The organism is Alteromonas sp. W12, from assembly GCF_001924945.1.
GTDB lineage: Bacteria > Pseudomonadota > Gammaproteobacteria > Enterobacterales > Alteromonadaceae > Alteromonas > Alteromonas macleodii.
Genome location: NZ_LQXH01000010.1, coordinates 57,672 through 173,014 on the forward strand (window position 1 = coordinate 57,672; position 115,343 = coordinate 173,014).

The window sequence follows — 115,343 nt, forward strand, 5'->3', positions numbered from 1 at the left end:
GACCGCATGTAAACGAGCATTACAGGAGAAGTCGGGATTACCTGAGAATGGCAACGTACCGCTTATTGGAATGGTGTGCCGGCTGACTGAACAAAAAGGCTTTGGCTACATACTGCCCATTTTGGACGATTTAATTAAGCACAATGTTCAAATGGTAATTGTGGGCACGGGCGACCCTAAAGTGTGTATGGACCTTGGCGAATTCGCTCAACAACACCCTGACCAATTCGCGTTTATAAATGGGTTTAGTTCCGAACATGCCCATTTGGTAGAAGCCGGCGCTGATTTCTTCCTAATGCCTTCTCAGTTTGAGCCGTGCGGATTGAACCAGATGTACAGCTTAGCTTATGGAACCATCCCCATCGTACGTTCGGTAGGCGGACTCAAAGACACGGTTATCGATTACAGCAACGATAGCGAAGGTACGGGTTTTGTGTTTGATGATCCTACTCCATATGCACTGCTATCTTGCATTCGTCGAGCTCTGCTGGCGTTCTACGAAGATGCCGGAAAATTCAGGGCGATGCAGCAACGTGGAATGCGAACGCGATTCACATGGGAAGCAGCGGCGAAGAATTACCAGCAACTATACGTTTCAACCCTCAACTAAAGGGCTTTGCGTACATTAATTATTGTTTATGGGCGTCTTCCTTTTTGCGCATTTTTGCGCCACTATGAATATATGGAAGACGCGAATGGACAATACGCAAAACGGATATGACGGATAAAGTAGTCAAGCTTACGATTAAAAGCCTTTTCATTTGGGTGGTAATGTCAATTACTACGTTTTCGCTTGCAGTGTTATCCAGTCTTGCCGTCTACACGCAAATTAAAACCTACCGTCATGAACTTGAGTCTAACGCACTCATGTTGGCCAAGTTGGTCGCAAGCAGTTCAGCTATGTATCTTTATGACGAAACGCCAGAGCGCATTGAACTTGCCCTAAGTAACCTTGCTGCCGCCGACCATGTATTAAATGCCCACGTTTACAAAGCGCAAAGCGGTAACTTAGAGCCCCAGATTTTCGCCTCTTATAACAAGGAAGGCCAGTTATTGCTAGGAGGCAAGGAAAATCAACTGGCGTCCATGTTTATGACACCTCAGTTGGCCGACAATGGGCAATACCTTGAATTAAGTGCAAAAGTCTTCGACACTGAGACGAACATTCAGTTGGGCTGGATATATTTACGAATTTCCTCAGAGAATTTTAACCAGCTTGTTGGAAAGTCGATTTGGCTTAATTTGGCAGTAGCCTTGGCGCTTTTGGCTATTAGCTTTTACTTTGCAGTGCGTATGCAACGTATTGTAACTGGCCCCGTTGAAGACATTGCTAACTTCTTGCAGCGTACTTCACGACAACGTGATTATTCAGCCCGTGCCAGCGGCTCCACTATTAGAGAACTCGATATCTTGGCTGACGCCGTGAATGTGATGCTGTTTCGCATGCAAGAGTACATGCAAAAGCAACGACAGGCGGAGGAGCAACATAGAAAGCTCAATGCCAGCTTAGAAGATATGGTAAGTCACCGAACCACCGCCCTTAAGGATGCAAACCAGGAACTTATTCAAACGTTAGAAAAGCTACATCAGTTTCAGCGTCAAATTGTACAGAATGAAAAAATGGCCTCGCTCGGTGATATGGTTGCGGGCGTTGCGCACGAGGTAAATACTCCGATAGGTTTAGGCGTTACTGCGTCGACAATGATGTTAGACAGGTTAGCGGTTATTCAAAAAGACTTTGAAAATAAAACGCTGAAAGCCAGTGCAATGAAACGCTTTTTGGATGAAAGTAACGAAAACCTCAACATTATTTACCGCAATTTGAACAGAGCTGCCGAACTTATTAGCAGTTTTAAGCAGGTTGCTGTAGATCAAACCTCAGAATCTAGTCGAAGTTTTTGCGTTGTACAGCTAGTTAATGAGATACTATTGTCATTGCAGCCTCGACTCAAAAAATTAAAACACAACATCAACGTAGATTGCGACCCTACCCTTAGCGTTGAAACGAAGGCTGGCCCAATAAATCAAATCTTGATTAATTTAATCATGAATTCGGTTATTCATGGGTTTGAAACCATGGATGAAGGCACAATTGATATTCGTGCCGAAATGGTGAGTAGCAATAAGCTCAAGCTTGTTTATACCGATAACGGAAAAGGCATTTCCCCAGAAATTCGCAAACGGATATTTGACCCCTTTGTCACCACGAAGCGTGGGCAAGGTGGTTCCGGATTGGGAATGCACTTGGTATACAACTTAGTAACGCAAGCCCTTAATGGTTCAATATCGATTACCAGTGAGGAAGGCAACGGCGTAGAATTTGTAATTATCTTCCCCGTTGTTAATGCGAAAACGTCAGAATAGTTGTATAAAGTATGAACTTTTCTTGATTTTTATTGGCTAACCCCAATACCTTAACAGTAAGAATATTCACAAGTTGCTTGCAATCAAGTACATGAATATTAAAATTTAACCAGTTAGTTGCTTAAATCGTATTTTAGAAAGAGTGTAGAACACCATGCAGACGCCAAATGTGTTAATTGTTGAAGATGAGGTGGTAACCCGTACCACGCTTAAGAGTTTGTTTGAAGCGGAAGGGTATAATGTGTTTGAGGCCGAGAACGGTGATCAAATGCATGATTTCTTCGAGAATCACGCTATCAATTTGGTTATCATGGACATTAACCTACCGGGTAAAAATGGCCTTATTTTGGCACGTGAAGTACGTGACCGTAAAAACGTTGGGCTTATCTTCCTAACGGGTCGTGATAACGACGTTGACCGTATTCTAGGTCTTGAAATTGGCGCAGACGATTATCTGACTAAGCCATTCAACCCTCGTGAATTGACTATTCGCGCGCGCAACTTACTGTCTCGTACTACAAACTCTTCAGAAGACGACGATTTACCAAGCCGTGTAAGCTTCAACGGTTGGACGCTTGACGGTGATAGCCGTTCATTGATTTCGCCTAGCGGGAAAGAATTCCGTCTACCACGCAGTGAATTCCGCGCTCTTCACCTTTTCCTAAGCAATCCAGGTAAGATCCTTACCCGTGAGCAGCTAATCATGGAAATGACGGGGCGTGAACTTCGTCCGAATGACCGTACGGTTGACGTAACGATTCGTCGTATTCGTAAGCACTTCGAATCAGATCCTTCAGATGAAGAATTGATTGTAACCATTCACGGTGAAGGTTACCGTTTCTGTGGTCAGGTTGACGGCTAAGACGTTGCCTGAACGAGTTTTGAATTAATGAAAAGCCGCTACTGTGTAGCGGCTTTTTTATATGTAAACACTTTATCCCAATGACGGCATAACTAAGCTATGCCGCGAATCGTCACTTGAGATATCGAGTGATAAATGATCGACTTCACACTGAGGACTAGCTGTCAGCAGCGCTAAAGCAAACTGAGTAGCGGTATTGCTTCTCTTCCAACAAGAATGCTTTATGTGTACTTGGGCTCCATGAATCATCGCCGCCTACGCCCATGTGGGCATGATCTATGTACACAAACACACAATCTTGAGGTGTTAAATCACAGGTGTGTTTTGCCTCGTCTAGCTGTGCTTGCCCATATTCGCTCACGTTAAAGAAGAACTGTCCTTTTGCTTTCAGGCCACTAACTTCAAGTTGCGTACAGCCACAGCGCAAGCCGTTGTCCGTTGGGAATATGTAGCACGTTTGCATCTCTTTTATAGGTAAGGTGTAGCGACCATAACGCGCTGCCGCTTTTCTGTCAGGATAGTTCTCAAATGGCCCTAGTCCTTGCCAGGTAATCGACGTTGGCTTATTGGCTACAGGCACTGCCGTTTGTATACCAATTCGCGGCATAGGCGGTAAACCGTCATCCAAAAGCACTTCAACATCTACCGATAGTTTGGCCTGTGCATTTATGGTGTAAACCCACTTTGTTGCCGCTACCAGCTTTTCTGAATGGTGATAGTCAAATAACGATGTTATACGCACGTCTTGCGCGCCCTGCTCAACGTTTACGCCCGTGCAAGTGCGTGTCCACTTGCCAATTCCAGCACGACGCCAGCGAGACTCCCACGCATTAGGGTCGGGATTATCAACTTCGCTTACCCCAATGTCGTTATCTAGCGGCGCTCTGAAAAAGTTATCTTCTAGCGGCGCGCTAAGTGTTTCCTCCGCGCCTTGAAGCCACGAGGTTAATAGCCCGCTCTCACTATTAAAGCTAAATACGTTATTTTGCGCATGTACCAGCAACATCCCATCCTGAGCTTCAATTGATAGCTCACTAATGCCGCTTGTTATGTCGTTATCATTAAGAGAAAACGATACTATTCCACGCTTGTTGACTAGCGCTAACTGGGCGGTGTCCATGACATGCCCTGCATTAGCCCACGGGCTATCTTTTGCTAATACTACGTCAATATTTAAATGGTAGTCAGCGCCTGCTTTAAACGTAATATCTGGGCTAAGACTGAGCGTTTGTGTTTGTTGCGGGGCAATGTCGATTTCGCATTCGCCCTTCGCCTCAGCAATCGGTTGTCCATTTTCTAGCACTTGCCAACGTAACAACTCGTTGTCTGTGCGTCTAAATAAGTAATCGCTGCTTGCTGTAAGCTCAAACTTGTTGTCTTTCTCAACCAACGAAAAGCTTAAGTGCTGCTGACAATATTTAGCTTCTAATAAGTGCGGATGTGGCGTTCTGTCTGGAAATAACAGACCGTTTATACAGAATTGTCTGTCGTTTTCAGTATCGCCGAAGTCTCCGCCGTAAGCCCAGTATGCTTCGCCGCTATTAGTGTGCTTTACTAACCCTTGATCAACCCAGTCCCAAATAAAGCCACCTTGAAGGCGAGGATAAGCCTTAAACGCTTTCCAGTATTCATCAAAGCTACCCAAGCTATTACCCATAGCATGCGCATATTCGCATAGAATAACGGGGCGGTTTTCCCCCGGCATCGACAACCATTTTTTAATGGCCCACTTAGGCACTGCATCGTCTTTAATGTCGGTATCAACCCGTGCGTACATTGGCGCAATAATGTCGGTAGCCGAAGTATCAGCGCCGCCGCCTTCGTACTGTACAGGGCGCGATGGGTCAAATGACTTTGCCCAGCCATACATTGCATCGTGGGTAGGGCCGTGACCAGACTCATTCCCTAACGACCAAATAATGATGCTGGGGTGGTTTTTGTCTCGCTCGACCATTTGCGTAAAGCGCGCCATGTAGGCGCCGGCCCAGAGCGGGTCGCGAGAAAGCCTTCCCATTGGGAACATACCGTGGGTTTCGATGTTAGCTTCATCCACCACATAAAGCCCGTATTCGTCACAAAGCTCATACCAACGAGGGTGATTTGGATAATGAGCGGTACGTACGGCATTGAAATTGTTTTGCTTTAACAACTTAATGTCTTCAAGCATGTCATCTTCATTAATGGCATGCCCTTTCGTTTGATGGTGTTCGTGACGGTTAACCCCACGAATTAGCACGGCTTTACCATTTACCAGTAACTGGCCGTTTTTCATTTCAATGTTTCTAAAGCCAACGTTATAGGCCTCAACATCAACGGCATTGCCATTCTCATCAATAAGCGAGACTACGATGCGGTACAGATTCGGTGTTTCAGCAGTCCAGTGTTTAGGTTCATTCACATGAAGCGTTTGAAAAACTACATCATCCCAACCGCCCTTTTCATCAATACGCTTATTTTTAGTGCCGGTAATGACTTGCTCGGTAACAGCGTTATCGCCATCAAAAAGCTGGATACCCACTTTGTAAGTAGAAGGCGCATTGATGGCGGTACGTACGGTTACTACTGCGTCGCGATAGCATGCGTCAAGGCTTGGCGTAACAAACACATCCTGAATGTGATGCTGAGGTTTGGTGACAAGATTTACGTCGCGGAAGATACCGCTAAGCCACCACATGTCCTGATCTTCTAAGTAGCTGCCGTCTGACCATCGGATCACCATTACCGCTAGTCGGTTTTCACCTTCGACCAAGTAGCCAGACAAATCGAATTCAGCCGGTAGTCGACTGTCTTGGGAATAGCCTACGTACTCGCCGTTGCACCATAAGTGAAACGCGCTATTTACCCCTTCAAAGACGATATGATTGCGCTGTTTTAACTCATCCTTGGTAACGTTGAACGTTGTTCGGTAGCAACCCGTTGGATTCTCGCTAGGAACCACAGGAGGGTTCACCGCGAAGGGATATTTCACGTTACAGTAAATCGGTTTGTCGTGACCTTGCAGCTGCCAATTAGAAGGTACCGCAATAGGCTGCCAATTAGCAGATTCATCATCACTTAATGTTTTAGAAAGCAGGCTTTCAGGTACGTTTGCTGGTGCCTCAAATAAACGGAAATCCCACTGACCGTTTAAACTACGCTTTTGCGCATTGGTATTGTGCAATGCGTCTTTTAGCGTTTTATATCCGTGATGTGGACTGTGGGCATTGATGCGATTCCTCTGAAATACAACCGGGTTTTGCCAATCGTTTTGAGCCACTACTTGCGCAACATTAAGCATGTCATATCCTTTACTTTTTCGTTAAGCGCAATATAGCTAACTTTCATTAAATCCTTTATGCTCTAATCTTTCATATATTTATCCAAAACTATCATTTTACATTTATGCAACTTAGCTTTAGAGACATTGTAGACATAGGCCCCAAGTGCTTTGAACGCTTTATTGATAGTAGTAATGCGCCTGAAATCAGCGACCTGGAGATTGAACTAGCAGGATGCTCTAACTTATCAGGTGACTATACGGTAGGTCGCGTTTCGCCTCCTAACCACACCTTGTTTTACAGCATTCATGGACAAGGAAAATTTCGTGTCCCGTCAGGCGAGATGCAATTGGATGAAGGACAGCTAATTATTTTACCCGCTGGACAAAGTTTCGAAGTCACAATAGTCAGTGAGCAATGGGATATAATTTGGGTCAACCTGGCAGACTCCGAACGCTGGACACTATTTAATAAGCTAGGTGCTGTGATAGTGGATAATGCCATGCTGGAAGGACTGCATCATGCAATGGAACTTTTGTATTTAGAGCGTGACGTCGAGAATCGAAATTCGGCGATGCAAGTTGTCTCTCGCTATCTGTATCGTATTATTGATGCGCCTTTGAGTGACGTACATACTCACGATGAGAAAGAACGACGCCAGGTAAGCAGGCTACACAGCCTCTTTTCTGCGGTTGAAAAACAGCTTCAGTTTGATTGGGATATGGAAAGCTTAAGTGAGAAAGCGCATTATTCTGCCCCTCACCTTCACAGGCTGTGCTTACAAGTATTTGGGAGAAGCCCCAAACAGCACGTTATCCATTTGCGTATGACACGAGCCAAAAGCTTATTACTAAGCACGCAGTGGCCCGTATCTTATATCGCCAGTTATGTAGGCTACGCAAATGTATTTACGTTCTCGAAACGCTTTAAGAAGTCCACCGGGCTGTCTCCTTCAGCGTTTCGAGAAAGCGTAAACTAGCTGCCTGCTATCTTCATTTGGTCAATAAGCACCGAACCGGTCTGTACACTACCGCGCACATCTTTTTCAGCGCCAATTGCCACAATGCCTTTAAACATATCTTTCAGATTGCCAGCAATAGTTACCTCGTGAACTGGGTATTGGATGATGCCATTTTCAACCCAGTACCCCGCTGCGCCGCGCGAGTAATCGCCCGTCACACCGTTAACGCCCTGCCCCATCAGTTCGGTTACAAACAAACCTGTGCCCATTTCTTTAAGCAGGTCGGCGTCGCTGTGACCCGTATCACCTACTAGCCAGTTATGAATACCACCGGCGTGGCCATTCGAGCGGGTGTTTAGTTTACGCGACGAGTAAGTGGTATAAAGATATGTAGCCAATTTACCCGCATCGACAATGGTCATGTCAGAACATGCCACACCTTCGTTGTCGAAGCTTGAGCTTGCCAGACCGCCTTTAATAAACGGACGCTCTTCAATATTAAGCCATTCTGGGAAAACTTGTTTACCCAAGCTATCTAGCAAGAAGCTAGAACGACGATAAAGGCTGCCGCCGCTGATAGCTCCAACGTAATGGCCAAATAAGCTAGATGCGATGTCACGGTGTAAAAGCACAGGCACGTTTGCCGTGTTGATTTTACGAGCCCCCAAACGGTCTACAGTAGCTTTCGCGGCTTCGATGCCCACTGCACTTGCTGATTGCAGCAAAGACGCTTTACGACTTACTGTGTAAGCGTAATCGCGCTGCATATCGTTATCTTGTGCGCCAATAACCATACAGCTTAGTGAATAGCGGCTGCTAGGATAACCTGCATTGATACCGTGCGTGTTGCCGTAAACGCGCATACCTAGATTTGCGTTATACGACGCGCCATCTGAATTTGTAATGCGCGAGTCGTAATTCATTGCCGCCGTTTCGGCTTCAATAGCAGTTTTAATGGCCTTTTCAGTATCTAATTCTTCAGGGTGATACAGATCTAAATCAGGGAACTCGGTAGCAATAAGGTCGGCATCGGCCAAACCTGTACAAGGATCTTCACTGGTATAACGTGCAATATCGACGGCTTTTTCTACCGCGAGTGTTAGCGCCGCTTTGCTCAGATCTGCGGTAGACGCACTCCCCTTTCGCTTGCCTACGTATACGCTTATACCTAAGCCGCCGTCGTTGGTAAATTCAACGTTTTCAACTTCTTGCATACGTGAAGACACGGCGATGCCCTGCACTTTAGACATGCTGGCTTCGGCTTGTGTTGCGCCTTTAGAAAGGGCTAATTTCAGTACATCATCTACGACATTTTGAATGTCGGCTAACTGCTGCTCAATTTGCATAGTAAGTTTCGCTGTCTTAATTCGACTGTGATAGTTACAATTTAGCTAAAGTGTAACACTAATGAGTTTGAAATGAGTGATCAGAAATACAATTCTCCTGAAGATCCTTACTTCGAAGATGCGCAAGCAGATGAGTTCGAAGAGGAAGAATTAATCAGTAAAACTGAGCTGAAGCGTCAAGCTAAAGAACTTCACAAGCTAGGTGAAACGTTGGTTAACCTGACCGATGCTCACATAGCGACGATTCCAATGGATGAAGAGCTTGCTGACGCCGTAGCTATTGCCCGCAAAGTGAATAAGAAAAAAGACGGTTACCGCCGTCAACTTCAGTTTATCGGCAAAGCTTTACGTCATAGAGATACCGCCCCTATTGAAGAGGCGTTGGCTAAAATTACACATCAGCATCAGGCGAGCAATGCGGCCTTTCATGCACTAGAAAAAGCCCGTGAAGCCGTGATTGAACAGGGCGACCCCGCTATTCAAAAGCTGATTGAAGCGCATCCTGAACTGGACCGCCAAAAGCTGCGCCAATTTCATCGCCAAGTTAAAAAAGAGCGTGAAAAAAATGCGCCGCCTAAAGCATTCAGAGAGCTGTTTCAGTATTTGAAAGACGTTATTCATGAGGATTAACGGTCTGCAATTAAAGTAATCTCAACATCACAGTTTCGTTCACCAGCCAAAGGGGGATAGTGTGAAAATATTTTCCAACCCTAACGCAACACTGAAAAGCAAGTACGGTCAGTATCAAATTGCTGTGCTTGGTAGCATTGTTGGCGTGTCGGCTGAAGGTATTGCCGATGGTTCAGCCATTGAACGCTATGCGCGAGATATGATGGATGTGATTAACAGTTTTGGTGGGAATCACTGGGCATTTTTAGGTTTTTTGCATGGTTCTGCCCTTCTCACTAAAGCAGGTGAGACAGAACTGCAGCGTTCAATAGAGTGGCGTGCGAAGCACGGAATGGCGCTTGGCGCGCTAGTTATCGGCGATACCACGGTGCAGCCCATTGTAAGGGCGCAATTTCAGAGAATTTACGACAATGCAGGCCTTGAGCTAGGTATTTTTGGCAACGAGGAAGATGCCATTAAGTGGTTGAATGAAAAAGGATTTGAAAGTTAGCCGCGACTTATACCAGTCAGCTTACAAAAAAAGGTTGGTGCCGAAGCCCAACCTTTTCTTAGTTTTTGTGTGAAATTTTCGTGTGATGATTTAGGCTGAATTAAGCCGTACCACCCACCGTCAACTCGTCAATTTTAAGTGTGGGCTGACCTACACCCACCGGCACACTTTGACCGTCTTTACCACATACACCCACGCCTTTATCTAGGGCAGTGTCATTGCCAATCATTGAGATTTTTTGCATAACCTCTGGACCGTTACCAATTAAGGTAGCCCCTTTCACCGGTGCGGTAATTTTACCGTTTTCAATTAAGTAGGCTTCCGCGCTGGAAAATACAAATTTTCCTGACGTAATGTCTACCTGTCCGCCAGCAAAGTTCGGCGCGTAAATACCTTTGTCGATAGACGCGATAATTTCCTGCGGATCATGTTGGCCTTCCAACATATAAGTATTCGTCATGCGGGGCATAGGCAAGTGTGCATAAGATTCACGACGACCGTTACCGGTAGGCGCAACGCCCATAAGCTTGGCGTTATGTTTATCCTGCATATAACCTTTCAAGATACCATCTTCAATAAGCACGTTGTGCGCTGTTGGTGTGCCTTCATCGTCTACCGACAATGAGCCACGACGGTCGTTTAATGTGCCATCGTCAACAACCGTCACGCCTTTTGCAGCAACGCGCTGACCAATACGGCCACTAAATGTTGATGCACCCTTACGGTTAAAGTCGCCTTCAAGACCGTGCCCAACCGCTTCGTGAAGTAATACACCAGGCCAACCGTTACCTAATACTACAGGCATAGCGCCTGCCGGTGACGCCACTGCCTGCATGTTTACGCGTGCCATGTGAAGGGCATCTTCTGCCAAGGTTTCGTAATACGGTTTTCCGTTTTCGTCTTGCTTAAAGAACGAGTAGGCATAGCGACCACCAGCCCCCGCTGAACCACGTTCACGTCTATCGCCTTGTTCTAGCAATACCGAGCAGTTCAAGCGCACCAGCGGGCGAATATCAGTAGCTAAAGTACCGTCACTGCCAGCAACTAAAATTTCTTCATACACACCGCTTAAGCTCACCACTACCTGATTGGCAGACGGCTCTTGTTTGCGGATATAGGCATCTACTGCTTTTAAAAGCGAAATTTTCTCAGCGTCTTGCATCGCAAGAATAGGGTTATTTTCGCTGTATCGCGCTTGCACTGGTTTTTGCCCAAGCGAAGCAACTTGTTGTGATCCGCCGCTTGGCGCAATGCCACGAGCCGCTTTACACGCTTTGGTCAACGCTTCTTCGCTTATTTCATCTGAATAAGCGAACCCTGTTTTCTCGCCGCTAATTGCACGCACGCCTACGCCGCGCTCTATGTTATAGCTGCCTTCTTTAATAATGCCGTCTTCCAACACCCAGCTTTCGTGCTGGCTTGACTGAAAATATAAATCGGCATAGTCGGTATCGTGACGATGAATAGTCGCTAAAGCACGCTCTAGCTTAGAGATATCTAGCCCTGAGTCAGATAATAAATGACGCTCAACAGATTTAGACAAAGTGACTCCTGAATCGGTTATGTTCGGCAACCGGCATATTCTGTTTAATGGTTTCTCTTTCTGCAATATCTACTTTTGCCGAAACTAACCCTACGTCGGTTTTGCGTTCGGCAAGGGTCTCCCCCCAAGGCGACAGTACAAGACTGTGACCGTATGTTTCACGGCCATTTGCATGCACACCACTTTGATTCGCAGCTACCACAAAGCACTGCTTTTCAATGGCTCTGGCTTGCAACAACGCATGCCAATGCGCTTCTCCGGTGCGCTGGGTAAAGGCCGCTGGCAACACCAAAATATCGATATCGCCCATTGCAGTAAATAACCCTGGAAAGCGTACATCATAGCACACCGCAAGACCAATGTTGCCTATTGGCGTTTCAACAGTAACCACCTTGCTGCCCGCTTCGGTTGTCGCCGATTCACGATAACTGCCCGTGTTGTCGTTAACTGATACATCGAACATGTGAATTTTGCGGTAGTCTGCTAACACATCGCCATTGGGGCCAAACAGCATGCAGGCTGCGGAAAACTTCTCTGGGCTATTGGTTTTCACTGGAAACGTACCCGAAACCAGATAGCACTGATATTGTGCAGCAAGCGCTGACAAACGTCGCTGAATCTCACCTTCGCCCTTTGCTTCTGCCACAGCAAGTTGGCCTTTGTCTTTACCGCCGAAATAAGCAAAACACTCTGGAAGCACAACTAAACTGTTTTTCTCAATCTTTGCCGATGCCATTTCGTTTGCAACGGTGTCGAGATTTTCTTCCACGCTTGGCGCAGATGTCATTTGTAATGCAACTAAATTAACCATCGATCACCTCCATTTTAAGCCTGCGTACGTCATCTTCCGTTAATGGCCTGTCTTGCGGGTTGGCCGGTACAGGCGCATTTTGCGCGGGTAAGCTGATGTCTTTGCTGTTGCGCTCAACTTCGTCGAACTTAGGATCTTTTATGGTACCTGTAACGCGATAGTTCACATTTGAAATGACTTTCGCAGAGGTTAGCACCTGATCTATGGCAAGAGCAGCGAGTGCAGTAGGCGGCGTAGCCAAGAAATACACTAAAAACGGTAAGTTCCCAGTTACGTTCGGTGCGAACGATACGTTGTAATTTAATCCACCGGTATTGAGGTCGGTGAAACCCGTGATCTCTATTTCACCAGCGCCGCCGTCAATTTCAGTATCGTCGGTATACGCTTTGCCATCAACAATACTTAACGTGCCGCCCATATCGTCGTAGAAAAACCCCTTAGCAAAAACGTCTCGAAAATCGAGGCTGAGCTTCCGCACTAACGAGTTCAAGCTAAACAGGGTAAAGATACGTGACCCCTTATCACTCAACTCAGTTAGATACCCATCTGAGAGCGACCACTCAACATTACCGTTTAGCTGTTCAAACCCGAAATCCATCGGCGCATTTGGCCAGTTGATATCAAACGCCACATTTGCGCTAGAATCTTTTATACCTGATTCAACACCGTACTCTTTTAGCATCTGCCCAACGTCGGGAGACGTTAATGTTCCGTTTAACGCGCTTTGAATCTCGCCTCCCATGTGCTTCCAATAACCCGTTGCGGTAACGTTAGTTTCATCAGATTTCACTAGAAGCTGACGAATGGCTAAACCATTCTCTTCCCTCGCGATGTCTAAGGTAATTTCACCTAAATCGATGCCGTGCACGCCACAGGACTGACAATAAAAATAAATGGGCGGTAGCGTATTTGGGTCAATATTGTAGGGCGACTCGCCTTCCTCACTTGGCATAGCACTATTCGTAGCTAACTCAACGCCGCTCTCTGAACCGGTTTTTGTCGCCCCCCCGGCTTGAGCAGGCTTCTCCAGTGATAAATAGTCGGCATTTATCTCAATGCCCTGCTCGTCTAAATCACTATTAATACGAATAGTGGCTCTTGCCTGAGGCGACGCTAAGTCAAGGATCCAATCGTTATTGCGTTCTGTTGCACTGAGCTGCGCATCTTTAATACTGTGGCCAGCAAAATTTAGCTTGTCGGCTTTGGCGAATATCCGCGAAGGAGTGCCAAACAAATTCGCTTTTTTACTTTCGTTTGACTGGATACTCGATTGAGCATTTGTTTTTGCAACGGCGGTGCTAGTGTCTTTCCCTTTACCGGAAAGTAACATATTTATAGTGGTAAACCATTCTTGCACATCAGCTTGAGCTAGATTCGCACTGATACTAAAACCTGTACCAATGTTGGCTATATCGCTTTCGCCAAGTGCCAAGTGCGCACGTGAAAACTGCATTTCTTTGTGCGGTAGTACGCCATCAAAACGAATGTTATCACCAAGTGACGCCTCCACATTTGATGCTTTGCTATCGCCTTTACTGGTAATAAGGAGCGGTAAACTGCTGCCTGCTGGCGTATCGAAGGGAGCAGGCAGTACACTTTGTGTCGCCGTTAAATCTGCAGTTAAATTGGCAGTATAGTTAAATCCACTGTTTGAAAGCGACAGTTGAACTGTAGTGTTCCAATCACTTTCGCCGTCGATGTATTCGGTGAGGTCTGTATTCACATAGTTAGCGAGCGGATGTACATGCCATCGTCCACCTAACTCTACATTTAGGTCGTACGTGTCGCTCTGTCTACCGGATAGCGACAAGTTCACCGGCTGTTTAAGAAACTGCGCCTGAAGCCCACTTGCGTCTATATCGCCATTAACAAATGACACCTCTCCCGATGCCTTATCAAATAGCATATTTGTGGTCGCAACAAAAACGGGGTTATTCGACAAGTGCGCCGTTCCCGATGCCACCACATCTTTGCCTTTAAACGGGATATCAAGCTTTATATCGGCAGATAGAGGCCCGCCAATTTGCACGTCTTCGTTAAGTACTTTGCCTAAAGATTTTTTGAGGGACGAATCCATCATTAACGCGGTTAGCGCGTTGCCAGTGCCAGTACCATTGGCATAAATAATCAGGCGGGCATCTGGACTAAAGCTTGGAATGGCAGCCGACATATCACTGATTTTCATACCAGCAAGCGTCGCACTAGGGCTCTCCATCACTAATGCATTATTCACAAAATACAAAGATAGGTCTAAGTTATTAAGTGCCGGCCAGTCTGGCGCAAAAAGAAAATCCCCCTGCTCAATATCGACATACGCCTGAAAAATGCCTGTGTTGTCGTCAAACGGGAAGTCACTCGTGCGACCGTGCCACAGCACGCGCGCATTTGCGATTTCACCTTCTCCTGTAAACGCGCGAGTAAGGTATTTATCGGTATTGGTCCCCATTAAAGAAGAGGGAAATAAACTGCTCACCTCATTTAGCGCCAATGGGCTTACATCCACATAAAGCGACATAAGCCCTGTCGACGTATTCAGTTTAAACTGCGGGTGAAGAGTAACGACATCACTATCGAACAGCATATCGCTGCCTTTTACTACCCACTGCTTGTCTTCGCTATCTATCTGCTCTGGGTAAATATAAAACTGAGATTTAAACAGGTTTATATTGACGTCTTTCTTAATTACGCCGTTGGCACTTAGTAAGCTATCCGCACTCTCTAAGTAGATAGCGCCATTATTTTTATACCAGAAAAAGTCTGCATCTAGCGACGAAAGACCTGGTACCTTATCTGTTTTGTCCCACTGCAAATCTAGCACTTTAGCCGCTAAAGAAGGCTGGCCGTTGTGCCATTGAACCTGCAACGTGGCCAACTCGCCTTTTGGATTAAGCCCGCGTATTTCTTCTTCACTGGTATCATCCATGAAAAGCGGTAACAGCAGCAGAAAGGGGTTAATTTGCACTGGCTTTACGGTGTTTATCAGCGCATCACCATTTGCACTTATACTGCCAATTAGGTCTGTTGTAAGGGTCTCGTTGCTCGAATTAAGCACCAATTGATCCACTCGGACATTCCAGCCTCCCTGTCTGTTCTCATCGTTAGGCAACGCCTGAAGACTACCTCCGCTGATACCTGTTACCGTTTTCGCGCGGCCACTGCCCCACTCTAAAAGGCTTTCACTAAGCTCGGCTTGTACGCTAGTGACTTCACTTTGAGAAAAGTTAGTCCATACTTCAAAGTTTGCGCGGCTTTGCGCTAGTGGACGCTTGGTTTTGATGAGATCGCTAACCCACGGAGAAATATCGAGCTCTTCTGCTTTGGCGTAAAACACGCCGTTAAAGTCTTCCCGCGTGCCCGTGATATCAATGATAAACGACGCCGAGTTAGCCGCTAAATCTGCAACCTTAAGCTGACCTAAACCTTGGTGTCGCTCTTCATGGTTGTTCCACGATAAACTTTCAATATCAAATGAATTGGTTTCATTAAGATGAGTGACTGATACCACCCCGTCTTCTAACGAGAAGCTTTGAAGCTGCTCTAAAAACAGACGCTCTAGTGCATTTACTACAGGGAAGTTATTCTTATCGCCTCCAGAAAGGCGATCGGCGTCAATATCAAGCTTAAGACCACGCAGCTCAAAACGGGTAGATGAGATAAGTTGGTGGCGTAGCGATTCCCAAAAATCTAGCTCGACGTAGATTTGCCTGATATCCAATGCAACAGGGGAAGCATCGTTTTTAGCCAACGACACCGAATTGAGCACAATACTTGGACCATTGCGCTGCCAAACAGCATGCACACTTTGGATGGATAGGTTTACGCCATACTGCTCATTAATATAATTTTCCAACAGGTGTTTGTTGTGCTCAATATGCGGCAGAGCATAGCGTGCAGCGCTTAAAACAAGCGCGAAAAGTACAAGCAATACGGCGAGTAGCAGCCAAAACTTCTTAAGCAGATAAGCGGCTACCGACGAAAAATTTGTCACATTTTGCCTTTGTATACGTTAATGCATTACATCATGACGACGTCGTACTTATCCTGATTGTACAATGTTTCTGTTTGAACCTTGATTTGTTTAGACACAAATACTTCCAGTTCTGCCAGCATATGAGACTCTTCACCCATTAAGGCTTCCGCCACTTTTGGTGAAGCGTAAACCACAAACTTGTCTGCGTCGTAGGCGCGATTCACCCGTACAATTTCACGCATAATTTCAAAGCAAATGGTTTCAATGGTTTTTACCGTGCCTCGCCCTTTACACACCGGGCATTCTCCGCACAATATATGCTCAATGCTTTCACGGGTGCGCTTACGGGTCATTTCAATTAGCCCTAGCGCAGTAAAACCGTGAATATTTATCTTGGCTCTGTCCTTGTTCGTCGCCACCTCTAATGAGTGTAAGACACGTCGTTTATGGTCTGGTTCAATCATATCGATGAAGTCGATAAGGATCATCCCACCCAAGTTGCGCAATCTTAACTGACGGGCAATTGCCTGCGTCGCCTCAATATTGGTGTTAAAAATTGTTTCTTCTAAGTTCCGGTGGCCAACAAAAGCGCCCGTATTAATATCGATTGTGGTCATCGCTTCGGTTTGATCGATGATCAAGTAGCCGCCAGATTTTAAATCGACACGGCGTTCCAAGGCTCGCTGCGCCTCATTTTCCACATCGTATAAATCAAAAATAGGTCTATCACCCGGGTAGTATTCGAGCTTGCCGTTCATTTCAGGCACGTACTCTTTGGTGAACTGGTGAAGTTCATTGAATGATAGTTTCGAGTCGATTCGAATTCTGTCGAGCTCTGTACCAACAAAGTCGCGTAGCACTCGTCGTGCTAGCGGTAAGTCTTCGTAAAGCACGTTCGACTTACGCTTTTTCATACGCGACTGAATTTTATCCCACAGCCTTCGCAAAAATGCTGCGTCGGACTGCAGTTCGTTTTTGCCCACGCCTTCAGCCGCAGTACGCAGAATGAAGCCACCGTTTTCATCACAAAACTCTTGCACCAGCGACTTTAAGCGTTCTCTTTCTGCTTCTTCTTCAATGCGTTGAGATACGCCTACGTGAGTGACCGAAGGCATAAATACAAGATAACGGCTGGGGATAGTAATGTCTGTGGTAAGGCGTGCGCCTTTGGTACCGATAGGATCTTTCACTACCTGAACCACAATATCTTGACCGTCTCGCACCAACTCGCGAATGTCTTGCTTTTGAATATGGCTTGCCGAGACTTCTTCAGCAATTTCATTGTGAATGACAATGTCAGATGCATGTAAGAAGGCGGCCTTTTCTAAACCGATATCAACAAATGCTGCCTGCATTCCCGGTAATACACGGCTAACTTTACCGCGATAGATATTGCCAACCAAACCGCGTTTGGTATGACGCTCTACGTGAATTTCTTGCAGTATTCCGTTTTCAATAAGCGCCACCCGTGACTCTGACGGGGTAACGTTAATAAGCAGTTCAGCACTCACGACACAACTCCAAATGCATTAAGTAATTGGCGGGTTTCGTACAGTGGTAGGCCTATTACGGCACTTGCACTGCCGTTAATGGAAACTACAAACTCACCACCAATACCTTGAATAGCGTAACTCCCTGCTTTGTCGGCAGGTTCTCCTGTTTCCCAGTATGCGTCAATTTGCTCATCCGTCAATGCTGCAAAAGTCACAGATGTGGTAATTACTTGAGTCTGTTGCTGAGCGTTATCAAGCACACAAATAGCGGTAAGGACGTCATGAGTTTTACCAGAAAGCATAGTGAGGATGCGCCTAGAATCTGCTTTATCTTCTGGCTTGCCAACACTTTGTCCGTTAAACGATATTAGCGTGTCGCTGGCCAGAATAACCTTGTCGTCGGTCATTGCCTGCTGATTCTCAAGGTATGCTTTCACCGCTTGGGCTTTTTCACTGGCTAGCCTTGCGACAAGCTCCATCGGTGGCTCGTTGTCACGGGGCGACTCGTCAATATCGGCAGGCTGTATTGTATGGGCTATGTTCATTTGCTTGAGCAAAGCGGTGCGTCGTGGAGAGGCTGACGCTAACACTACCGATTTTGTCATTGGCTTACCTTTGGTTTAATCGAGAACGTGTTCGGGTTACGAAATTGAAAACTGTCTGCGCGTGCGTCGAAGCAGCCAAAATACCCACGGCCACAACACCATTGACGTTATCACTGGCCACAGGTAATCGACTTGGAAATAAATATCAGTCAGTAGATGCTGCACCCAAAATGTAAGTAAGTGATATAGCGCCGATAGTAGGCCAATAATAATGGCTTGCTGCCATACAGAATAATTACGCAACCGTTGGTAGTTAGCCGCTAATACGTATACGCAAATACTCAACCCAAGGCTATGAATACCTAAGGTCGTGCCTACCAATACATCCATGGCTACGCCCGTTAAGAAGGCTACACCCACATTTACTCTGTGGGGCAACGCCATGCTCCAATATGCTAATACAACCAGCACCCAGTCAGGCCGGTACACATCTACTTGAGTGGGCAGTGGAACAATTTGCAGTACCAGAGCAACTAACAGACTAATCCATATAACGAGGTTACGTTTACGCATCTAAAGATTCTTCCTCGTTTACAGCTGGCTTATCAGTGTCGTCAGTTGAGTTAGCATCAGACTCATTTTCTGACTCAGGTGTGTGCCATAACAGCAATAGGTGTCGAAGCCTGTCTAGGTTTGCTAAAGGTGTGACAATAACACGAGCAAAAGGGCGGCTTTCATCTCGGACGACTTGTGACACTCTTGCCACAGGGTAACCTTCTGGAAAGACCTTTCCTAAGCCAGACGAAATTAATGTGTCACCTTCTTGAATATCGACACTATGAGGAACATGCTCTAGATACAGCTCGTTTAGTGCGCCGCTTCCGGTTGCGATAAAGCGAATATCGTTTCGAAGAGATCGCACAGGAATAGCGTGGGTAACATCGGCAATCAGCAATACACGGCTGTTTGTAGACCCAACTTCCATTACCTGACCCACTATGCCCTTATCATCGATAACTGGCTGAGACAGATATACGCCGTCTATCGCACCCTTGTTGATAACCACCTGCTGGCTATACGGGTTTTTATCCACCGCCATTAACTCAGCAACCATTTTTCGAGAAGAAACCCGAATAGGTGCCTGCAGTAACTCTCTTAATTGTGCATTTTCTTTTGCAATTACATCGAACTGCTGGAGCTTTTCGCTCATTAACAACAGCTGATTATTAAGTTTCTGGTTTTCGGCCAGCAATTGCTCTTGAGAGGTAAGACGCTGGGCACTTTCATTTAGCATTAAACCGGGAAGGTTTGCTAAATACTGAAGTGGGCTCATTAATGAGTTGAGATAAACCCGCGTTGATTTGAAACCGTCTAGCTTATGGTCGACAAATATCAGAATCACCGACAGCACAAGCGCCAGTGTAAGCCTGTTATTTAACGAAGGGCCGCGGGTAAAAATAGTATCCATGATACAAATAAGGCAACCTTACGGTTGCCTTTCCTGTTTATTCGTAGCTAAACAGGTCGCCACCGTGAAGGTCAATCATATCGAATGCCTTACCACCGCCGCGTGCTACACAAGTAAGCGGATCATCAGCAATAACAACTGGAATGCCCGTTTCTTCCATTAGCAATCTATCTAAGTCTTTAAGTAACGCGCCACCACCGGTAAGTACCATACCGCGCTCAGAAATGTCTGAAGCAAGCTCTGGCGGAGACTGTTCTAGCGCCACCATAACTGCTGAAACAATGCCGGTTAGTGGCTCTTGAAGCGCTTCAAGAATTTTGTTTGAGTTTAGCGTGAACCCGCGAGGTACGCCTTCTGCTAGGTTGCGACCGCGCACTTCAATTTCGCGCACTTCTTCACCCGGGTAGGCAGCACCTATTTCATGCTTGATGCGTTCAGCGGTTGCTTCACCAATTAGTGAACCGAAGTTACGACGAATGTAGTTGATAATAGCTTCATCAAACTTGTCACCACCAATGCGAACAGATGATGAATAAACTACGCCGTTAAGTGAGATAATGGCAACTTCTGTTGTACCACCACCAATATCGACCACCATTGAACCTGTTGCTTCTGATACAGGTAAACCCGCACCAATAGCAGCCGCCATTGGCTCGTCGATAAGATAAACTTCGCGGGCACCTGCACCCAGTGCAGATTCTTTAATTGCGCGGCGCTCTACTTGTGTTGAACCACAAGGAACACACACTAATACACGAGGACTTGGGCGCAAAAAATTATTGTCATGCACTTGTTTAATAAAGTGCTGAAGCATTTTTTCAGTGACGTAAAAGTCGGCAATAACACCGTCTTTCATCGGACGAATTGCACGTATATTACCCGGCGTACGACCAAGCATTCGCTTAGCTTCTGCACCTACTGCTGCAACACTTTTTGGTCCTGCTGCGCGCTCTTGACGAATAGCTACTACTGAAGGCTCGTTTAGAACAATACCTTGGTCTTTTACATAAATCAGCGTATTAGCTGTTCCGAGGTCGATGGACAGATCGTTAGAGAACATGCCTCGAAGCTTTTTAAACATGAAGAGTGTATTCCTGTTTCTGTGTTAACGCGTATTTGCAAAGGTGAGATGGCGACGCTTTAACGTGAAGTCGATATTTATTCGCACACTTTAACAATGGGGGCTATTTTGGGCAAGTAATGCTGTAATTAAGTGACGAAATAACTGCATTTTTGCTTAGTAGTTTTAGCGCTTTACCCAAGAAGGGATACCACACACGCGTTTCCAAATAATTTTAAAATTAGACCCACATAGTGACCCTGTGAAAATTAGAAGGTTCAAAAACAATTTGCTAATAATTTACATCTCTTTATGTTGGCGCCACTACGGTGTGCTACGCAACCAGCATTACGACCAAGCGGGATAACCTTCTTTGCTAATTATTGATTTGCTCGCGCTTGTAAATAATATTGTCGTTTCCTCGATACACACCATACGTGAGCGTTGCGTTTGGAGGGTTATCAGCTTCGCCATCTCCATCCCAATCCCACAATAGCCAAGCATCAGGCGTATAACTAACAGGATAATTGCCAGCACCGTTTGGTGATGACAGGCGAATTCCGTCACTATTTCTATAGGCTCCTTCACTTAACGACTCTTCCCCCGAAGAAACCAATTCACCAGATTCGTCATTCACGTTGTCGTGATCATAAGCGGTACAACTGTCATACTTATTAATTCGCCAATTATTTCCGTCCCAATATTGAGTGCGAAGCGGTAACAAAAGCGCTTCGTCGGCTGCACCGTAGTTATTTATCAACGTTGCGCGACCGTAGGCAAAGCTGATTGAATCACCAAAATCGTCAACGCACTGACCGGAGCAAGAAAGTCCATTGAAGTTTGCGCCCTCAATTTGTGCTTGGTCTGCCACCAGCGCGACAGAGGCATCGATATATGCCCCGTCCAGTGTTGCGCTACCTAAGCGGCTAAATGCAATGTCATTATCAGAGAAAGTAATTTGTCCTGTCGCTCCGCTTTGAGGCCAGCCTATCGAGTTGATATTTTCCAAACGGTTTAGCAAATTGCCGTCATGCTCAACCTGCAAACCGAGACTGGTTAGCTTATCAAAACCATCGTAGTAGTTTGTGGTGCGGCTGCCATTTTGGTTAAGTGCGGTTAGCGAGAAGCTCACTTCGCTAATGGGTTGATCAAAGTAATTAAATGCGCCATTGACGTTACACGCTGCTTCAACACTTCCGCTCAAGGCAAAATTAGAAGGTGCGAAACGCCCAACGTTTTGCACCAGCCCTTGCACGGTGGTATCTGACAAATAAGTACTCTGTGCCGCAATGGAAATTGTACCTACCTCATCGTAATTAATACCAACGTTAACTTTACCTTCGTCGCTAAATAAAACACTGGGCACGCTCAATGTACCCGTTGCGCCGCCACTAGGAAGTATATTTAAGGGTGTTAACAACGCGCTACCTGAAAAATGCTCCGCGGTATTATTGTTTTCCAGTGCTGCAAAGTTATCTGGTATTCCATCGTCGTTACTGTCTTCACCATCGACCCACTGTACTGTTCGCAAGCCTAAGACAAAGTCTTCCCCTGTCAGTTTGAGCAGCGAACCATTCGCACTATTCGCGTAACCGTTAAGATTGGAGCTCGTGCCGCTATCATTTAAGATATTCATAGCAAAGCCGAACGGACGCACTTTAAAAGTATTAGAAGAACCTGCAATACCGCTTCGATTTGTTATGTCTGCTGACAACGACAACTCTCCCGCATCTGGGTATTGAATTGTAAAGGCAGCTCGCGAGTCAGCATCAAATTGAATAGGAAAGGTGCGTGGGGTTAGCCCCAGTAGATGTTCATTACCGTTATTGATAAGTAATAGGGTGTTAGAACAATTACTCGAACTAGAACAGTTATAATTTAATTCAACATCGACAATTTGATTTTTTAGCGTGTCAGAATTCCCACATGCTTCGATAGCATAGGTCTTGCTGTTAAAGCCAGTGTCTGAAGGCTTACCAGAAAGCTGAGTAACGATGGTTTCTGAATCATCAGTGATATTCTTAAACACCAGCCCGTCGGATTCATACTTTATTTTACAGCTACCTAAATTCACTTCTTTACCACCGATAAAGCAACGCAATTGAGAAGATGGATTTTCTCCCGAAGTAGCAAGTTCAGGATCTGCGCCTCTTAGGCTATCGAGTGTTAGCGAGGTCTGCCCGATAAACGTTACGCTGTCGTCAGGCGACCATCGATAGTTACCGCTATTAACGGGCACTAAGTTAACTGTTGATGGCTGGGAGTAGAGTAAATCACAGTTGACGTCTGCACAGGCTTTTAGGGTAACTTCTTTCGCGGCGCAGCTGCTACCCTTGTTATCAGCCAGTTCAAAACGATAGTGATTCAGTACTTCAATGACTTCCCGACCGCAGATGCCAGGAATATTGTTTGGCACTTCATTAGCAGTCACCCTCAGAGTAGCAGGTGAGCCGACGCCACCTCCTGCGGTAAAGCGGCCTCTCAATGTGCCTTCAGACACATTGGCAAAGGTTATTTCACCTTTTGCTAAAACCAATGCGTTGGGGTTTGAGCCATCGATGACCACATCTCCATCGACATAAATAGCGAGATAAGCCCCTTCAGCGACAGTGATATTTGCGTTCACCATGGTGAACTTTGTAGCAACGCCACCTATATTGTCCCCCGGGTCAGAAACATAAATTCGCGTGGGTGCAATTACGTTGTAGTTACCCGCCGCCATGGTTACCAGTTGACGGTTAAAATAATAATCCCCCGCTAAATCCCCTTCTGCTATCTCTGGGCCGCTATCGTCAATGGTAATTGTTGGTATCGCTCTCGCTTGTGAGTCGGTAAGCGCATCTGTGTTGTTCACGGTACAGTCGACAGGGTTCTGTCCGCATTTTGGGTAGTCTGCTGATCCACTTGTAGCATCGGTGATAAACTGCTGTGCTGACAACACACCTGCATTTTCATCAATCATTCGGCTACCAGCTGCGAGTGAAATTGCGGAACCACTAAAAGCGGCAACCGCGCCAGGAAAGGCGTCATCACAACTAGGAACTTCACCACTAAACACAAACTCTGAAGTCATAGCCAGAATGCTAGCGTCTTCTTCAGTGTGGTTGCGCTCAGAGTCTAAGCTTCTATCCTCATCTACACGCAGTCCAAGCCTATTTTTGTTTACGCCGCAGCTGCGAAGCCAACCGCCGTCGCCGCCGTTTCTACTTATTTTACTGGCTGCAACCAAAGGAGTTTGCGCATAGTTATTTTTAAAGTCATTTCGAAAGCAACCATCGTCCCACCCCTGTATGCGTACGTCGGCAAAATCGGCTTCCCAAACCACTTCAATACCATTGTCATCGAAAAATCTACGATTGAACCCTTCTGTTGTCGCCATGTAAGCTACCGTTTCATTGCGTGTAACTGGCGCATAATCTGTTTCAGACGCTTCCAACGCCATAAAATAAGATGGTGCTTCATACTTTGCTGCAATAGTTAGAAACGGTAACAAATGTTCGTTGGGTGGCTTCTTTCCATTAACGTCAACTTGGTTATTTAACGTTTGAATAGAGTGAAAGAAAACAGGCTGTTCACCAAAATCAGTTTCAAGTGAAACGCGAGCATATCTCGCATTTTCTTCGCCCACCTTCAAGGGGCCGTTAGGTTCATACCAAGGAGAGCTTGTCGATGCCTGAATAGTCCCCCCTCCGAGCTCCATCTTACCGACTTCAACAATATCACCGTCAGGAAATTCATGAACGCCATACGCAATCGCTAAGTAATGTGCTCCCATTGTGATATGCGGACCATCTTCTCCAGAAGGCTCAAGGGGCAAAGCTTCAAAACCTGTGCGAGTAACATTGCGAATTTTGACAATCGCTGGGTTGCTACCTTGATTGGTAGAGAGCATAAACACTGCTGGCGGCTCGTCGTATACCTGTGAAAAGCTAATGGTTGTCCACTCTGCTTTATTGTAGGTGTTTTGAAGCTCGATGAACCTGCCTTCGATTTGAGGGACGGCTTGCACAGCTAACGCTTGTATAAACAAGGCACAAATCAAAAAGAGTCGAGCAACAGAATTACAGTATGTCATTATTCTTCCTGCCTTACTTCAACAAGAACGCTTTTTGAGGTTTCGAGCTGACCGGTACTACACTGCGCTTCGGCCCCTAACGCATAAACCCTTATTTCATCAGCGGCAACTTCAGGCTCTTCGACGTTTTTTTCAATATCACATGAAAGTACTACTAAACAATTCTGTAAATAAGCCGTACTGATATTTACATCTGGCTCTATAATTTCTAAGCACTCAGGGTTATTACCGTTAATTAGCCTAGAAATAGCGACTTCCATCCCACTTTGCGCCGCTAAGTAAGCACGAGCGCCATAATATTCAATGGATTGCTGGCGAATATTCGATGAGATTTGATTAGACAGCGCAATACCAAGACCTAAAAGTACGATACTAATGATAATTGCTACTATAGTGGTTGAGCCTTGTTGGCGCGCAGGAGAACCAGACAACCCGACAGGACGTTGGCCTATACGATACTTTTTTTGTTGGCGTGTTTTACTATGGCACATTAGGGAAATGCACCTCGTGTACAACCGATATCTGTTCATCGTCACTGCTTTGTAATGTCATTTTCAGTTCGATTAAGCCATTTTGCCGTAACCCTGCAGTGACCACATTCGCACTCCACGAAACCACATTAGTACCAAGGACGCCCGACGTAGCACCTTGCGTCCTAATTAAGCGTTCACCTTGAACGGAAGATGTTCTACAAACGGTTACTTGCGCTTCAGGAATGAAGAAGCGTTTTCCCGGTGAAGATTGTGTATTGGGGGCACTCAGTGTGAGGTCATATTGATTATCGCTAGTGGGATCGGAAGCTGCGTCGGCAATAACATCTATTATTCGCCCGTTATCATTCACGCTCTGCGGGTTTGTTGGGTATATAACAAGAGTATCGTCCTTACTCAACTGACTGTTGAACACGACTACGTGCATAGGGTTATTAAACGCGTCGCCCACATAGGTGCCACTTTCCTTAATAGGGTAGTAAGAAAGACACCCCAAACTCGAATCGAATGACACAGAGTTTGGCACAACATTACGCAGTTCTTTTTCGAGCCGCAAAATAATAAAGCGCGCATCTGAAACAAGGCGGGTACGCTCTGCGCCGGTTATATAGATTTGTGCACTTAAAGAAATCACTTGAGCTACAGATACGCTAATCACACCTAAAATAGTGATCACTAAAATAAGCTCTATAAGTGTAAAACCGCGCTGGCGTCTTGCTTTTGGTAGGGACATTAATAGCTCCCTCTATAAGCACTGAAGTTGTAAACTTGGCCGTCTGGAGCTGTGACCGCGATATCAATACGCTTGTATTGTTTTGGTGCTCTTTTGTTTAAGTCTGACTCAATTGAAGAGTCATAAGTAACATCTACTCTATATGCAAAGCCATTATAATTTCCGCCAGCATTACTTATTGAATAACCGTTGTAATCATCTACATCGTCATAAGCTTCTTCGGAGGTTTCACCAGCGTCCGGACCCAAAGCATCGGAACACAGATTATCGCTGGCTTTAGACGGATTAGGTTTATCGACACAGGTGACAAATGGCGGGCTTCTGTCACTATTTTCATCATAAGAACGACTAAGAATGTCATTCATTAAAGACTGCCCTAATTTCGCCGCTCTAACTTGACGAAATGGCTCTGCGGTTTGTTCAGCTTGCGGGACAATAAGCGCCAGCACAATGGTTAGGCTAATCGTAAATACAACAATACCAATCACCAGCTCTAACAGGGTAAAGCCGTTCACGCATTTTCTATGTACAGGCAACGCAACCCTAGCACGCATAAATTGCCCCTTCGCTTTGCAAACACATAGCAAAGGTACTTATTTGAATTCTACAATTCGTTGAACACGCGATATTTCGCGGTCTGCCAAACCCATCAAACTGAATTTGAGAAAAGCTATCGCCATTTTCATCGGCCGTTTGAAAAGTAAAATCGGTGCTTGATACGTCGACTACCTGATCGGCATCAAAAGCGGTAGAAAGGGCGTTTGTACAATCGTGGCCAGCGGGAGGGGCAATGATTGTGGCGGTTATTTTCACACAGCTAGTGTCTTGCACATTTTGCATAGCACGAAACTGCATGTTACGAACAACTTGAAGTGTGCGATCGCGAAGGGCGATAGCTTCTTCGATGTCGCTACCAAGAAAGCGAGGTGCGGCGGTCACCGCCAGCACCCCAATAACCAATATGGTTATAATAAGTTCTACTAGTGTAAAACCGTTTTTCTTCACATTACTGGACGCAAGTTTCAACGTTAATAGAGGGTCTCTCACCAATAGCAGAAGGAGCTGTGTAGGTGATAGCACAATTTGAGTCTGCGTCAGTAGGAGCTGTAGTGTAGCCAGTGTAACCTTTATAATAAATTAGGATTTGAGCTGGATCCGAATTCGGTACAGGATTAGTTAGATAATCGTTGCCAATATCTGAGTCTAATAGATCATTCAAATTATCAAGTGTCGCATCTGGATAACCGTACACTGTTTCCACAGTGATGTTATTACCAATGTCTACCGTACCTGTTTCGGCATTGGCTTGGCCATTGATCAATGCTTTGCCATAGACCACTGACGAAGCAGATTCCAAAGCTCCGGCAATCCCCTGTAATACAGAATCACGCGCATCATCTTGAAGGTTCAAAAACTTAGGTGCTGCGGTTACCGCTAGAATACCCAGCAGTACAATAACAATGATTAACTCGATTAGGGTAAAACCCTGTTGTGTTGATACTTTTTGCATAATTAAACTTCCTAGGTATTAATTAAAAAACAGTAACCTGGCCAGTGGCTGGGTTGTAAGTGAAACCGTCGTACGTTGTACCGTCTGGCGTTCCGTCTGCCGGTGCTGAGCTATTAGGTAAACCCATAGATTCAACTAAGTAGTAAACACAAAGTGTATTTGCACCTGAGTCGTCCTCACGAACGGCATATCTGAAGTCAGCAACAACGGTGTCGTTCGTCGACGTTGTGTTTGTTGGTGCTGACTGAAGAATTAGGTCAAATACGTTTTTGCATTCAGTGTCGTTAACGGTAGAAATAAGTGTGTTGCCTGTAGAGCTTCCCGTTGGGTAACCAATGGTGCCGTCTACCCCTACTTGCGTTTGATCGTAAGTGATTACAGTGCCGTTCCCATTTCCATTGTTTCCGCTCGGACGGCCTTCAACTTCCCACTGCGCTCTTACAAGACCTACCGCTGCGGCAAAACCACCAGCAACACCTTCAACACTTGCTTCACGAGCTTCATCAGTAACATCAATAAAGCGTGGTAATGCTGTGGCCGCAAGCAACCCTAAAATGATTACAACAATTATCAGCTCGATTAACGTAAAGCCTTGTTGTTTGGTGTTCATAACATCTCCTTGATGACGATAAAGGCGAATTGTGCCGCCGTTTAATCAACTGTTTCTTTGCCTGACAACGCCGCTACCAGCGTTATATTCAAACCAAATCTCTTTTTCCCAAAAGAATGCACATTGTAAGTAACCGTTTGCATACTGGTCGCTTACAGTCACTGTTGACAGCGCTTCACCTTCTCTTAAGGTTGCAAGTGTCAGCATATATTCGCACGCATTCCCCTGTTCTTTTTCAAGTCCTTCGGGCCAGCCTTTTTCATTAATGTATAGCTCTGCCGCCACATCTTTGTGCTGTTTAACTTTGCCACCAGCGTCAAACTCAGTTTCGTAAATAAGCACAGTATCTTGCTTAGTCTTTATCCATTGTGCCCTGGCTAACATCACCACTCGCTGAAACTGTGCAACCGCGTTCTCTTTGTTAACCTTTTCCGCTTCATCAATAATTGGTGTCGCGTAAAACACGTATGTTGTTCCAATAACAGCAAGCAAAACGCCTATAACAACAAAATTAAGTAACCCCGTTTTGGTGCTTGCCACGCTTTTCCCCAGTTATAAAGCGCTTTATCAGCCGCCTTTCACCGCCGACATCATGTTCCACATTGGCGTAAATATGCCAAGCGCCAGGATCAATACCATTACCGCAACAAAACCAATCAAAATAGGTTCGATTTTGGCCGTTAAACTTTTCAAGTCGAAGTCGACTTCACGTTCGTAATAGTCAGCACTTTCTTCTAACAATGGTTCTAGTCGTCCCGTCTCCTCACCTACTGCAATCATCTGTAGTACAAGTGTAGAAAACAGTTCGCTATTTTTCGAAACTCTAAGCAAACTTTCGCCTTTTTCGATCCCTTGCCGCATTTCTTTAATGCGCTTTTGCATGTGCGCGTTGTCTACGGCGTCGGCAGTAAGTGAAAGCCCTGCGGTTAACGGCACGCCTGCACGTAAGATCATTGAAAAACTTCGGCTATATCTTGAAAGTAATGATCGCTCAATAATGCTGCCCACGACAGGCAACTTTAGTTTAAATTTGTCCCATTTGAGTCGTCCATTAGTCGAATTAACGTATTGTTTAACAGCGAAAATCCCTCCCACAATCACAATAATTAGCAGCCACCAATAGTTCACAAAGAAATTGGAAGTACCAATTAACACGCGGGTCATAATTGGAAGCTCGGTGTCAAAGCGCTCAAACATTTGAGTGAACACTGGCACAACAAATAGATTCAAAATAAACATGGCAATTGCTAGCGCAATTAACACAAAAGTGGGATAGCGCAGCGCTGATTTGATGCGCTTGCGGGTTTCTTGCTCGCGTTCGAAATAGAGGGCAAGCTGTAGGAATACATCGTCTAATTTACCGGTATTTTCACCTACCACCACCACGGATATGGTAAGTCTCGTAAACACCTTTTCATATTTAGCCATGGAAGAAGACAGACTTCGTCCCTGCTCTAACTGGTCTGCAATATCTTTCAAAATCTCTTGAAAGCGTTTATGCGATGCATTTTCGCTTAGGCCTTTAATGGCGCGAATAATGGGAATACCGGCCTTCAGCAATGAGTACATTTGGCGGGAGAAAATGATCATTTCATCCAGTCCCACCTTTTGTTGAAATAAACGCGTGATATCGAAGCCGTCTCCTTCATTTTCTGCACTGCGTTTTTTTGATTCAACAATGGTAAGAGGCACAATGTTTTGTGACAGCAAGGCTTGTGCTGCGGCTTGCGCTGACGCGGCTTCAATAACCCCTTTTTGAGGCCCGCCTTGCGTTGACTTACCTGCGTACTTGAACTGTGGCATTAGTGATTCACCACTTCAGGAACAAATTCAGCGACTTTGAACACTTCATCTAAAGAAGTTTTGCCCTGAGCTGCGTAGTCCAGTGCCATGTGAGATAAAGGAACAAAGTCTTTGTTCGCCTTAGTCGCATCTACGAAGCCCTGCGTATCGTCTTCACGCAAGGCCTCCATCATGTCCTCGTTCATTTCCAGAAATTCAAAAACGCCTATCCGGCCTTTGTATCCTGTGTGATTACAGCTGTTGCACCCGCGCCCTTTGTAGAAGGTGGCAGTGGCTAATTCAGGTTTCAAGAAGCCAACCCACGCTTGTTCTTGGGCGGTTGCAGGCTTTTCTTCTTTACAGTTTTCACACACCCTACGAACCAGACGCTGTGCAAGCACTCCTCGTAATGAAGTAGCAACCAAATACGGCGCCGCGCCCATATCGATAAGGCGAATAGCGCTGGTTACTGAGTCGTTGGTGTGAAGCGTACTTAATACCAAGTGGCCGGTTAATGCGCCTCGAAGACCAATCTCTACGGTTTCTTGGTCACGCATTTCCCCCACCATGATAATGTCGGGGTCTTGACGTAACGTAGTGCGAAGAATGGCGGCAAAGTCCAGCCCAATTTTGGCATTAACCTGAACTTGGTTGATTCGCGGTAGACGGTATTCAATGGGGTCTTCAGCCGTTATGATTTTAAGGTCAGGCTTATTAAGTTCGCTAAGTGCCCCATACAGAGTCGTAGTTTTACCGGAACCCGTAGGCCCCGTTACCAGGATCATACCGTGGGGACGATTAATGGCAGCTCTAAACTTCTCTGCCATAGCATCGGGCATACCGGTTTGGTCTAGCGTTAGTAGGCCAGCAGACTGGTCTAATAAACGCATAACTACCGCTTCTCCGTTGGCCACTGGCATGGTCGACACACGCACATCTAAGGTGTGTCCTTTTACTTTAATATTAAATCGCCCGTCTTGTGGAATACGCTTTTCAGATATATCCAAGCCAGACATGAGTTTGAGTCGTAGTACCAGCGCCGACGCTATTTTCACTTGGTTGAGCGTGTTTTCTTGCAAAACGCCGTCGACACGTTGACGAATGCGCAGGATTTTTTCATCGGGCTCGATGTGAATATCTGATGCCCTAACTTGAACGGCATCTTCAAATATGGAGTGAAGCAGCTTAACAACCGTAGCATCCGAGGTGGTGTCATCAAGGGCTGACAACTCAAAATCAGCCTCGTCTGCATACTCTTCACCTAGTTTTTCAGCAAACGACGCAATGTCCTGGGTACGGCGGTAAACAGAATCAAATGCCTCTAGCATTTGGTTCTCTTGTACGATAGCCAGCTCAATGGTTCGAGGAGCGACTAACGGGCCCAGCTGGTCTAAGCCTCCCAAGTCCGTTGGGTCGCTCATGCCCAGCAGCACTTCATCGTCGTCCGCCTCTAACACCAAGGCACGGTAGCGACGCGCGTAAGTCTCTGGGATAAGCTGAGCTTGCTCTGGATCTATACGGCGCTGTGTTATATCCAAGAAAGGAATATTTAGCTGCTGTGCCAAGAAGCGAAGAAGCTGGGGTTCGCCGATAAAGCCCAAATCGATAAGTGTATCCCCCAGTTTGCGCCCTGACGTTCGCTGCGCCGCAAGCGCATTGTCAAGCTGCTCACTGGAGATAATGTTTTCGTGAACGAGTAAGTCGCCAAGGCGCATCTTTAATCGAGGTCGCATTAAGGCTGCTCCTGTAAATCAGTTAGACGCGAGTTTGCATATTGTGCAGATGCAGAGGAAAGCCCGCCAATGGCGAGTGCCCTGGAATAAGATGATATCGCCAGGCGCTCATCTGCCAATGCGTCATAATTCACCCCTAGTGCCAACCACCATTTCGCATTATTAGGCTGTAGCGATGTCATAGCGCTGAATGCTGATATCGCTTGCTCTGACATATTTATGGTTTGAGCAGAGGTGCCCTTTAAAATTAGATAGTCGGCACGGCCTTCGGCTAAGGCTTTAGCATCCAAGCTATCAGGCATCAAATTCAATACTTCTTCGAAGCGGCTTTCCTGCACCAGAATTTTGGCCATTAGCTCTCGCCAAATTAATTCGCTAGGCGAGATCACAATGCCCTCTGAAAGTACCTGCAGTGCCTGTAAATTATTGTTTTGTCCAAAATAAAGTGCAGCCAGCTGCTTGCGCGCCTCGTCATTTTGCGGAAAGGTTGCCAGTGCTAGCGTGAAGCTTTTTTGAGCTTCATCAAAAATGCCAAAGTTATACGCTTTAAGTCCTGCTTCTAAATGCACAGCACTTTGTTGTTCAGGTGACTTAGGTGCTACCTCAACTACAGGCTCTCTGGTTATGATATTTGTGGGTTTAGGCTCTGCGGCCTTCGAGCTTGAGGGTTGTATTTTGCTAACCGCAGACAGTTCTGATTGAGGGCTACTGGCGTTTGCGCTGTTATTGACGTTTGACGCCTTCGCTTCATCAGCTGTGCTGGTTGCTGATGCCGTAGTTGTAACCCTTTTTCTGTATTGAGCTTCATCATCTTCTAATGACTCATCAATGGTATTGAAAACCAGCTCAGCCACATCTGACGCACGGTTTTGTAGCGCCATATCACTTTCAGATAACGGGGTTGATTGCATTCCTTGTGACGGCGCATTTATATCTGATGTGCTATCGGCAACGCGCTCTGATATTGTACTTTCAGCAGGCGGGTTGTTAACGCTCGGGGCACTTGAAACGGCCGTTGTGCTTAATCCATCTTCACTTTTTTCGCGATGGGAAGTACCAGATAAAAGTGTAATTACTAACCATACTACAAACACCAAAACGGCGATGATCATGAGCGCTTTTGGCCAAACTGGACGTTGACTGACTTCAACGGTTGGCGGCAAACCAAAGTCTTCACTTTTATCGCGTTCATCCAGTGACTTTAAGGTGTCATTCAAAATACTCATATGCCACTTGCGCCGTATACATGTAGTACACTTGCAACTGCCACCACAGCAAGAGACAAAATAACAAGACTCTGCCTTGGGACAAGTCTGCGTTTACAGTCATGTGTATCGAAAACGGCGCTTAGGGTATGTGACCAGGTCGCCGACGCCTTGCCCTGACCATATGCGCGCAAAAGAATCTTATGACAAACTATGTTAACCAAGCGAGGCGTGCCCTTAGTAACCAACGCTATAAATGCGCGCAGTCCTCTAGATATCAACTGCTCGTCACCACCTGCTGTCGTCAACCGGTGACCAATGTAGTAATCGACTTCGGCTGACGTCATTGTGCGTAAAGTGTAGGAAAAACTTATCCGCTGGCGTATTTGTCTTACTTTAGGGTTTGCCAGGTTGTCATCAAGTTCAGGCTGTCCAAACAAGACAATTTGAAGCAGCTTACTTTTTTCCGTTTCCAAATTGCTAAAAAGACGCAGCATCTCAAGAGCGTCCCAACTCAGCGACTGCGCTTCGTCAATGATTAATACCGCTTGTCGCCCCTCTTTTTTAAGTGCTAATAGCTTTGTCTCTATTGCATTATGCAAGCCTTGATTATCACTATTTCCCTCCGTAACAATACCTAATTCTCTCGCAAATGCTTGGCGTAGTTCATCAGGCGAAAGGTATGGATTGGGTAAATAGCAGGCTACAAATTTATCAGACAGATGATTAATTAATTTACGGCATAACAAAGTCTTACCTGTACCAACTTCACCGGTTACTTTTATAAAGCCTTCAGACATACTCAATGCTGATAAAATGACTTTCAACGCTTCATTGTGTGGCGCAAGCGCACAAAAGAAATCCGTATTCGGGGTAAGCGAAAACGGCATATCTGTGAAGTGAAAAAAGCCCTGATACATAATTAGTTTCTATACCACTGATCAAGTAATGACTGAGTGCGAAGACGTTGTTTTTCCCACGTGTCCGGTTGCACAACTGATGGGCGTATCAAGATCACCAGCTCGCGCTTACTCTGCGTTTTGGCTTTGTTTTTAAACGCGTTACCAATGAATGGAATGTCGCCCAACAAAGGCGTTTTTGATTCTTGCTCACTGGTAACGGTTTCCATCAAACCGCCAATCACGACAATTTCTCCATCGCGGGCACGAATTACCGTATCTGACTCTCGGATATTACTTTGTGCAAGTGGCAGCAAGATTTGCTGATCGCCCACCTGAATGACTTTAGTCTGCTCTGCCGTCTCCGTTACTGATGGGTGAACGTGCAATATAACCGAGCCGCTTCTATCAATTTGAGGGGTAACATCTAAGGCAATACCTGAAAAAAACGGGGTAAGTTCGATGTCATTTTCGTTTTCGGTTTGAGTCGCGCTTTGATCTTCACTGGTCGACACATCGGTGACAAAGTATTCGTCCTGACCCACTTTAATCACTGCTTTCTGGTTATTAGTGACGGTCACTCTAGGGTTACTCAACATCTGAACATCACCTTGGGTTTGCAGCATATTGATAACGCCGTCAAAGTCACCTCGGGAAATTCTCAAAGTAGAAACGCCGCCAATATCTGTAGAGATTGAGTTCCCTATGCCATTAACTGCATTAATGGCTGGATCTATACCTGCAGCGGTATTTGCAGCAAAGTTTGACGCTATAGCTCCGCCACTGAAGCCAAAGTTCACACTGCCCGTCAAGCCGCTTGCAATGCGATCCCAGCGCACGCCTTGCTGATAGCCGTCGTTTAGCGTGACTTCAATAATGCGCGCCTCTAATACCACCTGTCGCTGTAAACTCTCTTGGCTTTGGTTTAAAAAGTCTTTCACCACTGCGATTTCACTGGGCAATGCTCGAACGGTCACTAAGCCTGCTTGGGGTGAAACCACAACCTGGCGGCCTTCTGTTGGAGAGACCAGTACTTTTAGTGCCTCTTTTAAATCGCTCCAAAAGTCGTTTTCACTGGTAGTCTGAATGTTTGAGCCATTGAGCTGTTGGATGTTATTGCCGCCAAGTCCGCCTTGGCCTCCAAAACCACCCTGACCACCTAGCGCGTTCCCGCTAATGTTATTATTGCCGTTAATTCCACCGTTGTTGCCACCATTGTTTTGGTCTTGCTCACTTACCCCACCGGCAATAACGCTTACGTTAGATACACCGAAGCGCTTGATCATAAGAAAGTTAACCGGGATAGATTCCGTCTTTAGTTGAGAAGGCATAACCTGAATTACCTTCCCTTCTAAAAACACGTCTAACGGATACATTCTCGAAATAATGGTTAACACATCTTCTAACGCCACTTCTTTGAGCGTTAAGCTAATTTGCCCCGACACGGCTGGATGAACGGCGACACTGTAGGGTGTGTCTTCAACTAACGCATCGAAAAACGGACGCACGTCTACATTGTTAGCAGAAACTGCAAACATTTTCTGTGATGTTGGCGCAGGTAACGCTTGATAACGGGCAACCTCTGCCAGCAGTTCTTGATTCAGCTGAGGGGGCGGTGTTGGTTTACTTGATGTCGTATTCTGAGAACGTGCTAGTTCATCGCGAATATGAGGTTTTACTTCCTCGCCAACACCATAAGATTGGCAACCTGCCACAACTAACGCTGCAGACAAAACCAATGTGTTAACAATGAGGCTATTTTTTAATTTCATATGCATACATTCTTAGTATTTTCTGCTGACGTCCGTCAGTGATAACCACGTTCTTGGGGTTAATTTTTGATACGGTGTATTCGTTAAGTGTGTCGCCCACGCGGTAAGATTTACCCGATATGATGGCGCTATAACCTGTACTGCGTTTAAAGATAGATTGAAGTGCTAGCTCTCCTGCTACAGCTTCATCATTGCTAGACACTGATGCACTGGCGATTGCAGGCCTAGTCGGGTCGACAGACGCAACTGCAGGTAAGCATGTTGCTATCGCTAAAGCTGTGACCACAATTCTTAACCGTTTCACACTCTCTCCTTACAGCGAGATAAAGGTTTCATTATTGCTTACCGTTGCTAACCCCAGTGCTAACGTGGCACTTGGATAAGCTTCAACGTTGTAAGCAAAATCTGTTACTACGACTTTTTCAGGGGCGGCTTGAAGGCGCGCTAGGTAGCTACGCAGGTCAAAGTAACTTCCCTCAATAATTAAGCGCATGTTATGACGGTAAAACGGTGTGCTTTGAGACTCACCGTCACCAAAGCGTACTGTTTCGGTAGGCTCGACCTTAAAATTCACTAAACGTACGTTGTCTTCTTCGTTTAGAAGCGTCATAAGCAGCTCGGGCATTCGATCGGCTGCGACAAACCCTTCATTAAGTGAAAGTAGTGCCTCATCAATTGATAGTAGGTCTTTTCTGGCCTTATCGAGTTCTAGCTGCGTGCGCTTTGTATAATCGATGGTTAGCGCTTCTTGAATAGCATCTCTTTGAATGACCAATGCTTTGTGCTCGCTCTCCTTTCTGATGACTGCTTTATCGGTTGCAGACAAGTCATCAAGTGCAGGCGAAACACCGAACCAGAAGAATAGATAGATAATGAGACCAAAACTCACCCATGTAATTAGCTGTTTTTCTCTGCTTTCAAGAGCGGAGAATTTCTCAGAGAGCTGCTGGTACTGATTCATCAGCGTCTCCTTCAAAATCTGTGGATATCAAGAATTGTTTCACGTTTTCTTTGCCGTCTACTTCATCAAACTGCACTGAAGAAAATGACTTACCTTGGAAAAACGGAGACTGCTGCAACTTTTTAAGCCACACAGGTATAGATGAAGGCGCCAAGGTTTGGCCTGACAGGCGAATGGTTTGTGTATCGATATCAATACTCGTCAGCCATAGGTTCTGATTGTGGAAATTAGCCAAGTCGTCCATCACCTCGCCGTACTTTGTTGCGTCAAATGACAACTCTCCGCTATCGAGATACGCCAACAGACGTTTTCGGTTTTCGATTTTGGCGTTCACCTTTTCAAGCTGTTGCTGAAGCGACTGGGTGTCTCGTTTCTTCTCGAGTGCAGCGCTTAAGGTTTTAATTTCGCCATTCAATTGGTTAATTGCGTTTGTTATTTCATTTAAATTTTTCTGCTTCGCCCCCAACGTAATATTGAGCGCAATTACCACTACCAACATGACACCAATTGCCCCGCCATTAAGCCAAAGTACCTTCGAGAATGGTAACCGCTCTTTCTTTGGTTTAAGGGAGTCCTGATAGAGGTTTATCGTTCTTTTCATGCCACCTCTCTCGCTGCAACAAGTGCACTTGCTAACGCAAAGTGGCAGGCAGGTTCAACTACATCGGCTAAATTAAGCTGTGGAGTAAAGACATTCATGGCAGCGGGCTGGAACGGCTTCAGCCGTTCGATCACTGGCACGCAGTCAAATTGAGTTTTAAACAGAATTTCTTTTAAAGGCGGCTGCTTAAGTTGCGACTCATAGAAATCCATTGAGCGTTGAATTTCTAATCCCAATGTATCACTTAGCTGTGACAGGTCTGTTTGCTCATTAACTTTGCTTACAAATCCACGTAAGCGACGTGCCAACCAGATAGCCTGAGAGCGCACTATCATTAAAAACGGTTCACTGTTGGGCTCTTGGATGATGAGTAGTCGCGCATAGTCATCATTTGGCACCATTTCAGTTGCTAACACTTCTTTGGTGTGGATATGTGTAAGCTGCTTGTCTTTCTTTTTTGCCATGCTCGCTGCGACGGCAGCAAGTGGGGACTTTTCGGCAGCGAATACATCTATCTTTTGGCCGCCAGTTCGACTTTTAACCGGGTAATCGACATAGTCTAAAACCATGTTACTGGAGTCATAGGGAACCAGCTCTCCAAGAGTCCACGGTAACGCCGTTGTAATATCCTCTTCTGCCATTTCTGGCTTATCAACCTGTACCATGTGGTACATATCCTGTGAAAGCACTATAGAAACATTACAAGTCGACTTAGCAAACGGGCTTAACGCCGCCGATAGCTGTTGCTTGAGAGGCTGATGCTGATCATAGGGAATTGAAGAAACAGAATTAAGTGAAACAGCGTCGCCACTGCGCTCTATAGCCACAATATGTAGCTCAGAAGCACAGACCGATACGCCTACAGTGACGCTAGTTTTGTTACTTTTCGAAGAAAATAAGCGTGAAAGCATATATCTACTTAATTCGTTAATGCCGAGTATTATCTTATAATCGACAATACCTTATGGCGCCAATGAGTAACATGGCATTAACTCAAAAGTAGACTAATTATCTAAATAGAACAAATACCTACATAAGTATAGGCTTATATTGTGCGTGCTCGTTTATGTGGCCAGTTTAATCGCTTAAATTTGTTACTGTTCCGTTTGCAGGAAAATAGTCGAAATACGCGCCGCTGCTCAAGCTGAAGCGACACCAATAGTTGTCTTCGTTCTCTTCAAGTTCAGCGTAATAATCTGCATGGATCTTAAAGCCGTCCACGCGCAGTGGTGTCGCCACTAGCGACGTCCATATTTTTTCACACCCTTCACTAGAAAGCTCAGCGGTCGGCCATCCGTTGTGATTCATTCGCACCGGAGTACGGTTCGTTTCTTTGCCCGACTCATTATAGTGAATCAGCATTATCATAGTAGTGGGTTGGCGTACTCGCCATTGCCAGTGAGACGAGACGACGTGACGCTTAAACGTATCTAGATTTAGTGCAAAGGCGATTGTTGTGGTGTCTTGCTCGTCGGTATGAAGAAAGTTGATAGTAACGCCAAGGGTAATTGCAAAAATAGCTGCAATAGCCGCTTTAAAAACATTAGACGTGGAAGGTTTCTTTTTGTTGGTTTTATTCATTGTCGATTCCCCATGCCTTTGTTCAAGTCGTTAGCGCTTGTTAGGCATTGTTCTATTTTATCGACATTTTGAAGAAAAAATGAAGTAGGTATAAATAAACCTTAAGAATTTCTGGTTAAAAACGAAGACTCAGCATTATGGCAACGGCTTGTGCAATATCGTAATTCCCCAAAAATCACCGTCTTTTTGCTTTAATTGCCAGCCATTTTTTATGAGTGATTTTCGGGTGTAATAGTTAGTCATGCCATGCCCGAATAGCACTATCCGCTCGTGCTTCTCACACAGTTTTTCGATACGCTCGGAAACAAGGTTAACCCTTTGCTTGGCAGCTTTGAAACTTTCAAATCGACCTTTAAATCCTATAAACCATAGTGCACGACTTAAGACGACCCAGTGCCAACTGCGCAAGGTGAGCGGAAGTTTGTAATAAGGAATATCCATTTCTTTAAGGTGGGGCAACTCTTCATCAATTTGAGTCGCGCCGTAATAAGCCGCAGACAATTTAGCCCTTAGTAACGGGCTAACCACAATGTAGCTGTCGTCGATATGGGTCTTCTGCTTTGGGTGACTTGTTGGATCGAGTATCGATTTATCATAGTTACGCACCCACTGAGCATATTGAGCTGCATTTACTTTGTCATTATGCGCCGAGAGAGGCTTACCGTGTCTAATAAGTACGACTTCCTTGACGGAAGTATTGTTTATCACGTCCATGTTCATTTTAAGTCGTCTACTTTATCCTGTTGGGCTAGCTAATCAATGGCGATTGAGCCACCTTATCGCTTTTCAAGCAAAGATGGCTCCTTCTAATGCGTACCTTTTCACGGGTTAGGCGCTTGCCAATACAGCATCCACAGACTCATCCGATTGAACTGCGCCAGAAACTTTCGTTGAGATATAAGAGGACAGCACTTCCTGTTGGGCTTTGTCCAAGCGTAATCCATGTTTTGTTCTGCGCCAAATCACGTCTTCTAGACAACAAGCCCACTCGCACTCTATAAGGTAATCAACTTCTGCCTGATACATACCAGCCCCGAAATGAGTCCCCATAGCATCGACTGACGCTTTACCTTTAAGAAACTTATAACATAGCAAACCATACTGTCTTGCGTAGCGTTCAGCGATAGCGTTGTCCAGCCAAGAAAACTCGGAAGTTAGTTGAGCAACTAACGATTCTTGACTCTCAAATGCACCACCTGGTAGCGGTACTTCTTTGGTCCACGCTTTTTTCGCTTTCGGGAAACATGAGACAAGTTTATCTACCGAGTGCTCTGAAAGCTTTCGATAGGTTGTAATCTTGCCGCCGAAGATATTAAGTAATACGGGCTTTCCAGCCTCACCCTTAAGCTCTACTTTATAGTCCCGAGTAAGTTCTTGTGCTGACGCGTTTTTCTCTTCTAAGAGTGGTCGCACGCCACTGTAAGTATGGACTATATCTTCGCGTGTTATCTTGGACTTGAAGTAGTTGTTTACGACGTCAATTAAGTAATCAGTCTCTTCGTTTGAAATTGCAGCGTCTGACGGGTTACCTTTAAAGTCTTCGTCTGTCGTGCCCACAAGTGAGAAATCACCTTCGTAAGGGATCACGAATACAATGCGTCCGTCTTTATTTTGCAGAATGTACGCTTCATCAGAGTTATATAGCTTGGGAACGACAAAGTGGCTTCCCTTTACCATGCGCATCGCATTGGGGTTGTGAATATTTACCAAGCGATCTAGAAACGATACTGCCCACGGTCCAGCCGCATTAACAATTGACTTGGCCTTAACTGTAAACGTTTTCCCTTGAGACGTTTTAAGCTCCACATTCCACAAATTATCTAACTTTTCAGCTTTAACGCATTCAGTACGCGTATATATCTTCGCCCCCTGATCTTGGGCAGCTAGCGCATTTAGTACCACTAAGCGTGCATCATCTACCCAACCATCTGAGTATTCAAAACACGTTGAAATATCGCTAACCAGCGGGCTTTCACTGGTGGTCGTTAGCTTACGTGAGCGCGGTAACATATTGCGCTTAGCCAGTGAGTCATAGAGGAATAAACCAATTCGTATCATCCACGCAGGGCGTAAATGCTTTTGGTGAGGCAAACGAAAACGTAGCGGCCACATGATGTGAGGCGCTTTCTTCAACAACACTTCACGTTCTGCCAGCGCTTCTTTCACTAGGCGAAATTCATAATGTTCTAAATACCTAAGTCCACCATGAATTAATTTGCTGCTAGAAGAAGACGTTGCGCCTGCGAGGTCACCTTTCTCGCACAAAGCAACCGAAAGCCCGCGTCCCGCAGCGTCAAGCGCGACGCCTACGCCGTTAACACCGCCGCCAACGACTAAAACGTCGACTGTCTGTTCAGTTTGATTGCTTTGACTCATACATTGCCTCTAGTGGTATTTATATGGATATCCTCATATGGTTGTCTATTTGACAAGCAAAAAGAAAACATGTCAACACAAAACGAACATTTACGAACATTAAAGAAAGTTAAAATTCGTAATTAAAAGGAATGAACAAATCCAATCGCAACAATACTTAACTGATTTACATTGAAAAATACGTGGTGTGTAAGTGCGCTTGCGGCAGCAGTGCGTAATGTTTAAAGAAGGCTGCCAAAAAGTAGAATGCGACCAAAACCGAGAACAGGTTTAAGAGTAGTGGAAAACTATGGTAAATAGATGGTCACGCTTTGACAAAGGTGATGTTATTTTCTTCGATTATCTTGCTTATGCTGGGCGGCGGCGTTTTATCACAAACCAAGCAATCAACCTGTGAAATGTGCCCCTGCTCCACCATTGCGCGGCGTTCAAACTTACTGTAGTCCGCAGCTAATATAACGTGTTGAGTATGTTCCAAAATGGCTTGGGACACTTTCACTTCTCTGAAATCAAAGTCAAGTAGTGCACCGTCCGAACTAATACCACTGATACCGATTATGCCGTAATCCATGCGGAACTGGCTTATAAAATCGCAGGTTGCCTCGCCAATGATTCCGCCATCGCGATAGCGAACTTCACCGGCAGCAATTATGACGGAGAAATCCTCTTTAGCCGAAAGAATGGTAGCAACGTGAATATTGTTGGTTACCACGTGAAGATTTTTGTGGTTGAGCAACTTAGTTGCAATCATTTCCGTCGTCGTACCGATATTAATGAACAACGATGCGCCGTCAGGGATCATTGCAGCCACTGCTTCAGCAATTTTCTCTTTGACTTCGCTGTTTTGGGTTTTCCTTTCCTGATATGGCGTGTTTTCCCAACTTCTGTTTAGGCCAGCACCACCATGATAGCGGCTCACCACACCGTTTTCGGCAAGCTGGTTAAGGTCTCGGCGGATTGTTTGCGGCGTAACTTCGCAAGCACTGACCAAATCATCAATAGACATAAAACCATGTAGCTTTATAAGCCCAACAATTTTTTCGTGTCTTTGCGTTTGATTCATCGCGAGTCCTCAGAATTAGAAAATTACATCAATTATACGTGCTTAACTTCAATGTTCCCATAACAAAACGAAACGCCAATGTTCGTTTTCGAAAATATAGCATTGTTAATCCTGTGTAAATGATGCAAACTCTATGAAAACTATCTTCAGGAGTGACCTTATGGGACAACATATCCTTGCCATTGACCAAGGTACAACAAGCTCTCGCAGCATCATTTTTTCTCCAAAGGGCAGTATAGACGCTATTGCACAGCAGGAATTCTCTCAAAAATATCCGAAAGATGGCTGGGTTGAGCATGATCCAGAGGAAATTTGGGAAAGCGTTGTCTCTACCCTCAAAGAAGTTTTCAATAAATGTTCATTAACACCATCAGATATCGCAGCCGTTGGTATCACTAACCAGCGCGAAACAACCTTAGTGTGGAATAAAAACACTGGCGAGCCGGTCTACCCGGCTATTGTTTGGCAAGACAGACGCACAGCCCAGCTTTGTCGTGATTTAAGTGAAGACGAAGAGCTCGTCTCACACATTACTGAATCGACAGGGCTTCTGTTAGACCCTTATTTCTCTGCCACTAAAGTAGCTTGGATATTAGACAATGTAGAAGGTGCAAGACAGCAAGCAGAGGACGGAGAGCTGCTGTTTGGAACCGTAGACACGTTCCTTATATGGCGCTTAACGGGTGGTGAGTCACACAAAACTGATGCCACCAATGCCTCGCGTACAATGCTGTTCGACATCAATAACCAATGCTGGGATGAGAAGTTACTAGATAAATTCAATATCCCACGCTCAATGCTACCCGAGGTGATGGATTGTGCGGCTGACTTTGGTGTAACGAAAGAAGACATCATAGGTAGAGCTATTCCTATCCAAGGCGTAGCAGGCGACCAGCAAGCAGCATTAGTTGGCCAAGCATGCTTTGAAAAAGGCATGGCCAAGAGCACCTACGGTACCGGTTGTTTTATGATATTGAACACTGGTGACGCCCCTTTGCAATCGAAAAACCGATTACTCACCACCGTTGGGTATCGTTTAAACGGCAAAACGACTTATGCGCTTGAAGGCAGTATTTTTATGGCCGGCGCAACCGTTCAATGGCTCAGAGATGGGTTGAAGCTTATCGACGATGCCGCCGAGTCGGAGGCACTTGCACAGCGAGCAAGACAAGATAACGGCGTGTTCCTTGTCCCGGCATTTACTGGTTTAGGCGCACCTTATTGGGATCCAGATGCCCGTGGCGCAATTTTAGGTTTAACCCGCGACACAGGCATTAGCGAAATCGTTGCTGCGGGACTTCAGTCTGTTTGCTACCAGACGAAGGACCTGCAAAAAGCAATGGAAAGCGATGGCGCTCGCCCCACAACTATTCGTGTAGATGGCGGTATGTCGCGTAATGATTGGGTTATGGGCTTTCTTTCAGACATATTGGGCGCTGAAGTAGAGCGCCCTGAGATTACGGAAACCACCGCTCTTGGTGCTGCCTTCTTAGCAGGATTACAGGCTGGTGTCTTCAATTCAATCGACGATTTAACCCATTGTTGGAAGAGTGATAGCGTTTTCACTCCAAGATTGACCAAGCAAGAACGTGATCAAGCCTATGATGGTTGGAAAGCCGCCGTCGACCGTATCCGCTGCAGCTAATTTTCCTTTATTTTTCTGATTGTTAATAAAGTGCGGCTATAGACCGCACTTTTTTTATACAAAAAATTTTTTTATAACATTGTAATTACATTGTCATTTTGTGCTAGTATTGGATCCAAGGTAAACGCTTCACCTTTTACCTTAAATAAGAAACGCTATATTTTTCATAAAGTTACAAATAATAATCACGAAAATATAACGTTAAATGTGTAAAAGTATTGTTAATAAGCTTGATCCGCACATACTAAAAACGTAATTTAAGTGCAAAGTACGTTAAAACGTAGCCTACTCACGGAGAAAACACAGTGACACATAAAATTAACACATCACAGTTAGGCCCTATCGCGAAACGCTCACTTTTAGGTGTTGCTATCGCCTCTGCCCTACACGCCCCTATTTCACTGGCACAGGAAGCAACTACTGCTACTGATAAAGAAGTGGAAGTTATCGAAGTTAAAGGTTTTACCAGCTCTCTGAAAGCATCAATGCTAGATAAGAAAGCATCTGATGTTGTTTACGACGGTATTACGGCTGAAGACCTAGGTAAATTTCCAGACCAAAACGTAGCAGAATCACTACAAAGAATTACTGGTGTTGCCATTGATCGTTCAGGTGGTGAAGGTCAATTTATTACTGTGCGTGGTTTCGGCCCAGATTTTAACACCGTACTTGTTAACGGCCGCCAAATTGCTACAGAAAACCAAGGTCGTGCTTTTAGTTTCGATACGCTTCCAGCTGAACTAATCAGCGGTGCAAAAGTTTACAAGAGCCCTCTCGCTTCTATGCAAGAAGGTGGTATCGGTTCAACCGTAGAAATCACAACTGCTCGCCCATTCGCATTTGACGGCTTCAAGGCCGTTGCAAGTGTAAAAGGCATGTACGAAGACCTTTCTGAAGAAACAACGCCGCAAGTGTCTGGCTTAATTACCAATACCTTTATGGATGGTAAATTAGGTGTGTTAGCTGCTGCATCATTTCAACAGCGTAAGCTACAAACAAACATGCTAGAAACGCGCTACTGGCGTCCAGGGGTAGACATTACTGATCGTTCAGAACTGGACAACCCTGAATACGCAGACAATGCACAATACAGGAATGTATACGTCCCACAGAACTTTGACCAAATCGTTGATTTAGTCGATCGCGAAAGAACATCTGGTAACCTTGTTGTTCAGTACGCTCCTAACGATGACATGACGCTTACCTTAGATGGCCTCTACTCTAAGTTTGAAGTTGACTCAGACGCGCACAGTGTTGGTCATTGGTTCACAGACAGTAACCTCGACAACATGTCTTTCAACGATAATGGCAGCCTAACTGGTGTAACAAGTACTATTGTAGAAGGTGCTGGTGGTGCGACTGACTTTATTCGCCGCCGCTATGGTCGAGACGTTGAAATCCAAGCATTCGGTGCAAACTTTGAATGGTTAGTAAACGACAACTTAACTGCAAACATTGATATCTCAACTTCAACTGCCGAAGACAGCAGTGGTGGCGACAACTTCTTCACTGTTGTGGGTTACAACAATGAATACAGTGTAGACTTCACAGGTGCTACCCCATCATTGACTGTTGCCGGTGGTGATGCCGCTTTGCAAACACCGTCGCTAGGCCGCATGCACTATAACGAACGCAACGGTTTTGACACGGAAGATACCATCAGTGAGTACCGTGCAGACTTCACTTGGGTACCTGATTCAGACAATGCATTCCACAAAGCAGATTTTGGTATCTACTACCAAGATCGAGAAAAATCTAATACTCGCTTGTTCGCTTCAGGTTGTAACGTTTATTGCGGCTACAATTTTGACTTCCCTGATGAACTTTTAAGTGTATTTACTGCACAAAACTACTTCGGCGGTGTGCCTAATCAGTGGCTTACCTACGATCCTGAAGCGTTCTTTGACTTCGCAACGTCTGATGCAGCGGTGCAGCAAATTGCTGACGCTACAGGTCAATCATTCGATGATGTTCGCGCAGCGATTGACGCAACAAATATCGGCAACCCTCAGCCAAGTAATGATTCATTCGTAGTGAGCGAAGAAGTATTAAGTGCGTACGCACAGTTCTACTTTGCAACTGAAATTTCAGACATGCCACTTGATGTTAACTTTGGTTTCCGTTACAGCGAAACAGATACATCAGTAGATGGTACAGTTCAGGTTTTACAGGACCTTCAGCCTATTCCTGGCGATGACTCAGACTTCAATGCAGTATTTGAAGACGATGGCGAAGGCAAACCGATTAATGCGACCAATAGTTATTCAAGTCTTCTGCCTAATCTTAACGTTAAATTGCAGTTGACCGACGATTTGTACTTGAGATATGCATACTCGGAAACGTTGACTCGCCCAATGATGGACGACTTAGTACCGGTATTTAACGTAACGGTTTCACGCCCTGGAAACCTACAAGCTACTGAAGGCAATACAGAGCTCCAGCCATATAAATCTACCGGCTGGGATGTGTCACTAGAGTGGTATTATGATGACACGAGCTATTTGTCTGCAGCTGTTTTTAATAAAGAAGTTGAAGACTTTATTTCTGGCCAGCTTTTCGAAGAAAGCCAATTCTTAGAAAGCGGCGAGTATGTATTTACTGTACTTCGTCCTAGCAATGGCGATACGCTTGAAGTTGAAGGCTTAGAGCTTGCTTGGTTGCATACACTTGAAAGCGGCTTCGGTATTCAAGCTAACGCTACTATCGTTAATTCAGATGCAGAGTTTAGTCTACCAGGCTTAGGAAACTCACAAAACATTACATTGTTCTACGAAAAAGATGCGTTCCAAGCGCGTGTTGCACTGAACAATCGTGAAACCTTTATGCAAGAAGCCATAAGCACTCTTGGTGGTACTGAGCCTCGTTTCACTGAGACTTACACCCAAGTTGATATGAGTGTAAGTTACGATGTAACTGAGTCTCTTACGGTATTCTTCGAAGGCATTAACATTACTGACGAAGAGCTAACGCGTCGCGGTCGCTTATCAGAACATTTCGTTCAACAAGTTGCTGACGGTGCTCGTTACGCTGTTGGTGTTCGTGCTAGCTTCTAATAACAACTAGTCTATCAAGGGGGCGGTGTTGCCCCCTTTTGTCTTTATTCTGCTGAGGAGTTTTTCGTGTCAGGCAGCTTAACCCAACTTGTCGTTTTTATTTTCATCACCGCACTTATCGGGCTTCTTACCTATATAAAGTGTCGCGGTCATGGGCATAGTAAAGCCAACGAAAACAAAGAATATTTCTTAGCTGGCGGCGGACTAACATGGATATACGTCGCGGGCTCAATAACGTTAACTAATTTAAGTACCGATCAACTTGTAGGGATGAACGGTAACCAAATGGCACTGCTTGCGTGGTGGGAATTTGCCGCAGTGGCAGGCCTAATCATTCTCGCGCGAGTTTTTCTTCCCGTCTATTATCATTATCAGTGCACCACAACCACCGAATTGCTGGAAATGCGCTATAACAACAAGCATATAAGAGCACTAATAGGCCTTCTTTTCTTCCTAGGTAGCAGCCTTATTTTCATGCCTGCCGTAATCTACACCGGCTCGCTTTTCATGATTAACATGTTCAATGTAGACATTCCACTTATGTATGTTGCCACCGCTTTTGCATTAATTGGTGCCTTCTACGCTATCTTTGGTGGGCTTCGCGCGGTTGCAGTTTCAGATACCTATTCTGGCGTATTGCTTTTGACTATGGCGATTGTTGTTGTCGTTCTTGCACTATTCGCAATCGATTTTGATTTCTCGGGCATACCTGCCGAGCGCTTAACCCTAATTGGCGATAATGATTCACCTCTACCATGGCACACGTTATTAACCGGTATGGTGTTTATCCAGACTTTCTACTGGAGTACGAATCAGGTAATCACTCAGCGCGCCATGGCTGCACCTAATTTAAAAGAAGCACAGAAAGGCGTATACGCTGCAGCGATCATCCGCTTTATCGTTGTTCCTACCATTATCGTAGTTCCAGGTATCATTTCGTATAAGCTCTACGGCGATATCAACGATGCCGCTTACGGTACGTTGGTAGGTGATGTTTTACCTAGCTGGCTATCAGGTGTATTTGCAGCGGCCCTCGCTGCCGCAGTACTCACTACTTACAACAGTAACCTCAACTCTGCGACTGCACTTTATGTCTGCGATATACACGAGGCGTATTTTCAGAAGAAGCCAAACGTTGCACGCTTAAGCGGCTTTGTGACCGCGGCGCTTACTATTGTGTCGCTAGTTATGGTTCCTGTGTACGCGCAAGCAGAAAGCATCATCAACTTGCTTCAACAACTTTTCGGGTTGTTAAGTATGCCTATTCTTTCCATCTTTATTGTTGGATTACTATTTAATAACGTAAACGCCAACGCGGGAATAGCGGCAGTTGTCTTTGGTGTGGGTCTATACGCTTTCTTTAGCTTTGTGCACGCTCCTTTCGGCCTGCACTACATTCACCTGATGTTGGTCACATTGGTTTGCTGTATTGCCCTCGCCCTTGTCTTAAATCGGGTTGTATTTAAGCAAAAGGCAGAATGGCGTGGTCGTTTGATAGAGAGCGAAGAAGCACACGGCTAATAAGGTCAGCCATATATTGGCTGGTTCAGATAACTAGGATTACTACGGTTGTGGCGGAACAAAAGTACGGTTTGTTCCGCACTTTTGTTCCGCCACACGCTGTGAAGTAGATGAAAGCAGAGAGAAGACTCTGTTAGCGTGATTGAAACAGATTTAATCACTCGACGACCGTGCAAGAAAGCAGGTATTAAGCTCGATAAACCGTTGTAAAACCATAAACCGTACGGATGTTCCTTCTGTACTTTTCAGTCATCTTTTCTTTTAACAACATGCGCTATAAACATCTAGGCATGTAAAATGAGGTTTTTATGTCGTCACTCACATCATTCGTTCGTTTGTCGAACGAGAAAGCCACATTAATATTCGACTGCCAGGGTCGTATGCCCAAAGTCATTTACTATGGTGCGCCATTAAGTGACAGTACAACACCAGAAATGCTGAGCGTTTTAAACACCCGTCAAGAAGCCAAATGCGCACCCGTAATTGAACCGCCGATTACGTTGGTACCGACTCACGGTGACGGCTGGACGGGTCAGCCAGGTCTTGAAGTGTCGGGCGATGCCGACCAGTGGTCAGCAGGCTTTAGCCTGACCGAAATAAATGAAGATGCACAGTCTGTTGCTTTCGTAAGCGAAGACGCTCGCCGCGGTATGCGTCTTATCACAACTGTTGAGCTCGATAACAAAACGAGTGTAGTAAAATACGTTTCTCGTCTCGAAAACAGTGGCGAAACACCGCTCAATTTAGGCTATTTGAATGCCGCTAGCCTGCCCTTGCCTACTTCCGTAAGCAAAATTAAAACATTTGAAGGCCGCTGGTCAGCAGAGTTTCAAACCAAAGATCACGATCTCTTCTTTGGAAGTTATGTACGTGAAAATCGCCGAGGCAAAACATCTCACGACACCTTCCCTGGTCTGATTGCATTCCCTCAAGGCACGGGTGAACTTAACGGTGAGTGCTATGGCTATCACCTTGGCGCTTCTGCAAACCACAAGCTTCGCGCCGAGCTTATGGCTGATGGCAGAAGCTATGTGCAGTTTGGTGAGTTATTATTTCCAGGTGAAGTGGTACTTAACGCTGGCGAAAGCTATACATCCCCCGTGCTTTACACAGGCTATGGCTGTGAAGGTTTCTCTTCGCTATCACAACAGTTCCATAACTTCATTCGCAGCAACGTGCTAAACCACAGTGCTGAATCGAAGCCTCGCCCAGTGCACTACAACACATGGGAAGGAATTTATTTCGATCATAACGAAGACGAACTTAAAGCCTTAGCCGATAAAGTTGCACCACTGGGCATTGAGCGCTTTGTGTTAGATGATGGTTGGTTTAAAGGGCGCAGAAACGACAAGGCAGGGCTTGGCGACTGGTTTGTTGATGAAGCTATCTATCCTGAAGGACTAGACGGGCTAATTGACCATGTTACTGGCCTTGGCATGGAATTCGGTATTTGGTTTGAGCCAGAGATGGTAAACCCTGACAGCGACCTTTACCGCGCACATCCTGAGTGGGCGCTGCAAACCGAGAATAACCCTCACGTTCCTTTCAGAAATCAGTACGTATTGGATTTAACCAACCCTGAAGTGGTTGAGTACCTTTATAAAGTGATTACTGATGTACTGAAGACGTACCCCAAAATCAGCTACATCAAATGGGACATGAACCGCGACGTAAACCACCCCGGCAACCTTCACGGTAAACCTGCGATGCATGGTCAAATGGCTGCGCTTTACAGCTTAATAGACCGCGTTAAGGCAGCGAAGCCAGGCATTGAGATAGAAAGCTGTTGTTCAGGAGGCGGCCGTGTAGATTTAGGTATTTTGCCACACACAGATCGTTTCTGGACGTCCGATTCTAACGACGCACTAGACCGTTTGTATATTCAGCGTGGTTGTTCTTATTTCTTCCCGTCTGAAGTAATGGGCGCACACGTTGGCCCGCGCGACTGCCATATAACGGGTAGACACTTACCTATTGAGATTCGTTCGGCAGTAGCCTTGTTTGGCCATATGGGTATAGAGATGGACCCACGTGAACTTACCGACCACGAGCAAAGCGTGCTTACTGATGCTATTTCACTTTACAAGAAGTATCGTCATATCACCCACGGCGGCGACCTATTCCGCATGGACGATGACGGCATGAACGTAAAATTTGGTTATGTGTCTAAAGACAAGCAAGAAGGTATTTTTGCATATAACAGCGTTATGGAAACTGTTCGCACTACGCCAAACCGCTTCTACTTTGCAGGTCTTGATGCTAACAAACAATACACCATTGAGCGTGTTTGGCCTGAAAAGCTAAAAGAATACACCCCGTCTATTTTGCAACAAACTGAAGGGCAAGTATTCTCTGGCGAAGTATTGATGAAATACGGTATGCAGCTGCCGGTGCTCTTCCCACAAACTGCATTGATTTATACCGTTAAAGCGGTATAGAGCTGAAGGCTCGAAGCTAAAGCGAGCTAAGCGGTGTTACGCCGCTGCTCGCTTTTTCAAAGCCTTTTTGATTTTTTTTAGAACCTTCGCAAAACGCTCGTCTTTTTCTTCTGTCATTGTGTTTACAACGCGCTGCGCTTCATCAATCTGACCAGCATTGAGCAGCAATTCAGCCAACCGCAATTGTGCCCAACTAGGTGTAGGTAGGCTCTCTGTATCAATAGCCGTAGTTTCATAGTTTTGTAGATAGTCTTTTAAAGCTTTTATACCTATTTCTGTGTACTCACCACTTTCAACAGCCACTTGCCCCAAACGATACTTTCCATACATAAGGCTACTTTTTCGGTTCTGATAAGTGTCCCAAGCATCATTCTCGGCTTTTGTTACTTCTGTTAATTCAAGATCTGTGAGTGGCGACAATATCTCGAACGAAGAGTCGTATTGCTCATCAGACAAATAGAAGCTTCCAAGTTCAACACGAGCGCGAATTTGGGTTTGCTCGTCGTCTATCAGAGACGCAAATATTGCCTTTGCTTCTGTCTCTTGTTCCTCTACCAGATAGACTCGGGCAAGAGCAAATTGACCTTCGGTTTTGTCTAGAGCTGCAATTTTTTGGGTTAGGTTCATGGCTTCACCCATATCCCCTCCAGCAATAGATGGCGCCATTAAGTGAAATTGCATTAAAGCTTGATAAACCTCAACATTTTCGGGAGCAATCTCGACGGCCCTCTCTAAGCTTTTTTTCGCTTTCTTTGCGTAACCCAGAGCAGAAAAAATGCTACTTGAAGCCTGTGCGCCCATTACACTTGCGTGTGTATGGTATGCCCTGTAGTCATCGCTATATTTTAGAATAAATTGCTCAGCCGCCTCTTCGGCATCGTCCAAATCGATATTCATCAACGCAGAAATCAACATATTGTGCTGTTCAGGTGATTTGTTTTTCACATCATCAAGAACATCTACCACATGGGCGAAATCTCCTTGCTTAAAGGATGCTTTTAATAGCTCTACGTCGTTGCTGTTTTCAGCAACTATGCCTTGTTTTACGGTATTCGCTTCCGCATAAGCAGAGGGTTGGACAGCAACAAAAGAACAGGCACAAAGCACTGAAGTAACTAACTTACGCATTTTCATTTCACTTCCTTATGATGTTAATGATGAGTTCGATTGATTGTTATAGTAATTGAAGGTACTGACGAAAACATTAATGTTTAAGCATATACATTACGCCACAATTGAATTAGATACAGCGTAAATATGTAACAAGAATTAAAAAGGGTGCTTAAGCACCCTTTTGTAACGCATTACTTACTTTGCATCTCCAAGCCTAACGCCCAACGATCATCAAACCCTTTCCAAGGCTCTGGCTTTTTGCCGTTTACAGGGACTTGTGCACTGCTGCCATTTACATTTAGGTAGCTGCAATACTCAGGTAAGGCTTTCACATGGCAGTTCATAAGCGCCAGCGCAAAATGCTCATTAATGGCATTAAGCTTTTGCACTTCCCATGCCGGCTCAATGTAACTTCCCAAATCAAATTCACTGCCATAAGCTTCTTTAGGTGCAGGGTGAGGTGCAACATTGTGGCGTGCATTCTTAATGGTTAGTAATTTAGATTCTTTACTGCCGGTATTATCGAATAACCACTTTATACCGTCGTAGCCAGAAATATCGTCGTTATCCCCAGCAACATAAAGAACAGGAACTTTAATATTGTTTAGCGATTGCACATCAAATAGCTGATGTTGCCCGCCCCATGGCGCAAGTGCTAGCGCCGCTTTCCAGGCTGGTAATGCTTCTTCGCTACTGGCCTTGCCACCTGCGCAGGTGTTAAGCGCTTCTTTAATTAACGCCGCCGTTTTAGGATCTTGTGTACCAGTGAAGGTTGCAGCGGTTTGGTCGTTAAAAGCATAGCATCCTCCTACCGTGCTAACTGCGCCGTAGCCCCCCATTGAATAGCCAATCACTCCCGCTTTGCTTGCATCCACACTCTCTTTAAAAAAGGTATTTTCGCTGATGCTGTTCAATGTAAGAACTTGGTCTCGTGAACGATTTAATAACGTACTTGGAAAACCTGAATACGGATTTTCTGCAAAATTAACATCTTTGTTTGTGGAATCTGTGTGGTCGATTGCCGCTACTACATAACCGTGAGACGCGAGGTGTTCGCCTAAATAAAACATAAGGGTGCGGTAGCCGGTATAACCATGAGAGATAACAATTACCGGAAAATCAGTGTCAGCATCGGCAATAGGTGCATCACGGCTTGCATCTGCTTGTACCTCAAACACCTGACCACTTCTTGTTTCGTTAATGTACGTGGCCTTTTGAGCCGAGCTTGCTGCAGGATACCAAACCTCCAAAGTGAGTGATCGCTCGACTTCATTACCAGCAATGTCTTTTACTTTAACAGGATAAGCCGCTTCGATTGTCTTTACGCCAACATCATAGTTACCTTTGTCACTTAACGATGGCATTACGTCGGCTGGAAACGGCTTATAAAGCGTTTGAGCAGCTGATACCGAAGGAGATATGGCCGCGGTCGCTGAAGCCAGAACAGCACCGCCAAAAAGTAGGGATAACGTTTTCATAATTTGGGCAATTTTCTCGTTATTAACAGGCAAATTTATAATACCTCGTCACGGGTATCGCACAAGCCAAACACTATTATTATTGTTGATTAAGAAGAATAAGGGGCGGTAATAAAACAGGGCGGTTTAAGCACGAGTTGTCATGAAAGAAAAGGTAAAACGTGAAACCTTGAAAGCCTTTAATTTGAAAGGTATTGCTTCCACCTTTCATCAAAAAGCGGTTTAAGAAATAAAGGGTATCCATCTGCCACAAAGTTAATGTCTCTTAAGGTTTGGCTTTTCATAGGCGTGGATGTAATGTGAGTTAGCGCGCTGTCTAGATCACTCGTTACCGCTTGTCCTAGCTCACTCTTAGAACACAGTAAGCGCTTTGTTCCTCTTAGCTGCTGTGACAGTTCACTGATTTGATAAACATTAAGCGCATCGAGTTCTTCTTCTGGTAATGCTGAAAGCTCGCGGTGCCCTACATAGCCAAAATCTATTCTCCCACTTTCCAGTAGGGCAATGGTGTGCATGCCTAAGTCTTTGCCTAACCCATTTAAACGAACCACATTGTTTTTTGTAGCCCATTGCTCAACAGTATCGGCGTACACGTTATTCACATCGTTGTAGAGTACCGTTCTCAAATTTTGCTGAAGCAAAGCACGTAAAGAAATGGACTCAAAATATCCCTGTGTTGGCTGAGACTGCGCGGTATCTAATTCATTTTTCAATGAAGGCTGAAGCGCGTTTCTTGCAACAATGAGTAGCGGTAAGTTTATAGAGGTTGGCTGGGAGTAATATCCCCACTCAGCGCGTTCTTCTTGGTAAGCGGCGCCATAAAAACAATACACTTTTTGTGCGGATTGTTGATGCTGTACCAACGACCATGCGCGTTTAACCGGATAAGCTTCAAATTGGTGGTCGTAGTTATGCAGGTGTGTAGAGAGGTACGCCATGACGTCATAGATCGGCCCTGAAGTGATACTGACACCACTGCCTTCAATTCCAAGCTCGGGTGGTCGCAACCATACTACTGTAGGCTTTTTGGAGGCGCAGCTTTCCTCTTCACATTCGCCGTCTGTTTGCGCAAACAACACGCTGCTTTTAAGACACAACAAAACAAAAGCCACCAAGGTTACTACTACTGACACTGCAAAAACCCAACCTTTTACACGTAATTCTTAAAGCTCACTCATCGCGTTTATGGGAAAACAACAATGGGAATATGATGAAATTATTTTAAGGTAATCGGGGGAAGAATGGCGGGCACCAATCTCATAATTGGGCGAACTTAGCTCAAAAAAAGAGCCGCTATTAAAGCGGCTCTTAGAATATTTTCAACTCGTGAACTGTTTTTGCTTAGAACGGAATGTCATCGTCGAAGTCAAAATCTGGCTCAGCCATTGGTGGGTTCTTTGGCTGACCTTGATTGCCACCCTGAGGCGCTTGATTGTAGCCACCACCTTGGTTTGAGTTGTAGCCGCCCTGCTGACCACCACCTTGCTGTGGCGCTTGGTTATAACCGCCTTGTGCAGGCGCCTGGTTGTAACCACCTTGGTTGTTCTGAGGACGTTGGTAACCACCGTTACCACCACCGCCTTCACCGCCGCGACCACCAAGCATTTGCATTTGGTCTACGATAATTTCAGTGGTGTATTTATCTTGGCCTTGCTGATCTTGCCACTTACGTGTTTGCAATTTACCTTCAACATAAATTTGCGAGCCCTTTTTCAGGTACTCTCCGGCAATTTCTGCTAAGCGACGGTACATTGTAAGGCGGTGCCACTCAGTGCGCTCTTGAACCTGACCCTGTTGGTCTTTCCAGCTTTCGCTAGTTGCTAGGCTTAAGTTCGCAACGGCGTTTCCGTTAGGCATGTATCTAACTTCAGGATCATTGCCAAGGTTTCCAACAAGAATAACCTTATTAACGCCTTTCGTTGCCATTGATGTCTCCTGTAACGTTTTTAGTGGCTTGCTGTATAACTCTTCTTAGTAAGACATCAGCAAGCGCGAAAGTTCATCGAATATTAGCCGGTTAGTATACCGTATTTTATGAGGGAAAATTGAAGTTTTTCACCACAGGTTTACGTTACTAACTGCAACACGTTCTAGAACTTAACAAAATTTATTGTCAGCGTCTTCTGAACTTTCGCGTTGTTTTTAGCTAATTTTAGCAAGGGCGTTGCGATTAAAAACGCCCTTCCTTGTCTGCTACCACCACGTAATGTAAAACGCTGCTGTAAGGATAACTACAGCGATAGATGCTACATTAAATCCGCTTGTGGTTTTGAACTGCACTTCGTTTAGGTCGACAGCGTTTTCACTGACACCTTTTTTCTCTAGCAGAGAGACAACCACAGCTAAAGCGACACAAAGCAGGAACACAAGACCAACACGGTCAATAAACGGCAGTTCAGGCCAGAATTGTCTAAATACAATGCTTAAAACAAATGAGCCTAATGCGGCCAATAGACCACCGTTTGCTGTGGTTTTCTTCCAGAACATACCTAAAACGAACAATGCGCAGATACCTGGTGTAAAGAAGCCCGTGAATTCCTGGATATACTGGAATGCTTGATCGAAATTACCCAACAGCGGCTTGGCCACCACCATAGCAATGATTAGCGCGACCAAGCTAACGATACGACCCACTTTCACATAATGCTGCTGCGACTCGTTTGGACGCTTATCTTTATAAAGGTCCATGGTAAAAATAGTAGAAACGCTATTTGTCATCGACGCTAGCGAGGACACAATCGCCGCCACCAAGGCTGCGAAGATAATACCTTTAAGGCCAACAGGCATCAGCGTCATTAGGCTTGGGTATGCTTGGTCCGGTTTAGCTAAGTCTGGCACAATTAGCACTGCTGCAATCCCTGGCAATACCACAATTAGCGGCATTAGCAGTTTTAGGAAAGCCGCAAACGCAATACCTTTTTGCGCTTCTTGAACGCTCTTTGCCGCCAACGTGCGCTGAATGATGTACTGGTTAAAGCCCCAATACGACAGGTTCATGATCCACATACCGCCAATCAATACAGAAATGCCCGGCAAGTCCATATAGTGCGGGTTGTCTTCTGACAATATCATGTCGAATTTCTCAGGGAGCTTGTTAGTAAGGTCAACAAAACCTTGGATGGCACCATTGCCGTCGCTGATTAGGTTTAACGCCGTATACGACAGGAACAAGCCACCAATAACCAACAACACGACTTGAATAATGTCGGTGAGTGCTACCGCTTTCAAGCCGCCGTAAAGTGAATAGGTTAACGAGAAAAGGCCTAAGAACATCATGCCGTAAACCATATCAACACCCGCGATGGTATTGATGGCCAATGCACCTAGCCACAGCACAGCAGTTAGGTTTACAAAAACATAAACACCTAGCCAGAATATTGCCATTACCTTGCGAACGCGATGATCATATCGCTGCTCAAGAAATTGAGGCATGGTGTAAATTTTATGCTTAAGAAAGATAGGTAAGAAGAACTTGCCGACAATAAGCAGCGTAATGGCGGCCATCCACTCATAAGACGCAATGGCAAGCCCCAACTGGTAACCTGACCCCGACATGCCGATGATTTGTTCGGCAGAAATATTGGCAGCGATGAGTGATGCGCCAATTGCCCACCATGGCAAGCTTGAGCCCGCTAGAAAGTAATCATTTGTGTCTTTTTGATGACCCTGCTTTTCGCGAGAAACCCACCACGCAATTCCGACAAGCGCGACGACGTATACCACGAACAACGTGATATCTATTGATGCTAATTTCATAGTTTTTCCCAAAGTTCTTATTTTGGGTGCGGCGATTGTTATGCAGGGTACACAGGTGAAAAATTGTTTTTATTATTATATTGGTTGTTGCCACACCAGTGTCACGTTATTAAAACGCGTTTCGCAAAGCACAATAAATCATAAATGGGTGAAAAACTCACCGTTAAACTTATCGCGTTATTGCGGGTAGTATTAGTATCACACTTTGTTTACTTTTTTTAACTAGAAATGTGCACTTTTTGTAAAAAAAAAAGCCGCAACCAATGGATGCGGCTTAAGGGACACAAACAATTCTAAAGAATAGGATTGTTTAGAAAGGGGAGAGGTTTGTGCATAAAGGCTGTATTTAAATCGATAATTAGGCGAACGCGCCCTGTGTAGCCGTACACACATAAATATCAGCACTGTACCCTGTTTCATCAGAGTACTTGTCGGCCACGACTTGCTTCACCGCTTCAACTTTGTCGGTAGGTACAAGGGCCACTACGCAGCCGCCGAATCCACCGCCAGTCATGCGAACACCACCCGATTTACCCAGCACTTCACCAATGATCTCAACCAAGTAATCGATTGGGCGAACGGTAATTTCAAAGTCATCACGCATGGAGATGTGAGATTGCGCCATGGCTTCACTAACCGTTTCGATGTCGCCAGCTTTTAAGGCTTGGCTTGCTGCCAGTGTTCTAGCGTTTTCGGTAACAATATGCTTCGCGCGGCGATAAACCACCTCTGGCATATGTGCTTTAGCGCCTTCTAGCATTTCCATAGTTGCTTCGCGTAACGATGACACACCCAATAACGACGCGCCTTGTTCACACTGCTGACGACGCAAGTTGTATTCACTGTCAACCAAACCACGTTTAACATTCGAATTGATGATAACGATTTGATGCGAGTCTGGTAGTGGTGAATGCTCAATGGCTAGCGACTGACAATCAAGCAGCATTGCCATGCCTTCATTACCCATAGAAGAGATTAACTGATCCATAATTCCGCATGAGCAGCCTACGAACGTATTCTCGGCTTTCTGCCCTAACAGTGCAGCCTGTACGCCATCGAGGGGCAACTCATACAGCGCGCTTAACGCTTTTAATATAGCCACTTCAAAAGATGCCGAAGAGCTTAACCCAGCGCCTTGTGGCACATTGCCCGTAACCAATAAGTTAGCGCCGCCAAAATCTGGCATCGCCTCTTTAAGTACTTTCACTACGCCGCGAACATAGTTTGCCCACCCTTGTTCTTCGTCATAGTTAATGTCTGACAACGAAAACTGGTTTTGCTGATTTTCGTAATCCATCGCGGTAACCACGATGTCATTATCTGCGCGCTTTGTTGCCGCAACCCACGTTCCAAAGTTGATTGCAGCCGGAAATACGAACCCTTCGTTATAATCGGTATGCTCACCAATAATGTTCACTCGACCCGGCGCATGTGCGATTAACGCTGGCGCCTCGCCGTAATGCGTTTCAAAATTAGAAGAAAGTACTTGATTATCCATTCGCATTCTCACGTTTCTTATAGTGCACTGTGGATAGTGCTTTTAATCTGTCTGCCGCTTGTTCAGGGGTCAAATCTCGCTGTGCCTCTGCCATCATTTCGTACCCAACCATAAACTTGCGTACACTTGCTGAGCGCAGAAGTGGTGGGAAGAAATGCGCATGTAGCGTCCATTCAGGGTGCGCTTCACTATCAAATGGGGCACTGTGCCATCCCATAGAGTATGGGAAAGACGTTTCAAATAAGTTGTCGTACTTCGCTGTAATTTCGCCAATGATCTTAGCAAGAGATAGCGACTGAGAATCCGAGAGCATGTGCATAGATTGCACGTCAAATCTCGGTAACAGTAGCGTCTCAAAAGGCCAAGCGGCCCAGTATGGTACAACTACAACCCAATCATCATTTTGACACACGACTCGCTCTTGCTTCGCGACCTCTTGCTCGGCATAGTCCAACAACATAGGCGTGCCGTTTTCACCAAAGTATTGCTGTAGCTGCACGACTTTTTTCGCTGGGTCGGTAGGCACATGCTGCTGCGCCCATACTTGACCATGAGGGTGAGGATTTGAACACCCCATCATTGAGCCTTTGTTTTCAAAAACTTGTACCCAGCGATAGGTTTCACCAAGTTCAGCGGTTTGTGCTTTCCACGTGTTGACTACGTCTACGCGTTCTTCATCGGAAAGCTCAGGTAACGTTTTGCTGTGATCAGGGGAAAAACAAATAACACGACTGCAGCCTTGCTCAGTTTCGAACTGAAACAGCCCCTTTTTCTCACTGGCTTGTTCTGTATCTTGCTTAAGGGCAGCAAAATCGTTTTGAAAAACAAACGTACCTTTGTAATCAGGGTTAACTTCACCATTCACGCGGGTGTTTGTTGGACATAAATAACACGTAGAGTCGTAAGATGGCTTTTGTTCGTTGTTTGGCTCTTCTGAGGCTCCCTGCCAAGGGCGCTTCGCTCTGTGAGGCGACACTAACACCCACTCACCCAACAAAGGGTTATAACGGCGATGTGGATCGTTGGTAGGGTCGAAAGGGGTTCCCATAATCACTCTCTCTGAATTAGCCTGCTACGCTCTAATGCGCAACATCAAATAGGGTTAAACGTTTACCCTGATAATGATATAGCAAGCTTCTACGTTTATCAATTGCGTAACAAAGAAAATTAATTGTTAAATTGATAACAAATAATTTTCTTTTGTCACTACATAACGATTTCTATGCGCTGAACTTGTATCGCATACTTGCTTTGAAGGTTTCCCCGGGTTTTACGAAACAGTTTGGAAACTCGGGCTTATTGGGTGCATCCGGGAAATGCTGTGGTTCTAAGCACAAGGCACCAAGCTGATCGTCGGTTTTCAACCCGCCAGTATAAAACTGCAAACCCGGCAAGTTAGTAAATAACGACATAGCAATACCAGTATCAAGTGCCTTTACGGTTGCTTGTGGGGTATGCTCAGGCGTATCACGGAGTACATAGTTGTGGTCGTAGCCTCCCACCCTATCAAATAATGGATGGGAATTAGATTGCTCTGCCCTTTCTTTTATTGCTGTAGGTTTCGTGAAATCAAAGGGAGTATTCGCAACTTCGACCAGTTTTCCAGTTGGCAGCAAGGTGCTATCTGCGTCCGTGACTTTGTCAGCATCTATATGTAGCAATGTATTACCCACTTGCGGGTCGTTGCTCAACGTGAAGTAAGCATGCTGCGTGAAACTAAGCGGGGTTTCTTTGTCTGTGTTCGCGGTGATAACAAGAGATAACTCGTTGTTTTGATCAAGGGAATAGCATGCCTCTACATTAACAGTACCGGGAAAGCCACCTTCCCCATCGGGACTAGTTAAGGTAAATGTTACAGCCACACTGTCCGCCGTCTCTTGGATGCTTGCCGCCCAAACCTTCTTATGAAACCCGGCTAGACCGCCGTGTAGATTATGTTCACCGCCATTTTTATCTAAGGTGTACTCTGTTCCATTTAACGCAAACGAGCCATGTCCAATTCGGTTTGCGTAACGTCCTACGATCGCACCGCGATAGCTCGGGTCATCTATATAGTCTTGTAGAGTCTCGAAAGTTTGGACACAACTTACCGATTCACCTTCTGCATTCGGGAAGTGAATTTCTTTAATAATTCCACCGTAGTTTAGCAAGGTAACTGACATGCCGTTGTCGTTAGTTAACGTAAAGGCGTTTATAACTTCGCCTTCAACTTCACCAAATGCAGATACATTTATTTTCATAACAAAATTTTTACCTTAAGACGTGCTTAGTAAACTGACGCGTTCCAACCTACCACACATTTTTTATACATTAATGAATAATGCAATCTTTCAGAATGCCTAGGAGGTTATACGTTTTCCATTCTTTTTTACAGCGGTTTGATTAACAATCATAGAAGGTAAAACCACTTAGGTAATCTAACGCTCTTCATCTCTCTAATGCATCTCAGTTCCGTGAAAGACACCACAAGCTAAGCGTTAGAATTTTATCTTTTTTTGTAAATATAATGTACGCTATGGCAATCAGGTCAATCGACACTCCACGCAATAAAACGAAGTTTGAAAGAAAATGGCAACAATAAAAGATATCGCCCAAGCCGCTGGCGTTTCATTAGCGACCGTATCAAGGGTTATAAATAATGGTCCTAAAGTGGGCAATGATACTCGCAAGCGTGTCAAAAAAATCATGGAAGAAATGGGTTATCGTCCCAACGCTAATGCGCGGGCACTTGTAACCAAACGTAGCGCATCTTTAGGCGTTGTCATTGCTGAGCTCCACGACCCATTTTTCGCTATGTTAGCCCACGGTGTGGAGTCCATTACTCGCAAAAATAACGTTCAAATTTTATTAAGTGCCGGCTCTATTGAAAAAGAGACTGAACTTCGCGCTATTGAAACACTGCTAGAGCATCGAGTAGAAGCCATGGTAGTGCACAGCAAAGCACTTGATGACGAGACCCTGATCGGTTTTGCAAACCAAGTTCCAGGCTTTGTATTAATTAACCGCTATATACCAGAGATAGCAAATCGTTGTGTGTGGCTTGATAACGTAACCGGTGGTCGCCTTATGGCGGAATATGCCATCAACCAAGGCCATGAACATGTCGCGGTGATAAGCAGTCAGTATCGCATAGACGATCCTAATCATCGCCTCGAAGGGATTAGAAACGCAGTTAACAATGCGAATTTAAGCTTGCCTGAAAGCATGATTGAGTATGCTACGCCCGATCAGGAAGGTGGTGAATTGGCAATGCAAAACTTGCTTGCTACTGGTGCAAAATTCACTGCTGTTTTGGCTTATAACGATGCTATGGCATCTGGTGCTATGACCATGCTGCAGGATCATGGTATTTCAGTTCCAGAACAAGTTTCTGTGATGGGATACGATGATGTGCTGTTAGCAAAGTACTGTCGTCCTAAATTAACGACTCTGCGTTATCCAGTAGAAATGATGGCAGCAAAAGCGGCGGAACTTGCATTGAAATATGCTTCGGGAAGCAAACCAGAAGATGGGCTTACCTTTAAATATACTCCTACAGTAGTAAAACGAGATTCAATGGTTAGAGTTTAGCTGTTCGCTTTCCTTTCAGAAATTAATAGACCAAAAAAAATACCCGCCTATGGCGGGTATTTTATTTAATCACTTACAAGCCAGTTTGATGGATGATTAATCGTAATTCGATGTATAGTTGAGCAACTGTGTTCTAAAAATTTCATGACACGAAACTATTGACAAAAATACCCGCTTGATCGTTTTGCCTCGAACTTTTATCCCCAAAGAGCAAAATTGCCTGATCCTGCACAGCTTTACGATCAAAAAAGATTAAGATCGAGCACAGTTGCTCTACAGCGCTTGATTTAACTGACATTTCGTGATCCGACCAGAAAGTGATAAAAAGATCGTGATCTGTTGTTCTATATGGCTATTAACAGACTTACCAACAAGGTTTTCCACTACTTATCCACAACGAGTAAGGTTTCTATTACTGAGTGAATCTTGCTAAAAACTGTTTGTACTCTTGTATGGCATAGTCACTTTTTAGCGTTGCGTTGTGCGTCGCACCAGGAATGACTGAAATATACTTTTCGCTACTTGATGCATCTTCTAATAGCTGCTGACTAATCGGGTAAGGCGTTATTTTGTCTTCCTCACCCACCACTAGCCACAGCGGTCCTTCATAGTGACGCAAGATTGGGGCTATTTGCATACTATGAACTTCATCGTGAAGCTTCATGTTTGTGAATGAATTAGAGAAGCCTGGCACCATGTTGGCAATTAAATCAGAGATGTTATTGAAAGCGCCGTCTAATACTAAAGCGTCTATCTTTCTATTTGCAGCAACATAGCTTGCGAAATAGCTGCCTATACCCCGGCCGTGAACGATAGTGGGAATTGAGGCGTCAAACGCACTTTCTACATAGTCAAACTGGGTTAACGCATCTTGTTTAATAGCGTTAATACTTAAGTCCTTCGCTTTATCACTGGCTCCTACTCCCTGATAATCGAGCCACAATATATTAGCGGGCAACTTACCCAGTCTATGAATAACGCTGTTGTTTTCGCTTACAGGCATACGATTGTCTGCAAAGAAAACGATGTTAACAATAGGGTCAGGGTAAGAAACAGCAACGCCTCTCAAAGTTAACCCAGCTTCATTTTTAACTTCAACACGGGTTATGCCCGCTGAGGTTTTGTCTTTTTGAATTGCCGCGTGTAGCTTCGTAGTATCAAGGGGCTTTTGCTGAGTGTCTTGATAAAAGAAGGCCGAAGGGGACACGTTAATTGCGCACCCAATAAGTGACACACTTGCAACTACACTAATTACCGCGTTTTTTAAGCTCATCATTAAAGAACTGTCCGTGTTGAATGGTTATGGCGAAATTTTTATTCAGGTTACATAGGTGTAATGGTTGTGTCGCTGATCAAAAACTCGCTCAGCAAAATCAACAGTCCCACACCTATGCTAAACAAGCTGTAACAGTTTGCAACAGTTGTTCTGTTTCTTAGCGATACAAACTTTCTTATACTAAAGACAATATTACTTGCATAATTTATCTGCATAAAACAAAAATAATTTAATGAAAAGTAGAACATTTTCCATGTCTTACGCTACATCACCAGCTCGACTTATTGTTGCCTGTTGTGCCCTACCCTTACTTATTGCCTGCGAGTCTACGCCACCCGAGCTTGACTCATCATTAATTCCTGCGTCGCAGAGAAAAGACTATCAGCTAACCATGTCTAAAGCGAAAGCTTGTCCAATTAACTTGGCAGAACTAATCGACATACGGTCGAGTAAAGACTTGCTCGTTGGAAGCAGTAATGTAACAGAAGACACGCTCTATTCACTGTTACAGCAAAGCTTAGAAGCGATGAATGTCAGCCCAGATATTGAAGCAGCCAACAGCGTGAAAGTAGTACTAAACCGCGCGTTTATAAAAACCTTAGGAAGTAATATGGTTGCCACCGTTGTGCTTAAGGTAAGGTATAAGCCAGACTATGCGGATGAGTATTCACCTGCTACAACCTTTAGAGGGCAAAGCATGAATGTGAATGCCAATATCAGCGAAGAACAGAGCAATCAAATTGCCATTGATGCAATGAAAACGGCCATAGATGATGCCACCAAACGCATTAAGTCTTCACTGCTGCATAATTGCAGCGATGCTCTCGGAGAAATAGAGGCGGTATAAGCCAAAGAAATTATAGAGTGAGCGCGATTGATTTAGCGTTAGCGCTAAGCTCGAAGGCTCACTCAGCGTAAGATTTAGTAGATAAGCCGCCCATTATCGACCATAAAGCACGCCATGCCGCCGTCAACCGCCGCTTTTCGGCCCATGTCGGTGTCTTCAAACACCACACAATGCTGTGGTGCTACACTCATTAATTCTGCCGCACGCACAAAGGTTTCAGGGTGAGGTTTACCTTGAGTTACGTCATCGGCTGTAACTAGCGCAGATAATTGGGCTAGCAAGCCGTGTTCATTTAACACCACTTGCGCGTGCTGCCTATCTGAGCCCGTACCCACTGCAATGGGCATGATTCCCTTATAGTGATTAAACACGTTAAAGGTATCTTGAATAAGCCTTGGCACATGATCTAGCCCTTCGAAAGCCTGTTTTTTATATGAAGCAACCTCTGCTGGAGCGTGGTTTTTGCCATATTTGGCATTCATAAGATGTACGGTTTCAAAGGTAGGAACACCACCTAAACTGTATTGATAGTCTCGGTCAAAAGGGTAGCCAAACGCGGTGCACGTAAGCTGCCATGCATCAATATGCGCCCCCATAGAATCGACCAAAGTGCCATCCATATCAAAAATAATGGCTTTATAGCGGCTTAGGTCAATCATGGTGTTCGCTTCCTTTTTAAAATGGTGTAGTGCTAGCCCTTCATGGTTGCAATGCGATGAGCAATTATGCTGACAACACGTCTCGCGCTTTAACTGCATCGAAATCACGATCTACTTTCAGGTATACCGCGTTATTTTGACTGTTTAGTGTCACTTCTAGTACCCCAGGTACTAACATCAATTCAGCTTCGATAGTGGAAACATTTGAACCGTTAAATTCACCATGCATCATTACGCGCTTAACGCGGCTCACTTCTTTAACCCCAAATATAATGAACAGCCAAAGCAAAGTGCTAGCAGCGCCAATCCCATAAGCTAACTCTTTCGACCAAATATCGGTGACTAAGCCTGAAATTACACCGCCCCAAAACGCACCAAAAAATTGAAAACTAGCGTAGAGGCCCATGGCCGTTCCTTTTTGTCCCGCAGGCGCAATGCTCGACACCAATGCAGGAAAATTCGCTTCCAAATAATTAAAGCCGGTAAAGAAAAGTACCACGGCAGCACAAACCCACCACCAGCTATGGTCTTCTAGACTCAGCGCCAAAAACGCGCCGCCCATTAATACAACACCAGTTACAAGGAGTGATTTAGGCGTACGGCCTCTTGCTGCTCCCATCATTATAATCAGACCTACAATTGACGCGCCTAAAACGGGTAAGTAAACCGTCCAGTGACTGTCTAGCGTCATATCAAAGTTCAGTAGCGTTACGGGCAGTTGAACAAACAACAGCGTTATCATCATATGTAGAATCATCACGCTGATATTTAAACGCCATAACTGAGAAGAAAAGATTAAGCTCTTCAGCTGGTCTTTTTGTGGCAGTGTATCGCCACTGCTAAGCTGCACACCATTTGGCACTACCCATTTAACCAGCGGCATACAAAGAATGGCCAAAATACCAGTAATACCAAACACACCGGTAAGCCCGTAGCTGTTAGCAATAAGTGGCCCTAAAATAACCGCTAAATAGAAGGAAAAGCCAATGGCTATGCCTATGATAGCTAACACTTTGGCACGCTGACTTTCCCGGCTGACATCCGTAGCCAGCGCCATTATCGCACCTGCAATAGCCCCAGCGCCCTGGAGAATACGCCCAACAATCATCATGGCCATACTGTCGGCGTTTGCTGCTACAAAGCTACCTAATGCAAATACAGCAAGTCCAAGCAAAATAACGGGTTTACGCCCCCATTTGTCAGACATCATGCCCATAGGAATTTGCAGCGCAGCCTGGGTTAAGCCATATCCACCCACGGCAAGCCCTACCAACAGCGGTGAATAATCCGGGTAGTCCATTGCGGCTACAGCCAAAACGGGCATAACCATGAACAGCCCCATCATGCGTAATACGTAAACGGAGGCGAGTGCAAGCGCGGCGCGTAATTCCAAAGCGTTCAAAGCGTCTCTTTCCCTCAATAAATAAAATCAAAAAAACAAAAAAGCGCGCAGAGAACACCTGTTTCTGCTGCATTATGAATAAGGTCGCGAAGTGTAGCATAAATTGCTCTTGCGCCCACTTACCTTAAATTCGATTAATACAATTGGCGTTTTCTACCGCTCAATGGGTCGATTGAGCCCTTTTGCCTTAATAGGGGTTTAAAAGTGGGGATAAAATCACCATTTCCCAACGCAGATCTGTAAGCTTATGTCCGTGAGGTGATCTGCTCACTCCGCTTACAGTATAACTTGAATGTCATATCACTTTACTTGACACCTATGGCATACTGATTCTTTTTCTCTCATTTAGGCTTCAATGGATAAAATCGAAATTCGCGGTGCTCGCACCCACAACTTGAAAAACATCGATTTAACACTGCCACGAGACAAACTGGTGGTGATAACCGGCCTTTCTGGCTCGGGTAAATCGTCTCTTGCATTCGACACGCTTTATGCAGAAGGTCAGCGTCGTTACGTTGAATCTTTGTCTGCTTATGCCCGTCAGTTTCTATCTATGATGGAAAAACCAGATGTTGATCATATTGAGGGTTTATCACCAGCAATATCCATTGAGCAGAAATCAACATCGCATAACCCCCGCTCAACGGTGGGTACCATCACTGAAATATACGACTACCTGCGTTTGATGTTCGCGCGAGTGGGTACGCCACGCTGTCCAGACCACGATGTGCCGCTAGATGCACAAACGGTCAGCCAAATGGTCGATAAAGTGTTAGCAATGCCCGAGGGCAGCAAGCTAATGCTGCTAGCACCTATTGTTAAAGAGCGTAAAGGCGAGCACGTTAAGACGCTGCAAAACCTCTCTGCTCAAGGCTTTATTCGCGCGCGTATCGACGGTGAAGTGTGTGATCTATCCGATCCGCCTCCTCTCGATTTGCACAAGAAGCACACCATCGAAGTTGTGGTCGACCGCTTTAAAGTGCGTGATGACATGGCGCTGCGTTTAGCGGAATCGTTCGAGACGGCGCTGAGCCTTGCTGGCGGCAACGCGGTTGTGGCTGATATGGACGATAAAGACGCAGAAGAAATTGTGTTTTCTGCTAATTTCGCTTGCCCACACTGTGGTTACAGCATTAGTGAACTAGAGCCGCGCCTGTTTTCATTTAACAACCCAGCGGGCGCCTGCCCTACCTGTGACGGCTTAGGCACAAGACAGTTCTTTGACCCCGCACGCGTAGTCGGCAATACCGAATTGAGTCTGTCTGGCGGCGCTATTCGCGGATGGGACAAGCGCAGCTATTACTATTTTCAAATGCTACAGGCAGTAGCAGACCATTATAAATTTAGCCTTACCGCGCCATTTGAAGAGCTCGATAAAAAGCACCAGGACATTGTGCTTTACGGGTCTAGAGGCAAGTCGCTCTCGTTTAAGTACATAAACGAGCGCGGCGACGTAATGGAACGCAAGCATCCATTTGAGGGCATTATCCCTAATATGGAGCGTCGCTATCGCGAGACCGAGTCGAACTCGGTGCGTGAAGAGCTAGCAAAATATTTAAGCCAACAGCACTGCAGTAGCTGTAACGGCACGCGTCTGCGTGTTGAAGCACGTAATGTATTTATACAAGACACCAACCTGCCTGCCATTGCTGACATGTCGATTGCCGATGCGTACGGCTTCTTCGAGACACTGAAACTTGAAGGTCAACGTGCTCAGATAGCCGAAAAGATTTTGAAAGAAATCATGGACCGCTTGCGCTTCTTGGTAAACGTAGGTCTTAACTATCTTTCTATGTCGCGTAGCGCCGATACCCTATCGGGCGGTGAAGCTCAGCGCATTCGACTGGCAAGTCAAATTGGCGCAGGCTTAGTGGGCGTTATGTACGTGCTGGATGAGCCCTCTATCGGCCTTCATCAACGGGATAACGAACGCTTACTTGGCACGCTTACACACTTGCGCGACCTAGGTAACACAGTGTTAGTTGTAGAACACGACGAAGATGCCATTCGCGAAGCCGATTACATTGTAGATATTGGCCCGGGGGCGGGTGTGCATGGTGGTGAGATTATCGCTGAAGGCTCGCTGGAAGATATTAAGAACAGTGAACACTCACTTACTGGAAAATACTTATCTGGTAGAGAGAAGATTGATATCCCTGCAACACGCACGCCGGTAAAAGACGACAAGTGGCTAGAGCTTTTAGGCGCTACCGGCAACAACTTGAAGTCTGTTGATTTGCGTATACCTACCGGTGTAATGACCTGTGTGACGGGTGTATCGGGCTCGGGTAAATCAACGCTGATTAATGACACCTTCTACAAAATTGCGCAGCGCGAGCTGAACAAGGCGACCACGTCTGAACCGGCACCGCATAAGTCGATGACCGGATTAGACCAGCTCGACAAAGTGGTCGATATTGACCAAAGCCCTATCGGCAGAACCCCCCGCTCTAACCCAGCGACTTACGCTGGCATTTTCACTCCTATTCGTGAAATGTTCGCCGGCACACAAGAGTCGCGTTCACGAGGTTACAAGCCTGGCCGCTTTAGCTTTAACGTGAAAGGCGGTCGCTGTGAGGCGTGTCAGGGTGATGGCGTAATTAAAGTGGAAATGCACTTTTTACCAGACGTGTATGTGCCTTGTGACGTGTGTCAGGGCAAACGCTATAACCGTGAAACCCTTGAGATAAAGTACAAAGATAAGAACATTCACGAAGTGTTGGAAATGACGGTGGAAGATGCCCGTCAGTTCTTCGATGCTATTCCGGCTATTTCGCGTAAATTACAGACGCTCATGGACGTGGGCTTGTCATATATTCGACTAGGCCAAGCAGCCACTACCTTATCAGGTGGTGAAGCGCAGCGCGTGAAATTGGCGAAAGAGTTGTCAAAAAGAGACACTGGGCAAACACTCTATATCTTGGATGAGCCAACCACCGGGTTGCACTTCCACGATATTAAACAGTTATTAGCCGTCCTTCACAGACTGCGCGATCACGGTAATACCGTTGTGGTTATTGAGCATAACCTAGATGTGATTAAAACCGCAGACTGGATTGTTGACCTTGGACCCGAAGGTGGATCCGGAGGTGGCCAGATTATTGCAGAGGGAACACCTGAGCATGTGGCACAACAAGAAGTTTCACATACAGGTCGATTCCTGAAACCCATGCTCACACAAGCTTGAGCCGGTAACGAGGTAAATCCGTTAGCGTAAAGCGCACTCGTTTTCTATTTTGCTGCTGTGTAATTTACACAGCAGCTTGTAAGAAGTGCGCGTTGACGTTTATTTACATGTTTTTCCATGCTGGTCAGAGCTTGTATTGGCAAATCATACGTTACGATGATTTTTGTGTATTTTTGCAGTAAGAATTGCTGGAGCGACAACTAATGAACCAAACGCCGCCATTAGCCTTAGTGAAAACATGGTATCACCTACTATCATCATCAGAAGACAATGATGTGAAAGCACGCGCACAAGAAATGCTGTTAAAAGCCTTCGAGTCGCCTGAGGCCATCGCGATTTATCTAAAAGAACACAATATCCTTAAGCACTGATCAAAAAGCCTTAGCGTAGTAAACGCTACTACGCTAAGGCTTAGTGTTTTTCATCTCGAAAAAAGAATAGAAAAGGTTAAGCGTGCTTCGCCGCTTGAATAGCTAATCCTTCGCACACCGAGTTGAAGGCGTCATTCTCTAATCGCGGTAAACCGGTAAGCAGGTTTTCATACAGCGCATCAACGACGATTGGTGATAAACTCATACCACCTGTGATCATCACTACTTCTGGCTTTTCACTACTGTTTTCCAAGCATTCCACCACTAGCGCTTTCACTTTATCAAGCCAAGGTTTTAATGCCTTTTTGAGCGAGTCTTGCGAAATCTCCACGTCAAAATCATCTTCGATATAGTGCAGCGGCAAGGTAATGTTCTGCTTACTCGACAGTAGTTCCTTGGCTAATCGAGCCGAGTTCACCACACGGGCAGACAACTTGTTCTCCTGAACAATAAGCAAGCGTTCTAATTGGGCTGGCTCTTTAATCACAGACATGGTTTGAGAAATATCTAACCCGTAATCGTCAGAGAAAAAGCGGGTGAGTGCAGGAATGTTATCAACCGCGCACATATCAGAGAAGTACGTAGGAGGAACAGGAAGCCCGTTAATCATCTTAAGGCCCATTCCCATTTCTGGGGCAATAGCCTTAAGCACCAAGCTCTTGTCGCAATCCATGCCGCCTAAACGCCTGCCTGTTACCGACAGAACATCATCTTTGCGATCAAGCTGATTGGAACGCTCGGGAGAAAGCTTAATACAGCAAATATCCGTGGTACCCCCACCAATATCGACAATCAGCGTAGTGGTATCCCTTGGTAGGGTTTGCTCAATTTTATACGCCGCTGCTATGGGTTCATCTAGGAAATTAACCCCTGAAAACCCAGCTTTCGTCGCCGCTTCAGTCATTATTTGAATGGCCTGCGCGTTCCCTTCTTCACCGCGGGTACCGTGAAACTTAACTGGACGGCCAATTACCGCATTATTAACAGCCTTGCCTAGCTGCTGCTCTGCACACTGTTTAAAGTACGCTAACTGCTTAGCAATAATACCGATGAATGCTTGTTTTTGGTCACCGTCTAGCGAGGCGCCTAGAAAGTTCTTAGGTGAATAAATAAGACGGCCTTTGTCCGGCATTTTAAGAAAGCGCCTAAACCCTTCTTCACCAAACGCAAACTTTCCGTGCTCTACTAAGCGCAGCAAAGGGATTTCGTCTAGCGACATGGCATGCATCAATTGCGCAATAGCTTTACGCTGTAATGCAGGCTTGTTGTGCAAATCACCGCGCAGCGAGTCGATACGGTCGCTATACATCGCCTGTTCTTTTGGATCTTTTGCCGAATAATAACCGTCCTTTGCCTTATCTATTTGCTCACTGATAACGCGCTGTAACTGCGCCACTTTCGCTTCAACCATGGCATCAGGAGGCGGCGGCAGTTCATCTTCAAAATAGATGAACACCGAAGAACGGATTTTATTGCCCTTCTTATCTAACGGGTCGAGTTTGATGTGCTGATGGGCCGTTCCATCAAAATACACAACCTCAGAATTTGATGTACCGTAGTCAATCCCAATCGCAGTCATAGTATGTTCGCTCAAAAAGTTAGAAGCGGATTGTAATAGAAAAGTTTTTGGAGGTCACACCATGCGGCTCGTATTAATAGAAAAAGGGGCATGCGCCCCTTTTTAGATAAATTTGGTTTGATTAGTTCGGCGCAACTGGAGCTTTAGATAAATAACCTTCGTCATTAAATACCTCTCCAGAGTCCTGCCAAGGAGCAGAGTTTAGTTTAGGGTAGCCTTCTACGTATTTAATTTCAGCTTGAGATACTTGTTTTATTTTTCTAACAACATCCAATACCGTTTTTTCTGCCCACTCTTCAGGCGTACCTGCAATTGCATATGCCGCCTCCCTTGCTAGGCCAGTCACACCAAGAAAACCGCCACCTTCTTTTTTGGTATAGTTAGCATAAACATCTAATGCATAACCACCTTGATACTTCCATAGGCATAGATTGAAAGACATGTTGAATGCATTGTCAGCATTCTTTTGAGCAGTTGCTGTCCAAACAGCCCCTTCACATGAAGCAGTCTTGAGAGCATTACCAATAGATGAATTCATTTTCAATGCCAAACTCATCATTCCATTTGCGTTGCCAAACGCCGCAGTTCCATCTACAGGTTTAAATCTCCCAGGCTTCTCTGGCACATCTCCCATAACGATTGGGTTACTCTCGTCTGCTGAGGAGACATTAGCCCCTAACCCATCGCTAGCAGCCTCTGTTACCACATATCTATCAGCATTAGTTTTGATATCAAAAACTCTGTATAACTCAATACTTTTGTTTTTCTCAATTGAAGCGTTGTTAACTGTTGCACAGCCACTTAACACACATGCTGCTGCAACAGCTCCTATAGCAACTTTATTCATTTTCCAAGTTCCATGTTTTTATTTTCATTTTGAGCAAAAGACGTAGTTTTAGAAGCTGTTGACCACTTCTGTTTGATGTTATTACTTACCAACTTTTTTAAGTCTTTTCTAACCGCTAAAACACACACTTCATTTTTTAATGTAAGTGGCGGAACCTAATATCTTCGGTTTAAGGGTAGTTTCGTAGTTAATTGTTGTGAACTTCTGTGATAAAGTGTGAAATTAATGATTTTTCAGTAGGTTACACGTTCATCATTTGAGCGAAATTTTTGACGTTTATAGTGGGAAAAGCAGCTTTTCCTCAGTAAGAAAGTAGCAAATGTATATAATAAATGGATTTAGAGTGGCTGACGATTTAAGTCATGCCACAAAAAATGGATGTAAGATTGTATTTTCATTTCATGAACAGGCCGCACTGAGCGCATTCTTTAATTCAGAGAATGGCTTCGTAAGTACACAGACTTTAGAAGCCGAAGTATGGGAGCAAAGAGTTGTTACTCATAACTCTGTAAGACGTCTCATCAGTGATTTACGCAAAAAGTTTTCTGCTAAGGATAACTTTAAGAATTTGAGAGGTAGGGGTTACCAGCTAGACTTCGAATTCCTCGACATTAAGCATTCCCAAGCACCGTCTATTCCTCGAAAGCAGATTTTGTTTGCCTTATTCTGCCTCGTGATATGCTCGCTGTGTGCCTTTCTCATCCAAGAATACAACCGCCCCGACTCTTCATCTAACACTCAAGCGCTCGCTAAGCAAACCGTTTTCTCATCTGACGAGTATATTGTAGATTACGATAAGTTTGGCGAAACTTACTATGTAACAACAAGAGGTAATAACACGTCCTCTATTTTCAAAACTCGAAATCGCCAAAAGACATTAATCCAACACGCAGATTATCCCGGAGCCTTTAGAGGTTTAGAAATTAGTGACGAGGGTAAAACAGTTATCCATGTCGTAGAGGATGGTAAATGTAAGATCAATGTATATGAGAAGCCTATCGAAAACCTGATTGACGTAATACCTTGCAATCGGCAAAACGCTTATCCCTCATTTGACTGGATAGATGAGAATAAATTTTGGATAACCTTTAACCTCAATAAAAGCGACTCAATAAAACCTTTTATTTACGACCTAAAAACGAGGCGGTTAGAAACCCAAGACGATGTTATTGGCCTTGCCGCTAATTCCCCTTTCTACATAGATGGATTCATTAAGGCTTACCGCCAGGGGCTATTTTCTCTTAGGGAAGATCATTTAAAGCAAACAAAACTTATCTACTTAAAAGATAGGCAGCAGAAAACTATCTTCGAATACGCTGCAATTCCATATTCTATTGCGTTATCCGAGGACACGCTTTTTTTTACCGGTAACCATAATGAACTATTCCAATTAAGACTGGAAAACAACGTACTTGAGCAGAATCTTGAACCTTCTTTACTGCTCGCTTCACAAGCAGTGAAGATAGCAGATCCTCTGTTCTTTGATGGTAATCTTCATCTAACTCTCGGGAATGCTTCAAAAGAATTCATTACCAGTTACTCACAGAAATACGAATTTCATTTAGAGGACGGGGTTCGAGATTTCACGTATACAGACGATACACTTTCTATTATGGGTCTCACTCATTTTGGCTATGTTATTGAGCAGAGAAAAGACGGCGATGTATCAAAACTTAAATACATTGAAACTGATAAATCATTTAGACATTTAGCGTTCTTCGAAAATGATTTATATCTAGCTGGTGCTTCTGGGATTTGGAAGGTAAAAGACAAAGGACTTATTGAGGTTGCTGACCTTGATGTTATTGATATCGTATCTAATGGGAATTGTATGATGGTAGAGGCTTCGAGCGGGATTTATTCATTTGAAACTTCACTTAAAGCTTTTGAAAAAATAGCCTCACAAGGCGAGCGCATATTTCCAGCAAAAGAAGGTTGCATGTACGTAGACAACGTATCAAATACAATTAGGAATGAAAAACGGGAATTCATCGCTAATCCGACCATGAGAAAACGTATTTTTGAATATAAGGGTACGCTTCACCACTGGTACAGCGAGGGAGAAGTAACTCACATTGTTGACCTTTCTACAAACGTTAAAGTTGCCTCGCTACAATCTAGAGCATTGCTAAAACGCGTAATTGGATATAAAGGTGACATTTTATATGCGACTCAGTCAGGCGTTAATTCATCAATAATTAAGTTAGGTTTATAAAGTTTCTCAGTTTATGAGGGACTAAATAAAGGACGTACATGCGTTTTCGATACTGAAAAGTATATCCCATAATGCTAGAGTGAAAGCTAAATAAACAACGAACCCTACTAAAAAAATATGAGCCATTCAGTACCATTAGTTACGTCATTCGACGTACGTTTTTGTGAAACAGATGCCTTACAGCATGTAAGTAACACAGCATTAGTCGCTTGGTTTGAAGCAGCCAGAGAGCCTATTTTCAGAATGTTTACCCCTGAACTAGACTTACAAAATTGGCCGCTAATTTTAGCCAGCTACAAAGTCGATTTTTTAGCTCAAATTTTTTATGGCAAACCTGTGACGGTTAAAACCTACGTTAGCCGGCTAGGCAACAGTGCGTTCGACGTGTTTCAAGAGTTATGGCAAGACGATAAGCTGTGCTCAACAGGCATTACCACCATGGTGCATTTTGACTATAAAACACAGCGCTCTGCGCCTATACCGGATGAAGTGAAATCAGAACTACAGTCTCACTTTAAAGAAGTACCAACTCAGTAATAAAGCGCAGTACGAGGTCTCCATGAGCGATTTAATTGAAGTTATTGATGATGTGTTACCACCAGAGCTGTGCAAACAACTCATGGAACGCTTTGAAAGCAGCCCTAATTTGTCTCAAGGCCGCACCGGTGGTGGCGTCGACTTAGATAAAAAGCGCAGCATGGATGTATCGATAAGCCGCAACCCGGAATTTAAAGACTTATTTCAGCAAGTGATGCAGCACACCGGGCAGCAGCTGGTTGCCTATATTGAAAAATACTATTTTGCGCTTGTTGGGCCCATTGGCTTAACCGTACGCCATCCCAAAACTGGCGAACCGGTGAAAGTAACAGGTGAAAATTTTGATGAAGTGGGTAAACCCAATTTGGCTAATTTGGTGAATTACCTGTTTCGGGTTGGCGATGTAAATGCACAGCGCTACACCGCGGGCAATGGTGGCTACCCATACTGGCATTCAGAAGTCTATCCACAGCTTCAACATAACGATGCGCTGCACCGCGTGTTGCTGTTTATGTACTACTTAAATGATGTGGAAGAAGGCGGCGAGACGGAATTTTATTATCAAAACCGCGCGGTTAAGCCCAAAGCAGGCAGAATGGTGATTGCGCCTGCCTATTTTACACACACTCACCGCGGCCAAATTCCAAAAAGTAACGACAAGTACATTCTAACGTCGTGGCTTCTGTTTAACCGCGCTGAGCAGATATATACGCAGGGCTAGCTTAACGACAACTGCGCGATAATACGTTCCAGCTCGCTGTACTCTTTCTTGTCGATAGGTAAGAAGGGTGCAGGCAAGCTAGGCGTTTCACAATAGCCCAAAATTTCTGCCGCGGCAGCAACCACACGCAAACCACCGCCATTGCGCGCAAACATGCTCCATATTTCGTTTAACTCTTGCGACTGAGCCTGTGCATCCACAGCATTACCAGACTGAGCGGCCTCGATAATACGCATTACGGTTCGCGGGAATATTCCCCCTATAACAGAGAGCCAAAGGTCACAACCTTCACTCATTCCTGCTGCGCCAAAACTATCACCACTCACGCCTATAGCAATGTTTGCAGGCATTATCTCTCGTAATGATGCTAATCGACGAGCGCCTTCGCTACTGCTTACTTCAGAGGGTGGGATATCCTTGCTGGAACTATTATCCATTGAGCTCTTGGCAAACGGAGTACCGGGTATTTTAATCGCCCCGATATTCGGCAATTTGCCTATGCGGCGGTATAAATCTTCGCTGAAGGTAAAATTAGTCACGCGAGGATTTTCGTAAACGCAGATAGGCACAGATACCTCGTGACTCACTGCCTCATATAGGCCATACACTTCTTCTTCGTTAAGCACTTGATAGGAAACGGGTGCTAACAGCACAGCATTAACACCTGCTTGCTGCGCAGCTTCAACGTTTTTTAGCACGTCATAGGTTCTCAGCGCCCCAACGCCTGCCATAACAGGAATGCCTTTTGCGTGGTCGACGGCGAGCTTGGCTACGTCGTACTTTTCCCCTCGCGTTAGATAAGGATACAGCCCAGTAGAGCCTATCGCGCAAATTGAATCTACATTCGCCGAAGCCAAATTCTCAACAAGTCCTTTAAATGCTTTGTAATCAATAGCTTCTTGTTTGAATGGAGTAATGGGAAACGCTGATAAACCTGTAAACACCTGATATCCTTTTTAAACGTTTTATGCTTAAAACCCTTCTACGGCTTCGCCTTTCAAACGGTAACCTACAGACGCAATGTCGCCTTTCCAACCGTCAGTCGACAGTTCGCCGGTTACCCAAATTGCATCGTAAATATTATCTATGCGCACACCTTCTTCAAATTTTACGTAAACAATTTGATTAGACGGCGGCGGTGGTACGTGAATACAGGCTCCGAAATATGGAACAAGTAAGAACTCAGTGGTTAGCTCTGCCGTACCTTCTAGCGGCACAACAAAACCCGGGATTTTCACCCGTTTACCATCAAAGGTATCGACAACGGGTGCGTCTGGCTGAAGCTGACTCATCTCGCCATTGTGTTGAACTGAAGGTGGCGCGAGCTCATTAAAGCCCTCAGGCACTAGGTCTTCCCAGTATACTTCAGTAGGAGCTTCATCTGCCAAAGAGTTGAAAGTTACAACCATCATTATTACAGCAAACAATGAAGTCATGGATAATTTATGGTGAATCATACTGCTCTCTATCGTTGAGTATTTTGTTCACTTTTTTGTATCGGCTTTTGCTTGTCGTTTTCAATCTTCACTTTTTAGCCACATACAAAAAGGGCTGGTATTACACCAGCCCTTTGTATCATCAATTTAAAGCAGCGTGAATTATTCTGCTTCGAAACGCGCGATGCTTGCGGTAATTTCTTCTTTTGCAGCGGCAGCGTCTGCCCAACCGTCAATCTTCACCCATTTGCCTTCTTCAAGATCTTTATAGTGCTCGAAGAAGTGCTCAATTTGCTTAAGAAGAAGCGGAGGTACGTCTGCAATTTCTTTAACGTCACGATAGATAGTAGAAAGCTTGTCTACTGGTACCGCTAGTACTTTTGCGTCTTTACCAGACTCGTCAGTCATGTTTAGTACGCCAACTGGACGACACTTAATGACAGAACCTGCAAGTAGTGGGAACGGAGTCATTACTAGAACGTCAACTGGGTCGCCATCTTCAGACAACGTGTTGTTCACGTAACCGTAGTTAGTTGGGTAGTGCATGCAAGTTGCCATGAAACGGTCAACAAATAGTGCACCTGTGTCTTTGTCTACTTCGTACTTCACCGGGTCAGCGTGTGCTGGAATTTCGATGATCACATTTACTTCGTCTGGTACGTTTTTACCAGCAGAAATAGCACTCAAGCTCATTCTTTGGTCCTTTCAATGATGTATAAGAAATTTTGGGTTAAGTATACGGTGACAGCAGCAAAATAAAAACGCTTTACGACCCATGTCGTACTAATCTCTTTATTTTTCGTTAAATTTTGCTGCTTTTTCGCTATTTCGCGTTGTCGTTGTAGCTCAAGCACATCTCAACTTCTTCTTTAGAGCCGATAATGCACGGTACACGTTGATGAATTTCTTCAGGCATAACTTCCAGAATTCGGCCAGTGCCTGTTTCTGCTTTTCCACCTGCTTGCTCCATTAAGAACGCCATCGGGTTGGCTTCGTAAAGCAAGCGTAACTTACCTGGCTTAGACGGGTCCCTGTTATCGAATGGATACATAAAGATGCCACCGCGACAAAGCAAACGATGGATATCACCCACCATTGCCGCTACCCAGCGCATATTAAAGTTTTTGCCTCTAGGGCCATCTTTACCTGCTAGAAGGTCGGCAATGTATGCCTGCATTGCAGGTTCCCAATGACGCTGGTTCGACGCATTAATCGAAAACTCTGACGTTTGCTCAGGTACTTGAATATTAGGGTGAGTAAGCAGGAAACCACCGTGGGTTTTATCAAGCGTATAAATGTGCGTGCCGCGACCCGTCGTCAACGCCAGCATAGTAGACGGGCCATACAGCACATAGCCTGCAGCTACCATCTGCGTTCCAGGCTGTAAGAAAGCAGACGGATCATCTGGTTTCATCCACTGAGGCGCATGGGTAATAGAGAAAATAGTACCGATTAGGCTGTTAATTTCAGTGTTTGACGACCCATCTAGCGGGTCGAAGCTTACTAAGTAATTACCGTCTGGATTACACGGCACAACGTCATCTTCTTCTTCAGAAGAAATGGCTTTTACGTAGCCAGATTCCCTTAGCGTGTCTTTTAAAATGTGGTTAGAGATAACGTCGAGCTTTTTCTGTGTTTCGCCCTGTACGTTTTCTGAAAGGGTTGAACCGAGCACGCCAGCAAGTGCGCCTTGACTCACGCGGAAAGAAATTTCTTTACAGCCCGCTAGCAGTGTACGAATGAGTAAAATTAACTCAAGCGGTGCACCGTCTTGTTGCAATTGGGAATTTAAACGTTTCATTGAATGTAAGCCTTTTTTTCGTGTGTAGGGTGTTGTGCTACCAGTCGCTCAGCTTTCCTTACCGGCGTTTGTCTGAAGCACACACAGGTTTTAAACCTGTGGTTAGATTGTAACCGTGTTCTTTGGTAAGTGGAACACGCCCGTAAAATGTCATACACACACCATACCAGTTTGCACATCATAGATTCATAGGTGTTTAGCGTATTACAACGGCTTAAGGCATTTATTGAATGATTAAAATTGAATTATCTTTAGGCCACGGGGTTCTGATACAGTACCCCAATAACATGATAATTCATTGAGAATGCGCTATGCATGTACATATTTTAGGCATTTGTGGAAGTTTTATGGGCGGCATCGCCGCTATTGCTAAATCACTCGGCCACAAAGTAACAGGGTCTGATAAAAACGTTTATCCGCCCATGAGCACCCAGCTTGAAGCATTAGGCATCGAGTTGACCGAAGGTTATTGCGAAAGCCAGTTTGATCCAGCGCCAGATATGGTAGTGATTGGTAACGCGATGTCGCGTGGTAACCCCGCCGTCGAATACGTGTTAAATAGAAATCTTCCTTATACCAGTGGCCCACAATGGTTGCTTGATAACTTACTAAAAGATCGTTGGGTAATTGGGTTATCAGGTACCCACGGTAAAACGACTACTAGCAGTATGGTCGCGTGGATTTTAGAACACGCTGGTCTTAATCCCAGTTATTTGATTGGCGGCGTACCAGAGAATTTTGGCGTATCGGCTCGCGTGGGTAAAAGCCCCTTTTTTGTCATTGAAGCTGACGAATACGACAGCGCATTTTTCGATAAGCGTTCTAAGTTCGTACACTATCGTCCAAAAACCTTGGTAATTAACAACCTTGAGTTTGACCATGCAGATATTTTTGCTGACCTTGGGGCTATTCAAACCCAGTTTCACCATTTGGTTCGCATGGTGCCAGAAAACGGGCTTATTCTTACACCTAACAATACGCCCGCAATTGAGGATATGCTCAAGAGAGGTTGCTGGTCTTCTCGCCAATCGTTGGGCAAAGAGTGGCATGCAGAACTGTTAAAGAAAGACGGCAGTGAATTCAATGTATTACATAACGGCGTTATAGCTGGAACGGTAACCTGGGCTCTGGTTGGTCAACACAATGTGGACAATGCTTTAATGGCCATAGCTGCCGCCCACCATGCAGGTGTTACCTTACCTGATGCCATAGACGCCTTATCATTTTTTAAGAATGTTAAGCGTCGCATGGAAGTAAAGGGTGAAGTAAACAACATCACCCTTTATGACGACTTTGCACACCACCCTACTGCAATTGCGACTACACTTGATGGACTGCGCAAGAAAGTGGGTAATGCCCGTATTCTGGCTGTGCTAGAGCCGCGCTCTAATACGATGAAAATGGGCGTGCACAAAGATACGCTGGCAAACTCATGGCAGAAAGCCGATGAGGTTTACCTTTATGAACCTGAAGGCATGGACTGGTCGTTAGTCGATTCGGTAGCGCACAGCAACGCGCCTACGCACTGCTTCAGAGATGTAGAGAAGATCGTTCAAGGCGTTTGCAACGTAGCACAACCGGGCGATCATATTCTTGTAATGAGTAACGGCGGTTTTGAAGGCATTCATGGCCGAATACTCGACGCTCTGAAAATGAAGTCCAAATTGTAAATAGACAGAATAAAACGAAGTGTTACCCGATAGACAAGCGCATTATGCTTGTCATCTACAGAGGCTATACAATGAAACATGACAAGCAAGTCACGCTTGCTATCACAGGCGCATCGGGCGCGCCTTATGCGCTTACACTATTGAAATCGCTAGTTAACGCCGATTACCAAGTGTATGTATTAATCTCTTCCGCTGCCAAAGTGGTGTTTGCCACCGAAGAGAACGTCAAGATACCCGGGCGACCCGAAGACGCAGCCGCGTTTTTTGCCGAGCATTGCAATGCAAAGCCAGACCAAATCAAGGTTTTTGGCAAAGAAGAGTGGTTTTCACCAGTAGCTTCAGGCTCAGCGGCCCCCGCAAAAATGGTGGTTTGCCCGTGTTCAACAGGCACCCTGTCTGCCATTAGCATTGGCGCTAGCGACAACCTTATTGAGCGCGCAGCTGATGTCGTTCTAAAAGAGCGTGGACAACTTATTTTGGTGCCCCGTGAAATGCCACTTTCTTCTATTCATCTAGAAAATATGCTCAAGCTTTCGCAAATGGGTGCTACTATTATGCCTGCAGCGCCTGGCTTTTATCACAATCCTAAAACTATCGATGACTTGGTAGATTTTGTGGTGGCGCGCATACTAGACCACCTAGGTATTGAGCAGTCTCTTGTCGCAAGATGGGGCTACCAGTCTTCCAAACATTCTGAGGATTAACCATGTTCGCGTTTGCAAACAGGATTTGCGCAGTTGCGCTGAGCACGCTATTTACATTGTGTATTTCATCACCCGCTTTCGGATGGGGGCAAACCGGTCACCGAGTGACTGGCGCTATTGCCGAGCAATATCTTAGCCCTCTTTCACAAGCTGCACTAATGGAGTTATTACCACACGGTTCGTTGGCTGAAGCCTCAACTCACGCTGACGAAATGCGTTCTGACCCCAGCGAATTTTGGCAGAAAACCGCTAGCCCTTGGCACTATGTATCTGTACCTGAAGGAAAGACCTACGAAGAAGTTGGCGCACCAAAGCAAGGTGATGCAGTTACCGCGTTAAAGCAGTTTACTGAAACGTTAAAGAACGACTCCGCCACCGTTGAAGAAAAGCGTCTGGCCCTTCAGTTCATTGTACATATTATTGGCGACCTTCATCAGCCGCTTCATGCCGGAAACGGAACTGATCGTGGCGGTAACGATGTAAAAGTGCGCTTCTTCTGGCAAGACTCTAACTTACATCGCGTGTGGGACTCGCAAATGCTAGATCAGCGCGATCTGTCGTACTCAGAGTGGACGTCTTGGTTAACAAAAGCTATTACGGCTAAGGATATTCGCAGTTGGGCCACCACCGACCCTATGGTGTGGATTGAAGAAAGCACCGCTATTCGCGATACCATTTATCCTGATGACGCAAACAATATGAGCTATGACTACTTATACAACCACCTGCCTACTGCTAAAAAGCGTTTGCAGATGGCCGGAATTCGCATTGCCATGTATTTGAACAGCGTGTTTGACGAAGCAGAGCACTAGTCAAAAGTTAAGCTCGATTAGCATCTCGCAGTTAATCGAGCTGATACACTTCCAACCTTAGCGCTTCAAGAGCCTCTGTCGTACTACCTACATCTGCTGATTTCATAAAGTCTCTCAACAGTGTCATGGCAGGTTCTGCGAATTCGTGAGGCACGACCCTATCGAAATATGCACTTGTGCTTTCTGCCGTATTTAACTGCTTTGCCCCCATATCATTAAAGTAATTCGGAAAATGCTCACTTCCCGCCAAAGGAGAAAATCCCCCTGCGTGAAGATTAAATCGCGACTGGGCCTTGTGTGTAGCCATGAACGACAAAAATTGTCGCGCCGCTTTTTGCTTCGAAGAACTAGCCCGAACAAAAAACACATCCAAAGGAGCTAGCTCAATGGTTTCTTGACCAGGACTGAGCTCTGGGAAAGAAAATATCCTAATTTTTGACTCTGCACTTTCAGGAATACGAGAGCTTAGAAAATGTCCAATTAACGTAACGCCTGCCAAGCCTCGGTATAGATAAGGCATGGGATCATACCAGTCCATGTTCTCTCCCGTATCCATGAAATAGCCCTTATCAATGAGTACTTTCCACAGAAGAAAAACCTGCACGACTCGCTCATCTTTATATGAGACACGGCCTGATAACAGTTCGTGGTGAAAGGACTCTCCATAAAGCCGTAGACTAATGAATTCAAACCAGCTTGTTAATACCCACGGCGCATCATACCCAATGGCTATGGGCGTAATACCTTTCTCTTTTAAAGCCTGACAGAGGTGAAGAAATTCGTCCCACGTATTTGGTGCAGCAAGTCCCAGAGAATCAAAAAGCTCAGCATTATAAAAAAATGACCACGGATAATGGGATACCGGAATAGCGTAGAAGCGGCCATTAAGGCTAACTTGAGAGGACACCGACACTCTAAACGCATCTGTTAGTCGCTGTGCTTGCCAAACGTCACTTATGTCGCTCACCCATCCACTGCGAACAAGGTCGAGCAGCCGCTCGTCGCCATACCAATAAAGTACGTCTGGCCCTTCACCCGTTTTAAGCCATTTGAGAACTTGCTGCTTATACTTATCGGTATGTACGCCCACCGCATTGAGCGTAATATCAGGCGCTATTTTGGCAAATTCTTGCTCAATGTCAGAGATTAAATAACGTTCGTTAACGTTATCATTCAGCCATCCGACAGTAAGCGTCTCTGCCTTTGAGGGCAAGGCCAACATAGCCAAAAAAACGGTAAGATAAAAAGGATATAACCCGTAAATTACTCGCACCAAAAGCCCCTGCTTAAACTGAGTTTGCAGAACTTATCGGTTAATAAACGCTAGGTGCGCCCCTAAAATTACGCGCTATTTATGGCACTCAGTCCAGATCGAGAGGTTCAGGAGAGAGAATAACGCCCGTGCTATCAGCATACAAATGATCTTCTGGTAAAAACGTAACGCCACCAAAGTTAACGGGCACGTCTACCTCACCAATACTTTCACACTCAGCATTTACTGGAATGGCGGCTACCGCCAAAACACCGATATCTAATTCGGCAAGGCTATCAACTTCTCGCACGCTGCCGTATATCACAACCCCTTCCCAATCGTTGTCGATTGCAACTTGAGCAGAGGATGCATCGAACAGTGCACGACGGCTAGAACCACCGCCATCAATAAGCAGTACTTTTCCAGCGCCGGGCTGAGCAAGTACTCGGTCGATAAGGCCTCTGTCTTCAAAGCATTTAATTGTGGTAATTTCACCACCGAAAGAATACCGGCCACCAAAGCTCGCGAAAATTGGATCTACCACGTCTACGCTATCAGCAAACAAATCGCATAATTCAGATGTGTTGTATTCCATCGTTCTGCCTTACTAAAATTGAGAAGACTAAAATTAAGTGAAAACAAAGCGCTGCTTACGCTTCTAAAACTAGCATAGCATTAAATGTGGCAATGCAAACGTTTGATTTAACGCCTTTCGTCGAATTTTCCACTTTTTTTAAAACTCATCAAAACTTGCTCTCCCCTCCCCAAAATGAGCACATATTTTGCTTAGCTTTTTGTCTTTTACAGCCATTCCCAATATCTGTTCGCCAGGACAAAAGAAAAAGTAAAAGCGAGGCTCGCTGTCAAAAAAGTTTCTTTTTTTCGTCACCCACTGGTCACAGATGAACTTTAGCCTGTGCAGTAATTAACCGATAGGGGACAAGGCGATGTTGATTAAATCCTTGACCAAATACGATACTGACTTGTTTTATCGCCTGTACAAACTGACGCAAAAAAGAGACTGCAGAAGTATTATCTGGCTGTCGAAAACCGGCGATGGTTACCTGTACCTTGTTATCGGTGCGCTGCTTTGGGCATTTGAGCCTGAACACGGTGAGCTTTTCCTCTACACAGCGCTGATGGCTTATGCGCTGGAATTACCCATTTATGTGCTGCTTAAGAAAATGTTCAAGCGCCCTCGCCCTTGCGATTTTCTAATGAATTTAACAGCACATGTCACGCCTTCTGATAAATTCTCTCTTCCTTCAGGCCACACGGCAGCAGCCACATTGATGGCGAGCATAGTGGCTCATTATTATCCGTCGTTTGCGGTATTGGCTTACAGCTGGGCCGCGTTAATTGGTCTTTCACGTGTGTTACTGGGTGTTCATTACCCGTCAGACGTGATCGCAGGGACACTTTTAGGCGTTACAATAGCAACGTTGAGCATTTCTATTCTGGGGTAGCATGAGATTATTGTATGGTGTGCAAGGCACCGGTAACGGACACATCGCCCGTGCGCGAATAATGGCTGCAGCTCTGGCACAGCGCGATGACATTAACGTTGACTTTGTGTTTACCGGTCGTCCCCCTGAGAAGTATTTCGACATGGAAATATTCGGAGAATACCGAACCTTTACTGGCCTGAGCTTTATCACCAAAGGAGGCCGGGTTGATAAATGGGCGACCGTTAAAGATGCAAATGTAAACCAGTTTATTAAAGACGTGAAAGCCTTTGATACCAGCAACTACGATTTGCTGGTCAATGACTTTGAGCCCGTTACGGCGTGGGCAGCTAAACAGCAAGGTCTACCTTCTATTTCGATTAGCCATCAGGCTGCATTTGCCTACGACGTCCCTAAAAGTGGCAACACGATTTTCGATTCCTTGCTAATGAAAGTGTTTGCACCAACAGAGATTCAACTGGGTGTGCACTGGTATCACTTCAATCAACCAATTATTCCGCCATTCGTTGCAGAAAAGCCGATTGTGTCTTCGGGAAATGGCCACGTTCTTGTTTACTTGCCTTTTGAAGATATTGAAGATGTTCAACAAATGTTGGAACCGCTAAGCGATCAGGTTTTCGAATGCTTTCACCCGAACATCGATGAAGCGAAAGAAGTGGGACATATTCATTGGCACCCTACATCTAAGAAGCACTTTCAAAAAGCCCTACAGCACGCCAGTGGCGTAATCGCCAATGGGGGGTTTGAGCTATCGAGTGAGGCACTTCAACTGGGCAAGAAGCTGCTTATAAAACCTTTACACGGCCAATTTGAGCAACTATCGAATGTGCTTACGTTAAATAAATTGGATTTATGCCACACCCTGTTTCAACTTGATACCGACATTGTTGAAGAGTGGCTAGAAGCTCCCGACAACGAAGCAATTGCCTTTCCAGACAACCCCAACATTCTTATCGATTGGCTTAAAAACAAAGACTTTTCTGATACGCAAAGCCTGTGCGATGCGCTTTGGAAAAACGTTCGATATGGCGATAAAACACAAGAACGATTATTGGCTCTTGCAATTTAACGCCGCAATGCGATGATAGCGGCATTTGTCGTATTCTTCGCGGGATTTTTCGTGCTTAAAAAGTCAGTTGTTTTCTTGCTAACACTCACAGCATTATGTGGCTGTGGTTACAAAGGGGCGCTCTACATTCCTGACGCGCCTGCACAAAACACGTCTGCTGAACCAGCGTCTTCTGAAAATGCAGAAACCGGCGCCGACTCTGACACCAATAACACTTCACCCGTAACTACTTCTGGAGAGCTGAACTAGTGGATTATTTCGCCTACAGCCAAGGTCAGCTTCATGCTGAACAAGTGGCTGTTTCTGATATTGCAGCCCAGCATGGAACGCCGGTTTACATCTATTCACGTGCAACATTAGAGCGTCACTGGCACGCATTTAATGATGCCATTGGTGAGCATCCTCACCTTGTGTGTTACGCGGTAAAAGCGAATTCGAACATCGGTGTATTAAGCGTTCTAGCCAAATTAGGTTCAGGCTTTGATATCGTTTCAGCAGGTGAACTCGCTCGCGTAATCGAGGCCGGCGGCGATGCAAGTAAGGTAGTATTTTCAGGCGTTGGTAAAAAGCATGATGAAATTCGCTATGCGCTACAACAAGGCATCATGTGTTTCAACGTAGAATCAGAGCCAGAGCTTCATCGAATTAACCAGGTTGCGGGCGAAATGGGCGTGAAAGCCCCTATTTCACTGCGCATAAACCCGGATGTGGATGCCAAAACTCACCCTTATATTTCTACAGGTTTGAAGGCAAATAAATTCGGTATTGCCCGTGAGCGAGCGCTTGCTACCTATGAATTGGCCGCATCGCTACCTCATTTAAATGTTGTTGGTATGGACTGCCATATCGGCTCACAGCTCACAGAAATCGGCCCATTTGTAGACGCCTTAGAACGCTTGCTTCTGCTTATTGATGAATTAGCTGAACGTAACATTATCATTGAACATTTAGATGTGGGCGGTGGTCTTGGCGTTACTTATAACAACGAGCAACCACCTCATCCTAAAGCCTATGCACAAGCCATGGCTGAAAAAATGGTAGGCCGTGAAAACCTAAAGCTTATTCTTGAGCCAGGCCGCGCTATTGCAGCAAACGCCGGTATTTTAGTTACCGAAGTTGAATTCATTAAAGAAGGTGAAGAAAAAAGCTTCGCCATTGTCGACGCTGCAATGAACGACTTGTTACGCCCTGCACTTTACTCAGCTTGGCAAAAAATTATTCCTGTAAAAGAAGAAACTACGGCAACACCACGTATTTACGATGTAGTAGGCCCAGTGTGTGAAACTGGTGACTTTATAGGAAAAGATCGTGAATTAGCTATTGAACCAACAGACTTACTTGCAGTTCGCAGCGCCGGTGCCTATGGTTTTGTTATGGCGTCAAACTACAACAGTCGCTGTCGTCCAGCCGAGATTATGGTAGACGGTGACAAAGCAATTGTGGTTCGCGAAAGAGAAAAACAAAAAGATCTCTGGCAAGGTGAGTACAAACTTCCGTAAACTAGAGACAAACTAACAAGATAGATGCGCGTTTAATGCAGGTTCAATTTTCTAAAATGCACGGTTTGGGTAACGATTTCATGGTTATTGATAACGTTACTCAGAACGTCTTTTTCTCTAAAGAAAAAATTCAGCAACTGGCTAACCGAAACTTCGGCATTGGCTTCGACCAGCTGTTGATGGTGGAACCGCCTTACGATCCTGAGCAAGACTTCCACTATCGTATCTTCAACGCGGACGGTTCGGAAGTAGAACAGTGTGGCAATGGCGCGCGCTGCTTCGCACGTTTTGTTAAGCAAAAAGGCCTCATTAATCGCAACAAAATTGTCGTAAGCACCAAAGCTGGAAAAATGGTGCTGTATCTTGAGAAAGATGGTCAGGTTACTGTGAACATGGGTAAACCTGAATTCGAACCTGCGAATATTCCACTTAAAGCCAATAAGCAAGAAAACACCTACATATTGCGAGTCGGCGAGAGCACGCTATTCATTGGTTCGGCATCGATGGGTAACCCACATTGCGTGATGGAAGTCGACGACGTTGATACTGCTAATGTGGCCGAGATTGGTCCGCTTGTTGAAAAGCATGAACGTTTCCCTGAAGGCGTAAACGTTGGCTTTATGCAAATAATCAATGAGTCACATATTAAACTTCGCGTATTTGAACGAGGTTCAGGTGAGACCTTGGCCTGTGGTAGCGGCGCTTGTGCAGCGGTTGCAATTGGCCAGATTCAGGGTAAATTAGGAAAAGACGTGCGGGTGGACTTACCCGGAGGCAGTTTACGTATACGCTGGCCTGGCCCAGATAACGTGTTAAAAATGACAGGGCCTGCTGAGCACGTGTACGACGGACATATAAATCTATGAGCGAATTATCAGGGCAGTCTAACGCTACGCAATTGATTGAGCCATTTAACGACACAACGGAATTGTCGAGTGCCGATGTGCGCGCGTTCTTGTTACAAAACCCTGAGTTCTTTGCCGAGCACCCCGACCTTCTTGAAAAAATTAAGCTTCCCCACGAGCAGAAAGGCAGTGTTTCACTGGTAGAAATTCAAAGCGATCAGCTTCGAAAGAAAGTTAGGCAGCTTAATTTTAAACTCAATCAGCTGGTGAGCATCGCTAAACAAAACGAAAAAATATATCGCGTTTACACCGATTTAAACGTGCAGCTTCTGCGCTGTGAAAGTGTTGCCGAAGTTCAGTTTACTTTGGAAGATGTGCTTCAAGAGCGTTTACAATTGTCGTCGGCGGTCATTAAAAGCTTTAAAGGTCCGCACGCGATCCCCGAACTACAGCAACGTTTATTTACTGAAAAACGTTTTAAAAATACCAACTTTTTCTTTGGTCGATTATCTCAGCACGAACGCCAGCTTCTTTTCGGAGAAAGCCCTGCGGAGTCTGTAGCGCTAATGCTGCTTGGTGACAACCGTGAACTCGGTATTTTAGGTATTAGCAGCAGTGACGCCAGCCACTTCACCCCAGATATGGACACCTTGTTACTTCAACAGCTTCAGCAAGTGCTTAATATCATCTTGCCTGAAATGATGGGATATTAGGTGTAGTGTCTACGGACGCATTGATAAGCGAACCTTGCCAGCAATGGCGAGATAAGTTTCTGCTACATCTACAGGTAGAACGTGGGTTATCTCTTCACACCATCAAAAACTACCAGCGCCAGCTTACCGAAGTTGCAAAGTTACTTGGGCTTTACGAGTGGTCGGGACTAACGCCAAGCGACATAAAGCGGGTAATGGCTGATGCAAAGATGTCAGGGCACAGCCCGCGCAGTATAGCATTGCGCCTATCGGCACTTAGAACCTTCTGCCAATATCTTATCGATCATCAGCAACTATTCAGCAACCCTGTAGAGGGTATTCAAGCTCCGAAACAAGGGAAGCCATTGCCTAAGCAACTAAGCGTAGATGAAATGCAGCAGCTTCTTAATGCCTCCCCCCGAAGCAGTGACGACGATGAGGGTATGCAATTACGTGATGTGGCTATGTTTGAGCTACTTTATGGCTGTGGACTGCGCTTGAGCGAACTGACTGGGCTTAATTTGGCCGACTGTCTAAAGGACGGTACCGTGAAGGTCATGGGTAAAGGAAGTAAACAGCGAATACTTCCGTTAGGCCGACACGCACAAAAAGCACTTAACGCATGGTTAAAGGTACGCCCTGCCTACGCATCACCTTACGAAAGTGCGGTCTTTGTGAGTAAGCGCAAAACCCGCATATCCAATCGACAAGTCGCTAATCGCCTCGATAAAATGGCAAGCGAACAGTCGCTGTCACAAAAAGTAAGCCCTCACAAACTGCGCCATTCCTTTGCTACCCACGTATTAGAATCCAGCGGAGATTTGCGTGCGGTTCAAGAGCTATTAGGTCATGCTAACTTGTCAACGACACAAGTTTATACCCATCTGGATTTTCAGCATCTCGCTAAGGTTTATGACGCGGCTCACCCTCGCGCACACAAGAAATAACGCTACTAGAAGGTTTCCCCATGCAGTTTTTCAGGTCTATCAATAACGTCGAGGCTATGACCTTCGACCTTGATGACACCCTCTACAATAATGAACCTATTATTCGACGCGCAGAGCAAGCCCTTCAAGCGCATATTGCTGAACATCACAAACATGCGGCTAAGCTAACATCACTTGATTGGCTACAGCTTAAACGTGCGGCTATCGCCAAAGACGCGCGGTTGGCTTCTGATATGGGGCAGCTTCGTCGCGTTGTTTTAAACGCTGCACTATCTGGCACGCCAGCAAACCAGTTATCAATAGTCCCTACAGAAGACACTGCATTACGTGCTGCTGTAGACAGCTGCTTTAATTGTTTTTATGACGCAAGAAGCGATTTTGCATTAGCCAGCAATGTTCACCACACCCTCGATAAACTTAGCCAGCACTTACCGCTCGTTGGTATTACTAACGGCAATGTAAACGCGCAAAAAGTAGGGTTAGACCGTTACTTCACGGCGATCTTACACGCCAGTGTGGAACGGCCTATGAAGCCTGCTCAAAACATGTTTGATGAAGCGGCCTCACTGATAAAGGTAACGCCGTCGCACATTTTACATGTGGGCGATAATATTATTAAAGACGTCTTCGGTGCCATTAATGCAGGCTATCAGTCGGCTTGGTTTGCATGTAATCGTCCAATGCAGTTGAAATTAGAACCCGTTTCAGTACTTCCACACGTTCAACTTGATTCATTAGAAGAGCTTATTCAATTTGTCTAGGCGCTATTTATCTCGAAAATACAGACCTCTACTACTCATTCTTTTGCGGGATGTGAACCTTTGAGTAAGCCGCATTATTAAAGGTCTAGAGAGCCGCACTTAGGGTGTATAGATTTTAACGCTCACTCGTTATACACTGAAAACTGAAGTCGTAGTTTTTGTGTCCTCATGGAAAAACCTGCTATCTCGAAGTCAGGGTCGCAACAAGCGTCCAAGGTAGATAAGCCAACCTCGAATGTTCATGAACATGCCGAGACAGGTCGCTCTTTTTGGCCGTTTAAGCCACTGTCTGGCTTGTATCAAGATGTATTTATTATCTTGTCTTGGATTGCCATATGGCAAATTGGACGCATTGTTGAATACACTGAACACGCCAGTGTTTGGTTTCCTGCGGCAGGCTACACCCTTGCATGCTTCTTAGTTTTAGGTTGGCGCGCGGTAGTGCCTATTATGGTGGCCGCCATTGCGATTACCGTCTGGAATGGTCATAACTACTCGCTGCCGTTAAGTAACGTAGAAATGATGTGGGGCGGCGTGTTATTCGGCGTTGCACATATGCTTCCTTACTATGCAGGAGCCAGTGTTCTCGGCCATCTATTGAGAAAACCCGACGTCACCACACCCCAATTAATCGTCTCGTTCTTAATTATCGGCTGTATTTCGTCGTTAGTTGCCACGCAACTTGTCATTGGTTCACTTGTTCTCACTAATCAGATGTCAGCGGCGGATATTAAAGATGCGATGCTGCCCTTTTGGATAGGGGATATGGCTGGTGTTGTTGTGCTTGCACCTCTTTTTGCTGGCTTGTTAGTAAAAATAAGTGCGGCTTCTAAAATAGACCTCTTGGCATTTTCTAACTGCGCTTCATCCGATTTACACAGCTACTTTAAGAAAGTGGCAATCAATTTGGCCCTCATACTATTCGTCATGTTACTGGCAAAACTTACCCAGTCCCGTGATAGTGCATTTGCTATCTTTTTTCTCGCCATTACCCACATGTGGATAGCGTGTACTGAAAGTACGAAGCGCAATGTTTTAAGCCTTGCAATAAGCAGCTTATGCATTGTTTTGCTGGTGCATATATTCGCCTTAATGGATTACGTCAAAGTGTATCAGTTTGCACTCAACGTTATTGCAGCCAACGCGTTGTTTGGTATAGCCATTCCTCAGTTACAAGCAGACAATGCTCTGCTCAAAGACCGTGTTTTTGTGGATACCTTAACCCAAGCTTATACGCGGGAGTATTTGGCTCAGCGCAGCGCACTAGAAATGGCTCAGAGCCGTGAATCTGGAAGCTCGCTTTATTTCGTTATGTTTGATTTAGATAAGTTTAAACGTATTAACGACGAATTAGGCCATGTAGACGGCGACAACGCATTGCGCCGACTAAGTCAGGTGACGAAGGATATTGTGCGTAAAGCTGATGTTTTTGCCCGTTTCGGCGGCGACGAATTTGTATTGCTTCTGCCTAATATCAGCGAGCAAAACGCCCTTAATTTGGTGGAAAAAGTACGTGAAGGAATAAACGCAATCGTTATTTCAGAAGTGTCATTATCATCGAGCTTCGGCGTCACTCTCATGCAGCAAAGCGATACACTCGAGACACTTATTCAGCGCGCCGACCGCGCGCTCTACACATCAAAAGAAAAAGGCGGCAACACAATAACCCTCAAATAATGGGGTCAGAGTACATTTAATCGCTCAAAAACCCCTGAAGACGAAAATGTACTCTGACCCCATTATTACGAAAGCAGACATGTACTCTGACCCCAATTTTATACGTGGGAGTTATCTTCTAGTACGTTTTGGCGCATGGATTCACATGGACTTTGACAAACCGGTCTCCCAACCACTTTAGCTGGAACACCCACCACAGTAACGTGAGCTGGAACACTATTAAGTACAACGCTACCAGCGCCTACTTTTGAGCCTTCACCTATCTCAATATTTCCAAGGATCTTGGCGCCAGCGCCAATTAACACGCCTTGGCGAATTTTAGGGTGACGGTCGCCCGACTCATTACCGGTACCACCTAATGTAACGCTCTGCAAAATAGATACGTTGTCTTCAACCACTGCAGTTTCGCCCACTACAATGCCAGTTGCGTGGTCAAACATGACGCCTTTACCAATACGCGCAGCAGGGTGGATATCTACACCAAAGCTTGCAGAGTTGCGGCTTTGTAAGAATAAAGCAAGCTGGTGACGACCGTGCACCCAGAGGTAATGCGCCATTCTATGCACCTGCACAGCATGGAAACCTTTGAAGTGAAGTAAGGGGGTAAGGTAATCGTTGACCGCCGCATCCCGCGCCTTAATCGCTAGAATGTCAGCAATAGCCGCTTCGCTGATGCCAGGCTCAAGCAAGTAAGCTTCATCGAAAACTTCACGAATGGCGAGCGCAGGCATGACGTCGTCTGCCATTTTGTTCGACAGAATAAAGCTTAGCGACGATTCAAAGTTGTGATGTGCAAGAACACTGGCATGCACATAGCTAGACAGCAAAGGCTCTTTTTCAGCAACAACTTGCGCTTCTTGTTTCAGCGTAGACCAAAAATCGATGGGCGTTGTAAGTGCGGTCATGAGCATGTCCCGTTATATAAAAATGCTGTGTTCTATAAGAAAATTGAGTAAGCAATCTAACTTGTTCCTTGCTGGGCATATCTATGCTGACAAAAGGGAACGCGTAAAAGTTTACCTGAGTTTGATGTGATGCAATACCGATGTGATACCGACCAAGCGCATAATTCGATCAATTTATCGAATTAATTCGTTATAGCTAATAACCGTATCGTACATGTATACATCGTTAAAGCACTCTGCTCTCTCGCTGCGTCTAACTGAGTGCTTCCATTAACTTAATAGAACGTTCAGAGCGCTCGTATCTTTCATTAAATAATACTTAAAATCATGATTGCACACGAACGTATAATGCCGTTGAAGTTTATCTTCACTGGGAAAAACTGGACTGTATAAATTAACAGGCAGGTGGCATAATAGCGCGTTGCTGAATGTATAACACTATCAACTAACAGGTACCACACTATGGATGTATCTCGACTGCTAGACGAGCTAAACGAAAAACAGCGTGAAGCAGTAGCAGCCCCACTATCTAACGCCCTAGTTTTGGCTGGCGCGGGCAGTGGTAAAACCCGCGTATTAGTGCATCGCATTGCGTGGTTAATGGAAGTCGAAAACATCGCCCCTTTTTCTATTTTGGCAGTGACCTTTACCAATAAAGCAGCCAAAGAAATGCGCGGCCGAATAGAGTCGTTGATGGGTCGCAGCCTGCACAATATGTGGATTGGTACCTTCCACGGGCTTGCGCATCGCTTACTACGTGCGCACCATGCAGAAGCCAACTTGCCTGAGAATTTTCAGATAATTGATTCGGACGATCAATATCGACTTATTCGCCGCATTCTGAAGGCCATGAACCTGGACGAAAAGCATTGGGCGCCTCGTCAAATTCAGTGGTACATAAATGGCAACAAAGACGAAGGCTTGCGCCCTCAGCACATTGAAACCCACGGCGATCATATTCAAAAGACCATGCGCGAAGTCTATGCGGCATATCAAGACGCTTGTGACCGTTCAGGCTTGGTAGATTTTGCTGAACTGTTGCTACGCGCACATGAATTATGGGCTAAAAACCCAGAAGTATTAGCCCACTATCAACGTCGTTTCCGTGCAGTGTTGGTAGACGAATTCCAAGATACCAACAATATCCAATATGCATGGCTTCGTATGCTGTGTAGTGGTGGTAATAATAACATTATGATTGTTGGCGACGACGATCAGTCTATTTACGGCTGGCGCGGCGCAAACGTAGATAATATTCAGCACTTCCTGAAAGACTTCAACGAGCCTAATACTATTCGCCTTGAGCAGAATTACCGCTCTACAGGAAACATTCTTAAAGCGGCGAACACGGTTATCGACAACAATACGGGCCGCTTAGGGAAAGAGCTTTGGACGGAAGACGCGCAAGGCGAGCTTATTTCTGTATATGCGGGTTTCAACGAGCTAGATGAAGCGCGCTTTATTGTTTCGAAAATCAAAGATTGGCTGAATCAAGGCAACGCCCTTACTGATACCGCCATTCTTTATCGAAACAACGCCCAGTCTCGAGTACTGGAAGAAGCCTTGCTACACGAAGGGCTGGCGTATCGCATATACGGCGGTCTGCGCTTCTTCGAACGCCAAGAAATTAAAGACGCCCTTGGCTATATGCGCATGGTAAGCCACCCGCACGACGATGCAGCTTTCGAGCGTGTAGTAAACACCCCAAGTCGCGGTATTGGTGAGAAAACCTTATCGCAAGTGCGCGACACCGCGCGAATGCACAACTGTTCAATGTGGCAGGCGTGTCAGTTGCTCATTAATGAAGGTGGCTTCAAAGGCCGCGCGCTAAACGCTATGCAAAGCTTTGTATTGCTAATTACTGAGCTAGAGCAATCCACGTTAGATGAGCCCCTTGACCAACAAGCCGATAAAGCTATTCGCCAGTCTGGTCTGTACGCTATGTACCAAGCAGAGCGCGGAGAAAAAGCTCAAGCACGTCTAGAAAACTTAGAAGAATTGGTTACTGCATGTAAAACCTTTATCGTGCCTGAAGAAGCCGAAGAAATGTCGCCTCTGGCAGCCTTTCTAGCTCATGCGTCGCTGGAAGCGGGTGAAACCCAGGCGGATAAAGACCAGGACGCCGTGCAGATGATGACCATACACACCGCCAAAGGCCTTGAATTTCCGCTGGTATTCCTAGCAGGTGTAGAAGAAGGCATGTTCCCTAGCCAAATGACCAACGACGAGCCAGGTCGAATGGAAGAGGAACGCAGACTTTGCTATGTTGGTATGACCAGAGCAATGCAAAAGTTGTATATTACTTATGCAGAAAGTCGTCGACTCTATGGCCAAGATAAGTATCATACTGCTTCTCGATTTATTCGCGAAATGCCAGCAGACTGCGTTGAAGAGGTTAGGCTGAAATCGACGATTTCGCGGCCCGTGCACAACCGCTTTAGCCAAGCGACGTCGCACGCCAGTTTTGAAGAAACGGGCTTTAGTTTAGGTGAGCGAGTTGTACACCGTAAATTTGGCGAAGGGATCGTACTTAACTACGAAGGGAGTGGTGAGCACGGTCGAGTTCAAGTAAACTTCGACGAATTTGGCAGCAAATGGCTGGTACTTGCTTACGCAAAGCTGGAGAAAGCGTAACATTATTAATAGGCAAGGTAGCCTAAACCTAAGTTGAAATGTATGCAGCAACACGTGCTGATCATCGAAAATGGTGAAGGCAACCTTGAACTTATAGCGAAATTAGTACGCCGGGCAGGTCTTACCCCCGTTGGCGCAACGTCGCTGACAGAAGGCAAAGCACGGTTTTCGCAAAATATGCCGGAAACCTTTCTGTGTGCTATTGTTGCATACTCGCTTCCCGATGCACCAAAAGGCGAAGCCATCGACTTTACGGTTGAGTCTTTCATTCCCACCATTGCTACAACAGAAAGTTTAGATAGCGCTATTCGCGATAAAGTCCTAGAACGTGACGTTGTCGATTACATTCCCAAAGAAAATTCGCAGAACTACGACTACCTGAATCGTCTTATTAGCAGATTAGAAAAAAACAAGTCTACTGGCGTCGTCGTCGTAAGCACTAATCGGGTGTTGCGCTCAAAAACCGTTTCATTACTTCAGCGCCACAATTTTATTGCGTTTGAATGCCTAACGGCTACAGACGCTATGCAATGCTTGTCTGAACACAAAAACGTACGTCTTGTTATCACTGACAACACGTTGCCTGATATGACAGGCACGCACTTTGTCGCCAGTTTAAGAAAAGCCTTTTCGAAAGAGCAGTTGGCAATTATGGGCGTTGCTGGAGGCAAAGGCATGTTAATGTCTGCGCACTTTATTAAAAGTGGTGCAAATGACTTCTTACGAGTGCCCTACTGTCATGAAGAATTCTTGTGTCGCGTGATGCAGAACGTGGAATATATTGAGAGCGTTGAAGAAATTCGTCGTGTGGCCAACACCGACTATTTAACAGGTTTGCCTAACAGGCGCCACTTCTTCTACATGGTTACTGTACAACACCAAAACCTGTCTGAAGATCACGCTCTCGCCCTTATTGACCTAGACTTTTTCAAATCGATAAACGATACCCATGGCCATGACGCAGGTGACATTGTGCTAAAAGCCATGGCGGCCCTTATTGAGTTTTATTTTCCAGACGAAATTATTTCCCGCTTTGGTGGCGAAGAGTTTTGTATATACATGCCGTCAACACCACTAAAAGAAGCCTGTGAGCGTTTAGACGACTTCAGAAAAGTGGTGGAAGCGGAAATTATTCAACTGCCTAAAAGCGACATTAAAGTGACCTGCAGTATTGGGGTAAGTGGCGCCCACACTCAGCGCGTAGATAAGCTACTAAGCCTTGCCGACAAGCAGCTTTACGCCGCCAAAAATAGTGGGCGTAACCAAGTGAAGTGCGAACCACCAGGTGTTCCTCAGCAAGAGCAAGCTTCACTGCTTTAGCTTTTCACTCAATCAACCGCCGCTAAGCTGTCCGACGTTTCATTAAAGACTTGTGCGCAAAAGCCCCTACTCCACCGCTAGCTTTCGCGCTTTACGCTGACTGCGGTAATTAACTAGCGAGTCGGCACTAAACAAGATAAGCGCAAACCACACAAAGCCGAAGGTTACCAAGCGCGACTCTTCAAGCGGTTCGCCGTAAAGGTAAACCGCCAGAATGAACATAAGCGTAGGGCCAATGTACTGAAAAAAGCCCAGCGTTGAATACATAATGCGCCTTGCTGCAGCGGTAAAACAAAGTAGTGGCGCGGTAGTTACAATGCCAGCCGCCAAAATAAGGGTATTTAGCGTGGCGTCGTTATTAAATAAGTTACTGAACTCAGAGCCAAAGAAGATCCAGTAAATAATAGCGAATGGCGAGAGCATTAAGGTTTCAATGAATAGGCCGGGTAGCGAGTCTACTGCCACTTGCTTGCGCAATAAGCCATACACGCTAAAACTTCCCGCAAGCACCAGGGCAATCCACGGCACGTGGCCGTAAGAGAAAATAAGAATAGCCACGCCAATAACGGCAAGCCCAACGGCTACACGCTGTAAGTTACGCAACCTTTCACCTAAGAAAAGTCGTCCTAGAAATACGTTGATAAGAGGGTTGATGTAATAGCCAAGGCTTGCATCAAGAATATGGTCGTTATTAATTGCCCAAATAAACAAGAGCCAATTCGCCCCGAGTAACAAGCCAGCAACGAATAAAATCTGCATAACGCGCTTATTGCGAAGGGCGGCGCCCACTTTGGGCCACTGCTTTAGCGCGGCAATAAGCCCAACCAACAGCACCACAGACCAAATTACCCTGTGCATTAGGATTTCAGCAGCCGGCAATACCATCAACTGTTTGAAATAAACAGGTGCAACACCCCACATACTATATGCGGCAATTGCACAAATAACGCCGACTTGAGCGGCACTGGCTTGCTTAGACAAGACTGACTCCAACGAAATTCGGGGGAAGAAGGCGCGTATTGTTTATCAGGTTAGGTGAATTCACAACCCTTAACGCTTTCCAATGCGGCAAAGGACGTGTAACAAGCGGCATAATTAATGAAACGCAATTAACAAAAAATGAAAAAGCCCCACTAAATGTGCTCATTCAATGGGGCCTAAGATGCGTTCCTCATGAAAAAACAGGACAAGGTTTATCGCGGGAATGGTGCTACAGCAGAAACAGTGTGCCCAAACCTAAGAATGCTACAAAGCCTACAATGTCGGTTACGGTAGTCAAAATGACCGACCCCGACAGTGCTGGGTCTATTTTCAGCTTGTCCAATATTACAGGTACAAACACGCCTGCAAGTGCGGCGGCTACAATGTTGAACAGTATGGCCAAACAGATAACCAACCCTAACATGGCATCGGTAAACCAGAAATAAGCAACAACGCCAATTACCAAGGCCCAAATCACGCCATTAACGCCGCCTACTTTAAGCTCTTTCACCATCAGCGCCCGTAAGTTGGCAGGCGTGACCTGCCCCAACGCCAAGCCGCGTACAATCAGGGTTAGCGTTTGACTACCTGCAATGCCTCCCATACTTGCCACTACCGGCATCAGTACCGCAAGGGCAACCACTTGTTGAAGGGTGCCTTCGAACAATCCAATAAACCACGAAGCTAAAAATGCGGTAAGCAAGTTAATGCCAAGCCAAAGGGCACGATTTTTCGCACTTTTCGCCACAGGCGAGAATAAATCTTCGTCCTCATCCATACCGGCCGAAGCCATCACTTGGCGTTCGTAAAACTCGTTAACCAACTCACTTGCAGAGGTCACATCTAATCGGCCGAGAAGCTTGTTGTTTTCGTCAACTACCGGCAGCGACGCAAGCCCAGAACGTTGAACAAGTAGCGACGCATTCATAGTGTCGTCAGCCCCTTGAATGGTCGTCACACTTTCTTCCGACAAGTCGAATAGCGACACGTGATCTTGCGCATTGAAGAGGTGGCTAATTTTAACCAGCGCGGAAAATTGACCTGAGCGGTTCACCAAAAAAATGCTGTCACAATGCTGAGGTATGTCACGTCTTAATAAGCGTAGCCCTTCGCGCACTTTCGCGTTCGAAGGTAACACTAACTGCTCGTGGTTAACCCAGTGCCCTATTTGGTTATCGGGGAATTGTGTCGCTTCTCTGAAGTACTTACGCTCTTTAGAATCTAGTGATTCATAGGCCATGTCGACTAGGCGTTTTGGCAATGAATCGAGTAGTTCCAGTAAATCTTCTGCGTCAATATCAGCAAAAATAGACGCCCATTCGTCGTGCGGCGTATTGTCGATAAGAATTTCACGGGGGTCGCTACGCATCTCAACCAATACGTCGAGCTTACGGTCGCGAGGAATGCCTTCCCATACCGCCAAACGTTTTTCTACGGGCAACGATTCTAACAGTGATGCGATGTATACCTCGTCCTGCCCCGCAAGGGTGGCTAACAAGGTCGCCGGATCGTCACCCATACTTTCGGTAACAATCTCTTCAATTAAATCTGGTAATGGCTCTGCCATGCTACACCTCCCGTTAATACCGCTCACTTCCTTTACACAACGTAACAACAGGCATTGTGGGATGATGCAAACCTATTAAGACACTGCTATCCCAGCATATATGTACCCGTACCAAAGGCTATATGATCGCCTTTTTCGTTGTGCAATTCCATTCTACAAACCACTAATTTACTGCCCTTGCGTATAATCGTGGCTGTCGCAACAAAGCGCTCGCCTCTTCCCGGCCTTAAGTAGTCAACGCGCATATCGACCGTACCCATGGTGGGCAATCTAACTTGAAGGTCCGCAAGGTGTTCACGTGCGGTTTGTTTGATGGTTTCTACAATTGAAACTAAACCACCGATGGTGTCTAGCATAGTCGCTGTTACACCGCCGTGTAGGATTTTTTGCATTGGATTGCCGGTCAGCGTTGGTTGCCAATCAAGGTGCAGGGAGATCTGTGTATCCAGCCCCTCTCCTTCAGTAACAAATTCCAAGCCCAGCAACTGGTTAAACGGCATAGTATCACGAAAAAGCGCAATTACATGTTTAATCATTAGTTCATGGTTTAGTGTTTCGCTGCCCTTAGCTTCGTCTTTATTAGTCGTTTTATTATCCACTCGCTTTCCTTGATGAATTGATATTTGTAATGTGCTTATAAGCAACATTACTACCGAACGTAAGTTTGACGGAAATTCATCCAACCAATGATGTTGAATCAAAATAAATTATAAGAGCTGCTGCCCCTCTGATCAGGACTATCGCTGAATTTTAGTCTAGTTTTTTAAATTGCCCCGTGAAGACGTCGCCAAAAACGCGTAAAATCCAGCGCCATGACAACTGCAATAGCTCCATCAGAATTAGCGCCAGAAACGCAACGTGTAAAAGCACCAGAAACCGTCTTAAAAGATGTATTTGGTTACGATGCTTTTCGCGACGGTCAAGGCGAAGTCATTCACCAAGTATGTGAAGGTAAAGACGCACTTGTTTTGCTTCCAACAGGTGGTGGCAAGTCGCTGTGCTATCAAATTCCTGCGTTAGTGCGCCAAGGCACCGCTATTGTTGTGTCACCACTTATATCGCTTATGCAGGACCAAGTAGAACAGCTTAAAGCGCTGGGCGTAAAAGCTGCCTATCTCAATTCAACGCTAGAAGCAGACGAACAAGCACGCATAAATGACGCACTGCAATCAGGAAAGCTCGACTTGCTCTATGTGTCGCCTGAGCGTTTAATGCAGTACTATTTTCAGCAGTCGCTTGCGCACGCCGACATTGCCTTATTTGCCATTGATGAAGCGCACTGCGTTTCCCATTGGGGGCACGATTTCAGGCAGGATTATCGCGCTCTGGGGCAAATAAAATCTCGCTTCCCCTCTATTCCTGTTATTGGACTCACAGCGACTGCAGATTCAGCGACCCAAGCAGACATACTGACGCAGCTAAACCTTATCGACCCGCTGGTTTATAAAGGCAGCTTCGACAGACCCAATATTCGCTACCGCGTAATGAGCAAGTACAAAGCCTTTGATCAAGTTGTTGCTTACGTAAAACAGCAAGAAGGTAGCGGCATTATTTACTGTAACAGTCGCGCTAAAGTCGACGACCTGCACGCTAAATTATTCAGACAAGGTTTTCGCTGCGCGGCCTATCACGCGGGTATGGACAACGACGAGCGAGAGCTGGTACAACGCCAGTTCCTTAACGATAAAATTGATATTGTGGTGGCCACCGTTGCCTTTGGCATGGGTATCAACAAATCGAACGTGCGTTATGTGGTTCACCACGATGTTCCGCGCAGTGTTGAAAGCTATTATCAGGAGACCGGCCGAGCGGGGCGAGACGGCTTGGAGTCAGAAGCTTTATTGTTGTTTGATGAAAAAGACGCAGCCCGCGTAAAACAGTGGATAGAGCAAGGGGAAATAGCCGAGCGCAACCAAATAGAGTTACAAAAATTTGCGGCTATGGAAGCTTTTTCAGAAGCACAAACCTGTCGTAGACAAGTACTCCTGAACTACTTTTCGCAGTTCAGTGACAGCGCCTGTGGCAACTGCGACATTTGCCTAGACCCACCTAAGATGATCGACGGTTTGGTGATTGCACAAAAAGTACTGTCGTGTGTACTTCGGCTCTCACAGCAAGCCTCTAGCCAGTATGTCATTGATGTCTTGCGAGGCAAGCAGCTTAGGCGCCTTCAGGAAGCAGGTCACCACCAGCTTTCCACGTACGGCATAGGTAAAGATAAATCGGATAGCTACTGGCACAACATTATCAACCAGCTTGTTCATAAAGGCCTTATACGCGTTGATATTACCGCCCATGCCGCATTGCGCTTAACCGAGGCCGCTCGGCCTGTGCTAAAAGGTGAAGTAGCGGTTCAGCTTGCCGTTCCGCGACTTGAATTTAAGCCCGACAAGAAAAAAGCAAAACAAGCGCCGGCCAATTACGATAGAACGTTGTTCACCCGTCTTAAGCACCTACGCAAAGTGTTGGCCGAAGAAAATGAAGTGCCGCCGTATGTGGTATTTAGTGACGCTACCTTAGTGGATATGGCATGTAAACTCCCCACTACGCGCAACACCTTGCTTGATGTAAGCGGCGTAGGCCAAACCAAACTCGAACGCTATGGTGAGGCTTTTATCCAGCTTATTGATGATTACATAAATCGAGAGCACTGAGGGCTTGCAGGCCAACTAGATTCTGTTTTCCAGCTGGCCGCAGGGTTTGCACAAAGTAAAAGTGCACGCAGTAGAGATAAACACACTAGGCGTAAGCGTATTCCCCCCCTTTCTCAAGCGCAGCTTTGTAGGCTTCTCTGGCATGAACCCGTTTTACGTAACCTTGTATGGCAGTAAAGTCTTTCGCACGCCCGCTGGCTACCAACGACTCTAACGGAAATATCATTTGAACATCAGCGCCGCTGGGTGCGTCACCCGCAAACCAAGTATTTTTCGATAAGTAAGATTCCACATAGCGTAAGCTCTGCGCTAAATTAGGGCCATAATAGGCATTTAAAATACCGTCTATCAGTTTGTTAGTAATTGGCTTAATAAAGAAAGGCTTCGAACCTTTTTGACGCGCTTTCTCCAGCACTAAGTTTGCCACTAGTGGCGGCATTAGCGAACCTTCAGCGAAATGCAGCCAAAACCAATATTGTTGAAGTGCCTCTGGGTCTTGAGGTACAGAAAATGCGTCTGTAGCGTGATGGCGAACAAGGTATTCCACAATAGCACCAGACTCGGCAATAGCACCGTGCGGCGTAGTAAGCACCGGAGAGCGTCCCAGCGGATGAACAGTGCGCAATGAATCCGGCGCTAGGTTTGTTTTACTGTCTCGTTGATAGAATTCTATTTTGTACTCTACGCCTAGCTCTTCAAGAAGCCACAAAATTCGCTGCGAGCGAGAGTTATTTAAATGGTGAAGTGTTAGCATACCCCGTCCTTAATACGCTTAGATTAACGCTATTGTTTTTGTGTTGTACTATATACACTTTATAAAGCAAGCAGGTTTACAATAACCGGCGAATTGATAAGTTCTATGCAAAATCTCACCAAAGAAGACATTCAACAGCACGCCGTGGTTAACGAACAAAGCGTAGAAATCCGCGTTGCATTACCTTTAACGCCTCTTAAGACTCAGCAGTGGGCAGAGCAGTTTTGTGAAATTTTTCACTTTTCACTATCCGACGCAGATTGGGGAGCCGATCGCTTTCAGGCGCTTGTTACCACCCAATCCAGCAATACAAATTTTCAATGCATACTATGCATTGAGTGGCTTTGCGAGGCGATATGGCTGGAACCGGTAGGCACTCAACAATCACCGAATGCGATCTACCAGTATCTTCAAAACACGTAAGTATTACCGTGCCTTTTTCTTTCTGTTTGGCTTTTAGGACAGACTAGTATTATTCTATAGAAAACACATAATTAGCGCTTCAAGGATCATGCTAGTGCCAATCTCCCAGCTAACAAAGTACGTTGCAGCTTTGCTCATTAGTTGGGTGGTTCTAAGCATAAACGCCTTTGCCAGCCCGCGGCTTGTTATCGATGAGTCTTTCGAAAGGGAAATCATCAACCATTATGCACGGGTATCAATTGCACCTAATAGCGCAACCTATTTTGATGTATTGACGGGAAGCTCCACAAAAACACCAACAGCAACGGCTTCTTCAACAGAACGTGTGTGGTATTCAACAGAGCTTGTCCACTCTGGCTATAGTGCCATTCCCTTAGTGCTTAATATCGACCGTCTAAACGTTGATGATTTGCAGATTTATCTTCTAGACAGCAGCCAGCGAATTATAAAATCGTACCGTTATCAAGCCGGTAAAGGTGACTATTCGTTAAGACAACCGCTTCCAAATATCAGGCTTGCTTTCACCCTTCAACCATACCAAGACGCTCGGTTACTAATCGCAGTGAAAGACGAGGGGCTAAAGTACTTTCCAATGTCACTATGGGAGAGAGACCTGCTTGCTCAACACGACACTAATATGCTGACTTTGCTTGGTGCTGTGTCGGGTGTGATGGCACTCATTGCTTTCTATTTTCTTTTTTCCTACTTATATCAGCGTATCCCTACCCGCTTCTGGCTAACCATGTCGTCATTGGTGCTTATTGCGTTATTGTTCATTACAGAGGGTGGCCTCGCGTTTTGGCCTAGCCTGACTAACGCCAGCGAGCATTTTTACGCCTTATGCTTCGGCGTATTACTACTGTGTATTGGAAAAGTGACTCATCACCTGTTCTCTCGTGTGCCTTTTGTTTTAAGACTGCTAAATTATGCTCTACCTATTGCTGCTACCATTTACTGTTTTACCGTAAATGCTTATATGGTCACAATCACGCTGCTTATACTCACAGCGGCGATGGGTTTGTATCACGTTACCCTTGCTCTTATCTTTAAAGACAAAGGCAGTAGTGTTGTCAGCACCACTTATATTCTGGCCTGGCTATCTTTCTTTGCGTTTTACGCCTTGGTGACCCAAAACCTTTTCAGCGACCTTATTTATACTGTCGATGTCGCGATGGGAATGCTGTTTTTCTTAACCTTGGGTTTCCTGTGTTTTGGATTTGCGGTCATCACAAAAGAGCAGGTACTCAATCAACATAAGCTCTCCTCTCAAGCTGAAACAATTTCTAGCTTAAATCACTTTTATGACTTGTTCCGAAACTCCGCTGAAGGACACTACACATCAACCTGGGACGGTAAGCTAATTTCAGTTAACCCTGCGATGTGCACGGTGTTTGGGTATGAGAATGAGGAAGAAATGCTTAGCGAGGGAGCAAGCACAAAAGCCTTTTACGCATCACCAGAAGACAGACATGTATTGTTAGGTGAGATATCACAACAAGGCCATGTCACCAGAAAAGAGATACGGGGAAAACGTCGGGACGGCACTGAGTTCTGGTTTTCATTGTCTTGCCAGATCCGCGAGAACGATGAAGGAACTTACCTGTACGGCTCAATTATTGATATCACGGAAAAAAAGCAATCCGATTTAAGCCTTCAGTATTTGGCTACTCACGACTCACTAACCGGCGTATACAACAGACGGCAATTTGAATCTTTCTTCAAGGAAAAAGTACATAACCACAGCGCGTTACCTGTGTGCCTACTCTTTTTAGATTTAGACCGATTTAAAGTCGTTAACGACACCTGCGGTCACAAAGCGGGAGATGTACTCATAAAAGACGTCGCCCGCCTGATTGAAAATACGCTGCTACCCAACGCGCAGCTAGCAAGACTCGGGGGCGATGAGTTTGGCGTTATCTATTCAGATTTAGATGTTGATGCGGTATATCTCAATGCAGTGAAAATTCTCAATGCAGTACAGGCCTATCGGTTCATGTGGGATAACCGAATATTCAACCTAGGCGTAAGTATTGGCATGGTTGTGTGCGACGATAGTAACGTTAGCTCAGGGCAGTATTTAAGTATGGCTGACGCCGCCTGTTATTTTGCCAAAGAGCAAGGCAGAAATCAGGTGCATAAATATAATAAAGATGACGAGAGCATGCAGCGCTATCAGCGTGAGTTGGACTGGGTCTCTTCTATAAACAACGCCTTGGAAGAAGGGCGCTTTGAACTTTATTACCAGTCATTAAGACCTTTGAGCAAAGCCAGTGATGGTCACTATTATGAAGTGCTATTGCGCCTAAGGGAAAAAGACGGAAAAATTGTTGAGCCCGCTAATTTTTTACCCACGGCAGAGCGCTTTGAAATGAATGTAAATGTCGACAAATGGGTAGTCACAAATACGTTCAAATGGCTGTCTGAAAACCCTGAACATCTCGCTGAGTTAAGGCGATGCAGTATAAACCTCAACTGCCATTCATTAGCAGACAGAGATTTTACGTTATTCATTTTAAACGCTTTCGAAACCTTTAATATTCCTTACAACAAGATCTGTTTCGAGGTGATCGAGTCGGTAGCGATTATAAAAATGGAGGACACCCTTGCCTTTATGCGTACCTTTAATCGCCTTGGGTGTTCGTTTGCCCTAGACGACTTCGGCAGCGGCTTCTCTTCGTACAGTTATCTCAAAAGCTTGCCGGTTAATCAGGTAAAGATTGACGGTATGTTTATCAAGGATATGCTGAACGACAGTGTAGACACGGCTATGGTTGCGTCAATCAATGATGTAGCGAAAGCCATGGGTATGCAAACCGTCGGGGAATTCGTTGAAAATGAAGGCACCATGGCACAACTTGGCAAAATGGGCGTTGATTTTGCCCAAGGCTATAGCGTTGCAAAGCCTGCCCCGCTGCGAGAGTTTACCCCACTTTAATAACTGCACTTAATATACGTCTTACGAAAAAAGTGATAGCACTAGCGTCAACTCGCGTATAATAAAATGGTAGACTTGCAAAAAAAGAAGTCATCCCCACTTATTGCCTACTGTCCAAAGTGTAGAAGTAACATGAGTAGCAAACAGCCTAAATACGAATATGTCAGTACCGCAAAATTACCCACTCGCATGGGTGATTTTAAAATACACGGCTTTGTTGAAGCCAGCGGCCAAGAACACGTTGCCCTTTCTTATGGAGAGTGGAAAGAAGACGACGTAGTGCCAATTCGTATCCATTCAGAATGCTTAACAGGCGATTCTTTATTTAGCACTCGCTGTGACTGTGGCTTTCAATTAGAAAAAGCCATGCAAAATATCGTCGATAATGGTCACGGTGTGCTGTTATACCTTCGCCAAGAAGGTCGCGGTATTGGTCTTTTAAATAAAATTCGCGCCTACAACCTTCAAGATAGTGGCATGGACACGGTAGAAGCTAACGAACATCTTGGATTTGACGCCGATTTAAGAAGTTACGATATCTGCAAGCTGATGCTAGATACGCTGAATGTGAAGCATGTTGAGCTTATGACAAACAACCCGAAAAAGTTGGCAGCACTAAAAGCGCTTGGTATAGACGTGGTTGCACGTAAGCCTATTGACCACGGTATCACCAAAGACAACAAGCATTACTTAAAGACGAAAACAGAAAAGCTTGGGCACGCTTTCGACCCCCACGTTTTCAAATAGACGAGTTATTTAAAAACGCCCACACCGATGTGGGCGTTTTCTATTCAGCTTGGGTTAATCATAGACTGGTTATAACGTATACAGACTTACCATTTAGCGCGCGAAAAGCCGTTGCTCATGCGCTAAGGAGAATGTATGAAAAACATAACCTTATCTGTGATTGTCGCACTGTCTAGTGTTTCAGCGCTACCTGCCATCGCCCAGTCGAACGCCAACCTTGCACATGTTTCTGCGTCAACGCAGCAATATTCTGACGCTGAATTAGACAGTGTACTTGCGCCCATTGCGCTTTATCCTGATACCCTGCTTACTCACATACTGATTGCGGCTACCTACCCGCTTGATGTAGTTGCAGCCGACCGCTGGCGCCAAAGCAACAAGCATTTAACCCCGGAGCAGGTAGAAAATGTGCTGGCGAATGTTAACTGGGATCCCAGCGTAAAAGCACTCGCTCCTTTTACCGACTTACTCAACACCATGGCGAATGATCTTCAGTGGTTACAGCAACTTGGTGATAACGTATTAATTGATCAAAGCCGTGTGCTAGACCGCGTGCAGGTGCTTCGACAACACGCCCTCAACACTGGCAATCTGGTGACCAATGACTACATTGAAGTTGAACGGGAACGTGAGCCTACTCGCGAAATAATTTACATTGAGCCCCGTCAGCGGGAAGTGGTGTATGTGCCTTATTACGACCCTCATGTTGTGTACGGTCACTGGTGGCACACAACTTCACCAGTTCGCTGGCGTCATCACGTAAGCTATCATCATCATAGCAATGTCTATTGGTCTCCTAGTATTCATCTTTCTACGTTCTTTTTCTTTGGCAGCGTGCACTGGCATAACCGCCATGTGGTTATTCACCGCGAGCCTGTACGCCGGTATTATCACGGTAGCCCAAGAAAACGCGTAATAAGCCGAGACTATCGTCGCTGGGAACACAACACGGTGCATCGTCGTGCGCGTTACTCTACTCGAGTAGTTCACAATGCGCCTTCGCGATATGAACATGCGGGTGTGTCGCGGGCAAAGCACTTGTCGAATAAACACGCTAGCACGGTAAACACATCGAAACGCCAAAATGACAGAAATACCGTAAGACCCATCGCGCGTACCGAAAATACCAAGACTGTAAGACGCACTATTGAGCCAAAACAGGTAACGCCACTTAGAGAAAGTCGTTTTCAGAACAAACAAGACTCGGTAAGCCGCAAACAATCCATTGAGCACGCGCTAAAACGCAATCAAGCGGCGAGCAGAAGCGAGAAGCCAACTAGAGACCGGACGCTAAGCCAGTTAAAGCGGGACAAACCCGCTCGGATATCAACGCCGTCAGAGTCGAAGCGATATGCTAATAGAGAAAACACGCTAAAACGCCCAGCTAAACAAAACATAAATCGAGAGCGAATTGAAAGAACGAGTCCGCAAAACAAGCCGGTGGCTCGAGAGAGCAGTAAGCCAAGACGAATTGAGCGGGCGAGTACTTCTTCAGTTAGCCGTGCTCAAGTTAAGACTTCTGAATCAAGCAGAAACAGGACGATAAAGCAGGGACGAACTGAGAAGACAATGCGTTAGCACTAAATTAGAACGTTAGTTTCCTATCAGTAAGCCAGCAAACCTATAATTTGCTGGCTTCACTTTTCATTTATTTAACGCTTAGGCCCTATTCAAATGAAAGCTTATCAATGCGTCGACAAAGCGCAGGGGAGACTGTTCATCTAAATTGAAGTAAAGAGAGGGCTCAATAAGTTCAAGTTCCATTATCGCCCAGCCACTGCCCTGCCTGACTAAATCAACCCGTGCATAAAGTGCTTCGCAAGGCATTGCTGACAATGCTTTCTGGGCAATATCAAGTTGTTCTTTATCTACGGCAACGGGATGTAAGCTCCCCCCGTGCTCTTCTTGTACGCGAAAATCGCCTTTCTGCGGAACCTTTTTAATGGCATGGCTGTACTTTCCGCCAAAATAGAAAAGCGAGTACTCCCCTTCTTCAACCACGCTATTTAAGAAAGGTTGAATCATGAAATCACGTTGATTAAACGTATCAGAAAGCACCTGTTGCTGTTCATGCCAATTTGAGACCGAGAGCTTAAACGTATCATCAGCATTAGCGCTAAGCGTAGGTTTAACCACCACAGTGTCGCAATTGAAATGGGAAAAGGCCTCATCAATAACACTGTTATTAAATGCATTACTCCACCGTGTCCTTACAATAGGCACGCCCTTGTCCTGTAGGTCTTTTAAGTAGTGCTTTTCAATATTCCACTGCATAAGAGGCAATGGATTGAGCAAGGTTGCTCTCGACGCATCAATTTGAGTCAAACAAGCCAGAAAGGCCTCTGGATGCTGCTGATAATCCCATGTACTGCGCACAATCACGTAGTCAAACCTATCCCAGTTTTCTGACTGACTATGCCAAGATATGGTTTCTACAGACCAACCGTTATCATTGAAAAACGGGATCAAAAGCTCGTCGTACACAAAAAAGTCTTCAAGGTGGTCAGTAGAAAGAAAGGCGATGGCAGGCATGATTGTGTCCTTTAGCTTATTTAGGCATTCGAAGATTAAACTTTTTTAATAACAGTAACTTCTATACAAAAGTTAAATGGCGTAAAAACCGTGACTTACGTAAACTGTTGCGAAGTTAGCACACCCCTCATTTTTAACCTACACTTAATCCCAAATACTTGTCGGAGATTGGCATGCAGTACCCTTGGCTCCTAGAAGGTCACAAGATTTTTCGCGTTGTAATTGTTATCCAACTGCTGATTGCGATTGGCATCGGTGTTTATTCTGGCGAGATTCTTCCTGCATTTGTTCTTGGTATTCCAATTGCTGCCGTACCACTTGCCCTTAGTTTGCAAACCCCCTATTCAGCGATAAGTCGCCATGCGATGGCTATCGGTGTTCAACTGCTGACAGCCCTCCACATCCACCAGTCATTCGGGTTAATTGAAGTCCACTTTGAAATCTTTGTTCTTCTGGCATTTCTTTCCTACTTTAGAGACTGGAAAGTGGTGGCAACCGGCACCGCAGTCGTTGCTGTACATCATATTTCGTTCTTCTTTTTACAAGCGGGCGGCGCGCCGTTATTTATTTTTGAAGAAGGTCACGTAACCTTTCCTATTTTGCTGATGCACGCCGTATTCGCGCTTTCTGAGGGCGGTGTTTTGATGTACATGGCTAAACAAAGTCATCAAGAAGGTGCCGGTGCGGCTGAACTGCGCTTAGCTATTGAGACCATGCAAAAGGGTGACGGTAGACTCGATTTATCTATTGAACTTAACCGAGGCCACAAGATTGTGAGACCTTTCGCAGAGCTCATCGACCAAGTAAAAGCATTAATTGAGCTTGCTTCAAATTTAACAGACGAAGTTGTTAGAGGCTGTGACAAGATGGAGCTGGCGGCAAACAACATGTTTGAAATCAGCAGAAACACTGACCAAGAGATTGCCATGGTATCGGCATCGTCAGAAGAAATCGCACAAACGATGCAGCTGTCTACCGAACAAACAACCCTTGCCAGCGACAAAGCCTCTGCGGCACAAAGTTCTTCGCAGACTACGCGCGACTCTATTTCCAACACAAGCCGCACCATAGATTCGCTGCGCAACACATTAAATGCGGCAGCGCAGACAAACTCGGCGCTTAACGAGCAGTGCGCGCATATTTCTGACGCAATGCGCTCCATCACCGCCGTTGCCGAGCAAACTAACTTGCTTGCGTTGAACGCAGCAATCGAGTCAGCCCGCGCAGGAGAACACGGCAGAGGTTTTGCCGTTGTTGCCGATGAAGTACGCACTTTGGCTATTCGCTCAAAAGAAAGTGCAGACCAAATCACAAGTATTACTGAGCAGCTAGTTGCCCAAACCGCCAGTTCAGTCGAACAAATGCAAACCTGCATTCAGCTGGTTGATGAAGCCGTTGTATCGAGCGATAACGCCACTTCAGCCATGACCCAGATCATGCAGCAAATTCGCGAAGCGAGCGAAAGCATGACCGAAATAGCGACATCAGCGGTGGAGCAAGAAACCGCATCGTCTTCTATAGCGCAAAGTACGGCGCGATTAAGCGAATTCACTTCTGAGGAACTGGCTACCGCTGAATCGCTAGCAGGCGAAGTTGAGGTGTTGTCACAAATCTCTCAACGCATGCGCAGTGCTATCGAGCGATTTAAGCTTTAACCAAAGCGCTAGAAGCACGCTGTTGGCATTTGGGTTATGCATAAAAAAACAAGCTGGATACTTTTGTTGTTATGGGCGGTGAGTTTACTCACCGCCTTGTTGGTTTACGGTCAGCGCCAGCTTTCTTCCTTCGACCCAAATGGTGATTTACTTCACCGCACAACAGCGCCTAATTTTGACGCTTCACTTGTCGAACTACTAAACGAACAAAACATTGCCCCTGGTTCTGTTATTCATGTGGGAACGCAGTCTCGTTGCTACTGTGAAACGTTAACTACACCTCACCAGACTCAGCTATTAACAAAGCTAGGAAATGACTTTCATCAAGTCAGAGTGAATATAGAAGACGTACCAGAACTCGCCGCTATGCTTGATGCAGTGCCCGCGCTGATAGTTTTAGACATGCAAAATCAGCTTCGCTATTTAGGTCCATACGCAACGGGCTACGGATGCTTTACCGGAAAGAACCTTGTCGAACAGGTTGTAAGCTATACCACACAACTCCCCTACAACGGTGCGGTAATTAACACTGATGCAACTGGATGCTTCTGTTAAACCCTTGGCATAGATTATGTAACTTATCTTTGTATATCGTGATATCACTATAAACATGGCAGAAGGCGCGCATATTTTGCGCACTAGGTGCCGTTTCGTGAAAGGTTTACAAGGAGTCCACAATGTCAAAGCGCGCCGTTCTTTATCGCATGGTTACCCCTGATCACATTTGTCCCTTCGGACTTAAGTCGAAAGATTTGCTAGAAAGAAAGGGCTACGATGTTGAAGACCATCACTTGTCCAACCGAAGTGAAACTGACGCTTTTAAAGAGAAGCATAATGTGAAAACCACGCCGCAAACGTTTATCGATGATAAGCGAATTGGTGGCTATGATGACTTACGAGATTATTTCAATTTGAAGCAAGAAAGTGAGTTCGGTTCGCGCTACACACCTATCATTGTGATTTTTTCTTTAGCCGCCCTTGTGGTATTTGCGCTCATGCTAAAAGGTGGGCTCCCGACAGGTATTGAACCTTTCATAATGAATTTCATTGGCATCACCATGGTGATCCTCGCATTACAAAAACTACAGGACATTGTAGCGTTCTCAAATCAATTCATTACTTATGACTTACTGGCAATGAAGCACGTAAGGTACGCGTATGTGTACCCTTTCGCAGAAGCGTTTGCTGGGCTTGGTATGCTAGCGGGGCTTCCCGCACTATTAGTTTCACCTGTTTCTATTTTTATCGGTGCAATAGGTGCAGTTTCAGTTATTAAAGCGGTATATATCGATAAACGTGAACTTAAGTGCGCCTGTGTGGGCGGTAATTCAGACCTTCCTCTTGGGTTTATATCGCTTACCGAAAACCTTGCCATGTTAGGTGCTGGCCTTTACATGCTTACACGATGGATAGCCTAAACTAAATGAAGGCCGATGCACCGGTGTTGAGCTGGTATCTATTACCGTGTTTACCCGTTGAATTAACAACACGATAATTCACTTGCTATGAGACCCTATTGAGTTTCTTCAATAGGGCGGCTCATACCTTTAAGGTGCGACACCACACTGCGGCCTAGTGCACTTAAATCGTAGCCACCTTCTAACATGCTGACTATGCGACCATGGCAACACTCGTCAGCCACTGCGCGAAGTTGTTGGCTTATCCAGAAATAATCGTCTTCCACCAGTCGCAAATGCGCCATAGGATCTTCTGCGTGGGCATCAAAACCCGCTGAGATAAAAATCAGCTCAGGTTGAAAGTTGCGCAATGCGTTAAACCAGTGTTGAACTTTTTCTCTAAATACTTCACCTGTAGAGCCTGCTTCTAGCGGCACAGAAAGAATATTACTTGCCGACACCGGTGAGCCACTATGTGGATAAAAAGGATGCTGGAAACTGCTGCAAAGCATGATGCGTTGATCGCCAGCAACAATTTGCTCGGTACCGTTTCCGTGGTGAACATCAAAATCGATTATGGCAACGCGCTTTAGTTCATAGTTTTGAAGGGCATAGCGCGCAGCTATAACAATGTTATTAAAAATACAGAAGCCCATGGCGCTGTCGTATGTAGCGTGGTGACCTGGCGGCCTTGTCGCGCAGAACGCCTGCCTGTCACTGCCTTCCATAACCCAATCCACCGCGTTACATCCCGCTCCAGCCGACTCAAGTGCTGCATTTAAGCTGTGTCGCATCAAGCCGGTATCTTCGTCTAACCATGCCACGTTATCCTTGCGTTCGGAATAGAGCGTTTTTTCGTGGTCGCTAAATATGGATTGAGCCGCATGCTCAAACACACTTTTCACATAGTAAGGGTCGTGGGCTAGCTTAAGATAAGCTTCAGCAATAGGCGTAGCATCAGCGTGCTCACACACCATATCGAGTCCAGAAGACAGTAATTGGTCGTCTATGGCGAACAGGCGATCCGGTGACTCAGGATGATCTTTCCCTAAGTCGTGTTTAGTGCCGTGTTTGCCGCGAAAAATTTTAATTGTCATGCGAGTGATGCCACATCTAGTACTAACTCTATGTCACTGGGGTCGCCAGTGAACTTCCGTTTAAATTGCGCTTGCTCGAAAATGGCAATCATCGGGCTGTTGTCGCCACGCACGTAGGCCATCATCTTTGCAATGCCTCGTTTTTTCGCAACGTTGATCAATTCGTTTAGCAGCCTGCTTGCCATCCCCTTCCCTTGCTGGGTTTCACGGGTAACAAACGCTGCTTCACAGGTATTGTCATTTGGATTGAAGTAAAAACGCCCTACTGCGTGAATGGTAATACGGGAGCCTTCTTGCCTTACAATACATAACGCAGCATCTGAGCTTTGATCCACCGACACTAAATTACACGACTTTTCGCGCGACATTTGCTTCGGGTCGTAGTTGTAACGCAGCCTTAGTGTTTCTTTCGTATGGGAGTAAAAGAATTCCTGCAAACGCCTTTCATCGGCGGGGTTCAGCGGGCGCATGTAATAGGTTTCCCCCTGAATATTCAGTTTTTTAAGCTGAATAGCACCCAGTTCTGGAATATCGGTTGGGTACTTTTCCTGATAATGAGGTACCCAATAATGCTGTCTTACTTCTTCTAAGAGCGCTGCACGGAATTTGGGGTGTGCCACACGAATAAGTTCCAATGCACGCTCTCGAATGCTTTTGCCTTTAAGCGATGCTATGCCGTATTCGGTCACCACGTACTGAACATTCCCCCGCGAAGTAACAACACCCGCCCCTTCACTTATACGGGGTGTGATACGGGAAATGGTTTCATTTTTTGCAGTAGAAGGTAGCGCTATAATCGCTTTCCCACCTTTACTGATAGACGCGCCCGTTACGAAATCAACTTGCCCGCCTATGCCACTGTAAAAGTCGTAGCCCAATGAATCGGCCACCACCTGACCGGTTAAATCCACTTCAAGCGCACTGTTAATGGCAACCATATTATCGTTCTTGGCAATATTGGTGGGTTTGTTTACGTAGCTACTTGGATAAAACTCGATGTGAGGGTTGCTGTCGATTAAATCGTAAAGCTGGCGAGTACCAATAGCAAAGCTAGTAACAATTTTACCGGGGTGGAAAGTCTTCTTCTTGTTGGTGATAGCACCCGACTCCAACAGTTCAATAATACTGTCCGTGAGCATTTCGCTGTGAATGCCTAGGTCTTTGTGGTTACACAGATATTTAAGGGTGGCACTCGGTATTTTCCCA

The 115,343-nt window shown here is 45.4% G+C and carries 97 protein-coding genes (2 of these 97 cut by a window edge); 39 read left to right on the plus strand and 58 right to left on the minus strand.

Annotation, left to right across the window (positions count from 1 at the left end):
- The 3 genes from glgA to arcA form a co-directional block, all read left to right on the plus strand.
- Positions 1–610: the end of a glycogen synthase GlgA gene (gene glgA / locus AWH61_RS15750; protein ID WP_075177590.1), read on the plus strand. Its footprint begins 815 nt before the window's first position; 610 of the gene's 1,425 nt are visible here — the last part of the coding sequence; the start codon falls outside the window, past its left edge; its stop codon occupies positions 608–610.
- Between the two features lie 107 nt (positions 611–717).
- Positions 718–2,364, plus strand: a complete 1,647-nt coding sequence (locus AWH61_RS15755; protein ID WP_039236941.1) for a sensor histidine kinase — start codon at positions 718–720, stop codon at positions 2,362–2,364.
- A 154-nt stretch (positions 2,365–2,518) separates the two neighbouring features.
- Positions 2,519–3,226: a two-component system response regulator ArcA gene (gene arcA, locus AWH61_RS15760; RefSeq protein WP_014947922.1), complete on the plus strand. Its 708-nt coding sequence runs from the start codon at positions 2,519–2,521 to the stop codon at positions 3,224–3,226.
- Between the two features lie 157 nt (positions 3,227–3,383).
- Here the strand turns inward: arcA and AWH61_RS15765 are convergent, their stop codons facing one another.
- Positions 3,384–6,503, minus strand: a complete 3,120-nt coding sequence (locus AWH61_RS15765; RefSeq protein ID WP_075177591.1) for a beta-galactosidase — start codon at positions 6,501–6,503, stop codon at positions 3,384–3,386.
- 104 nt (positions 6,504–6,607) lie between these two features.
- On the opposite strand from AWH61_RS15765, the gene AWH61_RS15770 reads away from it, so the two are divergent.
- On the plus strand, positions 6,608–7,462 hold the full coding sequence (locus AWH61_RS15770; RefSeq protein ID WP_039225847.1) for an AraC family transcriptional regulator: 855 nt from the start codon (positions 6,608–6,610) through the stop codon (positions 7,460–7,462).
- Here AWH61_RS15770 and pmbA read toward each other — a convergent pair.
- Entirely contained in the window at positions 7,459–8,790 is a 1,332-nt protein-coding gene (pmbA, locus tag AWH61_RS15775) for a metalloprotease PmbA (protein ID WP_049588406.1), read from the minus strand. The two genes, AWH61_RS15770 and pmbA, sit on opposite strands and share 4 nt — an antisense overlap.
- Before the next feature lie 72 nt (positions 8,791–8,862).
- Between pmbA and yjgA the strand changes: the two genes are divergently transcribed.
- On the plus strand, positions 8,863–9,420 hold the full coding sequence (gene yjgA / locus AWH61_RS15780; RefSeq protein WP_014975398.1) for a ribosome biogenesis factor YjgA: 558 nt from the start codon (positions 8,863–8,865) through the stop codon (positions 9,418–9,420).
- Between the two features lie 61 nt (positions 9,421–9,481).
- Positions 9,482–9,910: a hypothetical protein gene (locus tag AWH61_RS15785; RefSeq protein WP_075177592.1), complete on the plus strand. Its 429-nt coding sequence runs from the start codon at positions 9,482–9,484 to the stop codon at positions 9,908–9,910.
- Positions 9,911–10,010: 100 nt separating this feature from the next.
- Here AWH61_RS15785 and tldD read toward each other — a convergent pair whose 3' ends face one another.
- The 29 genes from tldD to AWH61_RS15930 all read right to left on the minus strand — a co-directional run bounded on the left by tldD (position 10,011) and on the right by AWH61_RS15930 (position 42,192).
- Positions 10,011–11,453 carry a metalloprotease TldD gene (gene tldD, locus AWH61_RS15790; RefSeq protein ID WP_039217280.1) on the minus strand — a complete coding sequence of 481 codons (1,443 nt, stop codon included), beginning with the start codon at positions 11,451–11,453 and terminating at the stop codon, positions 10,011–10,013.
- The gene (locus AWH61_RS15795; protein WP_075177593.1) at positions 11,446–12,264 is read right to left on the minus strand and encodes a carbon-nitrogen hydrolase family protein; all 819 of its coding nucleotides are present in this window, start codon (positions 12,262–12,264) and stop codon (positions 11,446–11,448) included. The genes tldD and AWH61_RS15795 overlap by 8 nt, the downstream gene beginning before the upstream one ends.
- Positions 12,257–16,252: a YhdP family protein gene (locus tag AWH61_RS15800; RefSeq protein WP_075177594.1), complete on the minus strand. Its 3,996-nt coding sequence runs from the start codon at positions 16,250–16,252 to the stop codon at positions 12,257–12,259. The genes AWH61_RS15795 and AWH61_RS15800 overlap by 8 nt, the downstream gene beginning before the upstream one ends.
- Positions 16,253–16,278: 26 nt before the next feature.
- Positions 16,279–17,745 carry a ribonuclease G gene (gene rng, locus AWH61_RS15805; RefSeq protein ID WP_014947913.1) on the minus strand — a complete coding sequence of 489 codons (1,467 nt, stop codon included), beginning with the start codon at positions 17,743–17,745 and terminating at the stop codon, positions 16,279–16,281.
- Positions 17,742–18,332: a Maf family protein gene (locus AWH61_RS15810; RefSeq protein WP_075177595.1), complete on the minus strand. Its 591-nt coding sequence runs from the start codon at positions 18,330–18,332 to the stop codon at positions 17,742–17,744. Before AWH61_RS15810 ends, rng begins: the two co-directional genes overlap by 4 nt.
- A gap of 36 nt (positions 18,333–18,368) precedes the next feature.
- A complete protein-coding gene (gene mreD, locus AWH61_RS15815; RefSeq protein WP_014978011.1) occupies positions 18,369–18,845 on the minus strand; it encodes a rod shape-determining protein MreD in 477 nt (158 codons plus the stop codon).
- The gene (mreC, locus tag AWH61_RS15820) at positions 18,838–19,740 is read right to left on the minus strand and encodes a rod shape-determining protein MreC (protein ID WP_075177596.1); all 903 of its coding nucleotides are present in this window, start codon (positions 19,738–19,740) and stop codon (positions 18,838–18,840) included. Before mreC ends, mreD begins: the two co-directional genes overlap by 8 nt.
- A 37-nt stretch (positions 19,741–19,777) precedes the next feature.
- On the minus strand, positions 19,778–20,821 hold the full coding sequence (locus AWH61_RS15825) for a rod shape-determining protein (protein ID WP_075177597.1): 1,044 nt from the start codon (positions 20,819–20,821) through the stop codon (positions 19,778–19,780).
- 355 nt (positions 20,822–21,176) lie between these two features.
- Positions 21,177–24,875 (minus strand): H-type lectin domain-containing protein, encoded by a 3,699-nt coding sequence (locus tag AWH61_RS15830; RefSeq protein WP_075177598.1) that lies wholly within the window; start codon positions 24,873–24,875, stop codon positions 21,177–21,179.
- Complete coding sequence (locus AWH61_RS15835; RefSeq protein ID WP_075177599.1) at positions 24,875–25,366, minus strand: pilus assembly PilX family protein; 492 nt, start codon at positions 25,364–25,366, stop codon at positions 24,875–24,877. Before AWH61_RS15835 ends, AWH61_RS15830 begins: the two co-directional genes overlap by 1 nt.
- Entirely contained in the window at positions 25,356–26,099 is a 744-nt protein-coding gene (locus tag AWH61_RS15840; protein WP_075177600.1) for a prepilin-type N-terminal cleavage/methylation domain-containing protein, read from the minus strand. Before AWH61_RS15840 ends, AWH61_RS15835 begins: the two co-directional genes overlap by 11 nt.
- A complete protein-coding gene (locus AWH61_RS15845; RefSeq protein ID WP_075177601.1) occupies positions 26,099–26,653 on the minus strand; it encodes a prepilin-type N-terminal cleavage/methylation domain-containing protein in 555 nt (184 codons plus the stop codon). The genes AWH61_RS15840 and AWH61_RS15845 overlap by 1 nt, the downstream gene beginning before the upstream one ends.
- On the minus strand, positions 26,643–27,146 hold the full coding sequence (locus AWH61_RS15850; RefSeq protein WP_349642593.1) for a type II secretion system protein: 504 nt from the start codon (positions 27,144–27,146) through the stop codon (positions 26,643–26,645). The genes AWH61_RS15845 and AWH61_RS15850 overlap by 11 nt, the downstream gene beginning before the upstream one ends.
- Positions 27,106–27,609 (minus strand): prepilin-type N-terminal cleavage/methylation domain-containing protein, encoded by a 504-nt coding sequence (locus AWH61_RS15855; protein WP_075177603.1) that lies wholly within the window; start codon positions 27,607–27,609, stop codon positions 27,106–27,108. The genes AWH61_RS15850 and AWH61_RS15855 overlap by 41 nt, the downstream gene beginning before the upstream one ends.
- A gap of 22 nt (positions 27,610–27,631) precedes the next feature.
- The gene (locus tag AWH61_RS15860) at positions 27,632–28,219 is read right to left on the minus strand and encodes a prepilin-type N-terminal cleavage/methylation domain-containing protein (protein ID WP_014978004.1); all 588 of its coding nucleotides are present in this window, start codon (positions 28,217–28,219) and stop codon (positions 27,632–27,634) included.
- 45 nt (positions 28,220–28,264) lie between these two features.
- Positions 28,265–28,759, minus strand: a complete 495-nt coding sequence (locus AWH61_RS15865; RefSeq protein WP_039225871.1) for a hypothetical protein — start codon at positions 28,757–28,759, stop codon at positions 28,265–28,267.
- 27 nt (positions 28,760–28,786) lie between these two features.
- Positions 28,787–30,022, minus strand: a complete 1,236-nt coding sequence (locus tag AWH61_RS15870) for a type II secretion system F family protein (protein WP_014975386.1) — start codon at positions 30,020–30,022, stop codon at positions 28,787–28,789.
- Complete coding sequence (locus AWH61_RS15875) at positions 30,022–31,734, minus strand: GspE/PulE family protein (RefSeq protein ID WP_039236887.1); 1,713 nt, start codon at positions 31,732–31,734, stop codon at positions 30,022–30,024. Before AWH61_RS15875 ends, AWH61_RS15870 begins: the two co-directional genes overlap by 1 nt.
- A complete protein-coding gene (locus AWH61_RS15880) occupies positions 31,734–32,960 on the minus strand; it encodes a tetratricopeptide repeat protein (protein WP_075177604.1) in 1,227 nt (408 codons plus the stop codon). The genes AWH61_RS15875 and AWH61_RS15880 overlap by 1 nt, the downstream gene beginning before the upstream one ends.
- Positions 32,957–33,859, minus strand: a complete 903-nt coding sequence (locus AWH61_RS15885) for an ExeA family protein (RefSeq protein ID WP_075177605.1) — start codon at positions 33,857–33,859, stop codon at positions 32,957–32,959. Before AWH61_RS15885 ends, AWH61_RS15880 begins: the two co-directional genes overlap by 4 nt.
- Positions 33,860–33,861: 2 nt before the next feature.
- On the minus strand, positions 33,862–35,610 hold the full coding sequence (mshL, locus tag AWH61_RS15890) for a pilus (MSHA type) biogenesis protein MshL (RefSeq protein WP_014947896.1): 1,749 nt from the start codon (positions 35,608–35,610) through the stop codon (positions 33,862–33,864).
- Positions 35,594–35,914, minus strand: a complete 321-nt coding sequence (locus AWH61_RS15895; protein ID WP_014947895.1) for an agglutinin biogenesis protein MshK — start codon at positions 35,912–35,914, stop codon at positions 35,594–35,596. Before AWH61_RS15895 ends, mshL begins: the two co-directional genes overlap by 17 nt.
- Positions 35,915–35,923: 9 nt before the next feature.
- Positions 35,924–36,571: a type II secretion system protein M gene (locus AWH61_RS15900; RefSeq protein ID WP_014947894.1), complete on the minus strand. Its 648-nt coding sequence runs from the start codon at positions 36,569–36,571 to the stop codon at positions 35,924–35,926.
- Positions 36,546–37,172 (minus strand): PilN domain-containing protein, encoded by a 627-nt coding sequence (locus AWH61_RS15905; protein ID WP_075177606.1) that lies wholly within the window; start codon positions 37,170–37,172, stop codon positions 36,546–36,548. Before AWH61_RS15905 ends, AWH61_RS15900 begins: the two co-directional genes overlap by 26 nt.
- Positions 37,169–38,083, minus strand: coding sequence for a hypothetical protein (locus AWH61_RS15910; RefSeq protein ID WP_039225880.1), 915 nt, complete (start codon positions 38,081–38,083; stop codon positions 37,169–37,171). The genes AWH61_RS15905 and AWH61_RS15910 overlap by 4 nt, the downstream gene beginning before the upstream one ends.
- A gap of 166 nt (positions 38,084–38,249) precedes the next feature.
- Positions 38,250–38,753 carry a hypothetical protein gene (locus tag AWH61_RS15915; RefSeq protein ID WP_014947891.1) on the minus strand — a complete coding sequence of 168 codons (504 nt, stop codon included), beginning with the start codon at positions 38,751–38,753 and terminating at the stop codon, positions 38,250–38,252.
- A 135-nt stretch (positions 38,754–38,888) separates the two neighbouring features.
- Complete coding sequence (locus AWH61_RS15920; RefSeq protein WP_075177607.1) at positions 38,889–39,473, minus strand: phosphoglycerate mutase family protein; 585 nt, start codon at positions 39,471–39,473, stop codon at positions 38,889–38,891.
- A gap of 108 nt (positions 39,474–39,581) precedes the next feature.
- Positions 39,582–41,129: a glycerol-3-phosphate dehydrogenase gene (gene glpD / locus AWH61_RS15925; protein ID WP_075177608.1), complete on the minus strand. Its 1,548-nt coding sequence runs from the start codon at positions 41,127–41,129 to the stop codon at positions 39,582–39,584.
- A 304-nt stretch (positions 41,130–41,433) separates the two neighbouring features.
- Positions 41,434–42,192, minus strand: a complete 759-nt coding sequence (locus AWH61_RS15930; protein WP_014947888.1) for a DeoR/GlpR family transcriptional regulator — start codon at positions 42,190–42,192, stop codon at positions 41,434–41,436.
- A 160-nt stretch (positions 42,193–42,352) separates the two neighbouring features.
- Here AWH61_RS15930 and glpK point away from each other — a divergent pair, with 160 nt between their 5' ends.
- From glpK to AWH61_RS15950, 4 genes are all read left to right on the plus strand, one after another.
- Entirely contained in the window at positions 42,353–43,837 is a 1,485-nt protein-coding gene (gene glpK, locus AWH61_RS15935) for a glycerol kinase GlpK (RefSeq protein ID WP_014977992.1), read from the plus strand.
- Positions 43,838–44,142: 305 nt separating this feature from the next.
- Entirely contained in the window at positions 44,143–46,890 is a 2,748-nt protein-coding gene (locus tag AWH61_RS15940) for a TonB-dependent receptor (RefSeq protein WP_075177609.1), read from the plus strand.
- 66 nt (positions 46,891–46,956) lie between these two features.
- Positions 46,957–48,411, plus strand: coding sequence for an SLC5 family protein (locus tag AWH61_RS15945; RefSeq protein ID WP_075177610.1), 1,455 nt, complete (start codon positions 46,957–46,959; stop codon positions 48,409–48,411).
- Between the two features lie 308 nt (positions 48,412–48,719).
- Positions 48,720–50,849, plus strand: coding sequence for an alpha-galactosidase (locus AWH61_RS15950; protein ID WP_075177611.1), 2,130 nt, complete (start codon positions 48,720–48,722; stop codon positions 50,847–50,849).
- A 36-nt stretch (positions 50,850–50,885) separates the two neighbouring features.
- Here the strand turns inward: AWH61_RS15950 and AWH61_RS15955 are convergent, their stop codons facing one another.
- The 8 genes from AWH61_RS15955 to AWH61_RS15990 form a co-directional block, all read right to left on the minus strand.
- Positions 50,886–51,983 (minus strand): tetratricopeptide repeat protein, encoded by a 1,098-nt coding sequence (locus AWH61_RS15955; RefSeq protein WP_075177612.1) that lies wholly within the window; start codon positions 51,981–51,983, stop codon positions 50,886–50,888.
- A 170-nt stretch (positions 51,984–52,153) separates the two neighbouring features.
- Complete coding sequence (locus AWH61_RS15960; RefSeq protein WP_075177686.1) at positions 52,154–53,440, minus strand: alpha/beta hydrolase family protein; 1,287 nt, start codon at positions 53,438–53,440, stop codon at positions 52,154–52,156.
- 179 nt (positions 53,441–53,619) lie between these two features.
- Positions 53,620–54,573, minus strand: a complete 954-nt coding sequence (locus AWH61_RS15965) for a hypothetical protein (RefSeq protein ID WP_075177613.1) — start codon at positions 54,571–54,573, stop codon at positions 53,620–53,622.
- Between the two features lie 208 nt (positions 54,574–54,781).
- Positions 54,782–55,366 carry a single-stranded DNA-binding protein gene (locus AWH61_RS15970; protein ID WP_014947881.1) on the minus strand — a complete coding sequence of 195 codons (585 nt, stop codon included), beginning with the start codon at positions 55,364–55,366 and terminating at the stop codon, positions 54,782–54,784.
- A 267-nt stretch (positions 55,367–55,633) separates the two neighbouring features.
- A complete protein-coding gene (locus AWH61_RS15975; RefSeq protein WP_014975374.1) occupies positions 55,634–57,196 on the minus strand; it encodes a sodium/sugar symporter in 1,563 nt (520 codons plus the stop codon).
- Between the two features lie 358 nt (positions 57,197–57,554).
- Positions 57,555–58,694, minus strand: a complete 1,140-nt coding sequence (gene galK, locus AWH61_RS15980; protein WP_075177614.1) for a galactokinase — start codon at positions 58,692–58,694, stop codon at positions 57,555–57,557.
- Entirely contained in the window at positions 58,687–59,742 is a 1,056-nt protein-coding gene (locus AWH61_RS15985) for a UDP-glucose--hexose-1-phosphate uridylyltransferase (RefSeq protein ID WP_039236854.1), read from the minus strand. Before AWH61_RS15985 ends, galK begins: the two co-directional genes overlap by 8 nt.
- Positions 59,743–59,914: 172 nt before the next feature.
- Positions 59,915–60,934 (minus strand): aldose epimerase family protein, encoded by a 1,020-nt coding sequence (locus tag AWH61_RS15990; RefSeq protein WP_075177615.1) that lies wholly within the window; start codon positions 60,932–60,934, stop codon positions 59,915–59,917.
- A gap of 328 nt (positions 60,935–61,262) precedes the next feature.
- On the opposite strand from AWH61_RS15990, the gene AWH61_RS15995 reads away from it, so the two are divergent.
- Positions 61,263–62,264, plus strand: coding sequence for a LacI family DNA-binding transcriptional regulator (locus AWH61_RS15995; RefSeq protein ID WP_014947876.1), 1,002 nt, complete (start codon positions 61,263–61,265; stop codon positions 62,262–62,264).
- A 412-nt stretch (positions 62,265–62,676) separates the two neighbouring features.
- On the opposite strand, the gene AWH61_RS16000 is transcribed toward AWH61_RS15995, so the two are convergent.
- Positions 62,677–63,540, minus strand: coding sequence for an alpha/beta hydrolase family protein (locus tag AWH61_RS16000; protein ID WP_014975369.1), 864 nt, complete (start codon positions 63,538–63,540; stop codon positions 62,677–62,679).
- Positions 63,541–63,772: 232 nt separating this feature from the next.
- Here AWH61_RS16000 and AWH61_RS16005 point away from each other — a divergent pair, with 232 nt between their 5' ends.
- Positions 63,773–64,387, plus strand: coding sequence for a hypothetical protein (locus AWH61_RS16005; RefSeq protein WP_249922670.1), 615 nt, complete (start codon positions 63,773–63,775; stop codon positions 64,385–64,387).
- A 74-nt stretch (positions 64,388–64,461) separates the two neighbouring features.
- Here the strand turns inward: AWH61_RS16005 and AWH61_RS16010 are convergent, their stop codons facing one another.
- Both AWH61_RS16010 and AWH61_RS16015 read right to left on the minus strand, forming a co-directional pair.
- Positions 64,462–65,046, minus strand: a complete 585-nt coding sequence (locus AWH61_RS16010; protein ID WP_075177617.1) for an HAD family hydrolase — start codon at positions 65,044–65,046, stop codon at positions 64,462–64,464.
- 64 nt (positions 65,047–65,110) lie between these two features.
- Positions 65,111–66,448: an MFS transporter gene (locus AWH61_RS16015; protein WP_075177618.1), complete on the minus strand. Its 1,338-nt coding sequence runs from the start codon at positions 66,446–66,448 to the stop codon at positions 65,111–65,113.
- A 355-nt stretch (positions 66,449–66,803) separates the two neighbouring features.
- Between AWH61_RS16015 and uvrA the strand changes: the two genes are divergently transcribed.
- Positions 66,804–69,635, plus strand: coding sequence for an excinuclease ABC subunit UvrA (gene uvrA / locus AWH61_RS16020; protein ID WP_075177619.1), 2,832 nt, complete (start codon positions 66,804–66,806; stop codon positions 69,633–69,635).
- 203 nt (positions 69,636–69,838) lie between these two features.
- Positions 69,839–70,006: a hypothetical protein gene (locus AWH61_RS20170; protein WP_012516741.1), complete on the plus strand. Its 168-nt coding sequence runs from the start codon at positions 69,839–69,841 to the stop codon at positions 70,004–70,006.
- Positions 70,007–70,082: 76 nt separating this feature from the next.
- On the opposite strand, the gene AWH61_RS16025 is transcribed toward AWH61_RS20170, so the two are convergent.
- Both AWH61_RS16025 and AWH61_RS16030 read right to left on the minus strand, forming a co-directional pair.
- Positions 70,083–71,585, minus strand: a complete 1,503-nt coding sequence (locus AWH61_RS16025; RefSeq protein WP_075177620.1) for an Hsp70 family protein — start codon at positions 71,583–71,585, stop codon at positions 70,083–70,085.
- Positions 71,586–71,706: 121 nt separating this feature from the next.
- The gene (locus tag AWH61_RS16030) at positions 71,707–72,432 is read right to left on the minus strand and encodes a hypothetical protein (RefSeq protein ID WP_014996921.1); all 726 of its coding nucleotides are present in this window, start codon (positions 72,430–72,432) and stop codon (positions 71,707–71,709) included.
- A gap of 343 nt (positions 72,433–72,775) precedes the next feature.
- On the opposite strand from AWH61_RS16030, the gene AWH61_RS16035 reads away from it, so the two are divergent.
- The 3 genes from AWH61_RS16035 to AWH61_RS16045 all read left to right on the plus strand — a co-directional run bounded on the left by AWH61_RS16035 (position 72,776) and on the right by AWH61_RS16045 (position 75,905).
- Positions 72,776–74,647: a winged helix-turn-helix domain-containing protein gene (locus tag AWH61_RS16035; RefSeq protein ID WP_170870517.1), complete on the plus strand. Its 1,872-nt coding sequence runs from the start codon at positions 72,776–72,778 to the stop codon at positions 74,645–74,647.
- A gap of 117 nt (positions 74,648–74,764) precedes the next feature.
- Complete coding sequence (locus tag AWH61_RS16040; protein ID WP_075177622.1) at positions 74,765–75,184, plus strand: acyl-CoA thioesterase; 420 nt, start codon at positions 74,765–74,767, stop codon at positions 75,182–75,184.
- Between the two features lie 22 nt (positions 75,185–75,206).
- Complete coding sequence (locus tag AWH61_RS16045) at positions 75,207–75,905, plus strand: 2OG-Fe(II) oxygenase (RefSeq protein ID WP_075177623.1); 699 nt, start codon at positions 75,207–75,209, stop codon at positions 75,903–75,905.
- On the opposite strand, the gene AWH61_RS16050 is transcribed toward AWH61_RS16045, so the two are convergent.
- The 4 genes from AWH61_RS16050 to AWH61_RS16065 form a co-directional block, all read right to left on the minus strand.
- Positions 75,902–76,849: a dihydrodipicolinate synthase family protein gene (locus AWH61_RS16050; protein WP_075177624.1), complete on the minus strand. Its 948-nt coding sequence runs from the start codon at positions 76,847–76,849 to the stop codon at positions 75,902–75,904. The two genes, AWH61_RS16045 and AWH61_RS16050, sit on opposite strands and share 4 nt — an antisense overlap.
- A gap of 27 nt (positions 76,850–76,876) precedes the next feature.
- Positions 76,877–77,362 carry a DUF3299 domain-containing protein gene (locus AWH61_RS16055; RefSeq protein WP_075177625.1) on the minus strand — a complete coding sequence of 162 codons (486 nt, stop codon included), beginning with the start codon at positions 77,360–77,362 and terminating at the stop codon, positions 76,877–76,879.
- Between the two features lie 141 nt (positions 77,363–77,503).
- Positions 77,504–78,034 (minus strand): inorganic diphosphatase, encoded by a 531-nt coding sequence (gene ppa / locus AWH61_RS16060; protein ID WP_014947861.1) that lies wholly within the window; start codon positions 78,032–78,034, stop codon positions 77,504–77,506.
- A 130-nt stretch (positions 78,035–78,164) separates the two neighbouring features.
- The gene (locus tag AWH61_RS16065) at positions 78,165–79,142 is read right to left on the minus strand and encodes a class 1 fructose-bisphosphatase (RefSeq protein WP_014947860.1); all 978 of its coding nucleotides are present in this window, start codon (positions 79,140–79,142) and stop codon (positions 78,165–78,167) included.
- 311 nt (positions 79,143–79,453) lie between these two features.
- Here AWH61_RS16065 and mpl point away from each other — a divergent pair, with 311 nt between their 5' ends.
- The 3 genes from mpl (at position 79,454) to AWH61_RS16080 (ending at position 82,328) form a co-directional block, all read left to right on the plus strand.
- On the plus strand, positions 79,454–80,812 hold the full coding sequence (mpl, locus tag AWH61_RS16070; protein WP_075177626.1) for a UDP-N-acetylmuramate:L-alanyl-gamma-D-glutamyl-meso-diaminopimelate ligase: 1,359 nt from the start codon (positions 79,454–79,456) through the stop codon (positions 80,810–80,812).
- 71 nt (positions 80,813–80,883) lie between these two features.
- A complete protein-coding gene (locus AWH61_RS16075; RefSeq protein WP_014947858.1) occupies positions 80,884–81,516 on the plus strand; it encodes a flavin prenyltransferase UbiX in 633 nt (210 codons plus the stop codon).
- A 2-nt stretch (positions 81,517–81,518) separates the two neighbouring features.
- Positions 81,519–82,328, plus strand: coding sequence for a S1/P1 nuclease (locus AWH61_RS16080; RefSeq protein ID WP_075177627.1), 810 nt, complete (start codon positions 81,519–81,521; stop codon positions 82,326–82,328).
- A gap of 31 nt (positions 82,329–82,359) precedes the next feature.
- Here AWH61_RS16080 and AWH61_RS16085 read toward each other — a convergent pair whose 3' ends face one another.
- Together AWH61_RS16085 and rraA are read right to left on the minus strand one after the other, a co-directional pair.
- The gene (locus tag AWH61_RS16085) at positions 82,360–83,601 is read right to left on the minus strand and encodes an ABC transporter substrate-binding protein (RefSeq protein WP_075177628.1); all 1,242 of its coding nucleotides are present in this window, start codon (positions 83,599–83,601) and stop codon (positions 82,360–82,362) included.
- Between the two features lie 88 nt (positions 83,602–83,689).
- Positions 83,690–84,175 carry a ribonuclease E activity regulator RraA gene (gene rraA / locus AWH61_RS16090; RefSeq protein WP_014947855.1) on the minus strand — a complete coding sequence of 162 codons (486 nt, stop codon included), beginning with the start codon at positions 84,173–84,175 and terminating at the stop codon, positions 83,690–83,692.
- 352 nt (positions 84,176–84,527) lie between these two features.
- Here rraA and AWH61_RS16095 point away from each other — a divergent pair, with 352 nt between their 5' ends.
- The 9 genes from AWH61_RS16095 (at position 84,528) to AWH61_RS16135 (ending at position 92,536) form a co-directional block, all read left to right on the plus strand.
- Entirely contained in the window at positions 84,528–85,046 is a 519-nt protein-coding gene (locus AWH61_RS16095) for a phosphatase PAP2 family protein (protein ID WP_014947854.1), read from the plus strand.
- A gap of 1 nt (position 85,047) precedes the next feature.
- Positions 85,048–86,115 carry an MJ1255/VC2487 family glycosyltransferase gene (locus AWH61_RS16100; RefSeq protein WP_075177629.1) on the plus strand — a complete coding sequence of 356 codons (1,068 nt, stop codon included), beginning with the start codon at positions 85,048–85,050 and terminating at the stop codon, positions 86,113–86,115.
- 12 nt (positions 86,116–86,127) lie between these two features.
- Positions 86,128–86,364: an LPS translocon maturation chaperone LptM gene (lptM, locus tag AWH61_RS16105; RefSeq protein WP_014947852.1), complete on the plus strand. Its 237-nt coding sequence runs from the start codon at positions 86,128–86,130 to the stop codon at positions 86,362–86,364.
- A complete protein-coding gene (lysA, locus tag AWH61_RS16110) occupies positions 86,364–87,614 on the plus strand; it encodes a diaminopimelate decarboxylase (protein WP_075177630.1) in 1,251 nt (416 codons plus the stop codon). Before lptM ends, lysA begins: the two co-directional genes overlap by 1 nt.
- Before the next feature lie 35 nt (positions 87,615–87,649).
- Positions 87,650–88,480: a diaminopimelate epimerase gene (dapF, locus tag AWH61_RS16115; protein ID WP_014947850.1), complete on the plus strand. Its 831-nt coding sequence runs from the start codon at positions 87,650–87,652 to the stop codon at positions 88,478–88,480.
- Entirely contained in the window at positions 88,477–89,172 is a 696-nt protein-coding gene (locus AWH61_RS16120; protein ID WP_014947849.1) for a DUF484 family protein, read from the plus strand. The genes dapF and AWH61_RS16120 overlap by 4 nt, the downstream gene beginning before the upstream one ends.
- Positions 89,173–89,177: 5 nt before the next feature.
- The gene (gene xerC / locus AWH61_RS16125) at positions 89,178–90,098 is read left to right on the plus strand and encodes a tyrosine recombinase XerC (RefSeq protein ID WP_075177631.1); all 921 of its coding nucleotides are present in this window, start codon (positions 89,178–89,180) and stop codon (positions 90,096–90,098) included.
- 20 nt (positions 90,099–90,118) lie between these two features.
- Entirely contained in the window at positions 90,119–90,859 is a 741-nt protein-coding gene (locus AWH61_RS16130) for an HAD-IA family hydrolase (protein WP_014947847.1), read from the plus strand.
- A gap of 168 nt (positions 90,860–91,027) precedes the next feature.
- On the plus strand, positions 91,028–92,536 hold the full coding sequence (locus AWH61_RS16135; RefSeq protein WP_075177632.1) for a sensor domain-containing diguanylate cyclase: 1,509 nt from the start codon (positions 91,028–91,030) through the stop codon (positions 92,534–92,536).
- A 98-nt stretch (positions 92,537–92,634) separates the two neighbouring features.
- Here AWH61_RS16135 and cysE read toward each other — a convergent pair whose 3' ends face one another.
- Positions 92,635–93,441, minus strand: coding sequence for a serine O-acetyltransferase (cysE, locus tag AWH61_RS16140; protein WP_014947845.1), 807 nt, complete (start codon positions 93,439–93,441; stop codon positions 92,635–92,637).
- A 462-nt stretch (positions 93,442–93,903) separates the two neighbouring features.
- On the opposite strand from cysE, the gene uvrD reads away from it, so the two are divergent.
- Both uvrD and AWH61_RS16150 read left to right on the plus strand, forming a co-directional pair.
- Positions 93,904–96,075, plus strand: coding sequence for a DNA helicase II (gene uvrD / locus AWH61_RS16145; protein WP_075177633.1), 2,172 nt, complete (start codon positions 93,904–93,906; stop codon positions 96,073–96,075).
- 42 nt (positions 96,076–96,117) lie between these two features.
- The gene (locus AWH61_RS16150) at positions 96,118–97,395 is read left to right on the plus strand and encodes a GGDEF domain-containing response regulator (RefSeq protein ID WP_075177634.1); all 1,278 of its coding nucleotides are present in this window, start codon (positions 96,118–96,120) and stop codon (positions 97,393–97,395) included.
- Positions 97,396–97,461: 66 nt separating this feature from the next.
- Here AWH61_RS16150 and rarD read toward each other — a convergent pair whose 3' ends face one another.
- From rarD to AWH61_RS16165, 3 genes are all read right to left on the minus strand, one after another.
- The gene (gene rarD, locus AWH61_RS16155; RefSeq protein WP_075177635.1) at positions 97,462–98,376 is read right to left on the minus strand and encodes an EamA family transporter RarD; all 915 of its coding nucleotides are present in this window, start codon (positions 98,374–98,376) and stop codon (positions 97,462–97,464) included.
- A 229-nt stretch (positions 98,377–98,605) separates the two neighbouring features.
- Entirely contained in the window at positions 98,606–99,943 is a 1,338-nt protein-coding gene (locus AWH61_RS16160) for a magnesium transporter (protein ID WP_014977961.1), read from the minus strand.
- An 86-nt stretch (positions 99,944–100,029) separates the two neighbouring features.
- Complete coding sequence (locus AWH61_RS16165; RefSeq protein WP_075177636.1) at positions 100,030–100,542, minus strand: thioesterase family protein; 513 nt, start codon at positions 100,540–100,542, stop codon at positions 100,030–100,032.
- A gap of 213 nt (positions 100,543–100,755) precedes the next feature.
- Between AWH61_RS16165 and recQ the strand changes: the two genes are divergently transcribed.
- The gene (gene recQ, locus AWH61_RS16170; protein ID WP_075177637.1) at positions 100,756–102,597 is read left to right on the plus strand and encodes a DNA helicase RecQ; all 1,842 of its coding nucleotides are present in this window, start codon (positions 100,756–100,758) and stop codon (positions 102,595–102,597) included.
- A gap of 85 nt (positions 102,598–102,682) precedes the next feature.
- On the opposite strand, the gene AWH61_RS16175 is transcribed toward recQ, so the two are convergent.
- The gene (locus tag AWH61_RS16175; protein ID WP_039236803.1) at positions 102,683–103,351 is read right to left on the minus strand and encodes a glutathione S-transferase; all 669 of its coding nucleotides are present in this window, start codon (positions 103,349–103,351) and stop codon (positions 102,683–102,685) included.
- Between the two features lie 105 nt (positions 103,352–103,456).
- Here AWH61_RS16175 and AWH61_RS16180 point away from each other — a divergent pair, with 105 nt between their 5' ends.
- The 4 genes from AWH61_RS16180 to AWH61_RS16195 all read left to right on the plus strand — a co-directional run bounded on the left by AWH61_RS16180 (position 103,457) and on the right by AWH61_RS16195 (position 109,034).
- Positions 103,457–103,774, plus strand: a complete 318-nt coding sequence (locus AWH61_RS16180) for a hypothetical protein (protein WP_014975341.1) — start codon at positions 103,457–103,459, stop codon at positions 103,772–103,774.
- 88 nt (positions 103,775–103,862) lie between these two features.
- Positions 103,863–106,709 (plus strand): EAL domain-containing protein, encoded by a 2,847-nt coding sequence (locus AWH61_RS16185; protein WP_249922671.1) that lies wholly within the window; start codon positions 103,863–103,865, stop codon positions 106,707–106,709.
- Between the two features lie 132 nt (positions 106,710–106,841).
- On the plus strand, positions 106,842–107,456 hold the full coding sequence (ribA, locus tag AWH61_RS16190) for a GTP cyclohydrolase II (protein ID WP_014947836.1): 615 nt from the start codon (positions 106,842–106,844) through the stop codon (positions 107,454–107,456).
- A gap of 135 nt (positions 107,457–107,591) precedes the next feature.
- The gene (locus tag AWH61_RS16195; RefSeq protein WP_075177638.1) at positions 107,592–109,034 is read left to right on the plus strand and encodes a DUF3300 domain-containing protein; all 1,443 of its coding nucleotides are present in this window, start codon (positions 107,592–107,594) and stop codon (positions 109,032–109,034) included.
- 81 nt (positions 109,035–109,115) lie between these two features.
- Here AWH61_RS16195 and AWH61_RS16200 read toward each other — a convergent pair whose 3' ends face one another.
- Positions 109,116–109,988: an ATP-grasp domain-containing protein gene (locus AWH61_RS16200; protein WP_075177639.1), complete on the minus strand. Its 873-nt coding sequence runs from the start codon at positions 109,986–109,988 to the stop codon at positions 109,116–109,118.
- Positions 109,989–110,161: 173 nt separating this feature from the next.
- Here AWH61_RS16200 and AWH61_RS16205 point away from each other — a divergent pair, with 173 nt between their 5' ends.
- The 3 genes from AWH61_RS16205 (at position 110,162) to AWH61_RS16215 (ending at position 113,061) form a co-directional block, all read left to right on the plus strand.
- Complete coding sequence (locus AWH61_RS16205; RefSeq protein ID WP_075177640.1) at positions 110,162–111,643, plus strand: methyl-accepting chemotaxis protein; 1,482 nt, start codon at positions 110,162–110,164, stop codon at positions 111,641–111,643.
- A 36-nt stretch (positions 111,644–111,679) separates the two neighbouring features.
- Positions 111,680–112,198, plus strand: coding sequence for a DUF6436 domain-containing protein (locus AWH61_RS16210; RefSeq protein ID WP_014947832.1), 519 nt, complete (start codon positions 111,680–111,682; stop codon positions 112,196–112,198).
- Between the two features lie 122 nt (positions 112,199–112,320).
- A complete protein-coding gene (locus tag AWH61_RS16215) occupies positions 112,321–113,061 on the plus strand; it encodes a MauE/DoxX family redox-associated membrane protein (RefSeq protein ID WP_039236791.1) in 741 nt (246 codons plus the stop codon).
- Between the two features lie 95 nt (positions 113,062–113,156).
- Here the strand turns inward: AWH61_RS16215 and AWH61_RS16220 are convergent, their stop codons facing one another.
- The gene (locus AWH61_RS16220; protein WP_014947830.1) at positions 113,157–114,137 is read right to left on the minus strand and encodes a histone deacetylase family protein; all 981 of its coding nucleotides are present in this window, start codon (positions 114,135–114,137) and stop codon (positions 113,157–113,159) included.
- Positions 114,134–115,343, minus strand: partial view of a bifunctional acetyl-CoA hydrolase/transferase family protein/GNAT family N-acetyltransferase gene (locus tag AWH61_RS16225; RefSeq protein WP_014947829.1) — the 3' portion only. 632 nt of this gene lie beyond the right edge of the window; 1,210 of the gene's 1,842 nt are visible here — the last part of the coding sequence; the start codon falls outside the window, past its right edge; the stop codon is at positions 114,134–114,136. Before AWH61_RS16225 ends, AWH61_RS16220 begins: the two co-directional genes overlap by 4 nt.

Bases quoted from the DNA above. Each gene is read 5' to 3' on its own strand.
- AWH61_RS15755 (WP_039236941.1), top strand. From the start codon at position 718: ATGACGGATAAAGTAGTCAAGCTTACGATTAAAAGCCTTTTCATTTGG.
- arcA (WP_014947922.1), top strand. From the start codon at position 2,519: ATGCAGACGCCAAATGTGTTAATTGTTGAAGATGAGGTGGTAACCCGT.
- AWH61_RS15765 (WP_075177591.1), bottom strand. From the start codon at position 6,503: ATGCTTAATGTTGCGCAAGTAGTGGCTCAAAACGATTGGCAAAACCCG.
- AWH61_RS15770 (WP_039225847.1), top strand. From the start codon at position 6,608: ATGCAACTTAGCTTTAGAGACATTGTAGACATAGGCCCCAAGTGCTTT.
- pmbA (WP_049588406.1), bottom strand. From the start codon at position 8,790: ATGCAAATTGAGCAGCAGTTAGCCGACATTCAAAATGTCGTAGATGAT.
- yjgA (WP_014975398.1), top strand. From the start codon at position 8,863: ATGAGTGATCAGAAATACAATTCTCCTGAAGATCCTTACTTCGAAGAT.
- AWH61_RS15795 (WP_075177593.1), bottom strand. From the start codon at position 12,264: ATGGTTAATTTAGTTGCATTACAAATGACATCTGCGCCAAGCGTGGAA.
- AWH61_RS15810 (WP_075177595.1), bottom strand. From the start codon at position 18,332: ATGACAAAATCGGTAGTGTTAGCGTCAGCCTCTCCACGACGCACCGCT.
- mreD (WP_014978011.1), bottom strand. From the start codon at position 18,845: ATGCGTAAACGTAACCTCGTTATATGGATTAGTCTGTTAGTTGCTCTG.
- mreC (WP_075177596.1), bottom strand. From the start codon at position 19,740: ATGGATACTATTTTTACCCGCGGCCCTTCGTTAAATAACAGGCTTACA.
- AWH61_RS15825 (WP_075177597.1), bottom strand. From the start codon at position 20,821: ATGTTTAAAAAGCTTCGAGGCATGTTCTCTAACGATCTGTCCATCGAC.
- AWH61_RS15830 (WP_075177598.1), bottom strand. From the start codon at position 24,875: ATGACATACTGTAATTCTGTTGCTCGACTCTTTTTGATTTGTGCCTTG.
- AWH61_RS15835 (WP_075177599.1), bottom strand. From the start codon at position 25,366: ATGTGCCATAGTAAAACACGCCAACAAAAAAAGTATCGTATAGGCCAA.
- AWH61_RS15840 (WP_075177600.1), bottom strand. From the start codon at position 26,099: ATGTCCCTACCAAAAGCAAGACGCCAGCGCGGTTTTACACTTATAGAG.
- AWH61_RS15845 (WP_075177601.1), bottom strand. From the start codon at position 26,653: ATGCGTGCTAGGGTTGCGTTGCCTGTACATAGAAAATGCGTGAACGGC.
- AWH61_RS15855 (WP_075177603.1), bottom strand. From the start codon at position 27,609: ATGCAAAAAGTATCAACACAACAGGGTTTTACCCTAATCGAGTTAATC.
- AWH61_RS15860 (WP_014978004.1), bottom strand. From the start codon at position 28,219: ATGAACACCAAACAACAAGGCTTTACGTTAATCGAGCTGATAATTGTT.
- AWH61_RS15870 (WP_014975386.1), bottom strand. From the start codon at position 30,022: ATGCCACAGTTCAAGTACGCAGGTAAGTCAACGCAAGGCGGGCCTCAA.
- AWH61_RS15875 (WP_039236887.1), bottom strand. From the start codon at position 31,734: ATGCGACCTCGATTAAAGATGCGCCTTGGCGACTTACTCGTTCACGAA.
- AWH61_RS15880 (WP_075177604.1), bottom strand. From the start codon at position 32,960: ATGAGTATTTTGAATGACACCTTAAAGTCACTGGATGAACGCGATAAA.
- AWH61_RS15885 (WP_075177605.1), bottom strand. From the start codon at position 33,859: ATGTATCAGGGCTTTTTTCACTTCACAGATATGCCGTTTTCGCTTACC.
- mshL (WP_014947896.1), bottom strand. From the start codon at position 35,610: ATGAAATTAAAAAATAGCCTCATTGTTAACACATTGGTTTTGTCTGCA.
- AWH61_RS15900 (WP_014947894.1), bottom strand. From the start codon at position 36,571: ATGAATCAGTACCAGCAGCTCTCTGAGAAATTCTCCGCTCTTGAAAGC.
- AWH61_RS15905 (WP_075177606.1), bottom strand. From the start codon at position 37,172: ATGAAAAGAACGATAAACCTCTATCAGGACTCCCTTAAACCAAAGAAA.
- AWH61_RS15910 (WP_039225880.1), bottom strand. From the start codon at position 38,083: ATGCTTTCACGCTTATTTTCTTCGAAAAGTAACAAAACTAGCGTCACT.
- AWH61_RS15915 (WP_014947891.1), bottom strand. From the start codon at position 38,753: ATGAATAAAACCAACAAAAAGAAACCTTCCACGTCTAATGTTTTTAAA.
- AWH61_RS15920 (WP_075177607.1), bottom strand. From the start codon at position 39,473: ATGAACATGGACGTGATAAACAATACTTCCGTCAAGGAAGTCGTACTT.
- glpD (WP_075177608.1), bottom strand. From the start codon at position 41,129: ATGAGTCAAAGCAATCAAACTGAACAGACAGTCGACGTTTTAGTCGTT.
- AWH61_RS15930 (WP_014947888.1), bottom strand. From the start codon at position 42,192: ATGAATCAAACGCAAAGACACGAAAAAATTGTTGGGCTTATAAAGCTA.
- glpK (WP_014977992.1), top strand. From the start codon at position 42,353: ATGGGACAACATATCCTTGCCATTGACCAAGGTACAACAAGCTCTCGC.
- AWH61_RS15950 (WP_075177611.1), top strand. From the start codon at position 48,720: ATGTCGTCACTCACATCATTCGTTCGTTTGTCGAACGAGAAAGCCACA.
- AWH61_RS15955 (WP_075177612.1), bottom strand. From the start codon at position 51,983: ATGAAAATGCGTAAGTTAGTTACTTCAGTGCTTTGTGCCTGTTCTTTT.
- AWH61_RS15960 (WP_075177686.1), bottom strand. From the start codon at position 53,440: ATGAAAACGTTATCCCTACTTTTTGGCGGTGCTGTTCTGGCTTCAGCG.
- AWH61_RS15970 (WP_014947881.1), bottom strand. From the start codon at position 55,366: ATGGCAACGAAAGGCGTTAATAAGGTTATTCTTGTTGGAAACCTTGGC.
- AWH61_RS15975 (WP_014975374.1), bottom strand. From the start codon at position 57,196: ATGAAATTAGCATCAATAGATATCACGTTGTTCGTGGTATACGTCGTC.
- galK (WP_075177614.1), bottom strand. From the start codon at position 58,694: ATGGATAATCAAGTACTTTCTTCTAATTTTGAAACGCATTACGGCGAG.
- AWH61_RS15985 (WP_039236854.1), bottom strand. From the start codon at position 59,742: ATGGGAACCCCTTTCGACCCTACCAACGATCCACATCGCCGTTATAAC.
- AWH61_RS15990 (WP_075177615.1), bottom strand. From the start codon at position 60,934: ATGAAAATAAATGTATCTGCATTTGGTGAAGTTGAAGGCGAAGTTATA.
- AWH61_RS15995 (WP_014947876.1), top strand. From the start codon at position 61,263: ATGGCAACAATAAAAGATATCGCCCAAGCCGCTGGCGTTTCATTAGCG.
- AWH61_RS16000 (WP_014975369.1), bottom strand. From the start codon at position 63,540: ATGATGAGCTTAAAAAACGCGGTAATTAGTGTAGTTGCAAGTGTGTCA.
- AWH61_RS16005 (WP_249922670.1), top strand. From the start codon at position 63,773: ATGAAAAGTAGAACATTTTCCATGTCTTACGCTACATCACCAGCTCGA.
- AWH61_RS16010 (WP_075177617.1), bottom strand. From the start codon at position 65,046: ATGATTGACCTAAGCCGCTATAAAGCCATTATTTTTGATATGGATGGC.
- uvrA (WP_075177619.1), top strand. From the start codon at position 66,804: ATGGATAAAATCGAAATTCGCGGTGCTCGCACCCACAACTTGAAAAAC.
- AWH61_RS20170 (WP_012516741.1), top strand. From the start codon at position 69,839: ATGAACCAAACGCCGCCATTAGCCTTAGTGAAAACATGGTATCACCTA.
- AWH61_RS16025 (WP_075177620.1), bottom strand. From the start codon at position 71,585: ATGACTGCGATTGGGATTGACTACGGTACATCAAATTCTGAGGTTGTG.
- AWH61_RS16030 (WP_014996921.1), bottom strand. From the start codon at position 72,432: ATGAATAAAGTTGCTATAGGAGCTGTTGCAGCAGCATGTGTGTTAAGT.
- AWH61_RS16040 (WP_075177622.1), top strand. From the start codon at position 74,765: ATGAGCCATTCAGTACCATTAGTTACGTCATTCGACGTACGTTTTTGT.
- AWH61_RS16045 (WP_075177623.1), top strand. From the start codon at position 75,207: ATGAGCGATTTAATTGAAGTTATTGATGATGTGTTACCACCAGAGCTG.
- AWH61_RS16055 (WP_075177625.1), bottom strand. From the start codon at position 77,362: ATGATTCACCATAAATTATCCATGACTTCATTGTTTGCTGTAATAATG.
- ppa (WP_014947861.1), bottom strand. From the start codon at position 78,034: ATGAGCTTGAGTGCTATTTCTGCTGGTAAAAACGTACCAGACGAAGTA.
- AWH61_RS16065 (WP_014947860.1), bottom strand. From the start codon at position 79,142: ATGAAACGTTTAAATTCCCAATTGCAACAAGACGGTGCACCGCTTGAG.
- mpl (WP_075177626.1), top strand. From the start codon at position 79,454: ATGCATGTACATATTTTAGGCATTTGTGGAAGTTTTATGGGCGGCATC.
- AWH61_RS16075 (WP_014947858.1), top strand. From the start codon at position 80,884: ATGAAACATGACAAGCAAGTCACGCTTGCTATCACAGGCGCATCGGGC.
- AWH61_RS16080 (WP_075177627.1), top strand. From the start codon at position 81,519: ATGTTCGCGTTTGCAAACAGGATTTGCGCAGTTGCGCTGAGCACGCTA.
- rraA (WP_014947855.1), bottom strand. From the start codon at position 84,175: ATGGAATACAACACATCTGAATTATGCGATTTGTTTGCTGATAGCGTA.
- AWH61_RS16095 (WP_014947854.1), top strand. From the start codon at position 84,528: ATGTTGATTAAATCCTTGACCAAATACGATACTGACTTGTTTTATCGC.
- AWH61_RS16100 (WP_075177629.1), top strand. From the start codon at position 85,048: ATGAGATTATTGTATGGTGTGCAAGGCACCGGTAACGGACACATCGCC.
- lptM (WP_014947852.1), top strand. From the start codon at position 86,128: ATGATAGCGGCATTTGTCGTATTCTTCGCGGGATTTTTCGTGCTTAAA.
- dapF (WP_014947850.1), top strand. From the start codon at position 87,650: ATGCAGGTTCAATTTTCTAAAATGCACGGTTTGGGTAACGATTTCATG.
- AWH61_RS16120 (WP_014947849.1), top strand. From the start codon at position 88,477: ATGAGCGAATTATCAGGGCAGTCTAACGCTACGCAATTGATTGAGCCA.
- AWH61_RS16130 (WP_014947847.1), top strand. From the start codon at position 90,119: ATGCAGTTTTTCAGGTCTATCAATAACGTCGAGGCTATGACCTTCGAC.
- AWH61_RS16135 (WP_075177632.1), top strand. From the start codon at position 91,028: ATGGAAAAACCTGCTATCTCGAAGTCAGGGTCGCAACAAGCGTCCAAG.
- cysE (WP_014947845.1), bottom strand. From the start codon at position 93,441: ATGACCGCACTTACAACGCCCATCGATTTTTGGTCTACGCTGAAACAA.
- uvrD (WP_075177633.1), top strand. From the start codon at position 93,904: ATGGATGTATCTCGACTGCTAGACGAGCTAAACGAAAAACAGCGTGAA.
- AWH61_RS16150 (WP_075177634.1), top strand. From the start codon at position 96,118: ATGCAGCAACACGTGCTGATCATCGAAAATGGTGAAGGCAACCTTGAA.
- AWH61_RS16160 (WP_014977961.1), bottom strand. From the start codon at position 99,943: ATGGCAGAGCCATTACCAGATTTAATTGAAGAGATTGTTACCGAAAGT.
- recQ (WP_075177637.1), top strand. From the start codon at position 100,756: ATGACAACTGCAATAGCTCCATCAGAATTAGCGCCAGAAACGCAACGT.
- AWH61_RS16175 (WP_039236803.1), bottom strand. From the start codon at position 103,351: ATGCTAACACTTCACCATTTAAATAACTCTCGCTCGCAGCGAATTTTG.
- AWH61_RS16180 (WP_014975341.1), top strand. From the start codon at position 103,457: ATGCAAAATCTCACCAAAGAAGACATTCAACAGCACGCCGTGGTTAAC.
- AWH61_RS16185 (WP_249922671.1), top strand. From the start codon at position 103,863: ATGCTAGTGCCAATCTCCCAGCTAACAAAGTACGTTGCAGCTTTGCTC.
- ribA (WP_014947836.1), top strand. From the start codon at position 106,842: ATGAGTAGCAAACAGCCTAAATACGAATATGTCAGTACCGCAAAATTA.
- AWH61_RS16195 (WP_075177638.1), top strand. From the start codon at position 107,592: ATGAAAAACATAACCTTATCTGTGATTGTCGCACTGTCTAGTGTTTCA.
- AWH61_RS16200 (WP_075177639.1), bottom strand. From the start codon at position 109,988: ATGCCTGCCATCGCCTTTCTTTCTACTGACCACCTTGAAGACTTTTTT.
- AWH61_RS16205 (WP_075177640.1), top strand. From the start codon at position 110,162: ATGCAGTACCCTTGGCTCCTAGAAGGTCACAAGATTTTTCGCGTTGTA.
- AWH61_RS16210 (WP_014947832.1), top strand. From the start codon at position 111,680: ATGCATAAAAAAACAAGCTGGATACTTTTGTTGTTATGGGCGGTGAGT.
- AWH61_RS16215 (WP_039236791.1), top strand. From the start codon at position 112,321: ATGTCAAAGCGCGCCGTTCTTTATCGCATGGTTACCCCTGATCACATT.
- AWH61_RS16220 (WP_014947830.1), bottom strand. From the start codon at position 114,137: ATGACAATTAAAATTTTTCGCGGCAAACACGGCACTAAACACGACTTA.